This window comes from Micromonospora yongxingensis, assembly GCF_052601155.1.
Genome location: NZ_JBQXEO010000015.1, coordinates 57672 through 163236, shown reverse-complemented (window position 1 = coordinate 163236; position 105565 = coordinate 57672). Strand labels below are relative to the sequence as shown.

The 105565-nt window shown below is 68.8% G+C and carries 77 protein-coding genes, 3 pseudogenes and 3 CRISPR repeat arrays (1 of these 83 running past the window's edge); of the genes and pseudogenes, 44 read left to right on the top strand and 36 right to left on the bottom strand.

The features are described 5' to 3' along the window. Nucleotides 1–571: 571 nt before the first annotated feature. Nucleotides 572–1753 carry a low temperature requirement protein A gene (locus ACTWLT_RS19585; protein ID WP_252414225.1) on the bottom strand — a complete coding sequence of 394 codons (1182 nt, stop codon included), beginning with the start codon at nucleotides 1751–1753 and terminating at the stop codon, nucleotides 572–574. Between the two features lie 684 nt (nucleotides 1754–2437). Between ACTWLT_RS19585 and ACTWLT_RS19580 the strand changes: the two genes are divergently transcribed. After that, nucleotides 2438–2815 (top strand): hypothetical protein, encoded by a 378-nt coding sequence (locus ACTWLT_RS19580; RefSeq protein WP_252414226.1) that lies wholly within the window; start codon nucleotides 2438–2440, stop codon nucleotides 2813–2815. Between the two features lie 283 nt (nucleotides 2816–3098). Beyond that, nucleotides 3099–3698 (top strand): hypothetical protein, encoded by a 600-nt coding sequence (locus ACTWLT_RS19575; protein WP_445319639.1) that lies wholly within the window; start codon nucleotides 3099–3101, stop codon nucleotides 3696–3698. 280 nt (nucleotides 3699–3978) lie between these two features. Here the strand turns inward: ACTWLT_RS19575 and ACTWLT_RS19570 are convergent. Continuing rightward, nucleotides 3979–4286 (bottom strand): annotated as a pseudogene (locus ACTWLT_RS19570) (transposase); the annotation flags it as partial. 117 nt (nucleotides 4287–4403) lie between these two features. Here ACTWLT_RS19570 and ACTWLT_RS19565 point away from each other — a divergent pair. The 10 genes from ACTWLT_RS19565 (at nucleotide 4404) to ACTWLT_RS19520 (ending at nucleotide 12839) form a co-directional block, all read left to right on the top strand. Continuing rightward, complete coding sequence (locus ACTWLT_RS19565) at nucleotides 4404–4916, top strand: hypothetical protein (RefSeq protein ID WP_252414228.1); 513 nt, start codon at nucleotides 4404–4406, stop codon at nucleotides 4914–4916. A gap of 129 nt (nucleotides 4917–5045) precedes the next feature. Next, a complete protein-coding gene (locus ACTWLT_RS19560; protein ID WP_445319638.1) occupies nucleotides 5046–5345 on the top strand; it encodes a hypothetical protein in 300 nt (99 codons plus the stop codon). A 236-nt stretch (nucleotides 5346–5581) separates the two neighbouring features. Beyond that, nucleotides 5582–6709, top strand: a complete 1128-nt coding sequence (locus ACTWLT_RS19555; protein WP_445319637.1) for an AAA family ATPase — start codon at nucleotides 5582–5584, stop codon at nucleotides 6707–6709. Nucleotides 6710–6723: 14 nt separating this feature from the next. Beyond that, complete coding sequence (locus tag ACTWLT_RS19550; RefSeq protein WP_445319636.1) at nucleotides 6724–8322, top strand: vWA domain-containing protein; 1599 nt, start codon at nucleotides 6724–6726, stop codon at nucleotides 8320–8322. 395 nt (nucleotides 8323–8717) lie between these two features. Next, complete coding sequence (locus ACTWLT_RS19545; protein WP_445319635.1) at nucleotides 8718–9743, top strand: DUF4192 domain-containing protein; 1026 nt, start codon at nucleotides 8718–8720, stop codon at nucleotides 9741–9743. Between the two features lie 8 nt (nucleotides 9744–9751). Next, the gene (locus ACTWLT_RS19540) at nucleotides 9752–10075 is read left to right on the top strand and encodes a DUF3085 domain-containing protein (protein ID WP_445319634.1); all 324 of its coding nucleotides are present in this window, start codon (nucleotides 9752–9754) and stop codon (nucleotides 10073–10075) included. A 184-nt stretch (nucleotides 10076–10259) separates the two neighbouring features. After that, complete coding sequence (locus ACTWLT_RS19535; protein ID WP_445319633.1) at nucleotides 10260–10778, top strand: hypothetical protein; 519 nt, start codon at nucleotides 10260–10262, stop codon at nucleotides 10776–10778. 53 nt (nucleotides 10779–10831) lie between these two features. Beyond that, the gene (locus ACTWLT_RS19530) at nucleotides 10832–11644 is read left to right on the top strand and encodes a hypothetical protein (RefSeq protein WP_252414235.1); all 813 of its coding nucleotides are present in this window, start codon (nucleotides 10832–10834) and stop codon (nucleotides 11642–11644) included. Nucleotides 11645–11810: 166 nt separating this feature from the next. Next, entirely contained in the window at nucleotides 11811–12146 is a 336-nt protein-coding gene (locus ACTWLT_RS19525; RefSeq protein WP_445319632.1) for a hypothetical protein, read from the top strand. A gap of 306 nt (nucleotides 12147–12452) precedes the next feature. Further along, nucleotides 12453–12839 (top strand): hypothetical protein, encoded by a 387-nt coding sequence (locus ACTWLT_RS19520; protein ID WP_445319631.1) that lies wholly within the window; start codon nucleotides 12453–12455, stop codon nucleotides 12837–12839. 387 nt (nucleotides 12840–13226) lie between these two features. On the opposite strand, the gene ACTWLT_RS19515 is transcribed toward ACTWLT_RS19520, so the two are convergent. Next, complete coding sequence (locus tag ACTWLT_RS19515; protein ID WP_445319630.1) at nucleotides 13227–13556, bottom strand: hypothetical protein; 330 nt, start codon at nucleotides 13554–13556, stop codon at nucleotides 13227–13229. A 333-nt stretch (nucleotides 13557–13889) separates the two neighbouring features. Between ACTWLT_RS19515 and ACTWLT_RS19510 the strand changes: the two genes are divergently transcribed. Beyond that, nucleotides 13890–14792 (top strand): class I SAM-dependent methyltransferase, encoded by a 903-nt coding sequence (locus tag ACTWLT_RS19510; RefSeq protein ID WP_445319629.1) that lies wholly within the window; start codon nucleotides 13890–13892, stop codon nucleotides 14790–14792. 220 nt (nucleotides 14793–15012) lie between these two features. Here the strand turns inward: ACTWLT_RS19510 and ACTWLT_RS19505 are convergent, their stop codons facing one another. From ACTWLT_RS19505 to ACTWLT_RS19450, 12 genes are all read right to left on the bottom strand, one after another. Then, nucleotides 15013–15840 (bottom strand): DUF2637 domain-containing protein, encoded by an 828-nt coding sequence (locus ACTWLT_RS19505; protein ID WP_445319628.1) that lies wholly within the window; start codon nucleotides 15838–15840, stop codon nucleotides 15013–15015. Then, nucleotides 15837–18848 carry a BTAD domain-containing putative transcriptional regulator gene (locus tag ACTWLT_RS19500; protein ID WP_445319627.1) on the bottom strand — a complete coding sequence of 1004 codons (3012 nt, stop codon included), beginning with the start codon at nucleotides 18846–18848 and terminating at the stop codon, nucleotides 15837–15839. The genes ACTWLT_RS19505 and ACTWLT_RS19500 overlap by 4 nt, the downstream gene beginning before the upstream one ends. A gap of 313 nt (nucleotides 18849–19161) precedes the next feature. Continuing rightward, complete coding sequence (locus tag ACTWLT_RS19495; RefSeq protein ID WP_445319626.1) at nucleotides 19162–19548, bottom strand: hypothetical protein; 387 nt, start codon at nucleotides 19546–19548, stop codon at nucleotides 19162–19164. Between the two features lie 137 nt (nucleotides 19549–19685). Further along, nucleotides 19686–23614: direct repeats of the CRISPR family, unit length 28 nt; unit sequence CTGCTCCCCGCGCACGCGGGGGTGATCC. Between the two features lie 817 nt (nucleotides 23615–24431). Further along, nucleotides 24432–24788, bottom strand: a complete 357-nt coding sequence (gene cas2e / locus ACTWLT_RS19490; protein WP_445319625.1) for a type I-E CRISPR-associated endoribonuclease Cas2e — start codon at nucleotides 24786–24788, stop codon at nucleotides 24432–24434. Continuing rightward, nucleotides 24788–25738, bottom strand: coding sequence for a type I-E CRISPR-associated endonuclease Cas1e (gene cas1e, locus ACTWLT_RS19485; protein WP_445319624.1), 951 nt, complete (start codon nucleotides 25736–25738; stop codon nucleotides 24788–24790). The genes cas2e and cas1e overlap by 1 nt, the downstream gene beginning before the upstream one ends. Nucleotides 25739–25753: 15 nt before the next feature. Next, nucleotides 25754–26419, bottom strand: coding sequence for a type I-E CRISPR-associated protein Cas6/Cse3/CasE (gene cas6e / locus ACTWLT_RS19480; protein ID WP_445319623.1), 666 nt, complete (start codon nucleotides 26417–26419; stop codon nucleotides 25754–25756). Nucleotides 26420–26421: 2 nt separating this feature from the next. Further along, nucleotides 26422–27123 (bottom strand): type I-E CRISPR-associated protein Cas5/CasD, encoded by a 702-nt coding sequence (gene cas5e / locus ACTWLT_RS19475; protein WP_445319622.1) that lies wholly within the window; start codon nucleotides 27121–27123, stop codon nucleotides 26422–26424. After that, on the bottom strand, nucleotides 27120–28244 hold the full coding sequence (gene cas7e, locus ACTWLT_RS19470) for a type I-E CRISPR-associated protein Cas7/Cse4/CasC (protein ID WP_445319621.1): 1125 nt from the start codon (nucleotides 28242–28244) through the stop codon (nucleotides 27120–27122). Before cas7e ends, cas5e begins: the two co-directional genes overlap by 4 nt. Further along, a complete protein-coding gene (gene casB, locus ACTWLT_RS19465; RefSeq protein WP_445319620.1) occupies nucleotides 28241–28915 on the bottom strand; it encodes a type I-E CRISPR-associated protein Cse2/CasB in 675 nt (224 codons plus the stop codon). The genes cas7e and casB overlap by 4 nt, the downstream gene beginning before the upstream one ends. Next, a complete protein-coding gene (gene casA / locus ACTWLT_RS19460) occupies nucleotides 28912–30537 on the bottom strand; it encodes a type I-E CRISPR-associated protein Cse1/CasA (RefSeq protein WP_445319644.1) in 1626 nt (541 codons plus the stop codon). Before casA ends, casB begins: the two co-directional genes overlap by 4 nt. 67 nt (nucleotides 30538–30604) lie before the next feature. After that, on the bottom strand, nucleotides 30605–33448 hold the full coding sequence (cas3, locus tag ACTWLT_RS19455; RefSeq protein ID WP_445319619.1) for a CRISPR-associated helicase Cas3': 2844 nt from the start codon (nucleotides 33446–33448) through the stop codon (nucleotides 30605–30607). Beyond that, entirely contained in the window at nucleotides 33445–35550 is a 2106-nt protein-coding gene (locus tag ACTWLT_RS19450; RefSeq protein WP_445319618.1) for a UvrD-helicase domain-containing protein, read from the bottom strand. Before ACTWLT_RS19450 ends, cas3 begins: the two co-directional genes overlap by 4 nt. A 259-nt stretch (nucleotides 35551–35809) precedes the next feature. Here ACTWLT_RS19450 and ACTWLT_RS19445 point away from each other — a divergent pair, with 259 nt between their 5' ends. Then, entirely contained in the window at nucleotides 35810–37108 is a 1299-nt protein-coding gene (locus ACTWLT_RS19445) for a serine/threonine-protein kinase (protein WP_445319617.1), read from the top strand. Here ACTWLT_RS19445 and ACTWLT_RS19440 read toward each other — a convergent pair. Beyond that, nucleotides 37047–37754 (bottom strand): hypothetical protein, encoded by a 708-nt coding sequence (locus ACTWLT_RS19440; protein WP_445319616.1) that lies wholly within the window; start codon nucleotides 37752–37754, stop codon nucleotides 37047–37049. The two genes, ACTWLT_RS19445 and ACTWLT_RS19440, sit on opposite strands and share 62 nt — an antisense overlap. Before the next feature lie 315 nt (nucleotides 37755–38069). Between ACTWLT_RS19440 and ACTWLT_RS19435 the strand changes: the two genes are divergently transcribed. After that, a complete protein-coding gene (locus tag ACTWLT_RS19435) occupies nucleotides 38070–40166 on the top strand; it encodes an HsdM family class I SAM-dependent methyltransferase (RefSeq protein WP_445319615.1) in 2097 nt (698 codons plus the stop codon). A 279-nt stretch (nucleotides 40167–40445) separates the two neighbouring features. After that, a CRISPR array of direct repeats spans nucleotides 40446–42823; the repeat unit is 28 nt; unit sequence CTGCTCCCCGCGCACGCGGGGGTGATCC. Between the two features lie 213 nt (nucleotides 42824–43036). Next, nucleotides 43037–43553: a CRISPR direct-repeat array (repeat unit 28 nt; unit sequence CTGCTCCCCGCGCATGCGGGGGTGATCC). A 973-nt stretch (nucleotides 43554–44526) separates the two neighbouring features. Here the strand turns inward: ACTWLT_RS19435 and ACTWLT_RS19430 are convergent. From ACTWLT_RS19430 to ACTWLT_RS19420, 3 genes are all read right to left on the bottom strand, one after another. Then, on the bottom strand, nucleotides 44527–46164 hold the full coding sequence (locus tag ACTWLT_RS19430) for an AfsR/SARP family transcriptional regulator (protein WP_445319614.1): 1638 nt from the start codon (nucleotides 46162–46164) through the stop codon (nucleotides 44527–44529). A gap of 93 nt (nucleotides 46165–46257) precedes the next feature. Continuing rightward, nucleotides 46258–46635: a hypothetical protein gene (locus tag ACTWLT_RS19425; RefSeq protein WP_445319613.1), complete on the bottom strand. Its 378-nt coding sequence runs from the start codon at nucleotides 46633–46635 to the stop codon at nucleotides 46258–46260. A 61-nt stretch (nucleotides 46636–46696) separates the two neighbouring features. Then, the gene (locus ACTWLT_RS19420) at nucleotides 46697–48562 is read right to left on the bottom strand and encodes an Hsp70 family protein (RefSeq protein WP_445319612.1); all 1866 of its coding nucleotides are present in this window, start codon (nucleotides 48560–48562) and stop codon (nucleotides 46697–46699) included. Nucleotides 48563–48678: 116 nt separating this feature from the next. Between ACTWLT_RS19420 and ACTWLT_RS19415 the strand changes: the two genes are divergently transcribed. The 4 genes from ACTWLT_RS19415 (at nucleotide 48679) to ACTWLT_RS19400 (ending at nucleotide 50648) form a co-directional block, all read left to right on the top strand. Further along, on the top strand, nucleotides 48679–49728 hold the full coding sequence (locus ACTWLT_RS19415) for a DUF6745 domain-containing protein (protein ID WP_445319611.1): 1050 nt from the start codon (nucleotides 48679–48681) through the stop codon (nucleotides 49726–49728). Between the two features lie 152 nt (nucleotides 49729–49880). Next, a complete protein-coding gene (locus tag ACTWLT_RS19410; RefSeq protein WP_445319610.1) occupies nucleotides 49881–50033 on the top strand; it encodes a hypothetical protein in 153 nt (50 codons plus the stop codon). Continuing rightward, nucleotides 50033–50266, top strand: a complete 234-nt coding sequence (locus tag ACTWLT_RS19405) for a DUF8847 domain-containing protein (protein ID WP_445319609.1) — start codon at nucleotides 50033–50035, stop codon at nucleotides 50264–50266. The genes ACTWLT_RS19410 and ACTWLT_RS19405 overlap by 1 nt, the downstream gene beginning before the upstream one ends. Nucleotides 50267–50390: 124 nt before the next feature. Further along, nucleotides 50391–50648 carry a hypothetical protein gene (locus ACTWLT_RS19400; RefSeq protein WP_445319608.1) on the top strand — a complete coding sequence of 86 codons (258 nt, stop codon included), beginning with the start codon at nucleotides 50391–50393 and terminating at the stop codon, nucleotides 50646–50648. 50 nt (nucleotides 50649–50698) lie between these two features. Here ACTWLT_RS19400 and ACTWLT_RS19395 read toward each other — a convergent pair whose 3' ends face one another. Then, nucleotides 50699–51373, bottom strand: a complete 675-nt coding sequence (locus tag ACTWLT_RS19395) for a GmrSD restriction endonuclease domain-containing protein (protein WP_445319607.1) — start codon at nucleotides 51371–51373, stop codon at nucleotides 50699–50701. Between the two features lie 279 nt (nucleotides 51374–51652). Here ACTWLT_RS19395 and ACTWLT_RS19390 point away from each other — a divergent pair, with 279 nt between their 5' ends. The 5 genes from ACTWLT_RS19390 to ACTWLT_RS19370 all read left to right on the top strand — a co-directional run bounded on the left by ACTWLT_RS19390 (nucleotide 51653) and on the right by ACTWLT_RS19370 (nucleotide 57195). Continuing rightward, nucleotides 51653–51886, top strand: coding sequence for a hypothetical protein (locus ACTWLT_RS19390; protein WP_445319606.1), 234 nt, complete (start codon nucleotides 51653–51655; stop codon nucleotides 51884–51886). Nucleotides 51887–52662: 776 nt separating this feature from the next. Further along, nucleotides 52663–54906: a penicillin acylase family protein gene (locus ACTWLT_RS19385; RefSeq protein WP_445319605.1), complete on the top strand. Its 2244-nt coding sequence runs from the start codon at nucleotides 52663–52665 to the stop codon at nucleotides 54904–54906. Between the two features lie 89 nt (nucleotides 54907–54995). Continuing rightward, nucleotides 54996–55946: an arsenate-mycothiol transferase ArsC gene (locus tag ACTWLT_RS19380; protein ID WP_445319604.1), complete on the top strand. Its 951-nt coding sequence runs from the start codon at nucleotides 54996–54998 to the stop codon at nucleotides 55944–55946. Between the two features lie 14 nt (nucleotides 55947–55960). Further along, nucleotides 55961–56110 carry a hypothetical protein gene (locus ACTWLT_RS19375; RefSeq protein ID WP_445319603.1) on the top strand — a complete coding sequence of 50 codons (150 nt, stop codon included), beginning with the start codon at nucleotides 55961–55963 and terminating at the stop codon, nucleotides 56108–56110. Next, the gene (locus ACTWLT_RS19370) at nucleotides 56107–57195 is read left to right on the top strand and encodes a hypothetical protein (RefSeq protein WP_445319602.1); all 1089 of its coding nucleotides are present in this window, start codon (nucleotides 56107–56109) and stop codon (nucleotides 57193–57195) included. Before ACTWLT_RS19375 ends, ACTWLT_RS19370 begins: the two co-directional genes overlap by 4 nt. A 525-nt stretch (nucleotides 57196–57720) precedes the next feature. Here the strand turns inward: ACTWLT_RS19370 and ACTWLT_RS19365 are convergent. From ACTWLT_RS19365 to ACTWLT_RS19345, 5 genes are all read right to left on the bottom strand, one after another. After that, nucleotides 57721–59823: a DNA recombination protein RecN gene (locus ACTWLT_RS19365; protein ID WP_445319601.1), complete on the bottom strand. Its 2103-nt coding sequence runs from the start codon at nucleotides 59821–59823 to the stop codon at nucleotides 57721–57723. Beyond that, complete coding sequence (locus tag ACTWLT_RS19360) at nucleotides 59820–60401, bottom strand: hypothetical protein (RefSeq protein WP_445319600.1); 582 nt, start codon at nucleotides 60399–60401, stop codon at nucleotides 59820–59822. Before ACTWLT_RS19360 ends, ACTWLT_RS19365 begins: the two co-directional genes overlap by 4 nt. Before the next feature lie 41 nt (nucleotides 60402–60442). Beyond that, a complete protein-coding gene (locus tag ACTWLT_RS19355) occupies nucleotides 60443–61495 on the bottom strand; it encodes a hypothetical protein (RefSeq protein WP_445319599.1) in 1053 nt (350 codons plus the stop codon). Nucleotides 61496–62125: 630 nt separating this feature from the next. Further along, nucleotides 62126–62314: a DUF397 domain-containing protein gene (locus ACTWLT_RS19350; protein ID WP_210918213.1), complete on the bottom strand. Its 189-nt coding sequence runs from the start codon at nucleotides 62312–62314 to the stop codon at nucleotides 62126–62128. Beyond that, the gene (locus tag ACTWLT_RS19345; RefSeq protein WP_445319598.1) at nucleotides 62304–63242 is read right to left on the bottom strand and encodes a DUF5753 domain-containing protein; all 939 of its coding nucleotides are present in this window, start codon (nucleotides 63240–63242) and stop codon (nucleotides 62304–62306) included. Before ACTWLT_RS19345 ends, ACTWLT_RS19350 begins: the two co-directional genes overlap by 11 nt. A 210-nt stretch (nucleotides 63243–63452) precedes the next feature. Here ACTWLT_RS19345 and ACTWLT_RS19340 point away from each other — a divergent pair, with 210 nt between their 5' ends. Beyond that, nucleotides 63453–64688, top strand: a complete 1236-nt coding sequence (locus tag ACTWLT_RS19340; RefSeq protein ID WP_445319597.1) for a helix-turn-helix domain-containing protein — start codon at nucleotides 63453–63455, stop codon at nucleotides 64686–64688. Nucleotides 64689–64724: 36 nt separating this feature from the next. Here the strand turns inward: ACTWLT_RS19340 and ACTWLT_RS19335 are convergent, their stop codons facing one another. The 3 genes from ACTWLT_RS19335 to ACTWLT_RS19325 are packed head-to-tail and all read right to left on the bottom strand — an operon-like array spanning nucleotide 64725 to nucleotide 68001. After that, nucleotides 64725–67121: an ATP-binding protein gene (locus ACTWLT_RS19335; RefSeq protein ID WP_445319596.1), complete on the bottom strand. Its 2397-nt coding sequence runs from the start codon at nucleotides 67119–67121 to the stop codon at nucleotides 64725–64727. A 3-nt stretch (nucleotides 67122–67124) separates the two neighbouring features. Continuing rightward, complete coding sequence (locus ACTWLT_RS19330) at nucleotides 67125–67736, bottom strand: DUF6879 family protein (protein ID WP_445319595.1); 612 nt, start codon at nucleotides 67734–67736, stop codon at nucleotides 67125–67127. After that, nucleotides 67729–68001: a hypothetical protein gene (locus tag ACTWLT_RS19325; protein ID WP_252414328.1), complete on the bottom strand. Its 273-nt coding sequence runs from the start codon at nucleotides 67999–68001 to the stop codon at nucleotides 67729–67731. The genes ACTWLT_RS19330 and ACTWLT_RS19325 overlap by 8 nt, the downstream gene beginning before the upstream one ends. A 115-nt stretch (nucleotides 68002–68116) precedes the next feature. Between ACTWLT_RS19325 and ACTWLT_RS19320 the strand changes: the two genes are divergently transcribed. Next, nucleotides 68117–68512 (top strand): hypothetical protein, encoded by a 396-nt coding sequence (locus tag ACTWLT_RS19320; protein ID WP_445319594.1) that lies wholly within the window; start codon nucleotides 68117–68119, stop codon nucleotides 68510–68512. A gap of 542 nt (nucleotides 68513–69054) precedes the next feature. Here ACTWLT_RS19320 and ACTWLT_RS19315 read toward each other — a convergent pair. Beyond that, the gene (locus ACTWLT_RS19315) at nucleotides 69055–70413 is read right to left on the bottom strand and encodes a glycoside hydrolase family protein (RefSeq protein ID WP_445319593.1); all 1359 of its coding nucleotides are present in this window, start codon (nucleotides 70411–70413) and stop codon (nucleotides 69055–69057) included. Between the two features lie 361 nt (nucleotides 70414–70774). Between ACTWLT_RS19315 and ACTWLT_RS19310 the strand changes: the two genes are divergently transcribed. The 9 genes and pseudogenes from ACTWLT_RS19310 to ACTWLT_RS19270 all read left to right on the top strand — a co-directional run. Further along, a complete protein-coding gene (locus ACTWLT_RS19310) occupies nucleotides 70775–71821 on the top strand; it encodes a LacI family DNA-binding transcriptional regulator (protein ID WP_445319592.1) in 1047 nt (348 codons plus the stop codon). A 39-nt stretch (nucleotides 71822–71860) separates the two neighbouring features. Then, the gene (locus ACTWLT_RS19305) at nucleotides 71861–73456 is read left to right on the top strand and encodes an FAD-dependent oxidoreductase (protein WP_252414333.1); all 1596 of its coding nucleotides are present in this window, start codon (nucleotides 71861–71863) and stop codon (nucleotides 73454–73456) included. 27 nt (nucleotides 73457–73483) lie between these two features. Continuing rightward, the gene (locus ACTWLT_RS19300; RefSeq protein WP_445319591.1) at nucleotides 73484–74767 is read left to right on the top strand and encodes an ABC transporter substrate-binding protein; all 1284 of its coding nucleotides are present in this window, start codon (nucleotides 73484–73486) and stop codon (nucleotides 74765–74767) included. Between the two features lie 10 nt (nucleotides 74768–74777). After that, nucleotides 74778–75725, top strand: a complete 948-nt coding sequence (locus ACTWLT_RS19295; protein WP_252414336.1) for a carbohydrate ABC transporter permease — start codon at nucleotides 74778–74780, stop codon at nucleotides 75723–75725. Further along, on the top strand, nucleotides 75715–76557 hold the full coding sequence (locus ACTWLT_RS19290) for a carbohydrate ABC transporter permease (protein ID WP_425742044.1): 843 nt from the start codon (nucleotides 75715–75717) through the stop codon (nucleotides 76555–76557). Before ACTWLT_RS19295 ends, ACTWLT_RS19290 begins: the two co-directional genes overlap by 11 nt. Continuing rightward, nucleotides 76554–77468 carry an ROK family protein gene (locus tag ACTWLT_RS19285; RefSeq protein ID WP_445319590.1) on the top strand — a complete coding sequence of 305 codons (915 nt, stop codon included), beginning with the start codon at nucleotides 76554–76556 and terminating at the stop codon, nucleotides 77466–77468. Before ACTWLT_RS19290 ends, ACTWLT_RS19285 begins: the two co-directional genes overlap by 4 nt. After that, nucleotides 77465–78172: an N-acetylmannosamine-6-phosphate 2-epimerase gene (locus tag ACTWLT_RS19280; RefSeq protein ID WP_445319589.1), complete on the top strand. Its 708-nt coding sequence runs from the start codon at nucleotides 77465–77467 to the stop codon at nucleotides 78170–78172. The genes ACTWLT_RS19285 and ACTWLT_RS19280 overlap by 4 nt, the downstream gene beginning before the upstream one ends. A 2-nt stretch (nucleotides 78173–78174) precedes the next feature. Next, nucleotides 78175–79815: a DUF4127 family protein gene (locus ACTWLT_RS19275; RefSeq protein WP_445319588.1), complete on the top strand. Its 1641-nt coding sequence runs from the start codon at nucleotides 78175–78177 to the stop codon at nucleotides 79813–79815. 701 nt (nucleotides 79816–80516) lie between these two features. Continuing rightward, a pseudogene (locus tag ACTWLT_RS19270) lies at nucleotides 80517–80690 on the top strand (GntR family transcriptional regulator); the annotation flags it as partial. Between the two features lie 821 nt (nucleotides 80691–81511). On the opposite strand, the gene ACTWLT_RS19265 reads toward ACTWLT_RS19270, so the two are convergent. Both ACTWLT_RS19265 and ACTWLT_RS19260 read right to left on the bottom strand, forming a co-directional pair. Further along, nucleotides 81512–88351, bottom strand: coding sequence for a polymorphic toxin-type HINT domain-containing protein (locus ACTWLT_RS19265; protein WP_445319643.1), 6840 nt, complete (start codon nucleotides 88349–88351; stop codon nucleotides 81512–81514). A 69-nt stretch (nucleotides 88352–88420) separates the two neighbouring features. Next, the gene (locus ACTWLT_RS19260; protein ID WP_445319587.1) at nucleotides 88421–91642 is read right to left on the bottom strand and encodes a LamG-like jellyroll fold domain-containing protein; all 3222 of its coding nucleotides are present in this window, start codon (nucleotides 91640–91642) and stop codon (nucleotides 88421–88423) included. 493 nt (nucleotides 91643–92135) lie between these two features. On the opposite strand from ACTWLT_RS19260, the gene ACTWLT_RS19255 reads away from it, so the two are divergent. From ACTWLT_RS19255 to ACTWLT_RS19245, 3 genes and pseudogenes are all read left to right on the top strand, one after another. Beyond that, nucleotides 92136–92750: a PIN domain-containing protein gene (locus tag ACTWLT_RS19255; protein WP_445319586.1), complete on the top strand. Its 615-nt coding sequence runs from the start codon at nucleotides 92136–92138 to the stop codon at nucleotides 92748–92750. A gap of 704 nt (nucleotides 92751–93454) precedes the next feature. Then, nucleotides 93455–95983, top strand: a complete 2529-nt coding sequence (locus tag ACTWLT_RS19250; RefSeq protein WP_445319585.1) for a right-handed parallel beta-helix repeat-containing protein — start codon at nucleotides 93455–93457, stop codon at nucleotides 95981–95983. A gap of 138 nt (nucleotides 95984–96121) precedes the next feature. Further along, nucleotides 96122–96214: pseudogene (locus ACTWLT_RS19245) on the top strand (IS5/IS1182 family transposase); the annotation flags it as partial. A gap of 67 nt (nucleotides 96215–96281) precedes the next feature. Here ACTWLT_RS19245 and ACTWLT_RS19240 read toward each other — a convergent pair. Beyond that, nucleotides 96282–96725 (bottom strand): winged helix-turn-helix transcriptional regulator, encoded by a 444-nt coding sequence (locus ACTWLT_RS19240; RefSeq protein ID WP_445319584.1) that lies wholly within the window; start codon nucleotides 96723–96725, stop codon nucleotides 96282–96284. A gap of 130 nt (nucleotides 96726–96855) precedes the next feature. Between ACTWLT_RS19240 and ACTWLT_RS19235 the strand changes: the two genes are divergently transcribed. After that, nucleotides 96856–97728: an aldo/keto reductase family oxidoreductase gene (locus tag ACTWLT_RS19235; protein ID WP_445319642.1), complete on the top strand. Its 873-nt coding sequence runs from the start codon at nucleotides 96856–96858 to the stop codon at nucleotides 97726–97728. Nucleotides 97729–98008: 280 nt separating this feature from the next. Here ACTWLT_RS19235 and ACTWLT_RS19230 read toward each other — a convergent pair whose 3' ends face one another. Together ACTWLT_RS19230 and ACTWLT_RS19225 are read right to left on the bottom strand one after the other, a co-directional pair. Next, the gene (locus ACTWLT_RS19230) at nucleotides 98009–98542 is read right to left on the bottom strand and encodes a hypothetical protein (protein ID WP_445319583.1); all 534 of its coding nucleotides are present in this window, start codon (nucleotides 98540–98542) and stop codon (nucleotides 98009–98011) included. Between the two features lie 84 nt (nucleotides 98543–98626). After that, a complete protein-coding gene (locus ACTWLT_RS19225; RefSeq protein WP_445319582.1) occupies nucleotides 98627–98800 on the bottom strand; it encodes a hypothetical protein in 174 nt (57 codons plus the stop codon). Here ACTWLT_RS19225 and ACTWLT_RS19220 point away from each other — a divergent pair. The 5 genes from ACTWLT_RS19220 (at nucleotide 98793) to ACTWLT_RS19200 (ending at nucleotide 103921) form a co-directional block, all read left to right on the top strand. Next, on the top strand, nucleotides 98793–99326 hold the full coding sequence (locus ACTWLT_RS19220; RefSeq protein ID WP_445319581.1) for a hypothetical protein: 534 nt from the start codon (nucleotides 98793–98795) through the stop codon (nucleotides 99324–99326). The genes ACTWLT_RS19225 and ACTWLT_RS19220 overlap by 8 nt on opposite strands. A gap of 286 nt (nucleotides 99327–99612) precedes the next feature. Then, entirely contained in the window at nucleotides 99613–100101 is a 489-nt protein-coding gene (locus ACTWLT_RS19215) for a hypothetical protein (RefSeq protein ID WP_445319580.1), read from the top strand. A gap of 129 nt (nucleotides 100102–100230) precedes the next feature. After that, a complete protein-coding gene (locus ACTWLT_RS19210; RefSeq protein WP_445319579.1) occupies nucleotides 100231–100374 on the top strand; it encodes a hypothetical protein in 144 nt (47 codons plus the stop codon). Nucleotides 100375–100466: 92 nt separating this feature from the next. Further along, nucleotides 100467–101696 carry a hypothetical protein gene (locus ACTWLT_RS19205; protein WP_445319578.1) on the top strand — a complete coding sequence of 410 codons (1230 nt, stop codon included), beginning with the start codon at nucleotides 100467–100469 and terminating at the stop codon, nucleotides 101694–101696. Between the two features lie 1505 nt (nucleotides 101697–103201). Beyond that, complete coding sequence (locus ACTWLT_RS19200) at nucleotides 103202–103921, top strand: GAF and ANTAR domain-containing protein (RefSeq protein WP_445319641.1); 720 nt, start codon at nucleotides 103202–103204, stop codon at nucleotides 103919–103921. Between the two features lie 488 nt (nucleotides 103922–104409). On the opposite strand, the gene ACTWLT_RS19195 is transcribed toward ACTWLT_RS19200, so the two are convergent. Together ACTWLT_RS19195 and ACTWLT_RS19190 are read right to left on the bottom strand one after the other, a co-directional pair. Next, nucleotides 104410–105081, bottom strand: a complete 672-nt coding sequence (locus ACTWLT_RS19195; RefSeq protein WP_445319577.1) for a response regulator — start codon at nucleotides 105079–105081, stop codon at nucleotides 104410–104412. Then, nucleotides 105078–105565, bottom strand: the final stretch of a protein-coding gene (locus ACTWLT_RS19190; protein WP_445319576.1) for a sensor histidine kinase. Its footprint extends 1180 nt past the window's final position; only the last 488 of its 1668 coding nucleotides appear in the window; the start codon falls outside the window, past its right edge; it ends in the stop codon at nucleotides 105078–105080. The genes ACTWLT_RS19195 and ACTWLT_RS19190 overlap by 4 nt, the downstream gene beginning before the upstream one ends.

Below are 105565 nucleotides of genomic sequence, written 5' to 3'. Positions count from 1 at the left end.
GCCTGAACCGGCGATAGAGGTTTCCAGCGCCTACGACGCTTTCTCACGATCGTGTCGCCGTCAGTAAGCCGCCTCATCGTGATCATGACAGGTTGAGCAGGCAGTAGGTGGGAATGGCGTGCCGCCGCTCCAGGTAGGACGAGGCTCCCGACCGAACAACAGTCGACCCAAAACGACCCTCCAGCACCAGAGCTTCGTTGCTGACCTAGCTGCCAGCATCCCGCTGTCCACACGCAGCCCGACCCGACTGACCGACCTGATCCGCGCCCGCCGACGGGCTCGGCAGTCGGCGGGCGCGGACTGCCAGCACAGCAGCAGGCGCCGATGGCCCTGACCCACTCGCGCAGGCCGGCTGGTCTGGGCCTCACCCGCTCTGCCCAGGGCGGACCCATGACCTGACCGCAGCCCGAACCCACGGCTTGGTCGCCGCCGCGCAGCCGGCGTACGGCTGGTCAAGCAGGTTAGCGAAAAGGCGGGGAGGGTGCCGCGTGGACGTGGCGGGATTCGGTGGGCGTCTGCGCCCGGGGCCTCGCCGAGCGGGCCGATCGCCACCTCGCCTGGCTGTCGCGGGTCAGTCGCCGCCTTGCCACGGTCGCAGCCCTGGCGTGGTCTCCCGGTCTCCGCCGGGGACCAGGATATGACCGGCCAGCCCGAGCGCCACGATCGCGGCGACCAGCAGCGGCGGCCAACCGCCGGCCCACGGCAGCACCAGCAGTGGCATGAGCTGCCAGGCCACTCGCCGCCACGGCACGACCGCGGACACCAGCAGGGTGAACAGGACGCGACCGAGCACGAACAGCGCAGGGCCGCCGATGATCAGCACCAGCCACCGCGCCGGCGTCGTTCCGGTCGGATGGTGGACGACCAACTCGAACGAGGCCGCCGTGACGACCACACCGGCCAGCAGCACCAGATGCGTGTACGGGGCCAGCCGCGGCGGCCGGCCCGCATTGGCCCCGGCCGCCTGCAACAACTCGCTGGCCCGGTAGGCGTAGATCTGCCAGAGCAGCAGCATGGTGGCGAACGCGCAGAGCAGGGCGGTGAGCCGGAGAAGGTCGAGGCCGCCCCTGCTGACCTGCAGGGTCGGCAACAGGATGATGTCGCCGAGGGCCAGGATGACGAACTGCTGGTACCGCTCGCCCAAGTGCTCGGTGGTCCGCTCGTATTGGGCGACAGGAACCCTGCCCAGCCGGGGCGTGGGATAGCGGGCCGCCGCGGCGACCAGGTCGATCGTGATGGCGACGGTCCAGAGCGCCCAGTTCGGACTGTGTGGCAGCGCGCCGGCGACCCAGAAGACGCCGGACACGGTGAACCAGAACAGAAACCGGGTGGCGCGCTCCAATGCCGTCCGGTGCCCCTGCCGGTACAGGGCCGTGACCAGGATGATGCAGCGAAGCAGGTGCGTGCCGACGTACGCGATCACGAAGACCAGCCGGTGCGCGGTGGTGACCATCGGCAGCGCTACCGCCATCCCCACCGAACCGACCATGGCGATCATCAGGATGGCCTGGATCGGGCGCTGCTGCGGGTCGTAGAACTCGGTCGTGGTCGCGGTGATCGACCAGGTCCACCAAATGGCCGTCAGCATCAGCAGCACCTTGGCGCTGCCGGACCAGGAGTGCTCTTCGGTCAACAGTGTCGAGATCAGCGCGAGGGCGGCCACGAAGACCACGTCGAAGAGGAGCTCCAGCAGCGTGGCCCGGGCCGCCCCCTCCATCCGGCGTACCAGCGCCGTACTTCCTCCGGTGGTCATGCCCGGCCTCCCGCCGCATCCTTCCAGGATTATCGGCGGCGCCGGCGGGGCCCGTCTCCGGATCGACGATTCCCCCCGACCGGCGTGGCAGGAGACAGCAGCGGCGCAACACGGGCTGACGCTGGCGTTTGGACGACCTGACGTGGCTCTGACTCGCCTCTGCCACCAGGGATTATGAGATCCAGATGGGGGACCCGGCGAGCTGCCCGGATAGCCTCCTAGCAGCGGAGATACCTCTCGGCATCTCTCAGCACTCCCCCGCTGTCCGTCGCCCTCTTGCGGACTAGATGCGGACTGCGCCGCCTGGACTCACTCCCCTGCCACTCATAGGCTCGCCTGGTGGTGTCGATGGTTGCGACGGCGGGGCTTGTGTTCGTCATCGCGATGACGCTCACCCTCCTGGCGCTCATGGTGATCAGTCTGTTCAGGCCACGAGACCCCCGGTCCAACGACGGGCCGCTTGACCACATGCATCACCCTCCGCCGGATGGGGGCGCGGGTGGCGGTGGAGACTAGAAGATCAGGGATGGCTGGCCAGTGCCGGCTCCTGCTGGTCAGCCCGTCGGTGGTTGTCGGGCAGCGTCGGCGGGCGCGGGCACTCTTGGCTGTACGGATGGCTGTACGGCCAAACGGGGCCGTGCGCTTGTCCGGCTCGCGATGGGATCATCTCGGAAACCGGGACAGTTGTCCCGAGGTCGGCTGCCATCGGACACGGAGGAGATCATCATCAGCGCCGAGCCGGGCATCCCAAACCTCGCCGAGTTGCGCGAGGCAATCGAACGAGATCGGGTTCTGCTCGGATCGCTGACCCCGGGATCCGACGAATATCGGCGGCTTCGGCGAAAGATCACCCGCAACACGGCGAAGCTGCATGAGTACGAAGAACTCGGTGACCGGCGTCGCGTCGAAGTCGGGTACACGGGACTGCTTTTCGTCCTGGTCGGCGGCATCGTCACCTGGGCCGGCTGGGGCTCATGGTGGGTTCTACTCGGGTTCGGCATGCTGTTGCTCGGGGTTTATTGGGCCGATCGGCTACGGCCTAGTCGCGACAGCCGGCTCTGACGCTGCTGCGCGGATCTCCTCGTCGGGCAGTCGTAGACCGTCCAGCCTCCACGGACGGGGACAAGGTGGAGCGCCCTGCCGGACGAGTCTCAATGGCGGCTGTCAAGCGTTGGTATAGACGGCCTGCGGGTTAGAAGAAGATCAGGGATGGCTGTTCAGGGGTCGCATCTCTGGTTAGCACGTCTGCTTTGCGGACAGCGCTGGCGTCTGCCAGTGGTCTTGGCTGTGCGGATGGCTGTACGGCCGGCCAACGCGCGGTCAGGGAGAACCCTAGGCTGACGCCATGTCGGCGGAGCGCGAAGTGATTGACCTGAACGAGCACGATCACGAGCCAGCGGAGCCCGGCGGCGCCACCCCCGAGGGCCTCATGGCCAGACGGAAGATGAATGTATGGCTCGTCGCTGCCTTCGTGGTCGGCGTTGTGCTTGGCGGTGTCGGTGTCAGCGAGCTGCGAGACTCGCGGGAGGAGCGGGAGCGGAACGCTTCGGTCTCACTCGTGGCCTTCCCTGCATCCATCAGTAGCGGGGGTTCGGACGCCACGGGCGTCCTCCAGATGGACGGGCAACTGGCAGTGACCAACGCTGGCCCCGCGCCGATCACGGTTCGTGCGGCTACCGGTCAACGACCCGGCGTCCAGGTCCATGACACCGGCCAGACTCGGCTGCTGCGCCCCGGCGGTACCGCCTGGATCGATGTCAAGCTGCGCATTGAGTGCTCTATCGCGTTCGGGAGCGAGCCGTTGTCGATACGGTTCTCCGTCGAGACCGCCGACCAACAGATCAGAGAGGTCAGCTACCCCGTCGCCGTAGTGGGGAGCGCCTGGCACCGTGAGGCCGAGCAGCCATGCGCGCACCTCGCTGACTTGGCCAAGCGTGGCAGCTAACGCTCAAGCGGATCTCCTCGTCGGGCAGTCGTAGACCGTCCAGCCTCCCCGGACGGGGACAAGGTGGAGCGCCCTACTGGAACGACCTTGGCCCCGACCGGGGACTGGTAGCCCTTATGGTGCCCGATGAGGTGATCCGCGGGCGGCATCTCTGAGACCTCCCACAGGGGTGTGTGTCAACCGGCGGCTCCTTGGAGGGCCGGGGTGTGGGGCAGAGCCCAGGGTTGGCGCGGAGCGGGACGGTTGTTACCGGGCTTTGCATCGTCGGCTCTGCCGGTCCCAGTGCCGGAAAGGCTCTGGTCTCGTCGTAGGGCTGGCCGGTGGTCAGGCAGTGGTGGATGCCGAGCATCCGGTTGAACAGGTTGCGTTGAGCGGCGGCGTGCCAGTCGCCGCGGTCCCGTCGTCGGCGGTAGTGGGCCAGTGCGCCGGGTGAGGTGGTCAGGGCGCAGAACGCCCACTGGTAGCCGACCGAGGCCAGACGCTGGTTTTTGGCTTGCGGTTGAAGACAACGCGGCTCTTGCCGGAGGCACGAGTGACCGGTGCGGCACCGGCGTAGGCCTTCAACGCGCGGGCGGTGGGGAACCTCGCCGGGATCGACGACGTTAACCCGCCGGTCCTCGACGGGCTTCCCGCCGCCGACCGGTATGGCCTGGCTGCGACCGCTACGCCGAGCACGCTCCACCGGGCGCACCCGTGTGGGCGAAGTTGACCGCGAGGCAGTGCGACCAGACTCGGTGGGCGTGGTGCAACGGGTACGACGAGGCCGTCGAAGACGAGGCGGCCCGCCACTGCCGCAGGGTCCTGCACCCCAACGGCGACGATCGGGACGTCAGTCACCTGCACCCCGACCGGGTGCGCCTGGGCGGGCAGGGCGTGTTCGCACGGGACTGGGCGTGGACGCCCAACCCGGACGGAGACCTCCGAATTCCGGTCGGCTTCGCCGGCACCCTGGTTGACCGGTGGAACGGGTGGGCGGTGTTCACCTGCACTCGGGAGGTGGCCGAGGCGATCGTCGCCGACCAGCAGGAGGCCTGCGGTCGCTACCGGCGGCAGCTCGCGGCTGACGGCATCGGCGAGCGCGGCGAGCAGATGGTGGACGACTCCTGGCGCGGCTGCGGTTCGACGGTGACGTCCTCGTCGTCGACGAGACGCGGGTGCACGACGACCCGGGCGCCGTCGACCGCATCATCCCGGACGGGCAGGGCCGCTGCATCGTGATGGGCCGCGCCTGGACGTGGACGGCGGTGCACCCCTACGACTGCGACCGCATTGCCGGCAGCATCCCCGATCCGCCCTTACCCGAGGCCGGACCCTCGTCCGACACCAACACGGAAAGGAGGCCTGGCGATGCGCGATGACGGCGACGAGTTCGGCGAGTACGCCCACGAAGAGATCCTGCAGGCCCTCGTGACGCGCCTGCTCACCAGCGGTGACCTGGACCAGCTCTGCGATGACACCGACCTGCCTCACCTGGTGCACGGCGACGGCAGCCCCGTGACCATCACGTCCGCCCGCGTCTACCGAGACGCCGGGGTGCTGACCCTCGACCGGGGCGTGTGGCTCGAGCTGTCCGACGGCAACGTGTTCGGCCTGACCGTGCAGATCTCCGGCCGCCCCCGCGGTGAGGTCACCCTGCACCGCCCGTAGCCCCGGCAGCGGATCGACTTGATCGATCCGCTGCCCGGTGCGTTCCTTGTCGTCGCCCGCCAGCGGCGGCACCTGATCGGCAGCCCTCGGGGCTGCCGTTGCTGTGAGCACCTCACGGTGGTCGGCCGACCCTGCCGCAGGGCGCGCCCGCCACCGCCCGTCTCCGCCGCGCGGACACCGCACGTTGCCCGCGCACCGCAGACGGGTGCGCGGGCCCCTATGACAGGAGGACCCACATGGACCCTGCAACCCCGCCCGCCACCGCCGACACCCCGCCCGACTTGGGTCACGGACGCCGGCCCGGCTACCTCTACCGGCAGGTCGCCGCCTACCTGGCCAGCCAGCCGGACCAGTGGTTGAAGGTCGGCCAGGTCACTACCGCGATCGCCGCCCGCTCGAGCGGCGCGGTGTTCGAGGCGTTGAAGAAGATGGCCGCCGCCGGCTACGCCCACCACCACCTTGGTCCGCACCGCTTTCAAATCACCCAGGCGGGCATCGACGCCGCCGGCGCCATGCCCCCACCCGCGCCCCGCGCGCCCGCCAGCGGTGGCGGCGGGCGGTCGGCGCGGCGGCAGCCGGTCGCCCGGCCGAACGGGGACCTGTACTTCCCGCGCAAGCTCGCCGGCGCGACCGATGTGGACGTGCTGCGCCGGCTGCGGGACAAGCGCATCCCGGTGCTGCTCTACGGCCCGCCGGGCACCGGGAAGACCGCCCTCGTCGAGGCCGCCTTCGCAGATCTGCTGACCGTCGCCGGGACCGGCGACACCGTGGTGGAGGACTTCCTCGGCAACTTCATCCCCCTGCCGGACGGCGGGTTCGAGTTCGTCTACGGGCCGCTCGTGGTCGCGATGCGCGAGGGACGGGCGTTGCTGGTCGACGACGCCACCCTGATCCCGCCGAAGGTCCTCGCCGTGCTGTACCCGGCGATGGACGGCCGCCGGGTGATCACCATTCCCGGCTACCGAAACGAACGCGTCGAGGCCGTCGACGGGTTCTACGTCATCGCCGGGCACAACCCCGGTGTGCACGGGGCGATCCTCACCGAGGCCTTGGCGTCGCGGTTCGACGTGCACATCGAGGTCACCACCGACTGGGAGCTCGCCCGCCACCTCGGCGTCCCCTCCCCCGCCATCCGGGCGGCCATCGCGTTGAACGCCGACCTGGCCGCCGGGCGCGTCAGTTGGGCGCCGCAGCTGCGCGAGCTGCTCGGCTTCGCTCGCGTCCGCAAGACCCTCGGCCTGCCCGCGGCGGTGGCGAACCTCGCCGGCCGCGCCCCCGAAGACGACCGCGAGCACGTCCTCGCCGTCCTGCGGCAGCACTTCGGCGCCGACACATCGGCCCTGACCCTCGGCAAGCAACGCTGAAACGGAGACATCGCATGCCCCTGAGCAGCATTCACGTGCGTACCAGCCTTCCCAGCACGACGGGCGGCGACCCGGACTGGCAGCCGTGGAGCGACGCCTGGTCCCGCCACATCCCGGTCCTGACCGACCGACACGACCTGCAGGTCACCGTCGCGCCCGGCGCCGGCGGCGGCGCGCCGGCCTGCTTCTACCCCGACGCCCGCCGCATCGAGGTCGACGCCACCCACATCGGGGCACCCACCATCGCCGACCCGCGCCGCGCCGGCCACAAACGCCTCGTGCCCACCGCCTATGGGCTGCTCGTGCACGAAGCCGCCCACGCCACCCACAGCCTGTGGCGCACACCGCCGGGCACCCCACCGGTCGTCGCCGCCGTCGCCGACCTGCTGGAGGAGTCCCGGGCCGAGAACCGGCAGCGCGGCAGGCGGCGAGCCGACCGGCGGTGGCTGCGCCACGCCGTCACCCACCTGCTCAACCCCGACGGGGCGCCCGTCGACGACCCGTGGCACGCCGGGCAACTCGCCGCGCTGCTCCTCGCCCGGGTCGACGCCCGCATCATCACCGCCAAAGACATCACCGGGGTGCGGGCCGCCGTCACCGCCGTCCTCGGCCGCCCACGTCTGCGGCAGCTGCGCGACGTGTGGCGGCACGCCCACACCGTGGGCGACAGCGACGGCGAGCAGATGATCGACCTGGCGTGGCGGTGGTGCCGGATCCTCGGCATCGACCCCCACCAGCAACCCGCCCCACCGCGGCCGGATCTTGGGGTGTTCGCCGGGCAGCTCGCCCAAGCCCTCACCGACTACCTCGCCCACACCGCCGGAGTGACCCCCGCCGAGTACACCGCCCAGCAGGTCGCGGACCGGCATGGGGCGGCCGCGGCGTGGACGCGCCGCGACCCCACCGACGCCGAACGGGCCGCCGCCCGCCACCTCGCCGCCCGGCTGCGCCGCGCCCGCACCCACCAGCCCGAACCCGACACCCGGCCCAGCCCGATACCGCCCGGACGGCTCCGCACCCGCCACGCCATCACCGCCAAGGCCCAAGCCGCCGCCGGCACCATGCCCACCGCCACACCATGGCAACGCCGCACCACACTGCCGCCGCCGAAGCCCGCCCTGCACCTGGCCGTGCTCGTCGACACCTCCGGCTCCATGCGCGCCTACGCGGCGCCGATGTCCGCCGCAGGGTGGATCCTCGCCCACGCCGCGCGAACCAACCAGGCCACCACAGCCATGATCGGGTTCGGCAGCCGCGCCACGGTGCTCGTGCCGCCACGCCAACAGCCGGCGAAGGTCCTGCAGATCGCGGCGGTCGGCGGGACCACCGCGTTCATCGAGGCGGTGAAGCTCGCCGACCAGCTGCTGGGCCTGCGCCAGCCAGGGCGGCTGCGGATGCTCGCCGTCGTCTCCGACGGCGACCTACCCGACATCGAACCCGCCCAACGGCTGATCACCACCCTGCACCAGGCGGGCTGCGCCGTACTGTGGCTGCGCCCCGCCGACCTCGCCGGACACACATTCGGCCACACCACGACTCTGCTGGCCAGCGATCCCGTGCAGGCCGTCGACGCCATCGCCGACGCCGCCGTCACCGCCCTCGAACGCGCCTGAGCAGCATCGGGCCCGACGCCGATCGGACACGAGCCACCACGGCATCTCCCAGCCAACCGCGTCGCCGACCTGGTCGCGCCCTCCCTGAGCACCAGCGCTGCGGCGGACTTCGCCGCGGCCCTCGGGGGCTGGAAACGCCGCCACCGGCATCCCGCCGTCGCTGCCGGGCACCGCGTCCCGGCCACCACGCCCGCCTCGGCGTTCACAGCCGACCGGCACTCGAGCACCCGACTGTCGTTCGGGTGCCACCGGCGGGAGCGGCGCCGCCCCCTGCCCCCTCTGGCAGTCAGCCCTCACAAGGGCCCGCCGACACCTACCTGAGGCCCCGCAGCCGAGCCCGCTGTGGGGCCTCACGGCGTTGCACCCCACCTCTCGAACCGAAGGAGTTGTCCCCTATGGCCCACGAGCATCTATCCCGCCTGACCTTGACCGCGGTCGGTGACCTGCTCGCCGTCGTGCCGTACCTGTTCGGCTTCCACCCCGGCGACAGTCTCGTCATCGTCGGACTCCGCGCGAACACGATCGCTGTGGCGGGCCGCGTCGACCTGCCCCACCGCGACGAGATCCCCGAATGGGTCGACGGTGCCGGCCCACAGCAGCTCACCCTGCTGCGCAACGTCGGCGCCACCGCAGCGATCATCATCGGCTACGGGCCCGCTACCCACGTCACCCCCATCATCGACGCTCTCACCCCACAGGTGCGCGACGCGGGCGTCACCGTGCTCGACGCGCTGCGGGTCACCGACGGCCGCTACTACTCCTACCTCTGCCAGGAACCAGACTGCTGTCCCGTCGACGGGGTTCCGTTCGACGCCGTCGGCAGTGTCGCCGCCGTCTGGGCGATCGTCGCCGGTCAGAGCGCGCTGCCCGACCGGGCCGCTCTCGTCGCCAGCCTCGCCCCCACGACCGGCGTCGCCCGCGACGCCGTCACCGCGGCCACCCGGCGCGCACAGAAGCGACGCATCACCGCGTTCACCGCAGGCGGCCGCGCGGCGGTCCTCCGGGCCGGGCAGAAGGCGGTACGCGAGACGTTCGCCCGCTACGCGGGAGACAGCGTGCTCACCGACGACGAGGTGGCCTGGCTGTCCGTGCTGCTGGTCGACACCACGGTCCGCGACGCCGCCTGGCTCGCCACCGACACCGACCCGTCGCACATGGCTCTGTGGACCGACCTCACCCGCCGCGTCGAACCGGCCCTCGCCGCACCACCGGCGACCCTGCTCGCCTTGACCGCCTGGCGAGGCGGGCTCGGCGCCCTCGCCTGCGTCGCCCTGGACCGGGCCCTGGCCGCCGACCCCACCTACTTCCTCGCCCAGCTGCTCGACCGCGCGCTGCGCGACGGCCTCCCGCCCACCGTCCTCGACGGCTGGCCCGCCACCGACAACCCCACCCCTAGGCCGCCGGGCCCCGGGCAGAAATAAGCCCTCTCATGGCACTGCACCTCTTCTTTGACCTGACCGCCGCGCTGCGACTGGCCGAGCACGCCGTCGCCTCACGCGAGCACGGCCCGTCGTTCAGCGAACACGACGACGGCATCGCCTGCCCGGGCGCGCTGGTCTGGGTCCACGACCACGGCGTCTACCTCATGTCCAGCGGCCTGCCCCGCCTCGATGACCCGGACCGTCCCGGCTCCAGCCTCGTCGTCTACGCCGACGGCTGGAACCCCGACACCGACGGGCACCGCCGCGACGCGGACCTCGGCGGCGACGACTTCGCCGATCACCTGCACCTCAGCGACGCACCCACCCACTGATCACCGTCCTGCGCGCCGCCCAGGCCGACGGCTACCCGTGGCTGCACCTGAGCGTCACCGGCGACGCCTACGAGGTGCGAGTCGCTCGCACCCGACACCACCAGCCCTGACCAACCACCCGCGCGTCTGCCCCGCCGCCCATCTGCCGCGGGGCAGACGCGCCCTTTTGAGCACCGGAGACCTGATGAGCACGCCCGACGCGGCCACGCCGCCACCACCGACCCTGGAATCCGTCCTGCGCGATGCCTGGGCCGCATTCGCGCCGACCGAGCCCGCCCCGCTGGGATGGCTCACCCACACCACCGCCCAGATCCGCGCCTACCTGCGCGAGCACCACAGCCCGCCCGCGCCACTGCTCCCGGCCGCCGACGCTGGGGCGCGGCTGCGCCGCGAGGTGTGGCGGGCGCTGTACGAGGCGGTCAGCACGCACGACATCGATGGTGACGCCGCAGACCGGGTGCTGTGCGCGCTCGACCTGCCGCCGCTGCCCCGGCGCTGGCAGGTACGCCTCACCCTCCCCGTCCTCATCGAGGTCACCGCCGCCGGCCGTGAGAACGCCTTCGACACCGCCGAAGCCTGCATCGAGACCGCCCTCACCGGCGCGGACCTTGTCGTGCGGTTCGAGTGGGACGGTGCCGAACGCGACGACGCCAACCCGGGCGACCTCGACGCCACCGCCGCCGAACCAGCCGAGCTGACGTGACCGTCGCCCGCACGCCATCCGCCCGCCCGCCCGAACTCTGAGGAGTCTTCCCCGTGACACTGCACCTCATCGGTAAGTACACCGGCCACGACATCCCCGACGACACCCTCGCCGCCCGCACGCGCGGAGGCGCGCCGGCCGTGCTCGCGGCCGCGCTCGCCGATGCCTGCCATGCCCTCACCGGCACCGAAACGGACCTCGCCCGCTGCGCCGACACTATCGCCGCCCGCCTCGACGACGTCCGCCGCGCCCTCGCCGCCAGGCCCGGTGAGCCGGCACCCACCATCAACCCGACCGGTGTGCTGCAAGCTGACGGACCGCGCCTCGATGCGCTGAGCGCGCAACGCGCCGCCCAGATCAGTCATCTCCGGGCCCTGGTCCGTATCTGGCGGGCCCAGCACCAACCTCACCAGCCGCCGACCGGGGACTCCGCCGACCAGGTCCGGCGCTTCGCCGAGCGCATCGTCGCCGAGATCGACGACGACATCAGCGAAGGGATCGTGCCCGCCGGCGTCGGCTCGTTCACCGACCTGCACCGCTACCTCGACGCCAACGACTACCTGATCTGCGCCGGCGTCCCCTACGACGGCACCCCGGCCAGCATCGACCTCACCCGCTCGGTGCAGGACCTGGTCGTCGCCCGGCTCCGCACACCCGGCCGCCGGTTCTGCACCCACGGCACGTGCACCTTCGCCGCGCACGACCACACCAACGCGCACGGCCCGGACGGCACCGACCTCGACGCGGCCGTGCCCCTGCGCTGCCGGCACTGCGGCCAACCCGCTCACTACGACGCCCGGCTGGAGGACTACCGCCACGACGACCCCGCCGTACGCGACTGCTTCCTCATCCATCGCGACGACTAACCCGGCCCTCGGGTCGCGACGGACGGGCGACGACTTGATCAATGGGGAAAGTCGAGCGTCACTGGACCCGGTCGCCACCCGGGGCGGACCCGACAGCGGCATCCCCACACCGCTGGCCCGGGGTGGCGGCCACCCACGCTGACACCCAATCCGGAAGGCGCCACCGATGACCCCACCGCACCGTCGCGCCGTACCGCGCACTGTCACCGATGTCCCGCTGTGGCTGCTCGCCGCAGACGTCGCCGCCGCCCACCTTCCCGAACCGGACCGCCCGGACCGCTGCGCGAACCTGCGCTGCGCTGGCGAGGCGTACCCGTGCCCACCAGCACGCGACGCCCAACGGGCCTGCCGCGCCGCCACCCGACCCACACTGCTCGCCCGAGGCCGAGCGCAGGTCATCGGCCCGGCCACAGCTGCGGCGGACCGATTCGCCGGCTGGTTCCGGCCCACCCCACCAAGCCAGCCGCAGCAGTGGCACATGCTGTCGTCCCAGGCCGCATGACCCAGGCCCCATCGGGGTTGCGCCCATCCAGCCTGCGCCAGCGGCCGGTCGGAGCCACTGGACCTCACCGCACCGCGAGGGACCGACACGGCACAGCTGTTCTTCGGCGAGACCTCACCCTCCTCGCCGGCTAGATGGCGGCCTGCGGCGGCTAATCCTTCATGCCGCACCCGTGACGTCCCCGAGGGGGATGTCCAACCAGTTGCCTTTGAGGACCGCGCACCACCTTTGACACCTGCATAAACACCGGGGCGAGGCGCCCTGGCCTCCCGGCGGCGCCCTCGCCTCCTCGCAGATGGAGACACCGTGAAACCCGTACCCGACGCCAACTCCGACGACGAGCCCACTGACGCCACCGCAGGGGCCACGCTCAGCGTCGGCGACCCTGACCTCGGCAAGTCGCGACTGATGTCGCGGCAGTGCCAGACCTGCATCTTCGCCCCCGGCAACCGGATGCACCTCGCCGCCGGCCGGCTGCGGGACCTCGTCACCGAAACCCGCCAGCGGGAGTCGTTCATCATCTGCCATGACACGCTCCCGTACTACCAGCACCCCGAGGCCAAGCCGGCGATCTGCCGGGGTTTCGCCGACCGCTACCGAACACAGGCGCTGCAGCTCATCGAACGGCTCTTCGGCTTCATCGAGGTCGATCCACCGCAGCCGACAGATACGACCGCAGGGCATGGCCGGTGACCGCACCCGACGACTGCCTGCCCCCGCCAAGCCGAGAGGTCCAGCGGGTCGGCTGTTCTGTCACGCTCGTCGGAGCTGTCAACGACGACCCCGACTGTGGGATTCGTTCCCTCGGCACCGAGTTCCTAAGCAGCGCGGCTCGTTCGTCGCTCCATTCACGCCGGCACCGCGCACGGCGGCAGGCCGCGATGACCGATGTTGACCGCTGTATCGAGCACGCCTCACAGTCATGCTGAGGCTCTGGCCATCCACGCATCGTCTCGGAATCTGAACTTCGATCCGATCGACCGATCGAGGAGTTCGACATCGCCGGCCTCGTTGTCACCGTCCGACCGTCGCCGACGTCAGTCGTTTGGCGACGCCGAGTCATAGCAAGGGGCTGCGCCGTCACACGTCGTCGCCGACCTGCCCGGCGTAGCGGAACGTTGGCGGGTCGGTCTCGTTGCCATGGCGGACGTAGCGGTAGTGGGCGGGCGGGCCTGGGTCGTCGCTGGCACCCGGCTCGGGGACCGACCCGCCGGCGGTACGGCCACCGTGGCCGACCTCGCCACGTTCCGCGCCGCCGACCCGGCGCGCGGTGAGCTGCCCGCACTGATGTGGGGCACCGTGCCCGCGTCGGTGCCAGACGGCACCAGGCTCGCCGTCGCTGTCAACGGGACGGTCGGCGCGGTCGTGCTCGTCGTGCCGCCGGACAAAGGTGGCCGGCGGTTCGCGCACTCCTGCCCGACAACCCGATCTTCACCGCCGCAGCCAACCGATTGGACCTCTACCAGGTCGGCGCCGACGGCGGGCTGCGCCGCCTGACCCTGTCGTGACTGGCCGCCGGGTACAGCGGCGCGGGGGGTGATGCCTGATGACGGAAGCCCCGCGTGTGGGGACGACCTGGATGTGGTGGGTGGGCAGGGACAGCCCGAGCGAAGGCCCCGGGCGTGCAGGCCGGCATGCCCGGGGGGTCTTCGCTCAGATCGGCTGATCGGAGCCTGCGGGTATGCCGACACTGCCCATCGCGTAGGAAGGCGCCCCGCGGGCTCCGGCAGGTACCCTTGGTCGGTGTTTTCGCCTCAGGGTCCGTCTCTGCGTGAACTCTGCATCCAGGCGTTGTCCTCGGTCGAGCGCGGCTATGACCTGCTAGCTCCGAAGTTTGACCACACGCCCTTTCGCACGCCGGATAGCTTTCTCGGCGCGACCGCCGACGCGCTGTCCGAACTCGGGCCGTTCGATCATGGGCTGGACGTGTGCTGCGGTACCGGCGCGGGCATGCTGGTTCTCAGGTCTGTGTGCCAAGGAGGCATCACGGGCGTGGACTTCAGCGCTGGCATGCTCGCGCAGGCGCGCAGCGCTCACCCGGACGCCACGTGGGTTCGGGCCGACGCTCGGGCCCTGCCTTTCACTGAGTACTTCAACCTCGCCGTCAGCTTCGGAGCGCTCGGGCACTTTCTGCCAACCGAGCGACCGGCACTCTTCGAGGGGGTGTACCGCGCGCTGCGGCCCGGCGGGCTCTTCGCCTTGCCGATCGGCGCACCGCCGCCCCTGGCCTCGGTCTCGCACTTGGCCACGCTCGGATTCGACCTGGCCATGCGGGTACGCAATGCCATGTGGCGACCGCCGTTCGTCATGTACTACCGCACCAGCCCGCTGGCCGCAGTCCGCGACAACCTGACAGCGGCTGGCTTCACCGTGACGGCCGTCGCCTTGACCGTCCTGGGCCAGCGCCGGGACGGCAGCTTACGGTGCACGCTGATCCTCGCGCGTAAGCCGGCAGACCTCACGGATGCCCACTCGCGGACCATGTCGCCGCCGCGTGGTGGTGACGCGATTGCTGACCAGCCGGCGGAACTGGGCGGGCTGCAGCCCGGTGAACGGAAAGATCCACTCCGCGCTGGCCGCCGGAGTCACTTGCACCCCGACGTGATCCGCCATGGACCAACCACAGATATACGAGACATCCCTTAAGCGGCAAGCCACCGAGATGGCGCACACAGACATTGTGATCGGGCCTCGCACCTGTCCCCCGGCAAGTACGCAACCAAATGTGGCGTTACGCCCGGACCGCGAAGTCATGCGGGGAGGGATTCGCCTTGCGGGCTGACGTCAGGAGCTGGGCCGGCATGATTCCCGTGCAGGTCATTTCCAGAAAGTGCCAACCTCGTCCCGGTCGGTACCGCACCGCTCGTCAGGGGCGGCGGTTGCCGACGAGACTGCCAGCCTTGTCTGCGCTGGTCGGAGCGCTGGCACCGGGGGGTGGCCAGTATCGACGGACGGTCCGTTCGGAGCGTCCGATGCGTGCGGCGATGTCCGCGGGATGCAGGTGGGGGTCCCGCCGGTACCAGTAGGTCACCGCTGCTGCCGTATCTCTGGGTACCGGCGCTCCGTCATCGGTCATGGCGTCGGGCCTGTCCGGCTTGGTCGCCGGTCCGTCATGCGGCCTTCTGAGGGGCGTCTGGCCGGAGTTCGACGCGGGCGGGGCTGGTGGTGGCGCGGGCGCGGAGACGACGGGATTGGCGTCGGCGGGAGGCGGCGAGTGAGCGGAGCTGGCCAGGTCTGCTGACAGGGACTGGGGGACGGCACGGAGACGGCCGGTGATTTCGACGAGGCTGACGCTGGCGACAATGACGAGTCCGTCGACGGACAAGGGAAGCAGGTAGGCGGCGGCGGCTTCGGTTTCGCCGTATCGGGCGGCGACGCCAACCATGTGCCAGTAGCTCACCCACGCCGCGATGCCGGCGATAGGGGCGGCGGCGATCAGCCGCAGCACAGCCAGCATCCGCTGGTGGGTGGGAACGCGGGAGATGAGTTCGACGGTGAGCATCAACGCCAGCGGCGGCCACGCGGAGATGACCTGGCTGACCGGGTTGGGTCGGGCGTGGAGCACGTTCGCGGCGATCGACGCGGCGACACCGAGGGCGAGGACGGCGCGCACCGCCCACCGCAGGCGCCGCAAGTGGCGCAGCTCCGCCTCCCTGATAGTCATGTCCGTTACGGGTGTGCGCGTGGCGTTCATGTCGAGATCTCGCCATCACCGCGGGTGGTTGCGGGGTTGGGCCGCGCGGTGTGGTGGATCTGCGTGGCGAGCCGGTCTGCGAGGGCGAGGGTGTCGTCGCTGGGTTCGGCGTCGATCTCGGCGAGTGCGCGGGTCAGCTGGCGGCGGAGGGCGCGGATCGCGTCGAGGTGCCCGAGCTCGGCGCGGGCGCGCATCGCCTGCTGGTAGAGGGCTTCGCAATGTGGGTGGTGGGTGATGGCGGTGTCGAGGACCGTGACCTGTTGGGCGGGGTTGCCGGCGAGGGCGTCGGCGAGGGCGAGGTGGGCGTCGAGGGCGTCCTGGCGGATCGCTTCGCGGTAGGACTCGACCCACTCGTAGTCGCAGCCCTCGGCCAGGGGCCCGGTGTAGGCGTCTACGGCGCGGCGCAGCGCCGCGGTGCGGGTCTGCGGGTCGGTGGCCCGCGCGGCCTCGCGGATCGCCGCCCGCATCCGCCACAGGTCGACATCGAGGCAGTCGCGGTGCAGCAGGTAGCGGTGGTCGGGATGGGTGACGTAGCTGCCGGGGCCGCCGTTGTGCCGCAGGACGGCGCGCAGCCCGGAGACGTAGGTGTAGAGCCTGCCCGGGGCTTTGCTGGTCGGGGCGTCGGGCAGCAGGTCGTCGAGGATCGCCTCCGTTGAGGCGGCGCCGTCGTGTACCGCCAGGTACACCAGCAGTTCCAGGGACTTGGCGCGTGGGCTGCGCTGCGGGTCGGCGTTGTCGACGCCGGGTCGGCCCAACACCCGCACCCGCAAAGGGCGCTGCTGGGGCTGGCGGTCCTGCACGCCTGCCGTCTGCTGCGCGTCCACGGCTCCATCAGCGCCTGCAAGGGTCTTTTCCTGTCCGTGGCGCTGCTCGGTGTCAGGCGTCGCGGCGGCGGCGGTGCTGATGTCGCCCGGTGGCCTTGCGGTGCTGCCGTGCACGTCGTCGGGCTCGCTGCCACCCCCGGCCGTCACATCCGGCGCGCCCCGGTCTGCGGAGGTGGTGGGAGATGGCATGCGTTCTTCGTTGTTGCTAAGGGCGGGTGGGGCGGAGGCGTCGACCTGGGCCTGGGCCGTGGATGCCGAGGGCTGCGGCTGCCCGGTGTAGGACTCGGCAAGCGTGACAAGCAGGCCGCTGGTCTCAACGGGATCGAGGACGGCGAGGCGGCCAACGTCAGCAGCGTGCCTGCCGTGGGAGGTCGTGCCATCGTTGGCCGGGGTGGTGGTGCCGTCGGCGGCGACGGCGATCGTGTCGCCGTCGGGCCAGTCGCCGAGCAGCACGCCGTGGATGTCCAAGCGTTGACCCTGAGCGAGCAGCGCGGCGACCCGGGCACGTTCGTGGCGGCTGTTAGCGTCGGCGATCAGCATGACCGGCGGGAGAGGTTCGGCGAACGGATCGGCGCGGCGCAGCTCGGCGATGGTGTTGACCTCGTGCTGGTAGGTCAGCCGCGTGCGGTGCAGCGTTTGCGCTTCGAGGAGGTCCAGGGCTTCGTCGAGGCCGGCGGTGACGGTCAGCCGGGGTGTGCGGGGCAGGGTGGGCGCCGCGGCGCCGAGTAGCGTCGCCGCGGTCGTCGACGGGATGACAACGTCTGTGCGCCCGTCGGGATGGTCCACACCGCCGGATGCCAGGGCGGCGGTGAGAAGCCCACGGGTAGCCGCGTGCGCGCCAGGCCCAGTCAGGCCCAGCCCGGCCGGTGGCCACAGCGCCGACAGCGGACTGTCCAGCGCCGGCGCGACCGGCAGCGGGTCGTCGCCCTCCACGCCGCCCTGGCCCGCACGGAGGTTGTCGCCGCCGTCAGGGACCTGGTCGTCGCCGGTGCATTCGACGTCGCGACTGTCGCTGTTCGCATCCGCACGGACACGCACCAAGTCGTCATCGAGATCGTCCCCTTCGTGGTGGTCACCATCTCGGAGGCTGGCGGACTCATCGGGGTCGGGAGGGCTGGCGGTGGCGCGGTGCAGGCCGCGGCGGATGTGCCCGACCACGCGGGGCATGGAGGCGAGGTCGGGGGCGTCGAGGGGGCGTGCGATCGAGGGTGTGCGGGGAACGTAGCGGCGGCGGCGGTGCGCCCACACGAGCGCCGCTGCGGCGGTGATGGCCAGAGCAAGACCCACATCGACCCAGCTGCCACCGGGTAGGGACACTCCTCGGGTGGCCGGCCCGGGAGTAACGGTGTCGCCAGGTTGATCCGCCGGGGTGCCGACGGCTTCTGATGGCGCGGTGTCCGGTTCGGATGTCGCGGTGGTGGGCGTTGCAGGGGCAGTCGGTGTTGTGCTTGCGGGTGTTGGCGCTGGTGCTGTCGCTCCCGGGTTGGGGCTGGTGGTGTCAGGATGATCGCTCTCGGCTGACGGCGCAGCGGGAGCCGCTGACGGGGGCCGCCCAGGGGCCGCCGTTGTGGGGAGACGGAGGGCCCACCCGGGGTAGATCACGTCTGGGTCGCGCAATGTGCCACCGGTGCTCGGGAAGTGGGTGCCCCTGTTGAGGGCGAAGATGTCGGGCCAGCGGTCGGCGTCGCCCAGGCACCGCTGGGCGATGTCGGAGAGGGTGTCGCCGCGCCCGACGGTGTACGTGGCGGGCTTGTGGCCGGCGACCTGGGCGAGCGCGGGGGCCCCAGCGGTGCGGGCAGTGAGGGTGGGTGTGCTGTGCCGCGGGTCGGGGCTCGGGTTTTGGGTGTCGCCGGCAGGTGTGGTGGTGGTTGATGCTGCGGCGTGCGCGGGGATGCCGGCTGTGGCGGTGGTGACGGCGGTCGCGCCGAGCAGCGCAGCGGTCAATCCGCGCATGGGTCCGGGGAGTTGTAGGGCTGGTAGCCAGCGGCGGGTGTGGGCGAGGCGGGTATAGGCGCGTGCGACGGTGACGGCGGCCAGAACTGCCCAGACCAGCCAGGCGCCGGTCTGCAGGCAGGTGGTGAGGAATCCGGTGGTCAGGGGGTCCCTGATCCACTCCTGCACGTTGGTTGTCGAGGGGATGCCTGGTGTCGGCCACGCGTTGAGACGCAGCAGCGCGGCAGGCACGGCGTAGAGCAGCAGAACGGGTGGGATCGCGGCGGCTATAAAAGCTGACCGGCGTCGCATGGCTGCCACCTGCCTCGTCGTCATGGTCCGGCCCTCCCCTGTCAGACAAGGACAGAACAGCAGCCAACGCTGGCAGTCGGTACCCGACGGGAGGGATGCTGCTGGTGACGCCGACGGTATGGCGTGTCGCTTACCGGCGGGCGCGTTAGAGGCTGACACGACCTCACAGCACCTGACGGCGCCTCACACCTGCAGGCCCGTGGCCTCTTAGTGGACCGGGCCGGTCAGGGCTTCGCTCTCGCGTCCGCCGATTTCAAGCCCTCGGCCGAGAGTGTCGGCTCGGTGCAAGGGAGTCGTCAACGGCTGGTGGCAACGCTCTACTCGTCCGTTGCAGCGTCGGTCCGTCCAGCGCTGTTGCTGTCACCGGCGTTGCCGTCGCTACCAGCTCGGCAAGCAGCTCCTGCGAGGGGGGCAAGGGCGCGAACAGGCTCAGCACGTATTCCTGACGCTGCTCCTCACTGAGGTCCTGCCACGCCTTGCCCGCATCAGCCAGGTGGGCACGGACAGCCTCGATGCGGTGCGGATGACCGTCGGCGGCACGCCAGGCACGCCATCCATTGCCGGGCTCGACGCCCTCAAGGGCGTCCGCCAGGCGGTGTTGAATGGCGGCGATGCGCTGGTCGTTCCACTTGAGCCTCACCAACTACGCTGTAGCCGAACTCGCTTGCCCTCCACATACCTCCTTCACCACCGAAACCGAGACCGAGTGGGATGATCTTGCGGAACCTAGTGAACAAAAACCGCGAAGTCGATCTCTAACGCCGCAGGTCAAGAAGTCTACTCCCCGCGCACGCGGGGGTGATCCGTCCCTGGAGGAGGTCATGACGGACGCCAGCTCCTACTCCCCGCGCACGCGGGGGTGATCCCGACCTGGCGGCGCTGAAGGGGTCGCGGCTGGTCTACTCCCCGCGCACGCGGGGGTGATCCGGAGGAGTGACATGACCGGTTCAACGAGTGTCTCTGCTCCCCGCGCACGCGGGGGTGATCCCGTGCTCTACGACGAGCTGACCGTGACGCCCCTCTGCTCCCCGCGCACGCGGGGGTGATCCCGTGCTCTACGACGAGCTGACCGTGACGCCCCTCTGCTCCCCGCGCACGCGGGGGTGATCCCGCCGGGTTGTCGGCGACGTTGAGGTCGAGCAGCTGCTCCCCGCGCACGCGGGGGTGATCCGATGTGGAGGTCAGGGCGACCCTGACCCCCGATCTGCTCCCCGCGCACGCGGGGGTGATCCTGCTCTTCGGCCTCGACTGTGAAGAGTGTTCGACTGCTCCCCGCGCACGCGGGGGTGATCCCTCCTGCCCGGAGTTGTAGAGGAAGTCGGAGATCTGCTCCCCGCGCACGCGGGGGTGATCCCGGGGCAGACGCACGTGCCCGGGACGGCGCTCGCTGCTCCCCGCGCACGCGGGGGTGATCCCGTCGGCGAGCCGGACAGCACATCGGCGCGCTGCTGCTCCCCGCGCACGCGGGGGTGATCCCAGCTCGGAGATCGCGGTGAAGTCCTCGCTGACCTGCTCCCCGCGCACGCGGGGGTGATCCCGAAGAAGGCCCCGCCGATTGGCAGGGCCTGCACTGCTCCCCGCGCACGCGGGGGTGATCCTCCCTCGGCGACCCCAGCGCGTGCCGCGAGGTCCTGCTCCCCGCGCACGCGGGGGTGATCCCGGGTTCGGCAGGTCTTCCTCCAGCGAGAACCACTGCTCCCCGCGCACGCGGGGGTGATCCCGCCGATGGGTCAACGCAGGCCGCATGGCAGGTCTGCTCCCCGCGCACGCGGGGGTGATCCGTCCTGTGGGCCGACGAGGACCACCGCATGGGCCTGCTCCCCGCGCACGCGGGGGTGATCCCCACACCACCGGCAGCAGCCCGTGCGGGTCGACCTGCTCCCCGCGCACGCGGGGGTGATCCGTCCTCAAGCAGTTAGAGGTGGAGCGGGCCACCCTGCTCCCCGCGCACGCGGGGGTGATCCCGTCTACAAGGCCGCGACGGCGAAGTGACGCGACTGCTCCCCGCGCACGCGGGGGTGATCCGTTCGCAGGCGTGATCCCGCCGGACGCCACGGTCTGCTCCCCGCGCACGCGGGGGTGATCCCCCGGTGTGGGTGGCGTCGCCGGCGTTGCGCGCCTGCTCCCCGCGCACGCGGGGGTGATCCCGTCCGTGATGACGACCGGGCCGGTCCGGTGCCTGCTCCCCGCGCACGCGGGGGTGATCCCCCGCTGCGCTGGCACTTTGACCGGCTGCTGGTCTGCTCCCCGCGCACGCGGGGTGATCCCCCGAAGTACACCGGTAGCTGCCTGATCAAGTCCTGCTCCCCGCGCACGCGGGGGTGATCCGCTGTCCGAGGCTGCGGACATCGCGGACAGCACCTGCTCCCCGCGCACGCGGGGGTGATCCTGAGGTTACTCAGGTGCTCGATTGGTGCCCGGTCTGCTCCCCGCGCACGCGGGGGTGATCCGGTCAACCGGCAGTGGGTGGTCGACCCCAAGCCCTGCTCCCCGCGCACGCGGGGGTGATCCGGTCGCCCGGGTACGGAAGCGCATCGGCATCGCCTGCTCCCCGCGCACGCGGGGGTGATCCCTTCCGGCCGACACCAGGGCGCCGAAGAACCACCTGCTCCCCGCGCACGCGGGGGTGATCCGGTTGTCCAGCCGGCGGGTGCGAGCGTTCCACTCTGCTCCCCGCGCACGCGGGGGTGATCCCAGCATCGAGGGCTGCCGCAACCGCTGGACGGGCTGCTCCCCGCGCACGCGGGGGTGATCCCTGTCCCCGCGCCTGCACCTGCGGGATTGGCTGCTGCTCCCCGCGCACGCGGGGGTGATCCCACTAACAGCGCCCCAGGGAAGGGGCAAGAGGGCTGCTCCCCGCGCACGCGGGGGTGATCCATCCACCCGCGTCTTGATCGTGGGGCCGAACCACTGCTCCCCGCGCACGCGGGGGTGATCCCGCTCCCGCGTACAACGTCGACGCCCGCCTGGACTGCTCCCCGCGCACGCGGGGGTGATCCTGGGTTCCGCCGGCCAGTCCGGAGCGACCGGCACTGCTCCCCGCGCACGCGGGGGTGATCCGCCGCCGACCTGGTGAGCGCCCGGTGAGCGCGCCTGCTCCCCGCCCACGCGGGGGTGATCCCCCGGTCCATCTTGTTGGTGACCGTCCAGATGCCTGCTCCCCGCGCACGCGGGGGTGATCCCCAGCGTGAATGTCCTCGATGCTGTCCAACACCCTGCTCCCCGCGCACGCGGGGGTGATCCCCGGCTGCTGGCCGGCTGGCGCGACTTCCGGGACTGCTCCCCGCGCACGCGGGGGTGATCCGGCGACGTCGTAGCCGGTCGCGTTCGCGGTCAACTGCTCCCCGCGCACGCGGGGTGATCCCGTAGTCCCCGAAACCGACCGGAGTAGTGCTAGCTGCTCCCCGCGCACGCGGGGGTGATCGTCGGAGCCGATGCCCTCGTGGTTCGGTTCCCACTGCTCCCCGCGCACGCGGGGGTGATCCGAAGGCGGTCCGGGCCCTGGAAGAGGAGTTTGGCTGCTCCCCGCGCACGCGGGGGTGATCCCTGGGCCTGCGGTGGAGTTGGCATAACGGGCGTCTGCTCCCCGCGCACGCGGGGGTGATCCCTTCGCAGGCGGCTACACCTTCGCCGACATGGCCCTGCTCCCCGCGCACGCGGGGGTGATCCCGGGGCGTGGTCGCAGGACGCGCCGGACTTCCCCTGCTCCCCGCGCACGCGGGGGTGATCCCGGTTCCCCGACGTCCCGGGTCACCGACAGCTGCTGCTCCCCGCGCACGCGGGGGTGATCCGCCGAAGGAGCCGGAGAAGGTCACCGAACAGGCCTGCTCCCCGCGCACGCGGGGGTGATCCGGTCTTCGGGCTCGGGAAGGTGTCTCGGGCGCTCTGCTCCCCGCGCACGCGGGGGTGATCCCGGGCCGCCACCGCGGACGCCGCGTAGACCACGCTGCTCCCCGCGCACGCGGGGGTGATCCGGGTGACATGCTGACCGTCCAGTACGGCGGTAACTGCTCCCCGCGCACGCGGGGGTGATCCCCCGACGCGGAACAAGGTCTACAGCGTGCAGGCCTGCTCCCCGCGCACGCGGGGGTGATCCCGCCTCGCCGGTCAGGCGTACGCGGCCGGCTGCCTGCTCCCCGCGCACGCGGGGGTGATTCGGCCCGCCACCTCATGGATCAGGCGCGCGGCTACTGCTCCCCACGCACGCGGGGGTGATCCGCACCGGCAGGTGCTCCTCAACGAACTTCCGCCCTGCTCCCCGCGCACGCGGGGGTGATCCCTTGTCGAACAGGTTCCCGACGATGACCCCGAACTGCTCCCCGCGCACGCGGGGGTGATCCCGAGGTCGGGTCCGGGCTGGACGTGGCCGCGAGTTGCTCCCCGCGCACGCGGGGGTGATCCCAAGGCCGCGCCGACGGTCGCCGAGCTGAACGCCTGCTCCCCGCGCACGCGGGGGTGATCCGGCCACCGAGCAGGCCCCGGCCCCGCCGAAGAACTGCTCCCCGCGCACGCGGGGGTGATCCCTCCCGGAAGCCCATGCCCGCGGCCGTCCAGGTCTGCTCCCCGCGCACGCGGGGGTAATCCGCACGTGCTCGCCGCGTCAGCCGTGCGGCTGCACTGCTCCCCGCGCACGCGGGGGTGATCCGTCGCGGCGAGTGTGCCGTCCACCTCGTCCGACCTGCTCCCCGCGCACGCGGGGGTGATCCCCAGGATGACCGCGCTGAACACCGCGGCGAGGGCCTGCTCCCCGGCGCACGCGGGGGTGATCCCCGGCCTGGACAGCCGTCCAGAACGCCGCTGCCCTGCTCCCCGCGCACGCGGGGGCAATCCCGGTCCGACGACCACCGGCCGACTTCCGGAGCCTGCTCCCCGCGCAGGCGGGGGGTGATCCCTGGCAGGTCCCCGCCCTTTTTGAGGCGGTGTGTCAGTTCCCCGCGCACACGGGGATGATCCGCCCGAGCTGTCCCTGTCGGTAGCCCTGGGCCCCTGCTCCCCGCGCACGCGGGGGTGATCCGTCATCGAAGACTTCCCAGGTTCGCCCCGGGCCCTGCTCCCCGCCGCGCACGCGGGGATGATCCCGCGGCTTGCAGGTCAGTGACCAGGTCCCGGCGCTGCTCCCCGCGCACGCGGGGGTGATCCGATGTACGTAGCTTGGCACAACACTTCTAACGACTGCTCCCCGCGCACGCGGGGTGATCCCTCGGTATGCATACCCTCCCCGACGTCGTGGGGGTACTCCCCGTGCACTGGGGGTGATCCCACCCAGGCCGGTTCAGGGGCCTTGGCCGCCCGCTGCTCCCCGCGCACGCCGGGGGTAATCCCGGACCCCATGCCGCGCGCCTGCTTCCCGCGCTTCCCGCGCAGAACTTCGCCGCCGCCAGGCTGGTCGTGACTCGCCCCTCCGGAAAAATTGAGGATCTCCAGTGGCGGATCGAGGCAACGCTCGACCACAAACGCCCGGGGCGCAATCATCAGTAGCAGTGCCCCGCCTCCCGTGCGGGATCCTTACGGGTCCAGACTTCGCTAAGCCGGACGCCCACGCTTCCCAAACCGGCGGCGCCTTGCCGCTTTGCTCCAGCCGCCGGGTATCGCAGGATTGACGATCGGGTCAACAGGGCGACGCATCAAGATCACCCCATCGAGATCCACCGGCACCCAGTGATGGTCGTGGGCCACGAACGAAAGCCGCTGTTCACCGGGAATCTGATAGACCATCAGAGCTCGACCTACGCCTGCCATCTCGGTCACCCGAGTCCACAACCTGTCTCGCACGCGGGCGCTGATGTGTCCTACGTACACACCAGCGGCCAACTCCAACAGCCACTGCGTCAAATGCCCCCGCAGCCCGGGCGGACACGCGGTGAGGATGATGACGGTCATCAGAAATCGACCTCACCCTTGTCGGCGTAGTTGCGGCCGGCGGTGAGTTCGATGCCGCTGTCATCCCAGAGGCGCAGGGAATCCTCGTCCTCAATCTCACCGCCCGGTTGCGGCTGGAGGAGCAACATACGGATGTCGCGGACACAGCGCGCGAGGATCGCGCCGTCGTGGACGCGCTCGCGTACGGCGCGTCGGGTGTCGGCACCGATGTCAGTTGAGCCGCTGGCCACCACATCGAAGGCAACGGGGATGGTGATTTCCGCCTTGTACAGGTCAGCGATGTCGTAGACGAAGGCCCGTTCATGTCCGGTGTGCACGAATCCGAGACCGGGCGCGGCGCCGAGCGCGACGATGACGGCGTGCACGATTCCGTACAGGCAGGCGTGCGCGGCTGATAACGCCTGGTTGATGGGGTCGCCGCCGGCGAAGTCGGCCTGGTCATAGTCGCGGTGGCTCCAGGCGACACCACTCCGGGTGGAGTGTTCGCGGTAGGTCCGGCGAACTCGTGCGCCCTCCTTGCCGCGTAGTTGCTGCATGGTGAGATTGACGGTGTTCTCGCCTGGGAAGCGCATCGCGTACATGGTGCGGGCGACGGCGAGCCGGCGATCGCGGTGAGTGACCGCAGCAGCCTGTGCTACGAGCAGCCGGCTGGAGGCGGCGAGTGACCGACCGTGGGCGTAGTAGCGCACACCCCGCTCGCCGACCCAGATGGCAGTGGCACCGTGGTCGGCGAGCAGAGCGATGGCCTGGTGGGTGATGCTGGTGCCAGGCCCGAGCAGTAGTACACCCACCGATGCGGCCGGAATGTGCAGCACGCCTCGGTCGTCGGTGGCGGTGATCGCGTTGCTGTCTCGGTGGATCACGCTACGCTCGAGGTAGAGGAAGCTGATTCGGTCCTCGGCGCGGGTCAGATCGGCGAGTTCGGCTGGCGGTACGCCTGGGATCTTCATTTGATCGGACCGGCATCAGCTGGTGGGGGCGAGAGTGAGCAGTCCGCAGCCGTACGCCTTTGCGTGCCCGATACCGCTGGTCAGCGTCCGACGGAAGGCATCCGCGTCGGTGATCTGGAGGATGCCGTCGTAGGTGACGGTGGTCAGCGTGACGGTGCCCATGCCGCGCTTGAAGGCTTGCGTCTGACGGCGATGCAGTCGTAGGTTCGGGCGTCCGTCCTGCTGATCCGCCAGCGCAAAGCCGTTTCGGGCAGCGCGGCCGGTCAGCCATTCGACCTGGGCCTCTTCTCGCAGGAAGCCGAAGCGTTGGGTCTCCTTTGAGTCACTGGTCTTGCGCCCACTGTGGGTCGGGTTGGCGGTCAGCCGAAACGCCCAGTCCTGTCCGGCGTTCAGCGAGCGGAGCAGGCCGTCATAGTCGCGTGTCACCCACGCCTCCGTAGTAGGCCAGCCGGCCTGCTCGACGAGGTGGGTGAGGTCGGGTCGGCCCGGGCTGACGACGTAGAGGTGAACGGTCGCGGGCGCCGACGTGTCGAGCCGCCACAAAGTGCGGGTGCCGTCCCGCTCGTGATCGTCCGGGTTGGCGAAGGCCGAGCGGACCGCGGCGTGCATGGCATGCGGTGATGACAGCAGCTTCCGTGCGCCTCGGCGCGCCGGGTTGATCTGAAATCGGGTGAGGAACAACTTCAGCCTCCCAGCAGGCTCAACGGGTCATGCTCGGTAACGCCAGTCCGATCCGTGCGTTCGTTGGTGACGTCTACGTGCCGGCGCAAAATCGACCGCCATGTGTGCTGCCGATGCGCCGGATCGAAGCTGACCGGCTCGTCGGGCACGGTCTCGGTGACCGGCTCGCCGGGTCGGGCGTCCCTGCTGATCTCCAGTCGGACCGTGCGGGCCGCCTTGCGGCGGTACCAGTCTGAAGCGAGCCAGGGCCACGAGGTCAGGGCGTTGTCGAGGGTCTCTTCGTGGACGCCAAGGCTGATCGGTCCGACCGGCGGGCATGAGCGACGTCCGAGGTAGAGGGGGAACTGGGGCCGGCTCAGTGCCTCCGCCAGGCCGTGTAGCAGCTCGCTCTCCCCGCTGACGGCGGCAAGGAAGGCTGCGTCTGACAGGTAGAAGCGGTAGGTCAGTGGTGCGCTGAGACGGCCGTCGAGAGAACGGGCGGTCTGGAAGTCCCGCAGGATCTGCCCCGGCTGGTCGAGCCGTACCCCGAACTCCAGGCCGAGCAGGTCGGTGAGCGGCTCGGTACGTCGTACACCTTTGGCTGCGGCGAGCAGCCCGATGACGCCGCTCTTGGTCGGCGCGACCTCGGTGCCTCGGCGAGCGAAGCGACTGGACGAGCCCCACGACTGTAGTGGGCCGGCCAGCCTGAGCAGCAGGACGCTCATGCCGGCTGGCCGAGCGATACGGCGACGTGCTCTCCAACCCCGGTGACCAGTTCGCTGAAGCTGACAGCCTTGCCGAGGTCGGCGAGCACAGCGGTCTTCTCGCCGACCTGGGTGACCCAGCTGGCGACCGGCCGCTCGCCGAACGCGTTCTCGACCGCCGAGGTGTGCTTGGCCAGGGCGGCAGCGGCCAGTTCAACACGGCCGGCAGCGTTCGTCTCACGGATGGGCGTCTCGAACGCGCCGACGAGATTGATCGGCTGCGAGTCGCGCAGCCTCACCAGCACCGCGTCGGGCAGCGTCCGGTGGGCGAACGTGTTCTGCTTCCCAGACGGCATGCTGCGGGCAAACGCGACCAGAAACGCCTCGACGGCTGCACGGGTGGCTTCCGCGTCGCCGAGGGTGCGGTGCAGGGCGTCGACGTCGACGGTGGCGTATCGGTACAGAGTGGACGAGTTGAACTCGATGGTGCCGATCATTCCGGCGCCGGTCTCAGCGACATCGGCCTTCCGGTCGTCAACCGCAGTGAAGTAGTCGAACTCGTTATCGACCGCGTGCACGCTGATGGCGTGGGAGACCTGGCAGGCAGCATCGACGTTGATGTCCGTCATGTCCGCCATCATCCGCCCGAACATGGCGATGTCGATCGAGTGGTCCGTGTTGGCCAACGCCTTGAATCGGGCCTTGTCCAGCGGAGTGCCGGTGCGTGCGGCTTCCAGCGCGACAGCAGCAAGGTTGTCCAGCTGCTGGTGACTGAGGAACAGCAAGTAACCAGACTCGACGTCTCTGACCTCGCCCTTCTTCTTCTCAGCCTTGGCAAGGCCGGAAGCGACGAATACCTCGGCGGCCAGTGCGGACGCGGTCTCGTCGGACTGGCTCGGGTCGAGGGCCTTGATCCGAGTCGCGAGTGACTCGCCCACACGCTTGGTTCGCTCGCCGAGCTGTGAGCGATCGAGCAGGTCGGCGAACGCGAGCCGGACGGCTCGCTTCCAGGCCTGGCTGGATACACGTGCCCGTCGTACGCCGCCATAGACGGCGGTCTTGGGCGAGCCGGTGTCGTCGCGGTTGAGGTTGCTCGGCGGCACCGTCTGCAGGGCGTAGACGTCAATGATGGTGCGGCTCATGATGGGTCCTCCTCGGAGGTCTCGGTGGTGAGGGCGTGAACCTCGGTGCTCGGCTGGCTGCGGAACGACTCCCGGCCCCAGATGGCCTGGATCTGGGCGCGACCGCCGGGCCGGCGGAGGGTATGTAGGTCATCGGCGAGCAGGCCGTAGTCGACGGGGACCTGGTGCTCGCGCAGCATGGTGGTGAGGCTGCGGAGGTGGTAGATGCTCTCGTGGTAGGTGCTGGCGGTGCCGAGCGCGGCGAAGCGGCGGCGCACCCCCTCCGGGCCGTTGGACTTGCGGACGAGGTCAGCCAGGGCGAGGCCCAGCCCGCGTCCGTTCACGTGCATCCGTTCCCGGCGTGACTGCTGGTGCAGCGCGTAGAGGGTCACTGCGTCGTGTACCGCGTGCTCGGTGTCGGCCGCCTCTGCATCGTCGGCCGGCCGGTAGCCCAGCAGGTGCTCCGGCACCTGCAGGTACCGCTCCAAGGTGAAATCGAAGCCCGGAGCTCGGCCGATCCCGCGCCTTAGCCTGGCCAGGGCGCTGACCGCCTCGGGTTGCGACGCATCGCTCAGCAGTCGCGCCTGCAGGCTGCCCACCGTGCGGGCGACGTGCTCACCGAGGTCCTTGCGACGCCGGACCCACGGCTTGCGCGCCGGCGCAGGTGGGGGGTCAATCTCCACCATGGTCATGCTGGTTCCTCCTGCCGTTGTTGCGTAGTCTCGGCCGCCATGGGCAGCGCCTTGGCCAGGCCGATGCGGAACCACGCCTCGGCCTGCGAGCTGGAGTAGTGAACTTCTCGGCCGTTTCGGTCGACGCCCGCGCGGCCGATCCAGGCCGCTGGGCCGGTTGCGGCGACCAGTTCGTCACCGAGCCGAAGGATGGCCCGGCGCACCAACCGCTGCCACGAGGCGCGCTCGGTTATCGGGTCACTGTCCGGACCGAGGCGCGCCAGCCAGTCACGAAAGTCCTGGTCCAGCCGGGCGTACGCCTGCTCGGCGGCCCGTTCGGCGTCGCCGCTGTCGGTGTCCCGGCTACCGGCGGCCCGGGCCAAGTTGTCAGCGAGCCGACGCAGCACCTTCACCGCGATCTCGGCGTCCGCTGCGGCGTCGACGGCTGCCGTGCGCAGCTCAGAGTGTTCGACCAGCAGCAGCACATTCATGGTCAACGCGTCGCTGAACACCTCGTCGACGACTGCCTGCTGGGTGCCGTAGGTGACGCTGGTGGCACGCGGACGAACCCGAAAGTGCGACCCGACCACCCCGGTGACAGTCAGTCGGGCCAGCCACTGCACCACCATCGGCGAAAGCCGCTGTGGCGGTTCGGCGCCGGGTGATGGTGGCGCCGGGAGCAGTGTCTGCAGACCACGCCACAGTGCGCGACTGTGGTCATGCGGCCGCGGTAGGTAAATCGGGGTTCGCTTCTGATCGCGCTCACGCGGCCCGCTGCGTCCCCACACACTCATCGGTTCCAGCAGGTGCCGATCCTGCCAATCGAACCGGTCTCCGATGGCGATCATGGCGCCGGTGATGCCGCTGGCATCACCGAAGAGCCGGACGCGGCGAGACTGCCAGGTATACAGATTGAGCAGTCCGTAGGGCCCCCGGGTCGCATCGCTCTCTTCGGAGGCCGTCTGTGGCTCGCGCTCCCACACCGGCAGGTCTCGATCGTCGCCGTTCTGCCAGCCAGGGGCGACCGGCACCAGGTTGAGCAGCAGTGTTTCCCGCAGAGTCGCACCCTCAAGGTGGACGCCGCCCAACGCCCCGAGAGACCCCACGCCGATCGGGTAGCCTCGCCCGCCCTTGACCCGTGGGTCTCCGACCGCACCTGTCTTGATGCCGGATGGGTCGTACGCCTGGCAGTGCACCAACCAGCGGGCCGCCTCGGCCGGCGAGATCGACTTCATTCCTTCCCCAGCACGCGTGGTCAGGAACGGAATGCCATTGGGCACGTCAGCGATAAGCCGCTCCAGCCCGAACGTGTTGTTCTTGGCCGCCCGCAGGTCTGCGACCTGGTAGAACGGCTGTTCCGGGTGCAGCAGATCGAAGCGGTCACGGAACACTTTGAGGTAGTCGGCGACATCCGCGACCGGGAGTTGTGGGGCATGCCACAGTGCCCGCCAAGCGCCGTCGCCGGGCGGGCCGCCCGTCGTTCGGTGCAGGACGGCGAGCGCGAGTCGCAGGATCGCGAACGACTGGGTGGGCAATTCGCAGGCGATCATGCGGATGTCGCCGGCCTGTTCGAAGAGGCCGAGCAGCGACACTTCGCGACGCTGTCCCGCAGCGTCCAACACCGGGATCCACGCGTCATCCACGAGCGAGAATCCGGCTGACTTCGGTGAGCCTGTCACCGGCACCACCTCCTTTTCGATCGATGTGGATCTAGACGTCGATGCGTTCGACGCGCAGCCCGTCATCCGGGTCGTATTGCAGGTTGAAGCCCGCGACCGTGGCTCTCCCGTCCGCGTTCAGGTCCAGCACGAGTTCACCTGCCAGCCAGTGACTCTCCTGCCAGGCGCTGACGTCGGTGCGCCGTTCCAACTCGGCGATGACCTCATCGATCACGTCCGTGGCGGTCATGGCCCGCGGTAGCGGCAGGGTGCAGCGCGCGATCAGCCGGGGTAGTGGCCAGCGCGGAGGGCTAGTAGTCGGTACCGGCACCCCTCCACCATCGATCCACGGCGGCAGGACCAAACCGTCCGGTGTCCGTACCAGCAGCAGAACCTCGAGAGTCTCGGCGTCGGTGTCGCGGACGTGGCGTTGCGCTGCGCGATCGTCGGCACCTGCGACGCCGCCGGAAAGCCAGCTGATCAGGGGCACTCCAGGCTCGCCGACGCTGGCGAGGCGGAAGCCGTCCGCCTTCATCTCCTTGGCGGCGATCTCGTCTCGCTGCTTCGCTTCTGCCTCAGTCATCGCCGGTTGCCACGACGGTGGACCGACTGGCTCGCCGCCGTAGGCGGACTGGGTGAGTGGCGCGATGTCCGACGGGATTCGTAGCGGGGCGCCGTCCAGGTGTGGCAGCAGCACTGCGGCGCTGCGCAGGAGCATTGCCAGTTGGTAGACGCGACGCGAGCCGGCGACCGGCTGCGGCGGTTCGGTGCTCCAATCCGCACCGGTGACCCAGCACTCCGGTGTCGCTAGCCGAACGGGGCGACCGTCGCGGGGGTGGCGGTGTAGCCGGCCGATGCGCTGCAGCACCAGGTCGATCGGGGCCAGGTCGGTGACGAGCAGGTCGAAGTCGATGTCAAGGGACTGCTCGGCGACCTGGCTGGCAACCACGACGTGACGGTGAGGGCGGTTGCCGCTGCCCGGCGGCCCGAAGGTGTCGCGCAGCCAGCGATCTTTTGCGGCGCGGTCGACGGCCATGAACCGGGAATGCGCGACCGATACCGGGGTGTCTGGCCCGAGCACCGCCCGGAGTACGGTCGCGGTCTCCTGGACTCGGGCCACGGTGTTACGGACCACGAGCACGCAACCCCCGTCGGTCAGCCGTTCGCGCAACAGTTTCCCCAACGCAGGCAGATCGTCGTCCAGACGACCCAGTTTCACTTCGACGTTGCGCCCGGAGTCGGAGCAGCTGGTGGCTGCGGCACCTCGATCGCTCGTGGAAACAGTGACCAGGGGGTATCGCAGGTCGGTTCGGAGGGCGGCGTATGGGTCAACCTTCGTCTTGCCACGGTCGCGCCAGGTGAGTGCGGGCAAGGGTCCGAGGCGGCCGCTGTCGTACGTCGCCATGAGCTCGGCCCGTCTGTGGGCCGGAAGTGTCGCGGAGAGGACGACGACCGGGACGCCATACGCGCCCAGCCACTCCAGCGCCCGGTCCAGGAATCGCCCCATGTAGACGTCGTAGGCGTGCGCCTCGTCGATGACCACGACCTTGCCGGCGAGACCAAGGTGGCGCAGCACCAGGTGCTTGCTGCGCAGCGCCGCGAACAGCAGTTGGTCGATGGTGCCGACCACGAAGCTGGACAGCAGCGTCCGCTTCGAGCCGGCAAGCCAACGGTGTACGCCGATGGCCGCGCCGCCGGTGTCCTCGGCGATGCCGCTCGGGAGGGACGTCATCCGCAGCTGGTCGTACTCGGGGTTGAGTGCCGCCTTGCCGTGCGCCAGCCGTACGTCGCGGTCGCCTCGACCAACCTGGGCATCGGGTAGCCGGCGCAGCCAGGAGAGCATCCGGGCGAACATAGCGTCGCTGGTTGCGCGGGTAGGTAGCGCGAGGTAGCAACCGGATGCTCCGGTGCGCCGAGCCAAGATCTCGACCGCCGCCAGCGCCGCCTCTGTCTTGCCCTCCCCCATCGCCGCCTCGACGATCATCATCCCGGGCGCAGGCATGGACGCGGCCAGTTCAGCGACCGTGCGCTGGACCGGGCGGGCCGCCGCGCCGGCGGGTAGCTCGAACCGCGCGTCGAACAGTTCGTCAACGCTCGCCGACGGTGCAGCCGGCAGCCACGGCACGGGCAGGTCCAACAACTCCCAACCGGCCGTCAGCCGGTCGTCGTCGGCACTGTCCAGGACGTATGGGAAGAGTTCTTCGTTGCTCGCGATCCAGTCGGCGACGATGACCAGGCCGGTGAGGGCAGCCTGCACCGGCTGCGACAGCGACAAGCTGCTCCATTCGACAAGCCGGCCTTCCGCACCGGACCGTTCGGCCATCCAGGTCAGGATCTCGTGCTGCACCTGCTGCCACGCCTGATCACCGAGCAGGTGCGCGCGCACCTGCGCGTCACGAAGGCCCTCATCGGTCGGCGGGGTGCCGTGGTGGCCGCCGACGACGACTGCGTACGGGTGCGGGTCGATCCAGTCTTGCTGCCGGAGCCAGTCGGCCAGAATGAGGTGCCCAGCGGTGGCATGCGGGGCGTACTTGCGGTCGGTACGAATCAGGTCCCGGTCGTATCCGAGCCCATGGTCACGCATCCGCTCGGCCAACGCGTATGCCTGGCAAGCGAAGGCAGGGGTGGCCTTGCCGATGTCATGTACGCCGGCGATCCAAACGGCCAAGGTGCGGGCGTCTGCGTCGCCGCCGGGCAGTTCGTCGGCGATACGTCGACGAACTGCAGGGCTCAACCAGTGATCCCACAGCCGTCCGGCTACGTCGGCGCTGTCGGCCAGATGGCGCCACAGCGGCAGCCACCCGACCGGTGAGGTGCCCGTACGGTCAGTCTTACCCCAGACTGACCGGGCCGCGTCTCCAAGTTTCGGAGCTCCGGCAGCGATGCGGGTGCTCATCGGACCGCCGGCAGCAGGGCGCTGGGTGTGCCGCTGTGCGACAGGTAGAGCACGTCACGAGCGCGGGTCAATGCGACGAACAGGAGGCACCGTTCTCGCTGCAGATCCTGCTTGTGGCCGTGCGGATCCTCGGCCGCCCCTGCCAACGCGTACGGTGCCGGCAGCACCCCTGCATCCAGTCCGACAACCGCAAGGCATTGGAATTCCAAGCCTTTCATGCGATGCATGGTGGCGACGCGTACCCCGTCGACGCCTCGTTGGTCGTCGGCGACGGGGATGTGGGCCTCGCTCAAGGTCTTGCTGATGGCCTTGACGAGCTGCCCAGTACGGACGGCTACGCCGATCGCGTGCGGCTCTACGTCCTGCTCCAGCCAGGTCCCGAGACGCTCGATGAGCGCTTCGAACTCGCTGTCACGGTCGTCGCAGGCTACGACCTTAGGTACGCCACCACGAGTGAGCGAGCGGTAGCCCCGCAGCGTGTCACCCTCGCCGTCCAGGCCGATGGCGGCGTCGCCGCTGAGGACCTTAACTGAGAGGTCCAGAATTTCATGGGTTGTGCGGTAGTTGACAGTGAGTCGGCGGGTTCGGCCGCGCACCTCGATGCCGAGTTGCGCGAGTGACACGTGGTTGTCGTAAATGCGCTGGTATGGATCGGCGAGCAGGAACATATCGTTCGGCCCGGGCGCGACCAGTGCGCGCAGCAGCCGCCACTGTGCCGGGTGAAGATCTTGCCCCTCGTCAACAATGACGTGTCGATACGGAGGCGGTGACTGCCGGGCGATCATGGCCGCGTCATCAGCGAGTTGGGTGTGCGTGCTCAACCGCCGCTTCGTCAGGTCCCGCCTTACAGCTTCGATCGCACCCCACACCTGCTCACGTTGGGTCGCGCGGAGCCCTTCGCCACGGCCCTTGCGTGGGGCGTCGCGATAGGCCTCAAGGGTGGTCAACTGCTGGGCCAGCACCACCTGCTCCCACTCTCGCCTGAGGAAATCGGCGCTGAAGGTCCTGACTTGGCCAGTCCGACTCAGGTAGGTCGGACCAGCCTTGGCTGCTGCTTCCCACAACCGATCCGCGGTTTCGCCGTCGGCGACCGTGATCTTTCTGCCGCTTCGAGTAGCGATCTCGTAGGCCAGCTTGTCGACGCTGACCACATCGATGCGCGCCCGGACCGTCGGGTCGGCGGTGAGTCGGTACAGCTGCCTGCCTAGGGAGTCCGCGAGCGCACGGGTGAAGGTGGTCAGCAGCACCTTGCCGCCGCCCTCGGGCAAACGCTCGGCGAGAAAGACCGCCCGATGCAGGCCGGTGACTGTCTTGCCGGTCCCGGCACTGCCGGTGACCAGCGCGGGACCGCTGTAGGTCTCCCGGTAGGCCACGTCGCGTTGCGTCGGGTGCAAGAACGTCCGCCAGACGTCGAAGGGGTGAGCGAGAATGGCCGCCAGCTCCACCGGGCCAGAGACGAAGGCGATCCGTTCCGGAGTACGGCGCGCTGCAGTCAGCAGGTCTCCGGTGTCAACGCCCGACACAATCCGGTCAGCCAGCTCCGCCCACACCTCCGTCACGGACAACCCACTGGCCAGTCCACGCAGGACATCGAGCTGCAGTTCGGGCAAGCGTGCGCCTAGACTTTCTAGCTGCTGGTCGGTGGCGATGACGCGCAGCAGTGGCACCAGGTCCTCGTCCACGCCGAGTCGGAGGAGATCGGCCGAGGAGACGCGGTCGAACAGTCCGCCACTCGGCGATACTGACGGTTCGGCTCGGCTGAACTCCTCAATACCTACCTGGTCGCGCATCTCCAAGACGCCGAGTGCCTGGTTGACGGTGAAGCGGCGACTCACCGCGAAGGCGATGGCATCGTCGTGCGGCAAGACGTTGAGCAAGGCGTATTTCTGCTCTCCAAGGGCAAGCACGACACCCCGGTAGAACTGGTCGATGCGGATGGTGCGGATGTTCGGGTCTCGTGCGCCGGTCAGCTTTTCCAAGTGCAGGCCAGCATGGGTGTGCTCGGCGAACCTGCTGATGGCCGCGACCACGGCGTGTTGCACCCGGCGCTGCAGCCTGGCATAGGCGGGAAGGAACCCCCGCTCGATGGCCAACTCAGCCACACCACTCACCTTCCTCGTCGCCTCAGTTCGACCAGAGCGGCACAAGCCAGCACCGCAAATCCCAGGACAGGGGTGGTCGGCGCCAACCACGGCATCAACACTGGGTGCGCCCAGGACCGGCACCGGTGCAGGGCTCAGTAGACCACCTTGTGAACAGTGCTTGCAAGAGGCTGGGCGTTCTTAATATTCACCAGATCGGTCCGCGACTGGCCGCGTTGGTGTCCAAGGCGAGGACGACAGGGCCGTTATGCTGGGCCTCGTGGCGGCGGGCACGATCCTCAAAGACCGGTACAGGCTGGGTCGGTTCCCGCTGGCGCACAAGGGAATGGGCGAGGTTTGGGCAGGACAGGACACCCTGCTCGATCGTCCGGTAATCGTGAAGTTCGTCCACGCTGCCACGCCGAGCATCGACGTGGTACGACGATTCCGCCGTGAGGTCCTGCTGACCGCTCGCCTCGAGCATCCCGGCGTGCCCGCCATCTACGACGTTGGTGAGCAAGACGGCCGCCCGTACGCGGTCCTGCAGCAGATCCACGGAATCTCTCTGAGTGATCTCGTAGCAGAACAAGGTCCACTCCCGATCGGCTGGGTAGCTGCCATCGGGGCTCAGATCAGCTGCGTCCTGCTCGCTGCTCGACAGATCGGCCTGGTGCACAGGGACATCAAGCCGAGCAACATCATGCTGGACAAGAGTGGGGCCTCAAAGGTGCTCGACTTCGGCCTGGCTGCCATGCCTGATGACGACCACTACTCGCGAATCACCCAGAGCGATCAGAGTCTCGGCACGGTGGGCTACATGGCACCCGAACAGATCCTCGGCGAGCCCACCGATCACCGCACCGACCTGTACGGCCTCGGGGCCACTATCTTTGACCTGCTCACCGCGCACCCGCCGTTCGACGGGGTCACCACTACAACCACGTTGCGACATCAGCTTGACGATCCGCCTCCGCGCCCGACCCACATGCGATCGGAGACCCCGGCCGCGCTCGATGACCTGGTCTACGCGCTGCTGGCGACCCGCCCGCAGGACCGACCAGCCACGGCCACCGAGGTCTACGCGGTACTGGCGCCACTCGCCCAGGACCTGGCGCCGATTCCGGGGTTGCTTGACGACCCTGCCGGGGCCGTACGGGCCTATGCCGCAATCGTCGGGCGAGCACCAGTCCAGTCTCGCCTCCTGGCGGCGTTGCCGTCCGAGCAGATCGAGTTCGACGTTGAGCGGACCGCCGAGCAGGCGGATCAGTTGCACGCTGCTGGCGAGTTCCGTGCTGCCGCGCGCAAGTGGCGGCAGCTCGCCGAACATCAGACACAGCGGCGGGGCGCCAACGATCCTCTGGTCTTCGAGTTCCGACTGCGTGCGGCCCGCGCGCACGTACCACTTGGCGAGCATGACCGCGCCTTACGCCAGCTCAACCTGCTGCTTCAGGACCGTATCGGCGCGGACGGACCCAGGCACGCCGCTGTGCTGGACCTTCAGCAAGAGATTGAGCATCTCAGCAAGCAACGGCCCGCTCCGCGACAGTCCTCGCGATACGAGCCAAGGTCGGATCGCTGAACCACCGAGGTAGCAGTGCCGCTTTCTGCTCGGGGAAGCGGGCACCGCGGTAGTGGAAGTTCAGAGCGCAGTTTTGCCCGCGTGTTTCGGTCGTCAAGGCGCGTCGAGCCAGGGACGAGTACATGCTGCTGTGCTTCAACCATGCCGCCTCTTCGCCGTGCCGGTCGAAGCCACGACCGATTGCCGCATGCCCGAAGACATCGTGGACCGCACGGAACATGTCGTTCTCGCCGTCGGTGAGGTAGGGATGCGGGTTGCTACTGGCTGCGCTGGCCCAGACGTTCAACCGGCGTCGCCGCACGTCTTCGACCATGGATTCGACGTCCGAGTACGGGTCCTCGTCGACGATTCGCACCGACAGACCGAGACCACCGAACTCGACCCGGCCCACTAGGAAGTGGTACTGCTGCACGGTCTCCCGACAGAACGCGGCGTACGCAGTGTAGGCCCGGTCATCTCGCACGGGCGCGGCCATGTATGCGTCCGCGATGGCCGCGCCGACGACCGGGTCAAGGCGCACTCGCTCGTACGCATTCGGGAGAGTGGTGTCCGTGGAGCCAGAGCGATACTGCCGTGCACCGTCGTGCACGTAGGTGACCGGCGGAAAGGTCGGGGACGGAGTAGTCAGCAGCGCGGGCGCGAGCAAGGGTGTTCATGGTCCTCCTTCGATAGTCGGGGTGGCGGATCAGATTAGGTCAGCGAGCTTCTACGCCCCCTCGCGCAGGACGCAGCTCCGGGCCCTGGTTGGGCTTCGTCTGCGGCTCGCTGCGCAGCATCTCGCCGAGCACACGGATCTCCGACGCTCGACGGTTCTGGTACAGCTTTGCGAACTTTCCGATGGTGGTGCTGTGCCCACGACGCGGCATTGGGCCCTCCAGGGGTGAGTCGTGAATCGAGCCACCGACAAGCTACCGCCTGTGAACAGGATGCACAACAGCTTTGGCGATGGTACCGTTCACGCGTGATTCGAGAGCCGAGAACGGCCCCCAGCGATGCCACTCTGACTGCCAGCGGCATCGCCCGGCTGGCCAATGTCGGCCGGGCCGCGGTGAGTAATTGGCGTCGCCGCTACGCCGACTTCCCAGTACCAGTCGGCGGCACCCCGACGAGCCCATCCTTTGACGCACGCGAGGTTGAGAGCTGGCTTCATCGCCACGGCCGACTACATGAGGCCGGCGCTGAGCAGTGGGCCTGGCGACACATCGAGAGCTACCAGCCTGCGGCGCGGATCAGTGACGCGCTCAGCATCGCCGGCGCCTACCTGCTCATCCGCTCCGATCGACCCGAGGCCCCAGCCGAAAGCCTGCCTACCCCACGAAAGCTCCTCACGCACCTCCGCGCAATCGACTCCGACCTGGCTGACCTAATCGACGACGTGCTGCCAAAGCAATGGACACCGCAGCTCACCACGCTGTTGAACGCCGTCGACCAACTCAGTCGGGAACGAGAGCCGGAGGCCGCCTTCGAATACCTGCACAGCCAATACGTCGCCTCGGCTCACGCGCTTTCCGGGCTGGCCGGCACGCCGGACAGTGTCGCCGAAGTGCTTCTGAACCTCGCCGGCGCCGGAGCCAGCACGTTCGACTTCACCAGCGGCACCGGATCAATCCTGCGGATGGCCGCCGACCGGGCACTCCAAGACGCTAGCGTCACCCGGTGCTACGCACAGGAGATCAACCCTCAGTACGCCCTGATCACGCTGCTGCGACTCTGGTTCGTCCACCTACGCGCGAAGCGTGCCGGGCACGCGGCAGAGCCTCCCGTCGTGCACATCGGCGACAGCCTGCTCGCCGACGCCCTGCCCGACCTACGGACCGACGTCGTCGTGGCCAACTTCCCGTTCGGCATCCACGATTGGGGCCACGAGCGGCTGGCCTACGACCGCCGCTGGACCTACGGCCTACCACCGCGCACCGAGCCCGAACTCGCCTGGGTACAGCACGCCCTGTCGCACCTCTCCCCCAACGGCACCGCCGTTGTTCTCATGCCCCCGGCTGCCGCTCTGCGCCCAGCCGGCCGTCGCGTCCGCGCTGAACTGGTCCGCCACGGAGCGCTCCGGGCGGTCGTTGCTCTACCCGCCGGCCTGATGCCACCAACCGGCATCGGACTGCACATCTGGGTGCTCAAACTGCCCGACCTGGGCCAGCCACACGCCGGAGCCCTACTCGTTGTGGATACCACTACCGCACCAACCACCGGGGCCATCGCCGACGTCGCGGGAACCGCCTGGCGCGCCTACCTGTCCGACCACTACGCGGAAGAGCCCGGCGTCCACCGCGCCGTACCCGCAATCGAAGTACTCGATGACCAGGTCGACCTCACACCACAGCGCTACCTGCCACGAGCTGACGAACTCGCCACCAACCCGGCAGAGATCATCGCTAGGATCAGCGACTTCGGCCAACTATTGGAACAGGTACGACGCAGCCTGCCAGCGGTGCAAGAGGTGGACACAGCAGCGCTTGGACTCGCCCCCCAGGCTGACATCGCCGATTTGATCCGGTCGGGCGGCATGTCCATACAGCGGGCGGTATCCCGTAGCCGATCAACCCACACCCTGGCTGACGGCCTGGTGCTAACTGGAGCCGACGTCCTGGCCGGCGCCCCGGCCACCGGCACAGCGGCCCGTGCCCCCGACGACGACGCCGGACCGGAAGTACAAGCCGGCGACATCCTCATTCCAGTTATCGGACGCAAAATCAGCGCCCGAGTAGCCACTCCAGAACAAATTGGCTCCGAACTGGGAACCGGCGTGCAGCTGCTTCGCGTCGACCCGACCCGATTCGATCCGTGGTTTGTCGCGGGCGTCATCTCCCGCACAGACAACCTGCGCGTCGCCGGTCGCTCCTCCAGCACCGGAAGCGGAGCGCTGCGCATCGACATTAAGCGGCTCACCATCCCGGTACTGTCGCTAGACCGGCAGCAGGCGTACGGCCGAGCCTTCTGCCAGCTTGTTGAGTTTCGGACCCGACTCGAACGGGCCGCAGCGACCGGGGCCGCGCTGGCCCGCGAGATCGGCGACAGCCTAACCGCCGGCGCCCTCGGCCCCCCGTCCTGATCAGACCGTCTCCATACGGCCCAGGTGTTCGGTGTTCCAGCCGAGGATTCCACCACCGCTTGATAGGCGCCGGCGCATAACCTCACCTCCTCCCGGCGCCGTTGGGGCATCCTTAGGCGTTGCTAGTCGCTGTACTGGAGCCTCAGTAGCTACCCTGCAGCAGGGGTCGTCTACCCTCGAGATTCTTACCTCCCGGAATCGAGACCGAGTGAGACGATCTTGCGGAACCTAGTGAATAAAAACGGCGGAGTTGATCTATAACGCCGCAGGTCAAGAAGTCTGCTCCCCGCGCACGCGGGGGTGATCCCAGGGCCGACGCGGACATGCCTGCGAGGAGCCACTGCTCCCCGCGCACGCGGGGGTGATCCCTTCTACCGGCTGGGCACCCCCCGGCCCCTGAACTGCTCCCCGCGCACGCGGGGGTGATCCCGATCCTCACCGCACGGGAGCCCCGGGCCCATTCTGCTCCCCGCGCACGCGGGGGTGATCCCCCGCACCGGCTGCCTCGTGACTCGGTGGTGTGCTGCTCCCCGCGCACGCGGGGGTGATCCCGCCGTGAGCCCAGAACGGGCTCCAGAGCCAGCCTGCTCCCCGCGCACGCGGGGGTGATCCCCCCGCCGGTGGTGGCAAGCCCGAGCAGTCCCTCTGCTCCCCGCGCACGCGGGGGTGATCCGGCTTCCGGGACCAGCGCGTCCTTCCGGAAGGACTGCTCCCCGCGCACGCGGGGGTGATCCTGGGGGGCCGCCCCCGTGTCTGCCAGGCCCAGGCTGCTCCCCGCGCACGCGGGGGTGATCCGGAGGTCCGGCACGCCGGCCAGTGGCCGCGCTCCTGCTCCCCGCGCACGCGGGGGTGATCCTCCGCTTGTCAACGGCGTGATCCGGATGGTGGACTGCTCCCCGCGCACGCGGGGGTGATCCCCTCGCGCCGTTCCGCTCCCGGGTCGCGATGGTCTGCTCCCCGCGCACGCGGGGGTGATCCCCAGACACGGTGGCCCCGCCGGCCAGCCGCGAACTGCTCCCCGCGCACGCGGGGGTGATCCGTCGGGTGGCGCGGGGCACCTGCTCCCCGCGCACGCGGGGGTGATCCGTCGGGTGGCGCGGGGCACCTGCTCCCCGCGCACGCGGGGGTGATCCCTCGCCCCTCGCGGACCGACACGCACCGGCCGCCTGCTCCCCGCGCACGCGGGGGTGATCCCGCTTCCGGGTCGACGTCGACGGTCACCCCGGCCTGCTCCCCGCGCACGCGGGGGTGATCCCGGGTTGGCGCTGCCCCCGTTGGTCAGGATCACCTGCTCCCCGCGCACGCGGGGGTGATCCGGGAACCTGTTTGACGGGTTCGTGGCCGTCGGTCTGCTCCCCGCGCACGCGGGGGTGATCCCGTGCCCACGTCGGCGTTCTCGCCGTCGTCGGACTGCTCCCCGCGCACGCGGGGGTGATCCCTGATAGGCCGACCAGCGTCAACAGGGTTGGCCCTGCTCCCCGCGCACGCGGGGGTGATCCGAGCTGATCGCCGCCGACGTGCCCGACGTCAGCCTGCTCCCCGCGCACGCGGGGGTGATCCTGGTAGACCAGCGAACGCCGACGCGGGCTTCATCTGCTCCCCGCGCACGCGGGGGTGATCCTGGGCGCAGAACACGCTAGACGCAGCGAATCCACTGCTCCCCGCGCACGCGGGGGTGATCCCACCCGAGCCACCGGCAACTGGAAGAAGGGCAACTGCTCCCCGCGCACGCGGGGGTGATCCGAAGGCGGACACCCGCCCGGCCCTCGGCACTCCCTGCTCCCCGCGCACGCGGGGGTGATCCCTGCTCGTACAGGTCGGCGCAGTACAGGTAATCCTGCTCCCCGCGCACGCGGGGGGTGATCCGGCAGGGGGATGAACGGGTGACGCTCAACGATCCTGCTCCCCGCGCACGCGGGGGTGATCCCAGTCGACGGTGGACCCGGTTCAGCGCCTCGGCCTGCTCCCCGCGCACGCGGGGGTGATCCGTCGTCTCAGGTCCGCTCGTTCGGGTCGACGGACTGCTCCCCGCGCACGCGGGGGTGATCCGGACTTCCGGGACCCCGGCGGGCCGATCAGCCACTGCTCCCCGCGCACGCGGGGGTGATCCGGATCTGCTTGATATCGACCTGATCGAAGTCTCCTGCTCCCCGCGCACGCGGGGGTGATCCCCCGAACTCCGCCTGCGCGGCCGTGCGGCCACGCTGCTCCCCGCGTACGCGGGGGTGATCCCTGGTCCCGCAGCTCGGCCAGCACCCCGGCGATCTGCTCCCCGCGCACGCGGGGGTGATCCTCGCCGCCTGGCTCGCCGAGGCCGAGCAGGAGCCTGCCCCCCGCGCACGCGGGGGTGATCCCAAGCCGGGTACTCCATCTTGATCGAGTTTCTCTGCTCCCCGAGCACGCGGGGGTGATCCCCCGTACGGAGGCACCGTGACCACCCACCCGGCCTGCTCCCCGCGCACGCGGGGCTGATCCTTCGACGGTGCATCGAGCACGTTCGCCGTTGACCTGCTCCCCCGCGCACGCGGGGGTGATCCCCTGGACTTTGCGCGGCGGGCTCTCGACGCGACCTGCTCCCCGCGCACGCGGGGGTGATCCTCCGGTGTACGTGCACGGCGGCATGCGCCATCTGCTCCCCGCGCACACGGGGATGATCCCTTCGGAACGTAGATGCTCGCGGCGTAGCCGGCCTGCTCCCCGCGCACGGGGGGTGATCCCGTATGGCAGCCCGCAGTCGCGGCGCTGTAGGACTGCTCCCCGCGCACGCGGGGGTGATCCGTCACCGCGCATGGCGAGTATGAGCAGGTAGTCCTGCTCCCGCCCATGCGGGGGTGATCTCGTCCAGGAGGCGTGAGCAATGCCCGAAAGCACAGGCTCCCTGCGCATGCGGGGGTGATCCTTCGAGGGCGACCTTGCCGTTGGGGCCGGCGATCTGCTCCCCGCGCATGCGGGGGTGATCCCGAGATCGACTACTCCGACGACTTCGTGATGATCTGCTCCCCGCGCATGCGGGGGTGATCCCTCGGCGTTCTGGCGGCTGGCGCTGCCGTGTGACTGCTCCCCGCGCATGCGGGGGTGATCCGGAGTCGCGTTGGAGTAGATGGCCCACACCAGCCTGCTCCCCGCGCATGCGGGGGTGACCCCCCGGTCGGCCTGGTCATCGCCGGAATCGTCCTCTGCTCCCCGCGCATGCGGGGGTGATCCGACGTTCACCGCGTCCGCGCTGCGCAACCTGGACTGCTCCCCACGCATGCGGGGGTGATCCGCGGTCGATGACTCCCGCCCACACGGCGATCGTCTGCTCCCCGCGCATGCGGGGGTGATCCCGGGCAACCCGGCCGGGCGTACGTCGATGTGGTCTGCTCCCCGCGCATGCGGGGGTGATCCGAAGCGGCCGGTGTACGTGGAGTACGCCGCGGACTGCTCCCCGCGCATGCGGGGGGATCCTCGTGGCGCAACCGGTAGTAGACGGAACGGTCGCTGCTCCCCGCGCATGCGGGGGTGATCCCACCGAACGCGCCGTCCGCAACGACGACGCCATCTGCTCCCCGCGCATGCGGGGGTGATCCCCGCACCAAGCGTGGCATCGCCGGCGTGGCCGTCTGCTCCCCCGCGCATGCGGGGGTGACCCCTTGCCCGGGTAGGACGGCTTCCACGGCACGGCTGCTCCCCGCGCATGCGGGGGTGATCCGACCGCGGGTCGCCGATGGCGTTCTTGGACCAGCTGCTCCCCGCGCATGCGGGGGTGATCCCACGTCGACCGGCGGGGCCGGTGGCAACCCAACCTGCTCCCCGCGCACGCGGGGGTGATCCCGACGAGCCCGCTGGACCGACGAGCGCCATCGTCTGCTCCCCGCGCATGCGGGGGTGATCCCGTGCTGTTCACGCGTCACCACCACCACCCCCCGGTGTACTGCTCCCCGCGCATGCGGGGGGTGATCCCGTGGCGTGTTGGAGGTCGGGCGCCACGTCGAGCTGCTCCCCGCGCATGCGGGGGTGATCCCCGCACCGTCCGCGTCTTCTAGGCCGTCGTCTTCTGCTCCCCGCACACGCGGGGGTGATCCCTGGCGGGCCTTGCATGTGGCGGGACTAGAAAGTGGTGTAGAGCCCTAGTCTGGTCGTCAGGGTTGCGTACAGCGATCACTCGGCGCCGAGCCCAGGCGGTCCGGGTTGACTCCGTCACCCATGCCTCGTGTCTCGCTCGCCAGCTCTCAGCACACCGACGCGCTCAACAAGTTCGTTGGATTGCATCACGGTGGGGCATGGGACTTGGGGTCCGCGCTGATTGCTTTGGTTGGGGAACTGGTTCCTGCCCGGCAGATGGGCGGCACACCGCGGCTACGGTAGCCGTCTCTGCCCTTTATCGGCCTGGCAGGAGGGTTTCACGGGCGAGGTGGCGAGCGACGGCGCGCAGTTCGTCGCTGGGCTCAAGCCCTGCGGCGGCGAGGCGACGGGTGTAGGAGCCGTAGAGGGCGGCGATGGCGCTCTGGTCGCCGAGGGTCGCGAAGGCAGTTATCGCGCGCTGGTGCAGCTCGGCGTTGTAGGGATCAACGCGGATGCCGCGCTGTAGCCAGGTGAGGGCCTGCTGGGGGTCGGTTTCGGTGGCGGCCAGGGCGGCGTAGGCGTCGATAGCGATGCGGCGGGTGGCCTCTCGCGGTTGTTGCAGCCATGGCCAGGTGTGCCCGTCGGCGAGTTCGCCGGTGTAGGTGTCGGTGACCGCTTTCCAGGCGGTGGTCCGGTCCGTGACTGCCGTGGTGGCGTCGTGGTTGAGGGCGTTGAATCGCCAGAGGTCCGCGTCCACAAGGGTGGGGTTGAGGCGGTAGCGGTCTTCGGCGTGCTCGATGACGGTCGGCACGTCGGCGGCGCGAAAGGTGCCGCGGAGGTCGCTGAGGGTGGTGTAGAGGCGGCCGGTGAGGGTGTGGGTGGGTAGGCCTGGCCAGATGGCTTGCACGAGTTCGCGGCTGCTGGCGCCGTTGGGGTGGACGGTGAGGAACACCAGTGCTTGCAGGGCCGCGGTGCGGCGGATGGTCAGTGGCTGTTCGTCACGCAGGACAGTGGGTTGGCCGAGGACGCGAACCTCGAGCCGATGCCTGGTCCGGCTGTCGGTGACCGGTGATAGTAGCTGTGGCGTCGCCTTCCGGCCGGTGGTCTGTCGCGGTATCCGGGCGGCTGCGGGTGAGAGATGCTTCTGGGTGCCGGGTGAGTGTGCGTGGCCGATCACCGTGAGCAGGTCGGCGGCTGCTGTCGGGTCGAGGACGCACAGCCGGATCTTCGACGTCCCACCATCGGGGTAGGTGACGTAGCCCTTGGGGTCGATGACCCAGGTGCTGCCGCCGGGCGACGGGCCGAGCAGCAGCGTGGTGCCGGTGTCCGCGGCTGCCGCGCGCCAGTTGCCGGCGGCACCTTGTGCAGGCTCATCGACGATGAGCAGCGGTTGCTGCTGGCCCGGTGAGCGCGGGGCTTCATCGGAGGTTGCCAGGTCTCGCCCGGTGGGGTCCGCGGTGCGAGGCTGGCTGAGGATCGCTGCGGCGTCTTGAGCGGTGGCGGCCACCCGCACGTGCGGAAGCCAGGTGGCGTGGTCGGTGGCGGAGCCGATTAGTGCGTTCAACGCGGAGCGGGTAATGACCAGCGGCGGGGCGTCGGGACTGCGCAGCCCGGCTAGCGCGGCGGTGACCAGGGCTCCCCGGGCGGCGGCGAGGGCGCCGGGTCCGGTGAATCCGATGGTGCCGCGGGGCAGGCCGGCAACGGGAGCGGGCTGCACTACCGGGGCGTCTGCAGCGGCGGGATCGTCGTGTGGGGCGGGTGGCGCGGTGGGCTCGGCGCTGAGCGCGGCTTGGACGGCGGCGACGGTGGTGGGCAGCGCGGCGAGATCCGGCTGGTCTCGGGGCTGACGGTTTGGTGGGGTGGGGTGGTAGGCGCTGCGGCGGCGCAGCCACACCATCGCTGCGGCAGCGCCAACCTGCTGGGCAACGTCATCGGGTAGCCAGCCGCCTGGCACGACGACTCCCCCGTCCACCGCGATGTAGGGGGTGTCGGCGTGGCTGTCAGGGCCTGCCGCGGGGTGGCCTTCTTCGGTTCCGGCCGCGATGGGTCACGCGTTCTGTTGTGGTGGGTCGGCTGCGGTGTGGGCGCCGACGCTGAAGGCGGCTGCCCCTGCTACGCCGGTGGCCGTGGCTTGCAGGGGTGTGGGCAGCGGTATCCGGCGAAGGCACCGGGCGCTGTCGCGCATCCGGATCAGCATCCGGATGGTGACGGTGTAGGCCAGCAGCAGCCATACCAGCCACGCCAGCACGCTCAGGGCAGCGGTCAGGGTCTGCTCGGTCAGAGGTTGCGCCACCCACTGTTCGACCTGCGATAGGGTCGGCCAGCCGGTCAGCGGCCAACCGATGATCCTGACCAGCACGACTGGCGGGACGGCCAGTAGCAGGGCCAGGAACAGCAGGGATACCACCTGGCGGGTCCTGCGCACCCTCATCCACCTGCCCCACTAGACACGGGAACGCGTCCAGCTGCGGGAGCGGTTGAGGTGTTCATCGCGCGTCGACTGGCTTCGGGTCGGTGCGGATGATGCGCGTCCACACCTGGCGGATCCACCACAGCGTCACTGCGATGGCGTAGATGACGCCGAGGATCCCTGACGCGGGTCGGCTCACCAGGGCTGCGGTGATCACGCCCAGCGGCGCGGCCAGGATGATCCGTAGCAGCAATGGTGAGACAACGGCCATCACGACCGCGACGCCGAGCAGGAGACCCCCGATGCGGCCGGCGAGGTCGATCCACACCACCATGTCAGGCCACCGGTCCGCGACCAGCGAGTACTGGATCAGGACCATACCGGCCGTAGCGGTGATCACCGAGCCCACCGGGAACGCCAGCATGTCGGCCCAGCCGCCTCGAGGAGTCCGCCACGCCCTGGCGGCGACCAGCGCCATCACCGTGGCAACCACCACGATCGGGGCGATCGGCAGGAGCGCCCACCGAAGGAACGGACCGACCTCGTCGCCGATATACAGGCTGCCGACGACCGCGTACATGCCGGCAACCGCCGTCCCGAGGGACGCCGATGCCAGGATCCCGGTTCCCACATGCGCCCCCGGTGACGTCGATGAGCCGGAGGGCTCGCGGGCGGCTACGGCGGCGCCGATGACGGTGCCCGCGCCCAGGCTCGCGACGACAGCGAACACCGCGGCCATCGCCAGCTCACCCCAGTTCAGCGTCGCCCATCGCCACAGCACCCCACCACCGCTCCATACCGGGGTCAGCAGAAACTGCGACACCAGCGCCAACGACGCGAAGCCGGGTACGGCAATCGCCGCCGCCCGGCGCACCGACGGCACCGGTGAGGCGGCTGCGGCTACCGGCTCTTCGGCGGGCGCCGCGGCGCCGGCGTCCGCCGCTCCTCGCACCGCGGCGAAACCCGGATCCGAGACAACCACCGGGTTGAGGCCGGCTTCCTCAATGAAGACCTTCTCCAGCGCAGGCGTCTGCGCGGCGCCGCCGGCGCAGTAGATGCCAGCGATCGCGGTCCGCTCGATCTCCGCCGCAGTGATGACCTCGCTGGTCAACCGGGCGGCACGACGCAGCATCGGGGCCGCTGCCTGTTCCAGGACCGGGGCGTTGAGCACTGTTGCCGAGCCGGACGGCAGCGCGACCGTCACTGCGGGGTGAATAGCCAGGGCGTGCTTGGCTTCCCGGACGCTCGCGGCCAGGGCCCACCATCCGCCCTGCGCGGGTGCGGAGCTAGGGTCGCCGCCTGCCACTGCCTCGGTCAGGGCACGGTCGATGGCGGCGCCGCCGGCATCGGGGTCGGCGAGGGTGGCGAGGACCTCGAATCCCGTCGGCCCGCGCCGTAACACACTCACCTCGGCGCCGGCGCCCAGATCACACACCACCACGAACGAGCCCACCGGCAGCTGCACACCCGAAGCCACCAGATAGCCCGCGACGGCCACCGGCACCTCCACCAGACGGGGCTGCGCCAATCCGGCTCGGTGCGCAGCTTGGCGCAGCCACGTCCGCCGCCGCGGTCCCCACCCCGCCGGCACCACCATCCGCACATCGGACACGCTCGCGCCCACGATCCGCTGCGCTTCATCGGCCACTCGCCGCAACGTCGCGGCCACGACGTCCAGGCCGTCAACCTGCGTGCCCGCGACAGGCATCTGCTCCGGGGAGCGCCGCGGCGTGGGAATGAAACGGTCCGGAGCCGCTGCTGCCGCCTGCCACGCACCCTGGCCGGTCAGGAGGCTGCCGTCCGGTGACAGCGAAACCGCGCTGGACAGCGCCGGCTGGCCATCGAAGAGCAGGTGCACCCAGGTGCCGTCCGGCCATGCCAGCACCGCGCTCGTGTTGGCGCTGCCACAGTCGATTGCTAGCCGCGCCTCCCCCGCTCGCATAGATCTCAGTCAAACATGAGGATCCCGTTCACGTCACCCATGAATTACTCACCGACACCACCGCAGGCCGCCTCACCCGCCCCCCTTGTCGATCCCTGATGGCTCACCCAGCGGCCATGTTCAGCCATCAAGGCCCCCGACCAGTTGCCCCTTGCCAACGACACCGACGCGTATTGGATGAAACCGTGGACCCCTCGAACACCGCCATCCCCTCCCCAGCCGACGACCTCGCCCGCGTCTGGACCGCCGCAGCCCTGACAACCGAACCCGCCGATCACGACCGCGCCGAGACCGCAGCGCGAGCTGCCTACCGCGAGGCCGGCCTGCCGGAACCGGCGCGGTTCATCTGGTGCCCGTCCCCGTGGGTCGCTTTCGACCACCTTCAGCGGCTCATCGACGACGGGCAGAGCCCGCTCGTCACCGCCGTGCGTCGCGCGGTGTTGAACCGGGCCCTGTCCGTGGCCCGCGCCCCGCTGGTGCAGCGGGCCAGCGACATTGAGCGGTTCACCGCGTTCGGCGACTTCCACTCCTTCTTCGAGTGGGAGGGGTACTACGGCGAGCAGCGATATGACGGCATGGATGAGCGCTACGACCTGATGGACCATCCTTACCGGTGCCCACCGGTTCTGCCGTCCGAGCGATCGGCGCTGCAGCCGGTGCTCGGCGCCGTGCATGAGACGTACCAACACGTCCTGAGACCGATGTGGGCGGCGCTCGACCGCTCAATCACCGCCCGCTACGCGCTCCAACCGGCGTGGTACTGGGACGACGACAACGGAGTCGTCCACCAGAACGACGAGGCCCGCGCTGTCGTCCGCTACAGCACACCCAACCTCGACGACCGATTCTCCGACGCCGCCTGGTGCTACTACCCCGACCTCATCGTCCTGGCCGCGATCGACACCTACCGCACCGCCCTCGGCACCATTCCCGATCCCGCCTGGCAGGGATGCCGCGATGTCGCGCTCACCTCCGGGCCTTGGTGGCCCTTCCCGAACACCGCCCTGATGAGCGAACGTCCCGCCCTGCTCACACTCGATGACCAGGGGCGCCTGCACGCCGACGACGGACCAGCCATCCAGTGGCCCGACGGTCACCAGGTATGGGCGCGCGAAGGGACCCTCGCCGATGCACCACGCGCCGGATCGACGCCAGCGGACACATAATCCAGCAAATCGGCGTGATCGGCCTCGGTACGAGCACCTGAGTTATCCACAGATGAGCCGCGACGCTTGATGCCGCGAGCTGCGTCCTGCTGAAGTAACCCGGAGGGACGACGCCAGGTCCCATGGATCCGCTGAAGGGATGGAGGGCAGCCATGACCAGGGGCGGGCACGGCCGAACGCGCCGTATGGCAACGCCGGCGCCACTGCGCTACCTCTCTAGCGTCACCGGCCTCGCCGTCGCGGCGGCCGCGTTCATGGCGGCAGCCGAGCTGCCGACGGCCGCCGGGCTTCCGGTGGATCACTGATGCCCGCGGTAGAGACATGGCTGCTCGGCGGACCCGCTGACGGCCGCATCACCCCCATCGAGGTCGACGAGGACGGGCGCCTTCCGCAGGCCATTCACCTGCTGCAGGCCGGCGCGTACCTCGGCGCCCGTGACCATCCCAGTCCGCCTGTGCAACACCGCTATCTCCGTTGCGGTGGCGAGGACGACCCGCCGACATTCCGCTACGACGTGCCCCTCCCCCACGGCAAGTGACCTCTTCAAGGGCGGCGTCAGGCCGGGTGAAGGGTGATTCTCAAACGCCTGCGGCCGCACAAAAGCTCTAGGCGAACTCGCCACCCCGCACCCACCGGTTATCGAACACTTGTACGATGTCTTGGTGGAGGACGTGGCGGGACGCTGGTGGAACGGCATCTGGGGGCGTTTGGGCCGCCGTGATGTCTGGCTGACCCGTGAGGTTCGGTGGAAGGTCGCCGCCCGCGCGGGCGACAGCGAGAACGGCCGGGTGCTCCGCTGGGAGTTCGACACTGAGGCGGCCGCCGTGGTGATGGTCGAGCGCCTCCTCGCCGCCGACGCGGGAGGCCAGTGGCGTAAGCAGGCCGGCGACGGCGCGCCGTCTCCGCCACCGCAGGCATAGTCCGGCCGGCGGAGCGTTCTGGAGGACGCCCCGCTGGCCGAGTGGTTGTGTCAGGAGCTGCAGGTGTTGAGCATGCTTTGCAGCGCGGACTTCTCGGAGGACTGCAGGGTAAGGCTCCAGTTGTACTTCACGGTGATCCACATTTTGCTGTAGGTGCAGCGGTAGGACGACAGGGACGGTTGCCAGGTGGAGGGGTCCTGGTCGCCCTTGGATTGGTTGACGTTGTCCGTCACCGCGATCAGCTGGGGGCGGGTGAGGTCGTTGGCGAAGCTCTGCCGACGGCTGGTCGTCCAGGAATTGGCTCCGGAGCGCCACGCCTCGGCCAGGGGCACGACGTGGTCGATGTCGACGTCGGAGGCCGCCGACCAGGTCGCGCCGTCGTACGGGCTGTACCAGCGGCCCGAGGTGGCCGCGCAGGAGCTGTCGACCACGACGGAGGTTCCGTCGCGCTTGAGGACCTGCTCGCGGGTGTTGCAACTACCGCTGACGGTGATCCAGTGCGGGAACAGGTCGCGCGAGTAGCCGGCCGTCGACCCCTGGGCCGCCACCGTCAGCGCGTTGAGCTGCGACTGCGCCGTCGCCTTCGACGGGATCCCGGGAGGCGTGGCCGACGCGGGTTGCGCGCTGACGCCGACCAGGCCGGCGCCCGCGAGCGCGGCGAGGACGACTGCGGCGGCGTGGCGGGTGACGCGTGGAAAACGGGCTGATACTTGGGTTACCCGCATGGGGGCCTCCTCGGCACTGGGTGGACGGCAACCGTCTCTGACGATCATGTCGATCGAAGGGCGTGTTTGTGAAGAGGCGAGGAGGTAGCTACGAAACTTCAAGAGAGCCGAGCGTGGCCGGCACTGGGTCACGAGCCGGGCAGGACCACCCGATGCTGGCCCGCTATTCGGCCCCGTTGCGCCCCGCCATCGAGCTTTTGACATCTTCCAGCGGCCACCCCGCGCGCCCCTCAACCATGAGGGAGGAGGTGGGCAAGGATCGTATTCACGGTCGAGGGCGTGTTTGCGGTGACTCCGGCCGGCCGGCGTGCCAGCACGACCGCAGGGCTGCATCCGCCGCCCACGCCGATGCTGGCGAAGGCCGTCGATGCCGTCCCCCAGACGTCTGATCCGGCCTACGAGCCGAAGTGGGACGGCTGGCGCGCACTGGCCTTCCGCCACCCCGACGGCATGTACTTGCAGGCCCGAGCCGCCGCCAGGAACATCCTCGCCGTCGGGCTGGCGGAGAGGTGAAACACCTGTGGAGGGCCGGTAAGACCCGACCCGCGCAAGCGGTGAAGGCGCGGCCCGGTGAAACAGGAACCCCCTCGGGTGACCGAGGAATCCCCGCCCCTCAGGGCGGTGGAGGATGTCAACTCGAATGCCACCTCCACAGTTGGCGGCACGTATCTCTCATCGTCAGTGCCCGGGTACGTCAACCCGGCCGCGGCCGTCCTCGGACTGATCACCGCCGTGTGCGGGATCCTGGCCGTCACGACGGCGAAGCGCGCCCAACTGCCGGTCGCGTAAACGTACGAGCACTCCACCCGCGACCGAGCTCGACCGTCGCGAGCTTGTCCCGCACGTCAAAAGATATCTTCGGCCCTCTATTGCTGCGCAGCCAGAACGAGTGGTAGGCAGTTCGGAGCAGGTTGATCACCAACCGACCCGGGAGGCGGCGATGATCGTTGCCGTACCCAGGCCGACCGGCCACCACCCCGCCACCAACCAGCCCTCCGACGGCGTCGCCGCGTCCAGCCACCCAGACGCACGGCGGTCGGCACCGCGACCACGTCTGTCCGGTAGGGATCGACCGGCGAGTGTTCGGATCCTGTGACCGGATCAGCGCACCGACGCATCGGGACACGGGTGGCGGGCGCCGCAGCCGCGACGGCGTTCCCGATTACTGGCCAGGGGTCGGGGCTTGCCCGTGGCGCCAGCGAGCGCTGGTGGGGCGCCCTTCGGGCGCGCCCCCCACCGGGCCGATCGCGCACGATCCCTTTGACCCCCCGAGAAAGGTGGACCACCTCATGAACCACCACCAGACCGAAGGGCTGAGCCGGCGCCGCATGCTGGGCGGAGCAGCCGGCCTGGCCGCTGGAGCCGCGACCGTCGCGGCGGGGCTGCCGTCCGGCGCCGCCGCCGCTCCCGCTCAGACCGGGCCCGACGTCGCCCGCTGGCGCAAGCAAGCGGCGCACGTGACGATCACCCGCGATGACTGGGGTATCCCCCACGTGGTGGGCAAGGCCGACGCCGACGCGGTGTTCGGGATGATGTACGCCCAGGCCGAGGACGACTTCAACCGGATCGAAAGAAACTATCTGGTGAGCCTCGGCCGCCTCGCCGAGGCCGAGGGCGAGAGTGCGATCTGGCAGGACCTCCGCCAGCGGCTGTACGTCGACCCCGAGGTGCTGAAGAGGGACTACGCGTACAGCCCGTCCTGGCTGCGCAAGCTGATGCGGGCCTGGGCCGACGGGTTGAACTACTACCTCGCGACACACCCCGAGGTGCAGCCACGTGTGATCAGCCGGTTCGAGCCGTGGATGTCGCTGAGCTTCTCCGAAGGCAGCATCGGTGGCGACATCGAGCGGGTGCCGCTCACCCAGCTCGAAGCCTTCTACAGCAAGCGAACGGTGCCGATGACCGATGAGGAGCGAGGGCTGCTGTTCCGCGAGCCCAGCGGCTCGAACGGCATGGCGATCGCGCCGAGCCACACCCGGAACGGCCACGCTCTGCTGCTGATCAACCCGCACACCAGCTTCTTCTTCCGCTCGGAGCAGCACGTGACGAGCCGGGAAGGGCTCAACGCCTATGGCGCGGCCACCTGGGGGCAGTTCTTCATCTACCAGGGCTTCAACCCGAACACAGGGTGGATGCACACGTCGAGCGGCGTCGACAACGTCGACGAGTTCGCCGAGACGATCGTGACCAGGCCGGATGGCCGACACTCCTACCGCTACGGCAACGCCCTGCGGCCGGTGACGACGAAGATGATCATGCTGTCGTATCGCACGGCGGATGGCGGGCGGGCTCGCCGCAGCTTCACCACCTTCGCCACGCACCACGGTCCGATCGTCCGAGAGGCGGACGGCAAGTGGATCGCGTTCGCGCTGATGAACAAGCCCGTCGAGGCGCTGCAGCAGAGCTTCCTGCGCACCAAGACGCGGGACTACGCGGACTTCATGCAGGTAGCGGGCCTCAAGGCCAACAGCTCGAACAACACGCTCTTCGCGGACTCCAAGGGTGAGACCGCCTTCCTGGTGCCGCAGTTCATGCCGGTCCGCGACGATCGCTTCGACTACCGCAAGCCCGTCGATGGCAGCGACCCGGCGACCGACTGGCGCGGCCTGCACAGCCTCAGGAGCCTCCCACAGGCGGTGAATCCGAGAAACGGCTGGGCCTTCAACACGAACAACTGGCCCTGGACCGCGGCCGGCCCGGACAGCCCCGACGCCGACGACTATCCGCGCTACTTGGACCAGGCCGGTGAAAATCCACGGGGACCGCAGGCGATCCGGGTGCTCAGCGCGCGGAACGACTTCACCCCGCAGACGCTCATCGCGGCCGCCTTCGACACCTACCTCACCGCCTTCGCCCGGCTCGTGCCCGGGCTGATCGCAGCGTGGGACAAGCTGCCCGAGGGCAACGAGCAGAAGGCGACGCTCGCCGACCCGGTCGGCGTGCTGCGCGGCTGGGACTACCGCTGGAGCGCGCAATCGACCGCGACGTCGCTGGCCGTGTTCTGGGGCGAGGCACTCTGGGCCCCCCTGGCGCAGGCGGCGCGAGACGCGGGCATGTCGATGTGGGACTACCTGGCCGAGCGCGCCACCGACGCGCAGCGGCTCACGGCGCTCGAAGCGGCAGCGGAGCGGCTGACGCAGGATTTCGGCAGCTGGCAGGTGCCCTGGGGCGAGATCAACCGCTTCCAGCGCAACGACGGCGCGATCGTCCAGACGTTCGACGACGCCAAGCCGAGCAGCCCGGTGCCCTTCACCTCCGCGCAGTGGGGCTCGCTCGCCTCGTTCGGGGCGAGGCGCTACCCGGGAACGAAGCGCTACTACGGCACTAGCGGCAACAGCTTCGTGGCGGTCGTGGAGTTTGGGCCGAGGCTGCGCGCCTGGGCCGTGACGGCGGGGGGCGCGAGCGGCCACCCAGACTCGCCGCACTTCAACGACCAGGTGGAACGCTACGCGAGCGGCAACCTCCGGCCCGTCTACTTCTATCCCGACGACCTCGAGGGCCATATCGAGCGAAGCTACAAACCGGGCAGGTGATGAGTCGCCGAAGGGGACCTCATCGGCGGGGCGCTCCTCGAGATCGGGAACGCTGACACCGACGTAGGACAGTTCGTCGGCGCCGTCGCGTGCCCAGGCCGGGCATCCGCTCGGTGCACGCCTCGGCGTCGGCGCTGGCCCTCGCCAGCCTGTCATCCCCCGATACGCCGTCTGGGGGGAAACTTGTCCGCGGTCGCACGCCCTCGTGGACTCTACATTTCAGGTCACGGGCCCCCATCCGCGGCCGGTCCGAGGGAGACCGCCGTCGCACCTACCTGCGCCTGCGACCCGAGGCCCTGGCCACACTGACGCCAGCGCCGCTGGCCGGCGTGGGCCGCGTGGTCTTCGTCTGCACCCACAACTCCGCCCGCTCGCAACTCGCCGCAGCCCTCTGGTCCGACCGCACCCACACCTCGGCCGCGTCCGCCAGAACGAAGCCCGCAGAGCGGGTCCATCCACGCGCCGTCGCCGTGGCTCACCGCCACGGGCTACAGCTGAACCCGACCGGCACCGCGCACGTCGCGGGCATCGTGCGCGACGACGACCTGCTCATCGCCGTCTGCGACAACGCCCACGAGGAACTCGCCGGCCCGGTCCGGCCCCGGCTGCACTGGTCGGTGCCCGACCCGGTCCGCGTCGACACCGACACCGCGTTCGAGGCCGCGTTCGCCGACCCCGCCGCCCGCATCGACGGCACCGGCTGTCCAGTGACTCCTGTGCGGCCCGGTTCCTCGAACGGATGCGAGCAGTTGATCACGGAAAAATTCTGTGTGCCTGTTCGCCTCTACCCGTTGACCGCACCAGAAGTGCGAGGAGCATCTTTGACGTTTTGGTGTAGTCAGCGGGTACACGGCTCTCAAGATCGACGACGAGACAACCCGGCGCGAAGCCGTCACTGTTGCACCTGGCGCTGCCGTTCGGCAGGCCGAAGAGGGGCCTCCCGCTCGCCATCGACCGTAGGAAGTTGGACGGCGGGCGGGAGCCCGTACCGATCGGAGAATGACACATGCTCGGCCTCAATGACCAGCACGGATGGATAGCTGCCGTCTTGCTGATGACCCTCCCCACTGCGGTGGTGTCGCTCGGCGTCGTCCTGGTGGCGGTCCTGGCCCTGGCCGCCCGCCACCCGCGGACTCGCCGCCACTGCATCGACGTCCTCGTTCTGCTCACCCGGTACGTCGGTGTGCTGCGGAGCAAGCGGTGACCCTCGTCCCGCCGTTGCCGCCGGGCAGCCTCCCGGACCGGTCGGAGCGGGCGGCCATCAACGACCGGCTGCTGAGCGCCTGCGACGGGCCCGAGGGAAGTATCCGGTTGCACGAGGAGGTCAGGCAGAACCTTGATCAGCTCTGGATGTACGGGGGCAACCGCGACGGCAAGACCTACGGGCGGCGCCCCGACTGGGTCTTCATCCGGCCGGACTTTCTAATGGAGCAGCCCGGCGCCGATCACGGGCCGGCCTTGGCCCGCCTGGTCCCGGCCAGAGGGCTGTCGCTCCGCTTGGAGCTGCTCATGCTCTTCGACGCGCAGTGCCGCTACGGCCCCGATGAGCAGGTGCGCATCGACCGCACGTTCGAGGCCGTGGAGGCGAACGCGCCGATCAAGAGCTGGCAGAAGGTGGTGCTCTCCGACACCAACTCCGACTACCGGGAGGCCGGCGCCCTGCGGGGCCGGCAGATCAAGAAGGCGCTACGCGTGCTTGACCGGCAGCACCTGGTGAACGTCGGCGCGGACAAAAAGCGGCCCGGGCGGCGGGATCTCAACCGAATCAGGCTGCTGTCCGAGGCCAGCACCCCGGTCAACAGGCCCAAGTACACCGTGCCGACGAACGGCGTACCCGTCTCGCGGCACTTCTTCACCAGCCTGTGGGTGTTCGCGCTCACAAACACCGAGATCGCGATGTTCCTCGCCCTCTCGGCGCGTCGCGCGGCCTTCCCCGCCGCCCACAACACCTCCGGTGTCTTCGTAGCGCAGAGGCACCGCAGCCAGTTCGGGTTGAAGGACAACAGCTGGCGCAGCCGCCGTGAGCTGCACACCTACGGCCTGGTCGACACGGCCCCCGACTCCAATCGCGACAAATACACCGGCAAGATCGAGGATTTTGGCAGCCGCTGGAAGAAGCACGAGGTCATGCCGACGCGCTTTACCATCATTGACAGCGCCCTTGCGCAGCCCGCCCTACCCACCATCGACCGGGTGCTGAACAATCCCACCCCCGAGGACCAGTGGAGGCAGCGGCTCGGCGTGGCACCCCGGATGGGCCTGGGGATGCAGGCAGCGGCCACCGACTGACGACCGGGACGAGAACTCGCGCCGAGGCGTGGACGCCGGGACGTCACCGTGACTGGACGAGGATGGTGACCAGGGCACTCAGCAGCGGGAGGACAGCGGCCCGTATCGACCCCGGCCGTGGTCAATCAGACCAACTTTGCCGATGGTTCCCGGTTAGAGATTGCGAACGGGACTGAGGGGCGGCGCCGGTGAAGAAACCGGCGCCACCCCAGGAGTCACTTCCCGGTGATCGCGTGCATGGCGAGCAGGACGGTCAGTCCTGCTGGAAGGGCCTGACCCACGTGGGAAACAGGACGGCGGCCACACCAGCGGCGACGGCGAGGATTAGCAGCAGAAGCGTCCTTGTCGTCAGTAGAGGTAGAGCGCTTACGGGATTGGGTGTTGACCTGTGGAGAAGGTTCGGCGACGCCCTAGGCTGCCGCCGGCAGAGCGCTCACGAGCGATTTCACCGGGTCGCGGACGCCATCTTGGCTGGGCGAAGCCCAGGACGCGCTCGGCCGCTTGTGGGGCACCCAGTGCAGGGTGTCAGGCGATCGCGTCATCGATGAGGCCGTAGGGCGGCTGTTCCGCCCGCCCGGAGTAACGCACGACAACATCATCCTCAACCTCGGCGGGCGGCGCGTTGTCGACGATGATGATCTGGGCTCCCGCTCCACGGCCGGCGAGCCAGGTGTGCAGGTGCTTGTAGAAGTCCGCGACCGTGACGGTGTCGGCGAACTCGGCGTCGCGTTCGCCGGTTTGGCCGAGGTTTTTCTGAGGGCTGTCCAGAAAGAGGAAGCCGGGGTGGGATCCACCCGACTCCCAGGAAACCTCGAAAATCGCGAGGATCCAGGCGAGGGAGAGCAGGGTCCGGCCGCCGGAGGATGCCGAGGTGTATCGGAGTTCGCGCACGAATGGGATCAGTTCGTCGTTCAGACGGGCGCCACTCAGTTTCGGGTACCGCCAGTCGGCCAGGATCGCGGCGAACCGTTCGCTGATGGTTCGGATGATCGCGGCTCGGTCCGTCCGATCTTGCCCAGCGGTAGCGAGTTCCTCGCGAAGGGCCTTGACCGAGGTGTCCAGGCGCAGCACGTCGTTGGCTCGTCTTTCGAGGCTGCTGACCATCTGCAACCCGGCGGCGGCGAGCTGCGCCGCGGCGGTGGCGTTCTGGCGCCGCTGCGCAAGAGCGTCACGTTCGGCGAGGTACGGGCTGATCGCCCGAGTGGTGACGTGGTCAACGTCGGCTGCTGCTTGCTGCTCAGCGGTGCGAGCGGCTTCTACGCGCTGCTTGAGCTGGCTCACATCGGCATCTAGGTCATCCACGAATCTGGTCAGCTCGGCCAGGCGTGCTTTGGTCGCGCGCAGCTCAATGCTGACGTCGAACGGGCTGAGGGAGCTGTCAACACCCGACAGGGCACTGTGTTCTCCGCTCGGACCGGCAGCCGTGCCGTTGATCGCGCCGTCCTGTTCGGGCAGGGCTGGGGGCGCGACGTCGCCGAGAGTCAGCGTGCCCGTCGCACCCGCGACCGGGGCGTGGCACAACCCGCAGGCCCCGTCTTCCACTTCGATAGTTCGTCCAAGGGCAGACAAACATGCCGGGCAGACCTTGATCTGGAGCGGGTCGAAGAGTTGATGTGCCTCAGTGAGCATGGTCAACTTGGCCACGTCGGCGGCGTACTGTGCGCGCAGCGGCACCATCCGGCGGAGCTGCGTCTCGCGGTCGCGGAGTACCGCATCAGCGCGACGTGCGTCCTCGGCAGCTGCTTGATGCCGCCGCCGCTGTGCCTCGGCGAATCCAGCGACTGCAGCTATGCGCTGGTCGATTGCGTCCTGTTCCCGGGCAACGACGGCCAACTCCTCGGCCGCCCGGTCACGGGCGATCTCCAGCTCCATGCGCTCGCCGAGTCGTTGTTCCCCGACGATTTGCTGTGCCGCTTCGTATGCCACCCGGGCCCGGGTCAGCCGAGTTTCCAGGTCTTTGATGCGCTGCCCGAGGTCTACCGCGCGGTCGTCGTGAACGTCGAACACCACGTCGACGACTTGGCGCAGTTTGAGCGCCTTCATGTGTTGGGTCTCGAACAGCAAGGACTTGCTGGCCACGCGCTCGTTGGGTAGGAAGCACAGTCCCATCAGGTCTCGGAAACTGAGCGGGTCTGTGCCGGAGTTCGGCTGCTTGGGGGCCTCGCGGAGCTGGACGCCTTCCAGCCCGCAGTGCATCAGTAAGAGTGATGAGAGGCTGTCCGGGCTGCCGGCAGGTTTGATCGGCCGTCGTTCGACCGGGGGGCCAGCGCCGTCGTCGAGCCTGCCGGGGCGTAGGAAGACGTAGCCTGCTTGATCGCCGAGGCTACGCTCGATGACGTATGGCGTGCCCGACAGTTCCAGTTCGACGAAGGCATGTAGGACCTTCGCTATCACTTCTGGGTGCCGGGGGTAGTCGCCCGCGCCTAGGCAGTAGTCGATGAATTCCAGGACGCTCGACTTGCCCGTGCTGATGGCTCCGGCAATGACGGACAGAGGCTTCCGGTTGCCCGTGCGACTATCCACGAAGTCGACCTGGTAGTGGCGTTCGGGCCCGACGAGCCGGAGCCGGCGGACTCGGATGCCTCGTTTGCCCGGCGGCCACGAGGCCGGGTTTACCGGTGTCGTCATGACGACCTGCTCACGCGCTCTTGCCCGAAGGCGTCCGCCTCGTCCAGTCCCTCGGGCTCAACGAACAGATCCGCTAGGTCGATGCAGTGGGGGCCCAAGGGCTGGCGAGTCCATTCGGACACCCTCTCCCGGAGCGGTCCGGGCCGGATCTTCCGCAGCCTGCGCACGACAATGGTCGCCGCCGTGGTGTAGGAGCGCGCGTACATGGCGGTGAACCGCATCGCCATGTCGACGCCGAGGTCCGTCAACCGGTAGAGCACGTGGCCACGGACTGCGGTGGTCGCCAGGTCATAAGCGAGCAGGAGCGCCAGGTCGTGCTTGAGCCGCTCCCGCCGTGTGGCGAATCTCTGCGCCGCGCTCGCATAGGACAACGCCCGGTCGTCGAAGCCCGCCATGAGCAGCTCGAAGCGGTCCGGGTCGTCATCGCTCGACGCCATCAACAGGGGGTTAGCAGCGATGAAGTCGTACGCGCCGAGCCGTTCCAGCTCAACACCGTCCGGGTGGAACTCGGCGACCACGTGCAGGAGGAGCACAAGTTGCGCCAGCCGGAACACCGTGTCGTCCTCCGGCACCGCCACCGGCGACCGGTGGACGGCGTGAGCCGAGCCTGACGGCGCCGTCATGGGAAGGCTCCGGCGGGCTCGGAGGCGGGATTCCGCTGAGCCGGCGCAGACACCTGCGCTGGCTGCTCGTCCCGATGCTCCACAATCACGTCTTCCCAGTGAGAAACCCAGCCTGCACGGCCGTCCTCGACAATCCGGTGCATCATGCCGCACCGGTGCACTGGCGTCGACCGCAGTTCCGAAGGCCACGAGTCGCCCATGCCCCGGATCTGTCTCATCACCGACGCGTGCAGACCCGGCAGCTTGGGGCCAGCGGGATGCAGCTCGGCCACCTCGTTGAAAGACGTCTCCCAGATGCTATGCACGGTCGCAGCGGCCTCAACGAGCGCGTTTATCTCAGCCGGGACGTCCTTGTCGACGATCTCGCGGGCGAGCAGCTCGGCGTTGAAGAACTCCAGTTTCGCCGACCTGACCTGCTGGTGCCCGGCTTCCCGAAGCTGCCGGACGAACAGCGCGGTCTCCATGGCCGTTTCGTTCTCCGGCTCGACCTGGATCACCTCGGGTCGTTCCGGCTTCGGGTTCACCGGGGCGTGGTACGGGTCGTAGTAGTGGCGCCGGACGTTAGCGGCGTCCGGCGAGATCAGTCGCTGCCGCAACTGACCCTCGTGCCACAGCTCGATCCTGACGTCGGAGTCTTTCTCCGCCTTTTTCTTCCACGTGGACCACCACTTGTCCATCGGGGCGTCCATGTTCGCGGGGACACACAAGACCCATTTGCGGATCTTGTGGCCGTGCTCCGCTGCGGCCTTCATGGCAGACGAGAAGGACTCGCGGATCTGGCCCTGGTGGGAGGCGTTCACCACAGGCATAAAGTATTTCGCCTGCCATATCACGATCTGGCCCGCCAGGTCACCGACCACGACGTCGATACCCCAGTCGCCGGGGTTGGCCTCGAGCAGGCGCGCACCTCGGTAGCAGGCCTCCACCAACTCACGAAGCATCTGCTCGAAGTCGTGGCGCGCGCCGGCGACGTTGCCGGCTCGGATCTCGTGCGCACGGAAGTTGATCGGAGGCTCGCCAGCTGCCAGAACCAGCCCACCCTCCGACACAGGACCCCCTCCTCCGACGCCTTCGCCGACAGCATTCCAAGACGGACAGCGCAACGCAATCATGGGATTACGGGATGACACCTACGGCCCGCCGATTCAGCTCTTCTTCGCTCACCAACCGACCAAAGCGGGAGACAGGAGTAGACGACAAGGCCCTACATGCACCTAAGACGCTGATCTAGGCGAGCCTCCGCCGGGCTGCCGGCTGGCGTGGTCGGGCTCGTCCGGCGGAGGCTCCGTCCACGGTCCTCGCCAATGGGCAACCGCGAGCTGGAGGACGGGATCCCCGGATGCCATCACCGTCCGCCGAGGAGCCGCGGAGCAGATGGCCGACCGATCGCATCCGTCCGGCTGTTTCACACCGCCCCACATCGCGACTGAGCAGGCTAGACGCCACACCCGCAAATTTTCGGCAAGCGATCACAGCAGTACCGCCTTGCGACCACTAATTGATCTTCAGAGGCAGGAAACCGCAGGTCAGCAGCCTGCGGTTGAACGATGCGTGCTGTTTAGGAAACCGATGCTCTATCCCCTGAGCTACGGGTGCGCGAGTGTAGCCACCGGGTATCGGGGTGGCCGCACCTGCAGCAACCCGAATCATCCAATCTGTGAGGCCCGTGGTGCATCGCCTCAGCTCCGGCTGCCGTCCGTCTTGATGCCGTTGACGAACGCGCCCCAGGCGGCCAGCTCGAAGCTCAGCATCCCGGCAGCCGGAGCTTTGGAGTCGCGTACGTCGACCTGAACGCCCCGGTCGCGCACCTCGACGCACTGGCCGTTATTGCCCGAACGGCTCGACTTACGCCAGGCGTTACGCTCCATGCTTGCTCAGCTCCTTGATGAACTTTGCGGACTCGGCCGGCGACCGTGCCAGCGTCTTCAGATTGTCGTACGCGGCCGAGAGTCGCGCCAGGTCGCGGCTCGATTCGAGGAACAGCTCGCCGGCCAAGGTCTCGATATAACCCAGCGGCGGCTCATCTTGCTCGAAGGCGAGCAGGGCAAAGCCGCTGGTGATTGCCAGGTGAGCGCCGGCCTCGAACCGAAGGACCTGGATCGTGACGTTGGGCATTTGGCTCAGCGTGGCCAGGTGGTCGAGTTGCTCGCGCAGGATTTCCGGGCCGCCGACCTCTGTCCGCACGGCCGCCTCGGAGAGGATGGCGTGCATCCGTAGCGGCGTCGGCTGCCGGTGTAGCACCTCTTGCCGTGTCATCCGGGCGGCGACTCGTTGATTGATGGTGTCCGTATCGGACTCGCGCCCGATGGTGTTGACTTCGCGGGCGTAGCGCTCGGTTTGCAACAGTCCCGGCACCAGCATCGGCTCGAAGTTCTTGAGCTCGACGGCCTCGCTCTCGTAGGCGATGTATGTCGCGTAACGGCCACCGAGGCGCTGCCACCATCCGTCCTCGCGCAGATCGCGTGCCTGTTGCAGCAGCGACGTGGCGGGCTCCTCGTTGAGGCTGACGCCGTACGTGACCAACAGCTCCATGACATCGCCGGCGCGGGGTTTGATTTCGCCCGATTCGATCCGGCTGATCCGAGACGACGAGCAGCGGACGAGCTTCGCTGTCTCCTCGCCGGTCAGGCCCTTGGTCTCGCGGAGTTTGCGTAGCTCTCGGCCGAGCCGCCGAGAGCGCGGTGTCGCTGGCGTGAATCGAGGCATGTCGTGATTCTGCACCAGATTCATCCGCTCGCGTGCATCGCATCGCGTGCGGACACAGGTATTGATCATAGGCACCTGCTTGCTTTGCATCACATGATGCGCAAGTCTGGTATCGGGCACCACCGATGGGATCCCCAGCCAGAGAGGTGGGAAGTACTCCGTGATTACCGAGGTCGTAGGGGTCGTGTTTGGTGGTCTGGTGCCGGGCTTCCTGCTCGGGCTGCTGGCGTTTCGGGTGAAGTCCCGGTGGTGTCCACGGTGCGGGGAGTCCACCGAGGCCATGCGGCCGGCGGAGCGGGAGTGGTGACCGGGCCGGGCCGGCGGCACCGTAACGACCTGCCGATCGGGCGGCGGGTGGCCGAGTTGCGGGTACGCCGGGGCATGACGCAGCAGGTCTTCGCCGACCGGGTCGGCAAGTCGAAGAGTTGGGTGGACAAGGTCGAGCGAGGTGTCCGTAACCTCGACCGGCTCTCGGCGATCGAGGCGGTCGCCCGCGCCCTGGGCGTCGCCCCGAGCGTCCTGCTTCGCGGAAAGACGCGGCCGGAACCGGCCACCGACGTCGGCGGCGCCGTGGAGCGGGTGCGGGAGGCGTTGGCTCGCCACGACGTTCACGGCTCCGGCAGCGACGGCCCGCAGACGCCGTCGTCGGTGCGGGACCTTGACCACCAAATGGGGTACGCGTGGACGGCGTACCGGAACGGCCACCATCTCCAGGTGCTGCGGATGCTGCCCGACCTGCTCGGCGACAGCCGCCGGGTTTGCCACGCGCAGGCGGCGGAGGCGTCCGCCGCCGACCTGCTGGTACGAGTGCACCGGCTCGCCGCCCAGATGCTCGTCAAGCTCGGTGAGTCCAACCTGGCCTGGCTGGCGGCCGACCGGGCGATGACCGCCGCCGCTGGTGACCCACGCCGGGTCGGCCTCGCGGCGATCTCCCTCGCCCAGGCACTCCGGGCCCTGCGGCGGGGCCGGCTGGCGATGACCGCCGCCCTCGCCGCCGTACACCAGCTCGACCCGGCACCGTCGCACGAACGCCCGCCGGAGGAGGTGACTCTGACCGGGACGCTGCTGATCGAAGCGGCTCTCGCGGCGGCCGCCTGCGGAGATGCCGCCGCGGCCGACCTCACCGCACGAGCGGCCCACCTGGCCTCGATGTACGGCGATCAGCACCATCGTGACGACGACGGCATCGGGTTCGGCCCCACGGCCGTGGAACTCGCCCGCGCCATAACCGCCTTGAGTATCGGCGACCACCATCGGGCCATCGCCATTCACCGGTGCGCTACCAGCGCCGAGCTCTGGCAGCGGCTCCCCGCCGAGCACCGGGCCGCTCACCTAATCGACATCACCCGTGCCCACCTCGACCTCGGCGATGCCCGCGCCGCCGGCCGCGCCCTGGTCACCGCCGACGGGATCGCTCCCGCGGAGGTGCGCATCCGCCCCGCAGCGCGTGCCGCGCTGACCGCCGTCCTGCATGCCGGCCCCACCCCGGCCGATGTGGCCCGCTTGGCCGCCACTGTCGGACTGACCCAGCAGTGACCGCACCGCAGGCCGCACGCTTCCACGGTGGTCGAGTCAAGCAACGCCGTCCCCGAGCGCAGACTCGACGCGCCGTCGCAGTCGTTCCGCGCGCGTATCCGGGAAGTTACTCAACAGCGTGACCGCTTCGCGCCACCACCGGTGTGCCTCCTCGGCGCGCCCGACGTCGATCAACGCCGTTGCCAGGTGGTCCAGCGTCAGGGCGAGCTGCCAGTCGTCCCCGAGCTGCCGGTGAACCGCCGCCGCCCGCAGGTGGAAGGCGATCGCCTGCTCCGGCTGCCCCAGCTCCCGGTAGGCCTCACCGGCCCCGTCCAGTGCCATCGCCTCCCGGCTGCGGTCACCCAACTGGCGCTGGATCGTGGCCGCCCGGTGCGTCGCCTCCAGCGCCTCGGCGGACCGACCGGCGGCACGCTGCACGCGCGCATATTCGACCAGCCAGTGCGCCAACCACACCGGGCTGCCGTGTTCGGCGATGGCCAGTGCCCGCTCGATCGCAGCCAGGGCGTCCTCGGTGCGTCCGAGTTCGCGCAGCGTCATGCTGAGGAAGAAGAGCGAGTTGCCCTCCTGCCCCCGGTCGTCGATGTCCCGCTGCACTCCAAGCGCCTGATTCAGCAGCATCACGGCGTCGGCAAGGTCACCCAGTTCGTAGCGGGTCTCCGCAAGGTTGCTCAGCAGCAGGGCCTGCCAGCGTTGGTCCTGACGGCGGGTGAAGATGTCGAGGCTCCCGCCGAAGTGCGTGAGGGCGTCGGTGAGGCGGCGGTGGCGCAGCGCAAGCAGTCCCAGCGCGTTGATGGACACTGCCGTGCCGTTCTCGTCGCCGATCTCCCGCCGGATTGCCAGCGCAGCCTGGTGGCGCTCCGCCGCCTCCGTGAGCTCGCGGGCCTGGAAGTGGGCCTTACCGAGGCTTTCCAGCGCCTCCGCCTCAGCGCCTCGGTCGCCCAACGATCGCGCAGCGGACAAACCGATCCGCGCGGTGGCGAACCATGCGTCGAAGGCGTTGCGGTGCATGAATACGCTGCGCAGCAGGACAGCCAGGTGCCAAGCAATCCGCGGCAGCGCTGCCTCGAACGCGGCGTGGGTGGCGGCGACGAGGTTGTCCTGCTCGGCGGTGAACCAGGCGTCAGCCTCTTCGGCGGTGGCGAAGCTCAGCGGCGTGACCTCGGTCGGTGGTGCCAACGGCATCGTCCGGCTGAACGGGAGTGTGCGGGTCAGCGCGGCGTCCGCCGTGTGCAGGTACCAGGTGAGTATGCGACGCAGCGCCGCCTGGCGATCCTCGCCGCTCTCAAGGTGCTTGACCTGGTCCACCGCGTACGCGCGTAACAGGTCGTGCAGTTGGTAGCGGCCGGGCGCGCTCTGTTCCAGCAGGTGCGCACCGACGAGCGCGTCGAGCGGCGGCCGAACCTGCGACACCGGCCAGCCGGCGAGCGCGGCGGCAGCCGGGGCGCCGAGGTCCGGGCCGGTATGCAAGCCGAGCAGGCGGAACAGCCGGGCCGCCGATGTGTTCAGGGCCCGATAGGACCAGGCGAAGACGGACCGAACGGCGTCGGCCTCCTCACCGTCCTCCCCGGTCAGCGCGCCCCACAGGGCCGACTCGTCACGCAGGTCCTGGATCAACTCGGACAGCGGCATGAACGGCCGGCTCGCCGCCCGTTCGGCGGCGATTCGCAGGGCCAGTGGCAGCCTGGCGCACAACCGTGCCAGTTCGGCGAGCTCGACCGCGTCATCGCCGCTGCGATACTCGACGGTCACGTCGTGCAGCAGCGTCACCGCGTCCTCCTCGGCCAACATGCGCAGGGTCAGCCGCCGGCCGCCGTCGCGGCTCACCAGTCCCGACAGCATGCTTCGGCTGGTGACGATCACCAGGCAGCTGCTGGTGCCCGGCAGCAGTGGACGCACCTGCCGGACCGTGGCGGCGTTATCCAGGACCACCAGGACCCGCCGGTCAGCCAGCCGGGAGCGGTACAACGTCTCGCGGTCCTCGAGATCAGCGGGAATCGCGGATGCGGGGACGCCCAGCGCCCGCAGGAATCGGTCGAGCACCTGCTCCGGTTGACTGGGTTGGCCCGGGTCGTAGCCACGGAGGTTCGCGTAGAGCTGGCCATCCGGGAACCGGTGCCGCACGGCGTGCGCCCAGCGCAGCGCGAGAGCGGTCTTGCCGACGCCGGCGGTGCCGGTGACGACGACGAGGTTGGCGTCAGCGGCCTCATCGCCCAGAAGCCGGTCCAACGCTCGCAGCTCCTCGACCCGGTTGACAAAGCCGCGTACATCACCGGGGAGCTGACGGGGAGGCGGGTCGGCGAGGGAGGGGTCGCCGGAATAGAAGTGCACCCCGCCGTACACGTCGCGCGCCTGCACCAGGTCGGCGGGACCGGACAGCTCCGACCGGTTGACGTGCTCCGGTCGTCCTTGCTCCGCCGCGCCGTTAGCCGCCATCTGTCAGTCCGGGTGGGGATGCTCCAGTGGTGCCACCGCTCGGGCGAAGAACTCGTCTAGCGGCTCGCCGGTGTCGTAGAGCGACTCGATGAACTCTTGGCACCGCATCACCACGTCCGGGTTCCTCCAGCGCCGCGCCGCCTCGAGTACGCCGTCGGCGTCGTAGACCGCCTCGTACATGATGTCCGTGCCGAGGGTGTAGATCTCCGGCAGCGGACCATCCACTTCCGCGGCGACGACCTGATCCGGCGTCACCACTCGGGTCAGCCCCCCGTACTCGTGGCGTTGCCGCAACACGTGCAGCTCCCACTGCAGGTAGGGCGTCAGTGGCTCCTGCACCACCCGCACCCGGCGGGTAGCGAACCCGCTGTCGGCGATGCGCCGATAGTAGTCTGCGAACTCGGAACGTCTCGCGTCGAGAATTCGCAGCGACTCCTCCCATCGACCGGCGGCGAACGCCTGCCAGCCCGCATCCTGCGGCTCCTTGAACGTCTGTTGCCGTTCCAGTTTCCAGAAGCCCGGCGGGACGGTCTTCCAGAACCGTTGTCCGAAGTCGGCCCAGTAGTCCTCCAGGGCCAGCAGCTCGCCGGGGTCTCCGCCCAGGAGTTCACGCATCAGGGATGTCCACCTTCGCCGCGATCATGGTCGATCGGGGAATGATGATAAGCCGCTCACCGGGGTCGACGGAGACTCCTTCGGGCAGCCGGTCCTCGTAGGTCTCGGTGAGATCCTGCCCGATCACCGCGACGTCGCCGTTGCTCAGCTCCCAGATGTCGGGACAGCTGCCGTCACCCGAGGTATTGCCCAATTCGTGCGACGACTTGCCCCAACGGCGATTGAGCTCGGCGGACGGGTCCGCCTCCCACCGGTGCGCACTCATGCCGACCTCCCTGGGTCCGTCACGATTTGAGCACGGATAGTAACATCGAGAGAGCTGGATTACAGTCATGCGTGCCGGCTCCGGCCCGGATGGTGATCCTTCGGGGGTGAAGGGTGTGGATGACCCGCTGATGCTCGCGGCGGCGACGACGCTGGTCGCCTGGACGACCACCGAACTCGCCCAGGGAGCCCGGTCGGCCGTGTCCGGGCTGACCGAGTTCCTCCGGCACCGATTCCGTCACGAGCAGGCAGCCGAGCAGACTGTGGAGGTCGCTCTACGTCACCCGACTGCGGACACGGTTCAGCACCTCGCCGCACTCCTCGAACAGGAGACGCTCCGTGATCCCGCGTTCGATGCCGAATTCCTCGCACGCTTCGCGAAGGTCCAGGCGATCGTCGCGGCCAACCAGGGCGATGTGACCAACACCGTCTCCGGCGACGTCAGCGGATCGGTGGCGCAGGCGCGTGATGTCCACGGCGGCATCTCCTTCGGCGGACACAGCGGCGCCTGATCAGCCGCTGTCCACTGGTGACCCGCGGCCCGCAAGCACCGCCTGCGCGCCGGCCCCAACCCGGCCGACGTGACCCGGCTGGCCGCCCACGTCGGCCCAACTCGGCAGTTGACCCACCGGAGGCACTGCCGGCGGCACCATTTGGCGCGCCGAGAATCGATGCGAGTTCGAGAGGATTCCTGCGGCGTCTGCGTCGATCTAAGGCCTTGCCCGCTATAGACCGACTTCGTTCCCAGCACTGGTAGCGCAGCTTGCCGACGCCCAGCTCGGACTCGACCCGCTGTAATTGGACGGCGCAGGCCTGGACCCCTCCTTCAATAAGGCGGGTGCGACGAGCACCCCCGCACCGACAAGCACCGCGATCAAATTGAAGGCCAAGGGGCGTAAGCGGTAGCGGGCCGCTAACCTCGCCTACTACGCGTTCACTGCCGCGGGGCAGACCGGCGGGCGGTTTTCCGCCTGAGCCCGGCCCGGACGCTGAACCAGCTGTTGCACGCGCGGCAGTGCGCCCACAGGTGGTAGGGCGCACTGCCGGCGACGATCTACCGGTTGCCGCCCTGGTCGTGTGGGACGGTGACGGTGACGGTGCAGCCGACCGGCCGTCCGATCTCGTCGTGGCCGGTGTACGTGAGGTGGTACACCCGGTCCCCCGCGTTGCCGGCTCGTTCGGCCCGTAGCTTGCCACTCGTGTCCGGCGTGCCGATGGCGAATCCGCTGACGTCCGAGGAGTCACCCCCGGTCACGCTGGTCAGGGTGAACGCGTTCGGGCCGAGCACCCCGTCGTGCAGGTCCACGGTGACATTGACGTCGACCAGCTCGTGGTTCGGCGGCCACAGGACCGGTCGGTCCACGGCACAGTCCAGCTGCCGTACCGGCAACGGGTTTGCCAGGGAGGCCGTGGCGTGTCCGATGGTCGCGGTGAGCCGGCTGCCGGCTTCGTAGTACATGTGCGCGGTCTGCCCGTCGAAGTAGAACGTCGGCGCGGCCGAGCGGCCGAGGTCGGGCGCGGCGGACATCGAGTCGTGCACGATGCCGAGGTGGATCTCCTGGTCGAAGTCCTGCCCGACGTCCACCGCGTGCATGTTGCCGTCGGCGGCGTGGAAGATCACCAGGTTGCGGTCGTTCCAGCGCAGGAAGAACGGTCCCGAGGCGTTCGGGCCTTCGATGCCCTGCGGGGTCACGATCGGTTCGGGCTGCATGCTCCAGGTTCGCGCGTCGTTGGAGACCGCCCAGCGGATCCGCCGGGACACGGGCCCCGTCGGTCCGGGCGCCCCCGCCGTGGGATTGTCCATGAAGAGCATCAGGTACCGGGTGCCCAGGCGGGGCACGGACTGCTCGAACACCCGGGCGTAGGAGGTCTCGCCACCGGTCGTGTCGTTCCGGCTGACCGCGGTCCCGCCGTAGCTGAAGTGGATGCCGTCGTCGGAGGTCGCGTACCGGGTGATGGAGTTCTCGCCGTGGAAGTAGAGGAAGAGCTTGCCCTCGCCCTCGATCCACACCGCGTGCGGCGAGGAGACGTGGCTGACCGTGGAGTAGTGCGGCAGCCAGGTGTTGCTGATCAGGGGGTTGGCGACGTATTCGGTCCACGGGCCGTTGATCGAGTCGGAGTACGCGAGGGCGATCCCGCCGGGACGCTCGTGCGGCGCGTAGTACAGGTAGTAGGTGCCGAGCGGGTTGGGGAAGTAGTCGGCGGCCCGGATGACGCTGGGGAAGATGAACTCGTTGGTCGGGTTGAAGGCGAGCGTGCCCTTGTCGAACGCGGTGCCCTGGTAGGTGAACTGGGGGAAGTCGAGCTCGGGTTCGGCGGCTGCTGGCCCGGCGCCGGCCACGGCGGCAACGAGCAGGCCGGCACTGGCGGCCGCCAGGACAGCGCGTCGGGACGGGGCGGATGGTCTCGTCATGCGGCTTCCTCTTCGGTCGGTCGGTTCGCGGCAGGAGCAGCGCGGAGTAACGCTCAGTAAGAACGCAGGGGACACCGATCGGCGGTCACCCCTTGGCGCCGCCGAGCTAATACGTATTAGCATTGATGTTTCTCGAATGTTGCGCGTTCGGCGGCGCTTCTGTCAAGAGGCGGTTCGACGACCCGCCGATCCACCCGGGCGCGGACCAGACCGCTGGGGACCCGACCGCTAATGCGCATTAGTCCAGGGAGTTCATCGCGCCGAAATCTTGCGGCCGCCCCTTGACATGCACCTGTCGGCCCGCCAAGCTCCTTCCCAACACGAGGGCTAATACGCATTAGCCGCACCGGAAGGACCCGACGTGACCACTCCCCCCAGACGTGTCACCCAACGTGACATCGCGCGGATGGCCGGTGTCAGTCAGGCGACGGTGTCGCTGGTGCTCAACAACCGGACCGACGCCGAGGTCCGCATCGCCCCGGAGACCCGGGACCGGGTGTTGCGGGTCATCGCCGAGACCGGGTACGCCGCCGACCCCGTGGCCCGCCGCCTCGCCTCGCGGTTCAACCGGATCATCGGCGTCTTCACCTACGAGCCCGCCTTCCCCAGCGGCAGCCGGGACTTCTTCCACCCGTTCCTGCTCGGTATCGAGGAGTACGCCGAGCGGTTCGGCTGCGACCTGCTGCTGTTCACCAGCGCGCCGGTGGTGGACGGCCGGCGACGCATCTTCCACCAGGACAACCGGCTGCGTCTGGCCGACGGGTGCATCCTGCTCGGGCGCGAGATCGACGGCGCGGAGCTGCACCGGCTCAACCGTGACGGATATCCGTACGTCGCCGTCGGGCGCCGCGACGACGCCGGCGGTCCGGTCCCCTACGTCGGCGCAGACTACGCCTCGGCGGTGGCCCAACTCGTCGAGGTGGCGCTGCGGCGCGGCCACCGCCGCCTGATGTACCTGAACATGGGCACCAACGCGGAATCCTCCGAGGACCGTCGCCGTGGGTTCCGCGCCGCCGCGACGACCGCAGAGGCCGCCGGGGAGATGTCAGCGCTGGCCGGGGAAGCCGACAGGACCGTCGACACCCTGCTGGCCGACGGAACCAGCGTCGTCTTCGTGGAGGACTTCGCCACGGCGGTCGCGCTGGAGTCGGCCGCCCGTCGGCGCGGCCTGGCCGTGCCCGGCGACCTGTCGATCGTGACCCTCGGCGACCCGACGGTCCCGGTCCCCACCGACATCGCGTTCACCGGGTTCCGCATCCCCCGCGAGGAGATGGGCCGACAGTCGGTCGAGGTGTTGACGGGCGTCATCGATGGCAGCGCGGCAGGCCTCCAGCAGCGACTTCTCGCCTGCGAACTCGTCGAGGGCAACACCCTCGGCACCCCTGATCCGGTGGTCGACCGGCGCTAAGCGGTCGGCCGCGCAACTGGAAGGAAGCACGTGGTACTCATGCGTACGGACGTCCTCGTCGTCGGGGGCGGACTGGGCGGCGTCGCCGCGGCGCTCGCCGCGGCCCGGTCCGGCCGGTCCGTCATCCTGACCGAGGAGTTCGACTGGCTCGGCGGGCAACTCACCAGCCAGGCCGTCCCGCCGGACGAACACTCCTGGATCGAGCAGTTCGGCGCCACCGCCAGCTATCGGGCGCTGCGCAACGGCATCCGCGACTACTACCGTCGCCACTACCCGTTGACCGAACGGTCCCGGGCCTGGACGGACCTCAACCCCGGTGCGGGTTGGGTGAGCCGGCTCTGCCACGAGCCGCGGGTGGCCGTTGCCGTCCTCGAACAGATGCTCGCCCCGTACCTCGGTTCCGGCCGGCTGCGGGTGCTGCAGCCGTACCGGCCGGTCGCCGCGGAGACCGACGGGGACCGGGTGACCGGCGTGACGCTGGCGCACCGCGACCGGGACGAGCGGATCGACGTGGTCGCGCCGTACGTCCTGGACGCCACCGAGACCGGCGAGTTGCTGCCGCTGACGGGCACCGAGTACGTCACCGGGTTCGAGTCGCAGGCGCAGACCGGGGAGCCGAGCGCCCCGGCCGAGGCCCAGCCGATGAACATGCAGGCGGTGTCCGTCTGCTTCGCCCTCGACCACGTCGACGGCGACCACACCATCGACCGCCCCGCGGGGTACGACTTCTGGCGCGACTACAAGCCCGACTTCTGGGGTGACCGGCTGCTGTCCTGGAAGTCACCGCACCCGCGCACGCTGGAGATCGTCGAGCGCAGCTTCACCCCCAACCCGGACGACGATCCGCTGAGCGTCAACGCCGATCAACGCGTCAATCCCGGTGACGGCAACCTGTGGACGTTCCGGCGGATCGCCGCGCGGCGCAACTTCACCGACGGCGCGTACGGCAGCGACATCACGCTGGTCAACTGGCCAATGATCGACTACTTCGAAGGTCCGGTCATCGACGTGCCGAACGCGTCGTGGCACCTGTCCAAGGCCCGCGAGCTGTCGTACTCGGTGCTCTACTGGCTGCAGACCGAGGCGCCCCGGCCGGACGGCGGCACCGGCTTCCCCGGCCTACGACTGCGCGGCGACGTGACCGGCAGCTCGGACGGCCTGGCCCAGGCCCCGTACATCCGCGAGTCCCGCCGGATCCAGGCCGAGTACACCGTGGCCGAGCAGGACCTGTCCCTGGCGGTGCGGGGCGAGCACGGCGCGGTCAGCTACCCGGACGCGGTGGGCGTGGGCATGTACCGGATCGACCTGCACCCGTCGACCGGCGGCGACAACTACATCGACGTCGGCTCCTGCCCGTTCGAGATCCCCCTCGGCGCGCTGATCCCACGGCGGATGGAGAACCTGCTGCCAGCCGGCAAGAACATCGGCACCACCCACGTCACCAACGGCAGCTACCGGCTGCACCCGGTCGAGTGGAACGTCGGCGAGGTCGCCGGTCTGCTCGCCGACTTCTGTCTGGCGCGGGGCGAGTCCCCGCGTGCGGTCCGCAACACCCCCCGTCTGCTGGCCGACTTCCAGGACCGCCTCACCGCGGCCGGCGTGGAACAGCGCTGGCCGCGGATCGCGGGCTACTGAACACACACCCCCGGTGAGGAGAACATTGTGAGAGCAGGAAAGGCCCTGCGCGGCGTCGCCGTGGCACTGGCCGGCGCGCTCGCCCTGACCGCCTGCGGCGGCGGTGGCGAGGCCGCCGACAGCGGCCCGGCGAAGCTGCGGATGACCGTCTGGTCGGCCAACGAGGCGCACCTCAAGCTGTTCAACGAGATCGCCGACGAGTACCGCAAGAGCCACCCCGACGTGGCGGAGATCAAGTTCGATCCGCTGCCGTTCGACACCTACACCACGACCCTGACCACCCAGATCGCGGGCGGGAACGCGCCCGACCTCGCGTGGGTGTTCGAGAACTCCGCCCCGGACTTCGTCGCCTCGGGCGCGCTGCTGCCCCTCGACGACACGCTCAAGAAGGCCGAGGGTTACCAGTACGAGGACATCTCCCCCGCCACCCTCAAGCTCTGGCAGAACGACGGGAAGCTGTTCGCGTACCCCTTCTCCACCTCGCCGTTCGGGGTCTTCGTCAACACCGACATGCTCAAGAAGGCCGGGCAGAAGACCCCGGCCGAGCTGATCGCGGCCGGTCAGTGGACCTGGGACAACGCCCTGGCCACCGCTGCGGCGACGGCGGCGAGTTCCGGCAAGGCCGGCCTGGTCATTCGGGATTTCGACTACAAGGGCTGGGACAACCTGTCCACCTTCTGGACCGGGTGGGGAGCCCAGGCATGGAGCGAGGACGGCAAGACCTGCGGCTTCAACAGCCCGGAGATGGTCGAGGCGATGACCGCCCTGCACAAGGCCACCTTCACCCAGAAGGCGCTGCCCGGCCCGGGCACGACCGCCGACTTCTTCGCCGGTGACTCGGCCATGACGATCACCCAGATCTCTCGCGCCTCGCTGCTGAAGGACGGCGGCTTCGGGTGGGACCTGGTGCCGCTGCCGGCCGGGCCGAAGGGGGACTACGCGGTGGTCGGCCAGGCTGGCCTCGGGGTGATGAAGAAGAGCCCGCACGCCAAGCAGGCGGCAGACTTCCTGGCCTTCTTCACCAACCCCACGAACTCGGCCAAGCTCGCCCAGTTCTTCCCGGCGCCCCGACAGTCGCAGCTGACCGCCGAGACGCTCGCCAAGACGAACCCGAAGCTCAAGCCGGAGCAGCTGCAGAAGGTCGTCATCGACGGCATCACCAACGGCGTGGTCAAGCCCAACCACTCCGGGCAGGCCGAGCTGAGCCAACAGGTCCGTGCCGGCCTCGACCCGCTGTGGCAGCCGAACGCGGACGTCAAGGCCGTGCTCGACGGCGTCTGCGCCAAGATCCAGCCTCTGCTGGCGAAGTAGGGCAACGATCATGACCCAGACGGACACCAGGGTGGGCTCGGCTTCGGCCGGGCCCGCCCCGGGCCCGGCCCGGCCGTTCTGGACCAGCCGACGCCGGGACCAGCTCACCGGTTTTGTGTTCATCGCCCCGCAACTGCTCGGCAGCGTCGTCTTCGTGATCCTGCCGCTGATCCTCGTGTTCTGGTACAGCCTGCACGAGTGGAACGTCCTCGCCGGGACCTTCGACTTCGTCGGCACCGAGAACTACCAGGGCCTCGCCGACGACCCCAATCTCGGCGCGGTGCTGCGCGCCACCGGGCTGTTCTCGATCGGCCTGGTGGTGTTCAACCTCGGCCTGGCCCTGCTGCTGGCCGTCCTGCTCAACCAGAGGCTGCGGGGCACGATCGTGTTCCGCACACTGTTCTTCTCCCCCGTGGTGGTCTCGCTGGTGGCCTGGACCATCGTCTGGGGCTTCCTGCTTCAGGACAACGGCGGGATCAACGGGTTGCTCGACACCATTGGCGTGGACGGGCCGAACTGGCTGCGCGGCGAGGGCACCGCGATGGTGTCCGTGATCGTCGTGCAGGTATTCAAGAACGTCGGCCTGAACATGGTGCTGTTCCTGGCCGCCCTGCAGGGCGTGCCGGCCGATCTGTACGAGGCCGCGGAGGTGGACGGGGCGAGCCGGATGCGCCAGTTCTGGCGGATCACCGTACCGCTGATCAGCCCGACGATCCTGCTGACCTCGATCATCACCGTGGTCGGGTCGCTGCAGGTCTTCGCGCAGATCGCGGTGCTCACCCAGGGCGGACCCGGCACCTCGACGACGGTGCTCGTCTACTACCTGTACCAGCAGGCCTTCCAATTCCATCACTTCGGCTACGGCGCCACGCTGTCGATCCTGCTGTTCGTCATCGTGCTCGCCCTCACCGTGCTGCAGTGGCAGATGCGCAAGAGGTGGGTCTTCCATGAATCGTGACCTGTCCCGGCGGACCAAGCTGGTGCTCTACGGGGTGCTGCTGGTCCTGGCGATCCCGTTCGTCTTCCCGACCTGGTGGATGGTCACCTCGTCGCTGAAGCCGGTGTCGGACATCTTCGCCTTCCCGCCCAAGCTGCTGCCGACCAACCCGCAGATCGACGCCTACCAGCGGGTGTTCGAGTTGCAGCCGTTCGGGCAGCAGTACCTGAACAGCCTCTACATCGCGCTGGTCGTCACGGTCGGCACCATGGCCGTGGCGGCGCTGGCCGGGTACGCCTTCGCGCGCATCCGGTTCCGGGGCCAGAACGTGTTGTTCCTGGTCGTCCTCGCGGGCCTGCTCATTCCCAGCGAGGTGACGATCGTGCCGCTGTTCCAGATGTTCTTCAAACTCGGCCTGGTCAACACCCACTGGCCGCTGATCCTGGTGCCGATTTTCGGTGCGCCGAGCGTCCTGGCGACGTTCATCATGCGGCAGTTCTTCATCAGCCTCCCCGGTGAGCTGGAGGAGGCGGCCCGGGTCGACGGGTTGGGACGCTTCGCCACCTTCTGGCGGATCGCCCTGCCGCTGTCGCGGCCGGCACTGGGCGCGGTGGCGATCTTCACCTTCCTGCACAGCTGGAACCTCTATCTGGAACCGATCGTGTTCCTCTCCTCTCCGGAGAAGTTCACCCTGCCCCAGGCGCTCACCCAGTTCGTCGACGCCTACGGCGGTCCCATGTGGGACGTCCAGATGGCCGCGGCGTCGATGACCGCGCTGCCGGTCCTGGTGGTTTTCGTCATCGCGCAGAAGCAGTTCGTCGAGGGGCTCGCGCACACCGGTCTCAAGGGATGACGGCACCGGTTGTCGGAATTGACATCGGCGGCACCAAGACGGCGGCCGCGCTGGTCGACCGGGTCGGGCAGGTGCTGGAGCGCCGCGAGGTGCCCACGCCTGCCCGGTCCGGGCCCGGGGCCGTGCTGGACGCCGCCGCCCGGCTGGCCACCGACCTGCTCGGCGCGGCCGCCGAGCCGGTGGGGGTGGGCACGGCCGGCACGGTCGACCCCGCAACCGGCGGCATCCGGTACGCCACCGACAGCCTGCCCGGCTGGGCTGGCACTCCGGTCGCCGACGCGTTGGCCGCCCGGCTGGGTCGACCCGTGCGGGTCACCAATGACGTGAACGCCGCCGCGCTGGGCGAATGCTGGGCCGGCGCGGGACGGGACCGAGCCCATGTGCTGCTGGTGGCCGTCGGCACCGGGCTGGGCGGGGCGGTCGTCCGCAACGGCCGCGTCGAGGCCGGTGCCCGCGGCGCCGCCGGCGAGGTCGGGCATCTGCCGGCCCCGGGTGCCGAGCGGCTGCGGTGCGGGTGCGGCCGGTACGGGCACCTGGAGGCGATCGCCTCCGGCAGCGGGCTGGCCGCCGCGTACTCCATCGAGACCGGTACCCGCATCACCGGGCGGAACGTGGCGGACCGCGCCGCGGCCGGGGACAGGGTCGCCCAACGGGTCGTGGAGCGGGCCGGAACGGCTCTCGGCGCGGCCCTGGCGGGGTTGGCGGCCCTGCTCGATCCGGAAGCGGTCCTGGTGACCGGCGGGGCGGCCGGCGCCCTGCTGCCCGCCGCGTCGGTCGCCTACTCGGCCGAGGTGCCCGCGGGCTGGGCCGACGTTCCGCTGCTGCCCGCCACGCTGGGCGCGGACGCCGTCGTGGTCGGCGCCGCCCGACTGGCCATCGACAGACCCGACATCGGAAGGACCAACGGGTGAACGTGCTCGACGATCTGGCCGGCGGGCTGGTGGTGTCCTGCCAACCGCTGCCCGACGACCCTGACGACCCGATGCGCGATCCGTACGTCCAGGCCCGGGTGGCGGCCGCGGTGGTACGCGGCGGCGCGGTGGGGGTCCGGATCAACGGCCCGGACGACGTCAGAGCGGTGCGCCCCGTCGTCGACGTTCCGGTGATCGGGCTGTACAAGCACGGCACCGAGGACGTGTTCATCACCCCGACCGCGGCCCACGCGCTCGAGGTGGCGCTGGCCGGGGCGGACATCGTCGCGATCGACGCCACCGACCGCCCCCGACCGGACGGACGCCCCTTCGCCGAAACGGTCCGCCTGCTCCGCCAACGGACCGACGCGCTGATCCTGGCCGACGTCTCCACCACGGCCGAGGGCGTCGCCGCCGTCGAGGCCGGCGCGGACGCCGTCGCCACCACACTGTCCGGCTACACCCCGGCCAGTCCACCGACTGAAGGGCCCGACCTCGGGCTCGTGGAACGACTCGTCGCACAACTGTCCGTGCCGGTGATCGCCGAAGGGCGGTACCGCACCACGGAACAAATCGGCCGGGCCTTCGAGGCGGGTGCGCACGCGGTGGTGATGGGCAACGCCGTCACCTCACCACTGTGGATCACCCGCCGGCTCGTACCGGCCACCCCCCGCGCGGCGAGCGCCCCGACACAGAGGGAGTGAACATGAGAAGACGTACCCTCCTGGCCACCGGCATGGCCGGGCTGACCACCTTGGCCGTCGGCCGACCCGCATTCGCCGGGCCCACCAACCGGCGGCTGACCGTGGCACTGGTCCCGTTGGACGACCGGCCGGTCAACACCTACGCCCCGCAAATGACCGCGGCGAGCGCCGGCGCCCAGGTGCAACTGCCGCCGCGGGATCTGCTGGGCCGCTTCTTCACCCCCGGCGACGGAGCCGCCATCGCCCGCTGGCTCGGCTCCACCGACGCGGTCGACGGGTACGTGATCTCAGTCAGCATGCTCGCCTACGGCGGCCTGATCGCCTCCCGCACCGCCGCCCCGACCCTGGCGGCCGCCCTGGAGAACCTGGCGGCGATCCGAAACCTGCGCGCGACCCGGCCGGATGCGGTGATCGAGGTGCACGACACCATCCAGCGCCTCGCCATCACCAGCACGGGCACCGAACTGGACACGTACCGCGACCTGCTGGTCACCTGGGCGAAGCTCTACGACCAGGTGGTGAACCTCGGGCAGGAGGAGCTGCGGGCCCAGCTCGACGCCACCCGGGCGCGGATCCCCGACCAGGTCGTCGAGGACTATCTCGCCGCGCGGGCCCGCAACCACCAGGTCAACCGGCTGATGGTGGAGTGGGTCGCCGTCGGCACCATCAGCCACCTTGTGCTCTCCGAGGACGACACCGCGCCGATCGGCCTGGCCCGAGCCGAGCGGGTGGAGTTGGAGGCGCTCGTCGCCCAACTCGGCGTCGGCGACCGAGTGGAAATCTTCCCCGGCGCCGACGAGGTCGACGCGTTGCTGGTCGCGCGGGTGATCGCGGCCCGTACGGCGCCCACCTACCGCGTGGACTACGCCGGCGTCTCCGGCGAGGACTGGACCGCCCAACTGGAGGGCATCCCGTTCGCGGAGAACATCCGCCGGCACGTGGCCGCCGTGGGAGGACGGGTCGTCAGCGGCGACGCGGACATCGTGCTCGCCGTGAACACCCCCTCATCGGCACCCGGGCAGCGGGCCGCCGACCTGGACACCTTCGTCGGGCGGATCGGCAAGCTGCTGGCTGCCGGCACCCCGGTCATCGTGGTGGACCCGCTCATCGTGAACAAGGCGGACCACGACCTGGTCGCGCGGATGGAGAACCGCCTCGATCTCGCGGCGCTGCTGTCGTACTCGGGATGGAACACCGGCGGCAACGCACTCGGCCTGGCGCTCAGCCACGGCACCGCCCGGTGGGCGTACCTCCGCTCCTCCGGCAGCGGGTTCGGCGTGCCCGACCTGCGCGGGCCCGGCCAGGCGCACGCCGAGTACCTGCTCTACCGGTTCGTCAAGGACGACCCGTGGAAGAACATCGTGCAGGTCGAGGCGTACGCGCACGCGCGGGCGCAGGGCTGGGACCCGCTCGCGCTCACCCCCGAGCAGAAGAGCTACTTCGACGGCTGGGTGAGCGACCGGCTGGTGCCGCTGACCGAGCGGTACTTCGCCGACCACTTCGCCGGGCACCGCATCGTGCTGGGCCAGCGAGGCGCGAAGACGTTCACGGCGACCCTGGCTCGCTTCGAGTCGGCGCGTGTCGAGCTGCCGTGGGACCGTCTCTTCGAGGTGATCCTCGAGCCTCGGTTGCAACTGTCCTGACAAGCCCGCAACGAGCACCAGGCGCTGCACACCGGCGACCGCGTCGAGGAGCGCGGCCAACCGCTCTTCCGTGAGCATCGATGAATTACCCAGCACGACCGAGGGGCCGTCTCGAATTTCCGAGATGGCCCCTCACCTGTGTCGGGACGGCCGGATTCGAACCGACGACCGCTTGTTATCAACAGTAACCGGACCAAGCTTGTCATTGCTTGCCGTAAGTGGTCGCTGAGCTGCGGAGACACCGCCATGCGCTCATCGCCCCTTGTCACCCTTCGTCAACGATTGGGCGGGGTTTTCGGGGGGTAAACGGGGGTCCCAAACAGAACCCCGCCAGGTCCGATCGCCCCCGCTGGCCCTGCCACCGTGTTGCGCCCGCCTTACGGCATGCGTGCTGACTGCCGCCGGGCGGTCGCCCTTCAGGAGGCGGGAGGGAGCCGCGCCGCGATCGGCCAGGAGCTGAGAGTGGGCTCCGAATCGGCGAAGGCTCCCCTGCGGGACGGAAAGTTCTACGCAGCCCCGGCTCCGATCCGGAACATAGAGATCGCCCTCGGGGCGGGCGGTCGCCATCAAGCTGAGGGATCGGTTCGGCTGAGACGCCGCATATGTGGGCCTGCCATACCGAGGTCGACACTGGCCAGCGTGTCGGGGCCAGCAGGGGCAAGACTGCTGCGGCGGCACCCGGTCAGTGACTTGCTCTCAAGCTGCACCACGCCGACACCAACCACGACCTCATCGACGAAGTGATCAAATACCAGGCCGACCGAGGCAACTTCGCCCAGCAGCCCGAACACCTCCAACGGGCCAGCGACGGCGACCAGCCCTCGCCGCCCGCCAAGCGTCCCCGCAGCAGCCGCGACCGCGCACCGAAGCAGTAAGCCAGCCGGACCAAGGCCCTCGACCAAGATCCGACTGGCTCAAAACTGCTCTACAGGATCAAGACGGCCCGGCTACGCCGGGCCGCGCGCACGCGCTATGGCCTACGGCCCCGCGCGCACGCCCACCGACACCAGGCCGGCCACCACCGAGGGCTGACCGAGTCGGCGCCGAGGCCGTGACGATCGCTCAACCACGGGGCCAACGATGTGGTTCCGGCGATCGACGCCGCACCGCTACGCGGCACGCCACCGCAACTCCGGCCCCAGCATGCGCCAGCGCCAAGAAACGAGGCGCACCACCCCTACAGTAGCCATCAATCCATGCGCATGTGGCGCACATGTTTGACGGCAACCCTGACGGCAACGCGGACCAACCGCCAACGACCCGTAGGACCGACCGACACGCTCCGCATACACGGAAGTCTCGCGCCGCAGCCACGCACCATACATTACTGGGGACAGCCCGCCGACGTTTCACTTCGAGCGAAGGGCATAGGTCTCGATGTCATCCAGGGCGTCCCGAGCAATCCCTCCGAACGCGGAACTTTGCATCAAGTCGTGTAATACAGGCAGCACAGTCTGCCGACTAACTTCCCGGTGTATACGAGCGAGGTGCCCCAGGCACGTGATTGCCAGTGATCGCACCTGCATTTCGATGCCATCGTCTGCAATCACACCTAACAAGATACTTTCAACCCAAGCACGATCCGGGTCATGGTAGGTGAGGGACAGTAAAGCATCAGTCGCCTCCGCGAGACCACTGCCATGAACGGCGGCGAGCATCGCTGCACGCCAGGCGGGGTCAGGTTGCGCTGGATCCATCAACGGATGTTCCCCTTACGATCGACAAGCCCGCCTCGGCGCAACGCGTTCTGCATGTCGACATGCAGATCGCCCCACGGTCTGACATGGCCGTGCCAAATGTTGTTTACCCCGCCGGCGCCGTCACACCCGCATGCTGCTTCGCGTGTCCGGTCGAGTACGACGATCTCACCGCTATCCCTATCAACGCCGACGCGCCTGGGCGACGTACCCTTTACCTGGACCGAATTCCCTAAAGCAGCCTGACCATTTGTCGGCTCAGCACTGTTCATTCCGCGCGAAGTGCTGCGAGCGGCCGCCCCGTGCTTTCCCCCAGCCTCGTAAATGTCTCCGCCGCAGTTGTGTACCAACACCGGAGTGTTGCCGGCTACCACATAGTACGTGTGAAGGTCAGCGACAGTGAGATCATGCATCGCTCGGTTGCCGGTAAAGTTGCGAACGTTCGCGACGGTCACCACTCCATCAGTGGTGTACAGTCGCTCGGCGGCTTGCAGTGCCTCCGCGTCTACCCAGTCTCCACGGGTCTTGCTCCAGAAGGGGTGGTGCTGCGTCGTGTGGAGGGTAGTGAACTTGCCGTCCTCGCTCGCGAGAGTCAGATCGGTAAGGTCGCTGTCCTGATTCCTATGAAGGTCGGTGACCGGCTTCTCGGTGGTCTCGCCTGATTCCGGATCAGTGGCGAGAACCAGGTCTCCGACATTCAATTCACCAATTGCGCGATCACTTCCGTCGGCGAGGAGGACCGCCGTCGCAGGTGCAAAGCTATGGCATCCGCCCTTGAGGCCACCCCGCACCGTCGCCGCGACCGCTATTGCCGATATGCCCGATTCTGTATAACTGGCGGCCGCGGCTTCATAGTCACCATCGGCAACGTAGCCCCATGTGTCTATCCAGCCCTTGTAGATTCCCACAATGCCCAGCGGCACACCGATAACGGAAGAGACGTAGTTCGAGACGTATCGCTTTCCGGCGTCGGCGAGCGCATCCGTGATCGACATTTCGCCTTCTATTACGGCGTTGCCATCGTTGTAGACCAAGGCCCACGAATCTACTATCCGCTCACCGGTCGCAACTACTGGGTCCACCACTGCCCGCTTAGCGCCGGAAATGAACCCGCTGCCAATCTTTCCCCAGAAACTCTTCGACCCCGTCGACTTGGTCGGCGTTGTGGGCTTCGTGGGCGCTGTCGGCTTCGTGGGCGCCTGCGCGGGTGCAGGGGCGGGCGGCACGTATTTGCCGCCGCCATCGTTGATAATCATCAGCCCGTCTGGGTCGCTAGCCGACACTGGCGTGTTGTTGGCGTACGCGTAGCCGTTCCATTGCTGAGGATCGGCCGTATTCATTAGGGGGTCGACGCTGATGAAGCGTCCGATGGAGGGGTCGTATTCTCGGGCACCGAGGTGGGTAAGCCCGGTGGAGTCCTGCGTCCCGCCCACGAACCCCTTGTCCATGACACTCGGCCAGGTGTTCGGCGTGGTTCCGCGTTCTGCGCCGAAGGGGAAACTCCGACGGCGGGTAGCGGTGAGGTTGTTGTTGCTGATGGTGACTTCGGCGGTGCCGTGGTGGTCGTTGACGATCCAGTCGAGGCTGCCGGCGGACGTGCGGACCGCGATGGGCCCCGCCTCGCCGGGCCCCGCCTCGCCGGTGTAGTAGCGGGTGCCGGTGGCGTTGCCACTGGTGGGTTTGCGGATTTCGGTGCCGCCGCCGGGGAGGTAGAGGGTGGTGCCGGTGGGGTCGCGGCGGATGAGTCGATTGCCGTCGGCGTCGTAGATGTAGCTGGTGGTGCCGGTGCTGTCTGTCGAGGTGTCGAGTTTTCCTTCGTGGTTCCAGCTGAGTTGTTGAGGCCCGTTGGGCCCGGGTCGGGTCTTGGTGTTGCCGTCCCGGTAGTACGTGAAGCTTTCGGTCTTGGGGCTTGCACCGGTAGTGGCGATGGCGGAAAGGGCGTGTGGTTGTGACCCGGCGGCGCCTCCCTGGTTGGGGTAGGTGTAGGTGCGGGTGGTCGGTGTGCTGGCCTGGATGGTTTCTTGATATCGGTTGTCGGTGCCGGGGTGGTAGCTGTAGGAGTGCCAGTAGGGTGCGGGGCCGCCGAGTTTGGTGATGCTGCGTTGCGTGGTGCTGCAGTCGTCGGTGGTCGGTGTCCACGCGTTGGTCAGACGTCGTAGATAGTCATAGTCGTAGCACTGGGTGTCGGTGCTACCGCCGGCCGGCGCGTCGTTGATCTTGGTGATGTTCCCGCTGTCGTCATAGCCGTAGGTGAAATTGAAGACCTCCGGCTTCAGTTCGGGAGTGCTGTTGGCGTTGGTGATGCGGCCCGTGTTTTCGTCAATGGTGTTGACGGTCCAGGTGCGCTTGCCGAACTCGCCGGTGACCTGTTGGGTGAGTTGGCCGAGCTTGTTGTACAGGACCTCGTAGAGGTAGATCTGACTGGACGAGAGCATGCCGTTGAGCAGGCCGACCTCGTTGTACGTGTAGGTCAGCTTCTCTTTGGCAAGGCCCGCTGCCGCTGGCTGTTCGGACGTGGCGATCTGTCCGTTCGCCCGGTAAGTCGTGGCGGAGCTGTAGGTGCAGGGGGTCAGCGTGCCGGACGCGCAGAGCCCTCCTTCGGTCGCCGGGATGGTGACCTTGCTGGTGATTGGTCGGCCATAGGTGTCGTATTCGGCGACTTCGTTGACATAAACGTTGGATGAGCCGGCCGGCTCGTAACGCTTCGAGGCGGCCGGTTTCCCGATTCCGTAGGGCAGGGTGTCGTAGGTCCACTCCGCGCGTAGGGCTCCGGTGGCGGAGCCTTCGTGGAGGCTGGTCTTGCGGCCGAGGGCGTCGTAGGTGGTGGCGAGCACCTTCTGCTCGGCGTCTTTGCTGGTGGTGAGCTGGCCCGCGGCGTCGTAGGTGTAGGTGGTGGTGCCGCGGTCGGGGTCGTCGTCCTGGATTTTGCGGCCACGCTGGTCGTAGAGGTAGCGCCAGGTGTTGCCGGCGGGGTCGGTGAGGGAGGCGAGTTCACCGCGGTCGGTGTAGGAGTACTGGGACGCGTCGAAGGTGGCGGGAGTTTCGCTGCCGACCTGCGTGCGGTCTTTGTATTGGCGCAGGGAGGTGGTTCTCCCGCGGGCATCGGTGATGGTGGTGGTCGGGGTGCCACCCTTCGGCGGGACGGTGCTGGTCTTCTCGCCGTTGTAGATGGTGGTGGTGCGCCACTTCTCGTTGGTGGTCTCGTCGACGCCAACCTTGAAGATGGCATCGGTGAGGCGACCTGCGCCGTCGTAGATGTTTTGGGTGATGGCGGGTACCGCGGGTGTGCCGGCGCCCGTGTATAGGGTGGTGTTGGGCGCGGTGTTGGTCTTGTCGTAGTAGGGGCCGGCGCTCCAGTCGAGCAGGCCCCGGGAGTCGTAAACGGTGTCGGTTAGAGTGCGGCCACCGGCCGGTGCCTGGGTCTGGACCTGGCGGGCGCGCATAAGTCCGTCGTAGAGGGTGATCGAGGTGGCGAATGTGTTCGTGCCGACCGGCATCAAGGTTTTAGTGGTGACAGCTGTCGATGCGGTGTTGCGCACGAGGTAGGTGTATTCGGTGCTGGGCCCGTTGAGGTAGCTCGATTTGGGCCTGCCGGGCAGCCAGACCTTGGTCAGGCGTCCGAGTCCGTCGTAGCCGAAGTCGGTGCGGATGCCATTGGCATCCACCACGGTGGCGGGCAGCTGCCACGCGGTGGCGTAGGTGGTCGTGGCGGACTGCTTCATGGGGTTGGTGGTGGTGGTCGCGGTGACTGGGCCGCCGCTGGCGGGAGCGTAGGAGGTGGTGGAGGTCCGTTGGAGCGCGTCGGTGCTTTCGATAACGCGGCCGATGGGGTCGTACTTGTTGCTGCTGATCGTGATCCAGGTGGGGGTGGCGCCGGTCCAGGAGTCGATCTCCTCGACCTTGGCGATAGTGCCTTTGATGGGGAGGTAGGTGTCCCAGTTGTTGGTGTCGGCGTCGTACGTGGTGCGCGCCGACGACAACATGTCGCCGGGAAGGGACGGGCTGGCGGAGCAGTTCACCCCGACCGCTTCAGTTTTCTTGGGCAGGTCGAGCATCCAGGTGACGGGGTTGCGCGCGTACCAGGTGCGGGTGCAGACGTCATCGTCCGGGGTTGACTCGTCACCGAGGTCGTCGACTGCTGTTGGGAGGTTGTCGGGGTTGACGGTGGTGACGGTTTTGGTCCACCGGGTGCTGCCGTTGGACAGCTTCGTGCGGTTGCGGACGGTGTTGGTGGAGGTCATCCACGCCTTGAGTGGTCCGGACGTGGCGGTGGGTCCTTGCAGACCGGGGGTGGTGATGGTTCCCGAGATCCAGGTTCCGCCGGCTCCGAGCAGGGTGGTTTGCTCGCGAGTCATTCCGGAGTAGGCGTCGTGGTCTTCGACCTTGACGCCTTGAGAGTCGGTGATCCAGACGTCGCGGGTGCCGGTCGGTTGCTTGTCGCCGTCCATGCCGCGGAAGTACAGGTACTCCGTGGCAGATTGGACTCCGGATTCCAGGCCGCTACGGACCCGGACCTTGCCGTAGCCGCGGAACTCGTCCCAGGTGCGCTTTTCCTCGTCAACGAGTTCTGAATCGTCGTAGTGCCAGGCGGGTGCGTCGAGGTAGTCGTAGTTGGTCTGCTCGTGGGTGAATCCGCCGGTGTTGTCGTACACGTCGATGCGATCGACCCGGTACTTGTGGAACCAGTCGAGGGTGGGTTCCTCACCCTTGGGGCCGTAGTACTGCGGAAAGCAGCGTTTGGTGTTGGCGTGCACCTCCGGCAGAGTGCTGCGGGTGCATTCGGTGGGCGAGTAGCCGACGCTGATCTGCGCACCGGACTCGGTGGTGATCGTGTTGATCCGGTACCGGAACAGGTTCGACCGGCCGTCGGCAATCGCGTCGACACGGTTAGCAAGGGCCTCGCTGCCCGGGTCGAACACGATCTCGGGATCGCTGACCTCGAGCTTTGGGTCGCTCACGCCAGAGCCGCCGGCGGTGGTGGCCTTGCCGGTGCGGGTGATGCCGGCCAGCCACATCGGCTTGCCCTCGTTCTCACCGGACTGCAGGTAAGTATGCCGCAGCGTCCACCAGGCAACGTCCTGGTAGCCGGAGCCGGAGCCGGAATAGACCTGCGATCGGATGCGCGACAGTCGCTTGGAGGTCCAGAAAGTCGGGGATAGCTGCTCTGTGCAGGGAGCGGCCGTGCAGTACTGGTCCCAAGGGGTGTCGAGCCACGACGCCGTCACCGGGTCCGAGCCCGACCAGCAGTTACTCGTGCAGCGGTCGCTAGTGTCGAAGAGGACCTGCGCCGCAGGCAACGTGGCAGCGCCTGCATCGGTGCGGCTGCCGTACTCGATACGGGTCAGGTAGCCGCCACGATCGTAGGTGGTGCGCTTGTCCTTGTCGCCTTCCCGGCCGTAGGCGCCCTGCTCCTTGTTGTAGAAGTAGGTCATCGAGTTACCCTGCGGGTCGACGACCAGGTCGAGGTTCCACCGCCACGCCTGGGTGGTACGCGACGCCGCGAAACCGGCACTGCTGTACCCGGGCTCGTCGGGATGGTTGCCAAAGACCGGCAGCGTCCAGGTCGAGTTCGTCGCGGTCGTACCAGAGGATCCGCCCTCGCCGCGGTTACGGCCGAAGAAGTACTGCGTGCCGTTCGGCTTAATGACCTTCCAATACTCGCCGTCGGCATCTCCGTTGCCGAAGCTAGTGTCCGATAACAGCTCGATCTTCGATCCGTCGTCGGCCACCCCCTTCCAGGTGTTGCCGGCCGACTTGACCAGCTCCGTTGCCTGCCCGTTCAGGGAGATGGTGGCGTTGCCTTCTGGCTTGTACCAGCATTGGTCGCCGCCGTATACGCTGCTGTTGTTGGGTGTTCCGCCCCGCATCGTTTTCTTGTCGTCGGCGCAGGCCTTGAACTTCCGCTCGATGAAGCCGGGCCACATGTCCCAGCCGTCACCGATCCACGACCCCTGGGTGTTCGTGCCGGAGGACAGACCGTCGACTGCGCCGGAGGAATATGACAAACCCATCTCCGGCGCAGGGCCGCCCATCACGGGTGGGCTGTGGACGGGGTAGGACCAGGAGAAGGCACCGGTCTGCGCGGATACCTGCCAGGTACCTGCGGACGACAAGGTGGTAGCCGTGTAGTCGCCGTTTTCGCCGGACGGTGCGGCAGCCAGGGCGAGAGTGGTAGCTCCAGTGCCTGTCAGCGCGACGGTCGCTGACACCGTCTTGGCCTTGAGGTCATTACGTGCTTGCAGCGTCGTGCCGTCGCTGAGTCGGACGACACGGAGCCTCGAAGCCCAGTCCCCGCCGTACGCTCCCGCGAAGGCTGAGTAGTCAAACTGCACCTCGACGGCGCCGCTTTGGCGAAGGCCATCCGCGCGCTCGATCGAGGCCACAAGTCCGGACACCCCGGCTCGGGTGGTGGACGCGCGGTCGGCAACCTTCACCGTTACCCGCCCTACCGTTGCTGTGTCACGATGTGCAGCTTGACCTTCTGGCGCGCGCGGGGCGGTCAACGCCTTGACCTGGACCGGCATGGCGCCTGCTTGACGTCCACTATCAAGGGTGCGGGTGCCGGCGTCGGTCAAATCGACCGTGGTGGAGCCGGCCGCCGGCCAGGTCACCTTGGCCGGCTGCGCTTTCCGCCCTGTCCAGGACGGACGGACTGCGTGCTTCACCGGCTTGACCGCCACGCCAACGGTTTCCTGCGGCTTCGGCGGCTTCCACGGCGCGGCTGACGCCGCCTCCGCGGGCACCTGCGCGAAGGTCACCGCGAGAACAACGGCTAGTGCCGCGGCGACCCGGCCGCGCATCGGCAAGCGCCGGACAGGGGGTGCGGCATCAGAAGACATCACGGGACGTGCCCTTCCTGCGGCAGTTAAAGGCAGAAGCAGAAGACTGGGGAGTGTCGGCACAGTCCGCTAACTGATTAATGCGTGTGCATTGACGTCAATTGCTGGCCACACTCGTTGGGCGGCGTAGACATGGTCGAGGTCACCGATCCACCTCTGGGTATCCCCAAAGCCGCGGCCCAACGCCAATGCGCCAGCCGCAGACCAGCTAACGGTGACCGAAGCGGCGGCTTCCGCACCGCCCAAGGCAGCGGTGCCGTTGACATAAAGGCGGATCGTTCCGGCTGGCTTGTCGTAGACGCCGACAAGGCTGACCCACTCACCATCGCCAACCAGCTCGGTTGTGCAGGCGTTCGTCTCAGTTGCGGTAGCCGAGTCTGACCCAGTAAGGCCGAAGCACCAGGCCTCGTCGGATACGGAATCGCCGTCGACATCAAGGTCGTTGCGGTACCCGAGCCGGAACATGGCATTGGCGCTGCCGAACTGAGCGAGGGCAGTCCGGGAAGCGGACTTGTCAGTCAGCCGCACCCAGGCAGCTACGGTGAACCCGGCGGTGTGTGCGGTGTTCAGCACCGGCGACGCCGTGGTGAGATCACCCGTGCCGTCCAAGGACACAGCCCCATCGCTGGCCCACCCGGGGCTCAACCGCGTCACCCCCGCCGAACTGTGCTCGGCTGGGAAGGTCGCCGGGATCGACGGGGAGATTCCGGCCGGGTCTTGGTCGAATTTCCATGCCCAGGCGTCGTCGCTCGGCGTGACGAGGAACTGGTACACCCGCGGGTCGGAGGTAGCCCCGGCGGAGTTGCGCGACTGTACGGACAGGACGTTGACGCCGTCGCGGCTAGGGGTGATCGTGGCGGTGGTACTCGTGCCCGTTATCTCTTGAACGGACAGGTCATCCCAGTAGACCGCCTTGGTGGTCTGGCCCGTCGGAGAGCCGTTGTAGAGACGCACGAATGCCTCAGTGGCCCCGGCAGGTACAGACATGACCAGGGACAGCTGGTGCCATTCGTCTATCCGGAAGGCCTTAATGGAGGTGACCTCGACGTAGAGGGAGCCAACCTTGTAGGAGCTCATGATCCGCAGCCCGCGTGTGTTCCCAAATGTGCCGGTGGTGTTGAGGCCAGTGCTGGCCGGAACGTAGATCCAGCCGGTGATCGAGTACCGCTTGCCCGCCTGCATGCCCAGGCGTAGCCCACCGACGTCGCCGCCCACCGCGGCGAACGTGTCGCCCTGCGGGCCTGTGCTCGTGCCGCCGGACGCGAGCGGCGTCACCTTCAACGAGTCGCCGCTGGCGTGGCCCCGGGCGGTGTCCCGAGCGATCGTGGCGTTGAGGCCCACGAAGCCGGTCAGGTCGGTCACCTGCTGCTGGCTCGAGTTCAGCTTCTGACCCTGTGGAGCACCTGCCGGCAGCGTGACGGTGTCGGTGCTGTTGAGACTGTAGAGGTATTCCTGGACGTCGGTGCCGCCGTTGGGGGTAAAGGTGAAGGTTCCCGGTTGACCGGGCCCGCCGTTCCACGTACCCGAAGACTTCTCGGCGTAGGGCGTGCCCGTCACGGTCGGTAGCGACGGGTCCTGGGTGTTGACGGTAAAGGTGAACCATCCCGAGTAGCCGCCACAGGTGTAGGTGTCACAGGCCCGCGCGCGCCATTGGTAGGTGGCGTCGGGCAGAGCGCCACCGGCAGTGGGGACGACTCGCCACGGTCGCGCCGTACCGGAAGTGACCCCGGTAAGAGCAGTACCCGACTTGGCTTTCACTGTCGACCTGCTGTTGTCGAAGACCTCGTACTCCGCGCGTAACGTGCCGCCATCGGGGTCGGACACCAGCGCGGAAAGAGTGGGCTGGCCGGAGCGCACCACTGCCGGGGACACGCATGCCGAGTAGCAGGAGTCGACCGCGAGGGCGGTGGGCACGTTCGGGGTGCGGTTATAGATTAGGGTGACGTAGGGCCTGGCGGAGGGCGCGTCGAACGACTTGAACTTCTTCCACCCGGTATGGCTTGTCTCGCTGGAGGCCCGTAGTCCGACGTTGGCGGTGTTGTAGCCACCCGAAAAGCTGGTCTGGAAGGTCTTCTTGACCGACGCGGATACTCGTCCCCCTGCGCAGTTGGAGTTGTACCCCTTGGTGCCCGTCGACCTGCCGTCCAGCTCACGCCATACCGGCTGGCTGCCCCACCTGACAGCTGAGCCGACAGCGTCCACGCGCCACGTCTGCCACTCCGCTGCATCGCACTGCCAGGAGTAGTAATTCCACAGGGACAGCTCCGCAGACACGACGGTCGCGCCAGCGTAGGCGCTTAGTCCGTAGAAGGCGAGGAAGGAGCGGGCCAGGCAGCCGGAGCCGCAACCCTCGGCGGCGTCGTCGCTGTAGCCCAGGCGCAGCTCGTCGTCACCGGACTTGTCGGTATTCGCGATCGTGTTTTGAACGTAGGTGTCAAACGATGGGTTCAGGTTGATGGTGGGGTCGATCGTGACGGGGTACTGCAGGTGCGGATCCTGGTAGAACGCCTCGTCGGTGCTCAGCACCAGACTCGTACGGCCGCCGACAACGTCATTGGTGACCTCCACGTTGGCCCGGTGCAGAGGCTCGCCGCCGGCGGAGATCCGGGCGTCCCACATCTCCCCCTGCGAGACCGTCACCGACTCTTCCGCGGCAACCGCCCGGGCACCGGCTCGCATGGCGGAGCCGAGCGACCAGGGCATGGCCACCGTCGTCAACTGCGCTGCGGCCTGCGGGGACTTCACGAGGAAGGAGTAGTTAACGCCCGTCGGCCGCGCTTGAAGGACCAGGTCGACATCCGGCTTAACGTTCGGATACGTCGCGGTCGCGCCGTCCAGCCTCGGCTCGGGCAGCGCACCAACCCAACCCAGGGTGGTCCGCTTGGCGCCCTCTCCGAGGCTCACTAGGTCGTCGGCGTCAGCCGACCGGGAACCCGACAGCCACAAGCCGAACGGACCGGCCTTGGATCCGATTGAACCGTCGCTCTTGCGCTCCAGCGTCAGGTCCACCGGCACCCACGCCCCCGCAGGAGTCTGCACCCGCTCAGGTGACGCGTGGACCTCAGCCCGGAAGGTGCCGTCCGGCTGCGCCCACGTCATTGACGTCTGAGACGTCATTCCCGTTACCAGCACCGGCTTGCGTGACTTGTGCGCCAGCAACATCGCCGACGACTCATCCGCCGCCTCCAGCGGCCCGGCCGCCTGTGCCTGAACGGCAGGCGTCGCCGCCTGAGCAACACCGGCGGCTGACGGAACGACCACACCCGCCGCAGCGACCACCAGCAGCGCCAAGGCGGCTACTCGCCGTCGCCTCGCAACCTCTGCGCGCGACGTGAGACACGCACTGACCAACGCACCCATCGAGAGCCCCCGTGATCATCAACTGCAAACGAGCAGACGGTAGTGATCACGGGAATCCCATGTAAAGCACCGCTACAAATTGATACCACAAAACCGCCATTACGGTAGCAAGCGGACTCACAGCTCACAATCAGCTACCGCGGGGTGCTGGCCGACAACATTTCGTGCACTGCCTGCAAGGCTGGAACCACCAAATAGACAACTCGCGAGCGGAATAATTTACCTTCAGGGCTGAAAACGTTAACCTTGCCCCTGGTATTAAATCGCCTCGCACAAGCGCCGGGTCCTGCGCAACCAGGTCCGGCCTACCGACATCGATCGGCTGATCTTCACACCGCAGTTCTGGCGGTTGGTCGGTCACGGCGACCGAAGCGACCGGTTTTCCCTTGACCTACTCAGCGCCGAGTTCGCCGAACGAGGCGAGGTGTGGGAGCGGGCCTGGACGGTGCTCAAAGCCGAGATCGACCGGTGGTCACCGGATGCTTATCCCATCGTCGTAGGCACCAGCGTCTTCATCCACCATTCCGACAAGATCCGAGACATCGCGTACGCAGAGCTGCTTCGCGTCGGGTTCGAGGAAGTGCGCCTGGTGGTGCCCCGGGTGGTAGTCGACGAGCTGGACCGGCTCAAGGAGTCGGGCAACCAGCAGAGCCTGTGGCGTGCCGCGCATACCCTCGGCGTGCTGGACGAACTACTGCTCCGTCCACGGTCACGTGAAACGATCCGCGAGGCCGACAACTTCAGTGCGGTCGCCGACGCCGGCGGTATACCCCACGACAAGGTCACGTTGAAGTGCTGTTCGACGACGCGCACCACGTACGGCTCAAAAGACAACGACGACGAAATCATCGACCGGACGCTCGCGTTGCAGGCATACGCCAGGATGCCCGTCCGACTGCTGACTATGGACACCAGCATGGCCTTACGCGCCCGGATGCTCGACCTGCGAGTCCTCAAACCCACCAAGGACATCGGCGACGAGCCAGTCAAACCGGAGCTCAAGCCGACGATCCAGACCAAGGCGGCGCCGGCCCAGTAACCGCCGTCCGACGCGGCGATGATCCGCGGGGCAGTGATCACACGCGTGGCGTCGACGGCCGCAACCACCTGCACGACGAGACAGTACGTCAGCTGGTGTCCGATCACGTTGCCCGGCAAGAGCAGCTGCCCGAACCGGACCGGCTGAGTCACATCGCCACAGTGCTGCGCTACCCGACGCCCCAGCGGATGAAGTTGGACACCCGCGCAGGCCGCTCCACGGCCACGCCTCTGCGGTTGCGGCTACCGCCCGGCATTGCGATGAGAGCCCGTGCGATGTCGTTGCGGCTGCCAGGCCAATCGGTTCGGGCACACCGGGACTACCAGGCGAGGTTGCTCACTGACGCGGTCATAACCGCCATCGCCTTCGAGGAGCCATTCGACGACGACTACGTTCGGCGGTGATGATACGGGTACGTTCGGCCGCCGTCGGCAGCGTTTCCAGGCGACGGCGGATGGGCCGTGCGCGCAGGGTTCGGCGAGATTGAGCGCACCAAACGGCACGACGTACCTGCTTCCATCGAACGGTCGAGGAGGCCGACCGATCGGAGCTGATCGCAACGGTGGGCGAAACGCTACGCTCGCCGCCGCATGACTGACTTGCACGGGGGAACGTGATGGACAGACGGGTGTTGGTGCGGCTCGCGGTCGTAGCACTGATTGGGTGGCCCGGCCCTGGTGGGCCCAGCGACGCCCGCTGCGGCGGTGCCCGCGCCGGTCGTGGCCGGGCAGGTCACCGCGCAGGCGGTTGGCGACGAGCTGTACGTGAGCGGAACGTGGTGCCAGAGTGGTGGCGACGGCAGCGAGCAGCGGCCGTTCTGCACCATCTCGGCGGCGGCCGCGGTTGCCGGCCCGGGCCAGACGGTGCTGATCCAGCCGGGCGACTACCAGGAGCAGGTCCGATTTACCAGGTCCGGCACCGAAACGGCGCCGATCACCTTCCGCGCCGTCAACATGACGCGGCAGATGGCGCGGGTCGGCAACTACAACACCACCACCGTGACCGGCACGGTCCTCGATCTGACGGATGTGCACGACGTCACGGTGGAAGGCCTGGTCGTATTCGGGGCCGACGTCGCCGACGCGGTGACGGTGCGGGACTCCAAGCGGGTTCGCCTGGACAAATTGAGCGTGCACAGCGGAATCAACGGCCCTTCCGGGATACGAATCAGCGGCCAATCGGACCAGGTGATGCTCAGCCGGAATGTCATCAACGGCGGGAAGGGCCCGTCCGTGTCCGTTGCGCCCGGCATCACCGGCACGACCATCACCGCGAACGTGCTCGACAACTCCGGCTTGGTCGCGACGGACGCCGTCGGTCTGGTGATCACCGGCAACACGGTCTACGTCGACTGTCGGCGGGGCATCGAAGTGGCTGGGAGTTCCCCGGGCACGTCGATCCACAACAACATCGTGGTCACGGCCCGGCAGCGCAAGCCCTGCGTTACACCGGCGAACGCCGACGGCATTCGGGTGTCCGCCGGGTCCGTGCCCGGTACCAGCACTGACTACAACCTGATCGAACCGCTGAGCGGTGGGGCACCGTACAACTGGGCGGGCACCGTGTACTCGGACCTCGCCTCGTTCGTGGCGGCGACCGGGCACGCCACCCACGACCTCGCAGCCGATCCGAAGCTTCTCCCGACGAATTCCGGGGACCGTGACTATCTGTTCCTCGACGGCAGGTCGCCGGCTCGGGATTCCGCCGACGCCACCGCCACAGGTGTGTTGGACACCGACCTGCTCGACGCATCTTTCGCCGACGATCCGGGCGTGCCGAACACCGGCACCGGCAGCGGATACCGCGATCGGGGCGCGGTGGAGGGTTTGTCGCCGGTGACCCCCGATCCGGTACGTGTCGACCGGAAGGTGGGCGGCGGACCGTTCGACATCGTCGTGCGGGCCGGCTGGCATGCGACCTGGCCGGTCGAGCGGGAACGGGCCTGGTACGCCTACCACCTCGACGGCGAGCACTTCTGGAGGGTGACCGACTCCACCACCGCGGAGTTCACGCTGCGTCGGGCTGACGATGCCTGCGTCGAGGTGTTGATCAGCGCGTCCGATTTCCGGAGTCCCGCTGGGGGTGTGGACCGTGTGTGCACGCAGGTCGGCGCGCGCTACGTGCCGATCACCCCGACCCGACTGCTGGACACGCGGGCGCCGATCGGTGTGCCCGCCTCGCGGCCGGTGGCAGGCTTCGGAACGATCGAACTGCCCATCGGCATCATCGGCGGCGTCCGGGACACGGATATCAACGCGGTCGTGCTCAACGTGACGGTGACCCAGCCGACCTCCGCCGGGTTCATCAGTGTCTTTCCGGGTGGTGAGTGGAGCGACGCGTCAAGCGTGAACTTCGTGGCCGGGGAGACGGTGCCGAACCAGGTCACCGTCCCCGTCCGCAATGGTTCGGTGATGTTCTACAACGCCGGCTCGGGCACCGTCCATCTGGTCGCCGACCTGCAGGGCTTCTACGCCGCGGCCGGTTCCGGCTTCGCGTCGGCTCCACCAACGCGAGTTCTGGACACCCGGGACAGCGCAGGAGCGCCCATCTCGGCCAAGGGGACCCGGACCCTCGACCTTTCCGGCCGGGTGCCCGCCACCGCGACCGCGGCCGTGCTCTCCGTGGCGGTCACCGCGCCGACCACCAGCGGTGTGCTGACCGTCTATCCGTACGGATCGGCGGCGCCTGTCGCGTCCAGCCTCAACTTCGTCGCCGGGCAGACGATTCCCAACCTGGTCACCGTGCCGGTGGTGAACGGTCAGGTCAACATCTTCAACAACAGCTCCGGCACCACGCACGTGATCGCGGACCTGGCCGGTTGGTTCAGTCCGCAGGCCACCCAGACGTTCGTGCCGATGACGTCGAAGCGGATCGTGGACTCCCGGTCCAGCGTCGGGCTTCCCGGCCGTACCCCGGCTCCGCTCGCCGCCCGGGAGACAGTCCGGTTCGCGCCGTTCCGCAGCGAGGCGATCTGCAACCCGGCCTGCCCGGCCCCCACCGCCCTGCTGGGCAATGTGACTGTCACCGCGCCGACCACGCCGGGCGTGCTCACTCTCCACCCGGGCGGCGCGGCGCGACCCACCGCCTCGAACGTCAACTTCGTCACCGGTGAGACGGCGTCGAACGCCGCGGTGGTCGCCGTGGGCTCCGGCGTCGACCTCTTCCACAACAGCGGGGGTACGTCCCACGTCATCGTCGACCAGGCGGGCTACTTCATCGCCGCCGCGTCCTGACCCGGCGGCTGCTCACTCCGGCGACCGGGAAGGGTTCGTCCTACACACGTCGCGCCGTTGGGCGGCATGCCATGTAGATCGCCTCGCGATCGGCTTTCGAGTGCCGGCAGCTGCCCATGCTCGGTCGGGCCTTGGGGCGACCTCACGGACACGATCATCACCCTTCGTAGCCTGATCCGCCGGGCCTGGACCACCCACCGCTGGGACGAGCGTCCGAAGCGACGTCCTTGAGCCCCGCCCATCTGCCCGGCCTCTTACACGCAGACTGTTCCCGCTGGTCAGCAACCCTGTTGTGGTTTCAGGCGACGCGGGTCTCGTAAGTCTCGCGGTTGGCGAGCACATCGTCCATGTGCACCTCGGCCCAGGCCTTGAGGCCCCGCATCATCTCGTACAGCGACAGGCCGAGATCCGTCAGCTCGTAGGAGACCGTGACCGGCACGGTCGGCACCACGGTGCGGGACACCAGGCCGTCGCGCTCCAGGGAGCGCAGCGTCTGGGTGAGCATCTTCTGGCTGACGCCGGCCAGCAGGCGCTGCAACTCCGAGTAGCGCATCACCCGGGGCTCGCCGGCGCAGTCGGCGCCGGCCTCATGCGCGCTGTCGCTGCCGAGCCCGGCCAGGATCAGCGTGACCCACTTGTCGGAGATCCGGTCGAGCAGCTTGCGGCTGGGACAGGCCGCCACGAAGGCGTCGTACTCCACCTTGGCCTGTGCCCTTTGCTGGGCCGCCGTCATCGTCGCCATGGACCGTTCCTCTCACCTGCAGGTGCCCTACGAACTCGGAAGTGCCTACTTCCCGATTGGAAGCTACGCACCAATAGTGGTGAAAGGAGCCGTCAGGCACCATCCCCTGGCTCGACACGAAAGGCACACCATGAGAACCCCCTCCGCCTCGCTGCCCGGCGGCACCTGGAACCTGGGCGACCTGACAGTCACCCGGTTCGGCTACGGCGCCATGCAGCTCGCCGGCCCCTGGGTCATGGGGCCGCCCGCCGACCGCGACGGCGCACTCGCCGTCCTGAGCGAGGCCGTCGGCCTTGGCATCACCCACATCGACACCGCCGACGCCTACGGGCCGCACATCACCAACCAGCTGATCCGCGAAGCCCTGCACCCGTACCCCGACGCGCTGCACATCGTGACCAAGGTCGGCGCGACCCGGGACCAGGAGGGCGGCTGGCCCCCGGCGCGCAAGCCCGAAGAGCTGCGCAGGGCCGTCACCGGGAACCTGGAGAACCTCGGCCTCGACACGCTGGACGTGGTCAACCTCCGGCTCGGCGACGCCCAGGGCCCCGTGACCGGTTCGCTCGCTGAGGCGTTCGAAACACTCGTCGAACTCCAGCAGCAGGGAATGATTCGGCACCTCGGCGTGAGCAACGCGACGACGGCACAGATCGCAGAGGCACGCTCGATCGCGCCGATCGTGTGCGTCCAGAACATGTACAACCTCGCCCACCGCCAAGACGACGAGCTGCTCGACGAACTCGCCGAACAGGACATCGCCTACGTGCCCTTCTTCCCCCTCGGCGGCTTCAGCACGCTGCAATCCTCAGCGCTCACGGCCGTGGCCACCCGGCTGGACGCGGCGCCGATGTCGGTTGCCCTGACCTGGTTGTTGCAGCGATCGCCGAACATCCTGCTGATCCCCGGCACCTCGTCGGTGGCACACCTGCGCGAGAACGTCGCAGGCGCGGAACTCCAGCTCTCCCACGACGATCTCGCCGAGCTCGACAAAATCGGCCGCTAACCCCACAGCGGGCAGCAGCGCCGCGAATTGGTCCCACAATGGGTCGGTCAGCCATGCTGGAAGAACGGGCACGGGTCTCCCCAGTGATCACAGAGCGTCGCAACTCCTTGATCACGGAGACCGTGCTCCTCACTGCCCGAGTGTCCCACCCGCCTATCTGCGCGGCTCTAAACGCGGAACGTTGACGCGGTGGATCGCCATTTCATCGCAGGACTTACCCGCCGCTAGGCAGTGTCTTCAAAGGATCTTGGTGTCGGATGATGTAGCGCGTGGGTCGTCGCTACGAATTGTCTGACGTCGAGTGGGAAGCGCTGTCGAGGTATCTGCCGTCGGCGGTGACCGGTGGTCGGCCTCGGGTCGATGACCGGCGGGTGCTCAACGGGATCGTGATCTCGACACCGTCGTAACCAAGTCGCCGCTCACCCCGTGCGCCGCCGGCGACGTCGGCGGCGGCCCCGGCGACTGGCACCTGCTGCCGCCCGGGTTCGGCGAGGCCTTCACCCGCATGTTCGTGCTCCGGCCACTGCGCCGCACCGGCCGCGCGCTGTGCGAGTTCCTCAACTCCCCACATAACGCCGGGTACGACCACCGCCTCCACCCACTCACCGATCTGCCGGTGCCAGCCGAGATCCTCAACGACGAGACGTTCAGCGACCACCTTGAGGACCTCCGCCGGTCCCGCGCTGACCTCGCCCGGATCACCGCCGGCATCCTGCCCAACGTGTTCGAGGGCACCCGCGCCGACCTGGCCAAGACCCGGCGCGCGGTCAGCGTCTCGCTCGCCGAGGCGGCCCTCACCACGGAACTGCTGCAACCGCTGGAGGACCCGTTCTGGCGCGCCGAGTACGCGTACCCGTTCCCCATCGCCGCCCTGGCCCGCCACTATCGGATCGCCGCCTCACCCGCCCAGCGCAAGGAAGCGCTGCTCAGATTGGGTGAGTCGGTAGCCCGCACGATCGGGAATCTTGCTCTTGCCGTGCTGGTCGGCCGCAACGACAACCGGATGTCGGCCGAGCTGCGCCGCAAATTCGAGCGCAGCGCCACCTGGGGCACCCTGGAACTGGATGATCAAGGACCTGCGCACGCCCGGCCCTGTGCCCGAGCTTACCGAACTCGACAGCATCCTCGACGAGAACAGCACCCACACCCGGCTCACCCAAGCCCTCAAGTTCCGCAACGACTCCGGGCACTCCTTCGGCGTCCAGCCCGCCCACGAGCTGGAGGAGGAGATCGCCCAGATCGAGCCGGTCGTCCAGCTCACCCTCGAGTCCGCCAGCTGGCTCGCCCAACTTCAGTACGACCTGGTCGACCGCTGCGAGTACACCGGCGCCGGCTTTCGCCTGATCGGCCGGCGGCTGCGCGGCAGCCACCCCGACTGGGAGCCGTTCGAACGCCTGCTCTCCGGCCCGGTCACCCCGCACCGCGTCTACGTCAACGGCCCCTCCAACGCAGCGGCGATCGAACTGTGGCCGACCGCCGGCGCCGAACTGTGCCCGAAGTGCCGCCAGTGGGAGTTCTTCGCCATCAATGAGGTCCACCGGCACACCGCCACCCTGCGCAGCGGCCGCGACCACGAGATCGACCGCCAGCTGACCTGAACAGCGGCAGTCTGGGGTCGCACGGATCCGGTGCGCAAGCAGCGACAGAACGCTCGGCTGCCGCCGTTCCTCGACGTCGGCCACCCCCTGGGCGAACGCCGCATCCTGGCACTCGGCGAATCCCGGCGTCCCGCCACCCTCCCACCGGACGAAGACCGACGGCAGGCCGAGGGCGGCTGTGTGCAGCCGGAACTCAGCCTCCGTCAGTACACTCCGGCCCGAGATCCTGTTAACCCCTTACGACATCGCCTCTATGCGCGCGTCTAGGACAAGCTGGGAGCGTTGGATGCAACCCGATGAGGCCCTCGTGCGTTCCTGGCTGCACTCTGCTGTTGAGGACGCCTACGAGGGTGAACGCCAGCTATTTCAGGAGCGGGCCCACGAGCGGTCGGTCGTCTTCCACATCGCCCGGCGCCTGGCCACCCGCGTCGAGGCATGGGCGTGCGATGCAAACTCGGCGGGGTGGTCGGTGGACGTCGAGTACGACAGATGGCATCCCGGGGATGTCGAGTGGTTGAAGAAGCGGCTCCGCGGACTCGATGGGCATTCCGAGAATGACGTCTATCCCGACCTGATCCTTCACCGCCGATCGGGCTCATCGGCTGAACACAACCTGCTTGTGGTCGAGGTCAAAAAGGAGGGTGCGCGCGGTCGCGAACATGACTTGAAGAAACTACGCGGTTTTGTGGCACACCCATTCTCCTACCGGCTGGCCGCGTTTATCACGCTGTCCGCGGACGGTGGAGAGCCGCTGTGGCACTGGATAACGGACTGATCAGGCGAGTCGATGGAGTACTGGCCGCGTCTACCCAACTCCCGCGCTGGCCAATCAACCGGGGCGGTACCGCCTGCGATGAACATGCAAGACTCCCTGAGGCGCAACGGATTCGGGGAGGGGCGGCAGGTGGCTGACAACGCGCCGACACCGGTCCACCTGTCGAAGGTGCTCGACGGCCTTGCCGCGAACCCGGCGCTACCCGCCGGCTTGGTCCGCCGCTTGGTGCGCTACCGGCGCGGCTTCGGCACGTCGCCACGCGCGCCGACCTGACCCTGGACCTGATCGAGGGGATCCTCGCCTCGGGTCATCGCTGGCTGCTGCACTCGCTCGCACTCAACCCTCGGGTGCCGAACGCCATCCGGATGCGATTGGCCGCCCACGCCGACCCCGACGTCCGGGCTGCCCTGGATGTGGGTGCCCGTGACGCACCCCGCGAGTTGTACGAGCGACTCATCGACGATCCGGACACACGGGTGCGGGAGTACCTTGCCGAACGCGACGACGTACCGGCCGATCTGCTGGCCCGGCTCGCCGGCGATCCTGACCCGCAGGCCCGGGCCACGCTCGCACGGTGGTGGACGCCGGCACCCGAGGCGGTCCGGCGGGTCCTCCTCACCGACCCCGTCGACGAGGTTCGCGCAGCTGCATGCTCCACCTACTACGCCCGGTCGCCGCATCCTGTGCCGCCGCCCGACCTCGTGGCGGGACTGTTCGCCGACCCGGTTACCCGCGCCGCACCCGTACGCCACGCGCTCTTGACCTCGGAACTGGCCGCACGGCTGGCCGGTGACCCCGACTACCAGGTTCGCCGCTGGGTCGCCGAACACCCGCAGCTCCCCCCACCAGTACGGGACCGGCTCACCGACAATCCCAGCGCGCACGTACGCGTCGGAGTCTCCGGCCGCCGGGACACGCCCGAGCCGGCACGCCACTGTATCTATGAGGACATCCAGCAGGGCGAGCGCCCGCTGACCGACCTGCTCAACGCCGATCTAGACGACGATGCGCTGCTGCAAGTCGAAGACCACATGGCCGTCGCCGAGCTGCGGTACCTGCGGCTCGACTGGGTCACCGCCGACCCGCTGCCCTACGTGTCCTCGCCATACGTCTGTTTCCGTCGCTCTGCGGCACGGAGCCGGGCGCTGCCGGCCGACGCGGTCATCCGGCTACTCAACGACGACGACAGCGGCGTCCGTACGACCATGGCCACACACGCCCCACACCTGGTCGACCTGGCCACGGCCGAACGAATCGACCGTGAGTTCCAGCCGGACAAGAAAACGAACTGGCGACCGGCCGACGAGTTCACCTTCCCGCCACAGACCCTGCGCCGGCTGGCCACCGACCCGGATCCACGGATGCGATGCCTGGCACCCCGAGATCTGGACCTGCCCGCCGAGCTGGCCGAACCTCTGGCCACCGACCCCGACAGCTTGGTTCGCCACGCAGTCGCCGGGCATCCGAACCTACCGGTCCACATGCGTCGCGCCCTGCTCGCGGATCTGAACGATCAGGTAGCGCAGGCAACGGCCGCGGCACCGACACTGCCGGTATCCGAAATGGATCGGCTCCTCACCCTCGCAGGCGTCTAACCAGACAGCTCGGTGGACCGAGGTGATTTGAACTCACGAGAACCTCATGTCGAGCCTCGTTCAGGGCTTGTCATTACTTGTCAAAACCCCTTGTTACCGACCGCAGCCATCCCGACCTTGTCATTGACTGACAGAAGTAGGCGCTGAGCTGCCCAGAAACGCCTATCGATGATCGCTTCTTGTCACTGGTTCTCAACTACAGGCGGGGGTTTCGGGGGGTAAACGGGGACAGGCCGACAGACCGACGCCAGAATCCCGCGCACCCCGCAGCCGCCATGGGACCTACCGTCACCCAAGAGAACGACGTGCGCCTGCCCATCCCGGCCCGCCTACCGCAGGCACGGGGTTCGTATCGGTGGGGCGACACGAACGCTTGCCCCACCATTGCCGATCACCCTCCGCAGGATTCTGAGGCTCGCAAAGCTTTAGACGCCCCCGAGCCGCACCGACGACGACGCGGGCGTCACGTCCCCTGCGAATGGCTGTTCTTCGACCTCAACCCATGGTCGAACGTCCTCGGTCACCCTCGGCGGACATGGCACGATGGCCGTGTCCTGCGCCGCCGGTGGCCGGGCACGACACTGATGGAGTCGGATGTCAGAGCTGGCCGGCACACCGGTGCCAGGGTTGGCGAAACCGTGGACGCACGACCCGGTCACCGCCGGCCCGTATCGGCTGGTCGGCCGGCTGGGCGCGGGTGGGCAAGGGGTCGTCTATCTCGGTGAGGACGACGCCGGTGACCGGTCGCGGTCAAGATGGCCAACGTCGATCTGACTGATCCACGGGCGCGGTCGCAATGAGCGTCGACCGGGGCGGCCGGAGCATCCGGGGATGATCGCGCCGGCTGACCGCCGCCGGGACGACACATGATCGCCACGCTGACCGGCGTGGGGCCGTCCCGTGGTCTGCCGCAGCCACGCCAAGCGGTCTTCCAGCGCACGCTTCCGGCTCCCCCAGTCCAGGAGCACGGGGCTGCGCGCCAACCACCGCAGCTGAGGACGGGTCGGCGACGGGTACGTCCCCAGCGCGGTCGAGGCTACGTCCACAGCGCGGTCGAGGCCGGTTTCGCGTCGGGCGCAGCGGGCACTGCCCGCTCATGCCAATCAGCGCGGAACGCACCTGGACCACACCCTCGGGTTGATGCTCAACGGGCTACGCCTGGCTATCTGCGATGTGGCACCGCGAGGGCGGGTCCGCCGCCGGGTCGCTCAGACGCCGCCCAGCGATCCTAAGGAGAGATTCCGACGCCGATGTTCAGCCGGAAGTAGGCCGAATGCGGCGAGCCCCGGACGCCGAGGCTTCCCCAGTATCGCCAGCTCGATGTGGGAGGGTACGCTGCTCATCTGTGGCCGATGCCTGGGCGGTGTCGGCAGTCCGGCGTCATGAAGCGGCGCAGTTCGTGGGTTTCTCTCTGGGCCCTGCAGTGATCCGCATGCCCGGGCGCCCTCTGTCGCGTCTGTGACGTGCCCTCGTGAGAGACACCAGCCGTGACCGACACCGACCCCATGCTGCCTGTCGCCGCATTCGCGGAGTTGGGCCGGATCAAGTTCAATGAGACCGATTTCAGCGGTGTCCTGTTCCGGGTGGCCGCTGTGGCCACCCGGACCGTTCCGGGTGCAGACGAAGCTTCTGTCACGCTGGTCGGATCCGGTGGGGCGCACACCGCGGCGTTCACCGGCACCCTCGCCCTCACCCTCGACGAAGCGCAGTACACGCAGGGCGACGGGCCATGCCTCATGGCGGCAGCGGCCACCATGACCGTGCGCGTGCCGGACATGGCAGCGGAAAGTCGCTGGCCGACCTGGGCCGGTCAGGCCCGGACCGCCGGCGCTGGCAGTTCCCTGTCGATCGGCCTGCCCATGCACGAGTACGTCACGGGAGCGCTCAACATCTACGCCACCCGACCCGACGCCTTCGGTGACGAGTCGGTGACCCTCGCGGAGAACTTCGCCGACTACGCCGCCGTCGCCATGACCAATGCCCACCTGTACGACACCCAGGTCACCCTGGCGCAGCACATGCAGACCGCGATGAAGAGCCGCGCGGTGATCGAACAGGCCAAGGGCATCATCATGGGCGAGCGGCGCTGCACCGCCGACGAGGCCTTCGCGATCCTGGCGAAGATCTCCCAGAGCTCCAACCGCAAGCTGCGCGACGTCGCCACTGCCCTCGTCGCCCGCGCCGCATCGACCGGAAGCCATGAGCCGGCACCTCGTCAACGGTGATGCACCGACGCTGTCACAGCCAGCGATCCCTCTGCTCCCCCTGCTCTGCGGGGCGGCCCCGGACGGGATCTTCTTACCGACCAGGGCCTGGCCAGGACACTTGTCGCGAACCGCACCCCGGCCTCTCGCCAGGCTATGCCGCCAGAACCGTCCAGGCACCACCGGCAACGCGCCTGGCCGTATGAGGCGGCCGAGCCACCCCTCTCCGGCACCATGAGCGGCTAGGTAGGCGGCCAGCCAGAACGCTCGGGGTGCCGACAGGTAACCGAGTCCGGCCGACGACGCCCGCCGCGTCCGGCCTGCCACTCCAGCAGCAGCCATCCGATGCCGACCACCGACACTAGGGCCAAGCCACCCCATTCCAGTACGGGCAGCAGCCATACCTGCGCCGCCGTCGGCTCGACCAGCCAACCACTGGCGGTGGGCCGGTACGACTCACAGTCCCCTGGCCCGATATCGCGGAGCCCGGAGCATGGCCGAAACAGCCGTCAGCCGACCCAGCTGTAACGGCGTTCCGGCCGGCCGGCCGCCCCGTAGCGCAGAGTAACAGCCGCCCGGCCGGTAGTTGAGAAGTGCTCTAGGTAGCGCCGGGCGCTGACCCGGGAGATTCCCACCTGATTCGCGCATTCGGCTGCCGAGAGGCTGCCGGAGTTCTCCCGGAGTGCGCGTTCCACCAGCTCTGCGGTCTCGATGCTGAGACCCCGCGGCAGGGTGGGGGTGACGTGCGAGCCGCCTCGGGACAGCACCCGGTCGACGTCGGCCTGGTCGCTGACCACCGCCGCACGAAGCGAGTTTCGCCGCGCTGCGTACTGCTCCAGCCGGGTACGCAGCTCGTCGAACCCGAAGGGCTTGAGCAGATAGTTGACCGCGCCGTAGCGGACAGCCCGGCGGACCGTCTCGGCCTCCCGGGCGGCGCTGATCACCAGGATGTCGCAGTCGTGCCGGGCGGCACGCAGCCTGGTCACCACGTCGAGGCCAAACATGTCCGGCAGGTAGAGGTCGAGAAGCACCAGGTCGGGCCCGAACTCGTCGACCGCGGCGACGGCCTGTTCGCCGGTGCCTGCGGTGCCGACGACCCGGAACCCGTCGAGCCGCTCGACGAACCCCCGGTGAATCCGGGCCACCATGAAGTCATCGTCGACGACCAGGACGCCGATCAACGAACTCCCTCCAGCATGGTGGCCACCGACATCCGTGCGGTGAACATCGCGCCCTCCTCGGTATTCGTCACCGCGATCTCCCCGCCGCGCCGGTTGCAGACCAGCCGAGTGAGCGCCAGCCCAATGCCGCGCTCGCCGCCCTGCGCCGCCTTCGTGGTGAAGCCCTGGGTGAAGACTTCCTGGGCCAGCTCCGGGGCGATCCCCGGTCCCGAGTCCCGCACGATGATCTCCACGGACGAGGCGTCCTGGCGCAGCTCAACCTCCACCCAGGCCGGGCCATCCGCCGCACCGGTGCCGCCGCCGGCCGGGCCGGAGTCCCGGCCGGCGGCGACGGCATCCACGGCGTTGTCGACCAGGTTGCCCAGCACCGTGGCGACGTCCGCGGTGACCTCCGGCTCCATCCGGTCCAGGCTCGTCCGTTCGGAGACCCGCAGCTCCACCCGACGCTCGGCGGCCACCGCAGACTTCGCCATCAACAGCGCGG

What these genes read in the sequence shown, in the direction of transcription:
- ACTWLT_RS19585 (WP_252414225.1), bottom strand. Translation starts at nt 1,753, where the DNA reads ATGACCACCGGAGGAAGTACGGCGCTGGTACGCCGGATGGAGGGGGCG.
- ACTWLT_RS19575 (WP_445319639.1), top strand. Translation starts at nt 3,099, where the DNA reads ATGTCGGCGGAGCGCGAAGTGATTGACCTGAACGAGCACGATCACGAG.
- ACTWLT_RS19560 (WP_445319638.1), top strand. Translation starts at nt 5,046, where the DNA reads ATGCGCGATGACGGCGACGAGTTCGGCGAGTACGCCCACGAAGAGATC.
- ACTWLT_RS19555 (WP_445319637.1), top strand. Translation starts at nt 5,582, where the DNA reads ATGGACCCTGCAACCCCGCCCGCCACCGCCGACACCCCGCCCGACTTG.
- ACTWLT_RS19550 (WP_445319636.1), top strand. Translation starts at nt 6,724, where the DNA reads ATGCCCCTGAGCAGCATTCACGTGCGTACCAGCCTTCCCAGCACGACG.
- ACTWLT_RS19545 (WP_445319635.1), top strand. Translation starts at nt 8,718, where the DNA reads ATGGCCCACGAGCATCTATCCCGCCTGACCTTGACCGCGGTCGGTGAC.
- ACTWLT_RS19540 (WP_445319634.1), top strand. Translation starts at nt 9,752, where the DNA reads ATGGCACTGCACCTCTTCTTTGACCTGACCGCCGCGCTGCGACTGGCC.
- ACTWLT_RS19535 (WP_445319633.1), top strand. Translation starts at nt 10,260, where the DNA reads ATGAGCACGCCCGACGCGGCCACGCCGCCACCACCGACCCTGGAATCC.
- ACTWLT_RS19525 (WP_445319632.1), top strand. Translation starts at nt 11,811, where the DNA reads ATGACCCCACCGCACCGTCGCGCCGTACCGCGCACTGTCACCGATGTC.
- ACTWLT_RS19505 (WP_445319628.1), bottom strand. Translation starts at nt 15,840, where the DNA reads ATGAACGCCACGCGCACACCCGTAACGGACATGACTATCAGGGAGGCG.
- cas2e (WP_445319625.1), bottom strand. Translation starts at nt 24,788, where the DNA reads ATGACCGTCATCATCCTCACCGCGTGTCCGCCCGGGCTGCGGGGGCAT.
- cas1e (WP_445319624.1), bottom strand. Translation starts at nt 25,738, where the DNA reads ATGAAGATCCCAGGCGTACCGCCAGCCGAACTCGCCGATCTGACCCGC.
- cas5e (WP_445319622.1), bottom strand. Translation starts at nt 27,123, where the DNA reads ATGAGCGTCCTGCTGCTCAGGCTGGCCGGCCCACTACAGTCGTGGGGC.
- cas7e (WP_445319621.1), bottom strand. Translation starts at nt 28,244, where the DNA reads ATGAGCCGCACCATCATTGACGTCTACGCCCTGCAGACGGTGCCGCCG.
- casB (WP_445319620.1), bottom strand. Translation starts at nt 28,915, where the DNA reads ATGACCATGGTGGAGATTGACCCCCCACCTGCGCCGGCGCGCAAGCCG.
- cas3 (WP_445319619.1), bottom strand. Translation starts at nt 33,448, where the DNA reads ATGAGCACCCGCATCGCTGCCGGAGCTCCGAAACTTGGAGACGCGGCC.
- ACTWLT_RS19420 (WP_445319612.1), bottom strand. Translation starts at nt 48,562, where the DNA reads ATGCGAGCGGGGGAGGCGCGGCTAGCAATCGACTGTGGCAGCGCCAAC.
- ACTWLT_RS19415 (WP_445319611.1), top strand. Translation starts at nt 48,679, where the DNA reads ATGTTCAGCCATCAAGGCCCCCGACCAGTTGCCCCTTGCCAACGACAC.
- ACTWLT_RS19410 (WP_445319610.1), top strand. Translation starts at nt 49,881, where the DNA reads ATGACCAGGGGCGGGCACGGCCGAACGCGCCGTATGGCAACGCCGGCG.
- ACTWLT_RS19405 (WP_445319609.1), top strand. Translation starts at nt 50,033, where the DNA reads ATGCCCGCGGTAGAGACATGGCTGCTCGGCGGACCCGCTGACGGCCGC.
- ACTWLT_RS19395 (WP_445319607.1), bottom strand. Translation starts at nt 51,373, where the DNA reads ATGCGGGTAACCCAAGTATCAGCCCGTTTTCCACGCGTCACCCGCCAC.
- ACTWLT_RS19385 (WP_445319605.1), top strand. Translation starts at nt 52,663, where the DNA reads ATGAACCACCACCAGACCGAAGGGCTGAGCCGGCGCCGCATGCTGGGC.
- ACTWLT_RS19375 (WP_445319603.1), top strand. Translation starts at nt 55,961, where the DNA reads ATGACCCTCCCCACTGCGGTGGTGTCGCTCGGCGTCGTCCTGGTGGCG.
- ACTWLT_RS19365 (WP_445319601.1), bottom strand. Translation starts at nt 59,823, where the DNA reads ATGACGACACCGGTAAACCCGGCCTCGTGGCCGCCGGGCAAACGAGGC.
- ACTWLT_RS19350 (WP_210918213.1), bottom strand. Translation starts at nt 62,314, where the DNA reads ATGGAGCGTAACGCCTGGCGTAAGTCGAGCCGTTCGGGCAATAACGGC.
- ACTWLT_RS19345 (WP_445319598.1), bottom strand. Translation starts at nt 63,242, where the DNA reads ATGCAAAGCAAGCAGGTGCCTATGATCAATACCTGTGTCCGCACGCGA.
- ACTWLT_RS19335 (WP_445319596.1), bottom strand. Translation starts at nt 67,121, where the DNA reads ATGGCGGCTAACGGCGCGGCGGAGCAAGGACGACCGGAGCACGTCAAC.
- ACTWLT_RS19330 (WP_445319595.1), bottom strand. Translation starts at nt 67,736, where the DNA reads ATGCGTGAACTCCTGGGCGGAGACCCCGGCGAGCTGCTGGCCCTGGAG.
- ACTWLT_RS19325 (WP_252414328.1), bottom strand. Translation starts at nt 68,001, where the DNA reads ATGAGTGCGCACCGGTGGGAGGCGGACCCGTCCGCCGAGCTCAATCGC.
- ACTWLT_RS19315 (WP_445319593.1), bottom strand. Translation starts at nt 70,413, where the DNA reads ATGACGAGACCATCCGCCCCGTCCCGACGCGCTGTCCTGGCGGCCGCC.
- ACTWLT_RS19305 (WP_252414333.1), top strand. Translation starts at nt 71,861, where the DNA reads ATGCGTACGGACGTCCTCGTCGTCGGGGGCGGACTGGGCGGCGTCGCC.
- ACTWLT_RS19295 (WP_252414336.1), top strand. Translation starts at nt 74,778, where the DNA reads ATGACCCAGACGGACACCAGGGTGGGCTCGGCTTCGGCCGGGCCCGCC.
- ACTWLT_RS19290 (WP_425742044.1), top strand. Translation starts at nt 75,715, where the DNA reads ATGAATCGTGACCTGTCCCGGCGGACCAAGCTGGTGCTCTACGGGGTG.
- ACTWLT_RS19285 (WP_445319590.1), top strand. Translation starts at nt 76,554, where the DNA reads ATGACGGCACCGGTTGTCGGAATTGACATCGGCGGCACCAAGACGGCG.
- ACTWLT_RS19275 (WP_445319588.1), top strand. Translation starts at nt 78,175, where the DNA reads ATGAGAAGACGTACCCTCCTGGCCACCGGCATGGCCGGGCTGACCACC.
- ACTWLT_RS19265 (WP_445319643.1), bottom strand. Translation starts at nt 88,351, where the DNA reads ATGTCTTCTGATGCCGCACCCCCTGTCCGGCGCTTGCCGATGCGCGGC.
- ACTWLT_RS19240 (WP_445319584.1), bottom strand. Translation starts at nt 96,725, where the DNA reads ATGGCGACGATGACGGCGGCCCAGCAAAGGGCACAGGCCAAGGTGGAG.
- ACTWLT_RS19235 (WP_445319642.1), top strand. Translation starts at nt 96,856, where the DNA reads ATGAGAACCCCCTCCGCCTCGCTGCCCGGCGGCACCTGGAACCTGGGC.
- ACTWLT_RS19220 (WP_445319581.1), top strand. Translation starts at nt 98,793, where the DNA reads ATGATCAAGGACCTGCGCACGCCCGGCCCTGTGCCCGAGCTTACCGAA.
- ACTWLT_RS19215 (WP_445319580.1), top strand. Translation starts at nt 99,613, where the DNA reads ATGCAACCCGATGAGGCCCTCGTGCGTTCCTGGCTGCACTCTGCTGTT.
- ACTWLT_RS19205 (WP_445319578.1), top strand. Translation starts at nt 100,467, where the DNA reads ATGCGATTGGCCGCCCACGCCGACCCCGACGTCCGGGCTGCCCTGGAT.
- ACTWLT_RS19200 (WP_445319641.1), top strand. Translation starts at nt 103,202, where the DNA reads ATGCTGCCTGTCGCCGCATTCGCGGAGTTGGGCCGGATCAAGTTCAAT.